Genomic DNA, 115,343 nt, shown 5'->3' with positions numbered 1-115,343 from the left:
ACGTCGTCTGATACCGGAGGCGTCAGCGTGATGCTCGGTGCTCTCGATTTCCGGCCCGGTGATGAGGTTATCGTGGGGCCGGATGTCCCGGTATGGGTCACGTCGCCTTTGGTTCATGCAGGGTTGACACCCGTGGCCGTGAACGATGAATGCGCACAGTTGGCATCGTTCGAGCAGCATGTCAGTGAGAGAACCAGAGCGGTGCTTGTTTCTTCCTCTTTTCTGTATCGTCAGGACATCACCCACGTTATTGAGATGAGCCGCGCGAGGCAACTTGTCACGATTGTTGAGTTAACCGCGTCTATTGACACGATGCTCGGCCATCGGCAGATCGCTGAGGGGTTCGACATCGGGCTTTTGTCCTTGCGAGAAGGGCTTTCCACGATTTCCACCGGCGAAGGGGGAGCCGTGCTTTTTCGCCATCGTGAATGGGGGCGCCGAGCGAAAAGTTACTCTCAATTCTCCGATCTTGATGGGATAAATGTCGGCGTTAACCACAAGATAAGTGGTATTCAATGTGCTGTCGGGCGGCTGCGTTTACAGGCGCTGATGTCAAGGAATACGGCGCATCGCGCGGCAGGCTACCGAGTTGATCCTGATAGCCAACCCCCAGCCAGCCAGTCGCTATCTCCCTCTGTGACCGCAGGGGCTGACGCCCACGCAATCAAAGACAGCTTTTATCCCGTCGGAATCCGCGAAGAAGCGTTTGTGCTGGCCGCATTGAACAGTGGCATCGGGGGACGATCCGAGACCGTTCACCAATACGAACAGCAGCTAAAAACGCATTTTAATGCTGAGCATGCTATTGCCACGTCATCAGGATATGGTTCGCTTGTTGTCGCGTTGTCTGCCTTTGGCCTCAAACCGGGAGACAAGGTACTGTTAACGCCGACATGCCCCCTGTGTACGGTGTATGCCCTCACGTTTATGAGACTTGAACCCGTATTTTGCGATATCAGCCCGGACGACTTCACTATCGATCTGGATATGGCTGGGCGCATGATCGACGACAAAACCAGAGCGATTATCGATATCCCGATGTGGGGATATCCGGTTGATGCGAAGAGGGTGGCCGCGTTTGCGCGTGCGAACGGTTTGTACTACCTGCTTGATATCGCATTAGCGCACAAGGCCAGATTAGATGGAGAATTCCTCTGGAAATACGCCGATATGGCGACGTTTTCCACGCACCACAGCAAAACGCTGGTCACTGGCGAGGGAGGGGCAGTTCTGACTGATAATGACGAGCTGGCGCTGAAAGCACAACAGTTCACGCACGGTGATTTCACCGCATCCCACAATCCGGTATTGAATTTCTCTCTGAGCGGTTTACAGGCCGCGCTGGGGCTGGCACGTCTCAATCGACTGGAGCAGGATGTGCAGCATCGTCTGTCTACCATGCAGGCAGTGGGCACGTCGCTGACCAACCCCTATCTCGAACTGTTACCCGTCATTTCCGGTGGCGAGCCCGCTGGCACCAAACTGATCGTGCGAGCGCTGACGGGCAACAATAGCCCTTTACTTGAACACCAGTCCCGTGCCGGTATCCCCTCAGACATCGCCCTGTATAACTGTAAGGCATTGTACCAGTACCCCGTTTTACGTGATAAAGCCACGCCGTGTCCGAATGCCGAGCGGATGTTGGCGAGTATCACGACCTTACCTGTTCACCCGGATATCCGACAGGCTGACATCGCGGTTATCGCAGCGGTACTCAATCGCTTTCAGCCTGAGCATACGGAGGAGGTTCTGTCATGACGACATTAAAAAACGTTACAGGCAAGGCTATCGTCATTGGCGCCAGCATCGCTGGCTGTCTGGTCGCCCGTTCGCTTTCCAAGCACTTCAAGGACGTTGTGCTGCTCGATTTGGATACGTTTAGTGATGAACCTTGCTCGCGTCGGACGGTGCCGCAGGAACATCATGTGCACCTGTTATTAAATCGCGGCGTCCAGATTATCGAGAATTTCTATCCCGGTTTTAAGAACGAACTGCTGCACCTCGGGGCCGAAGAGATCGATCTGTCTCATGGCGTGAAATGCTATGCCGGCGTGGGCTGGAAACAGCGCTGGCCTACTGGTATTACCGCGCACTATTGTTCAAGAACGCTACTTGAGCATGTTCTGCGACAATCGGCCAGACGCGTACCGAATATCAAGATTAAGGGTGGCTATCGGGTTAAACACCTTATTCATGATGACGGAACCGTTCGAGGGCTTGTCGCGAGCGTTGGGCAAGTGGAGGAAACGCTGGAAGCCGATCTGGTGGTGGATGCCTCTGGCAGAAACTCAAAGGCTTCGGCGTGGCTGAAGCAGCTAGGTTACGGTGAGGTTCAGCGCGAAGAGGTCGAGAATCAGCTTGGCTATGTGTCGCGCGTCTATAAAAAAGACACAATGCGTCAGACCGGCTGGAAAGTGCTGCTCGTGACGCCCAATCTGCCGACAAAACGCAGTATGGGCGTTATCAGCCCCATTGAGGGAGACAAATATATCGTCACCGCCGGAGGCTGGTTCGGCGCATCGCCCAAGCCTAATGAGCATGACTTTATGCGATTCCTTGCCGAGCTTCCGGTGCCTGACATCTATGATGAGGTCAGCAAGCTGGAACCGCTGAGTGAGTTTCATCAGTTCAAGATGCCGTGCAGCCTGAGACGCCGCTACGACCTGATGCCGTCATGGCCTGATGGCTTTTTGGTTGTGGGAGATGCGCTATGCAGCATAAACCCTATCTATAGTCAGGGGATGAGTGTTTCAGCCCTGCAAGCCGAAGCGCTGGACGGCGCCCTGCCTGAATATCTCCGACGCACGATCTCGGCCAAGCAGGTGCTGAATGTGCAAGTGGTGGCGACGGAAATCTCCTGGCAACAGGCGAAAAAAAGCGATGAAAGCCTGAGCCAGCAGACAACAGCAACCTCCCTGAAAAACAAGCTGAAAGAGAGGTATATCAGCCTGGTTCACGCTGCGTCGTTCCACAATCGGGATGTGGCGATTGCCACCCTCAAGATCGCCAACCTGCTAGAAGTACAACGCACGCTCTATCGCTTCCCCATAGTCAAAGCCTCATTATCCAGCGTCATTGCCCGAGCCATACGATAAGGAATAGCACGATGAAAGATAGCACTGCGATTAAACACGTTATTTTCGACTGGAATGGCACGCTGGTCGATGATTTGGCGCTGGCGGTGAAGGGGCTGAACGCGGTGAGGGAGTTGCAAATGTTGCCCCCTCTCGATGCAAAGCGATATCGCGAGCATTTTGGGTTCCCGATCCAATCATTCTATCAGGCGGTCGGGATCGACTGCGAGAGCGGGCGATTCGACGATTTGATCCACGCGTATCTGCGCATTTTCAATAGCGAAATCAACCAGTGCCCCCTCCATCAGGGGGCGGTCGATATTATCAGTGCGCTGCGGCGTACCGGCGTGAGCATCTCTGTCCTGTCTGCCAGCCAGCACGACACATTGCAGAATAATCTTGCCAGCGCAGGCATCGACCACCTTGTCGATCATGTGTTTGGCCTGACAAACACCCAGGCTAAAGGGAAACAGGGAATTGCTCAGACGCTGGATACGGTACTTGGAAATCCGGGAAGCGGTGCCCTGATGATTGGTGATACCGACCATGATATCGATGTTGCACATGCCTGCGGCTGGCAGATGGCCTCTGTTTCACACGGCCATCAGACGCACGAACGGTTACGCGCTATCCACCCGTTTGTGTTCGGGGATCTGTCAGCGGTATACCAGGCCTATTTTCGCTAATTTCGCCAATGACATGGAGGGTTTCACATGCTAAGCCAAGATCGTGTTTTCGAGGTGATGGGGATTCTGATTGCCTTGAGCCTGTTTTTACGGCTGGCGATCAAGCTTTATTACCGCGACGGTGAGCGGATCCTGCCGAAGTTCAAGCTGCGTCCCGGTAATAAAGATGAGATTAGCTACTACAAGCGATTCGATACGGTATTCGCGCCACTGCCGTTTATCTACTGCTGGCTGGAGATTTTTGCCGCCGTACTGTTCTTCCGTTGGACGGACTATAACGTGCTGTCTGGTGCGTTATTAGTGGTAGTGACCTCGGGGCGGATGAGGGCGCTACAAGAGCTTGGCCACAATGCCCTGCACGTGGCACTGTGCCCCTCGAAGAGGCTACAGTGGTTTCTGTCTAACACGTTTTTCCAGTTCCCGACGCTGAAAAGGGATATGGATTCGCGCTTTATTACGCACGTTATCGAGCATCATCCTAATGCGGACGTTCCAGGTAAAGATCCGAATCTGCGGCGGGTCATTGCCGCAGGCATGGTGCCCGGCATCAGCCGTGGTCAGTTCATTAAAGCCTTGTTCTATCCGATCAGCCTTAAAGGTCTGGCTAATAACATCAAGGGTAATTTCCGCGATGTGTTCCGAGAAAATACCTCGAAGCAGACCGCACTGCTGCGCGCCATCGTGACGATAAGCGTGGTAGCGCTGTATCTGTGGGTGGGCGGCGTTGCGGCATTGATTGTCGGGTGGGTGATTCCTGTTTTCTCCATTTATCCGCTGTTTTCGTGGTGGTCTCTGCTCTCTAAACACCGCTGGCACACGCCCTATACCCCAACTCGCTATCGGCTTGCCCATGATTATGAACATGGCCGCGCCACGGATTTTTCCGGTATGTTCGGCGCGATTCAGCGATACCTGATATTTCCGATGTCCGACGCCTATCATTTGGCACACCACATTTATCCAACCGTTCGCTATCAATATATGCCCGCCGTGGACTGGGCGCTGAAAGTCAATGAACCGCGGTACACGCAGTACATCGCGAAGGGAATGATCTTTGGTTCAGGAGGGCAACCTGCTGCGCTATCTGAGCTATACCACCGGCTCGTCAATACGGCTTCGCCACTAAACAGGGAAAGAGGAACGATTAATGACTGATCAACGAACGACTACGCCACCCCGTATTGGAATCATCTGTGGCAGCGGTATGGATTCCCTGTCGATCATTGAGGCGCCTGAGCGCATCAACGTCACGACTTCTTTTGGCGACCCTTCCGGCATCATCACGCTAGGCGAGATAGCTGGGATTCCGGTAGCGATCGTTAATCGTCATGGCATTGGCCACAGGCTGCTGCCCTCGGAAATTAACGTCAGAGCTAACATTGCCGCGCTCAAGGCGCTGGGGGTTTCGCAGGTGATCTCGTTTAGCGCCGTCGGCAGCCTGGTCGAAGAAGCCCCTCCCGGTGCGTTTGTCGCGATCGATCAATATATCGATCGGACATATCGCCGCGTGAATACCTTTTTCGGTTCAGGGGTTGTGGCGCATGTTCCCTTTGGGAAGCCGGTTTGCACGGATAACCATTCGCTGCTGGTTGACGCACTGGATGAACTCTCCATTCCACATCTGGCAAAGGGGCTGTATGTCGTGATGGAAGGACCGCACTTTTCAACCAAAGCGGAATCCACATTCCATCGCCAAATGGGGGGGACGGTTATTGGCATGACCGCGATGCCAGAGCCAAAGCTCTGCCGCGAAGCGGAGCTTTGCTACAACATGGTCGCGATGGTGACCGATTACGATTGCTGGCATGCCTCCCATGAGGCGGTGAATGCTGCCATGGTCAGCGAGCAGATGGCCGACAATATTAAGAAAGCCGAGTCTCTGTTATCCGTCATCGTGCCAAAACTTGCGCAGCGTGAATCGCTATGCCGTGATCACTGCCAACACGCGTTAGATGGTGCCATCATGACGGATTTCAGTCTGATCACGCCCGAAGCCATTAGCCGTTTTTCACCGTTACTTGACCGTGTTATCCGGGACGATATGTCGTCCTGAAATCGTTGTTTCGCTGGGAGAGATTGGAATGAAAACTACCGCAGGATTGTTGTTTGATCTGGATGGAACATTGCTCGACACAGACCGGCTGCATCTGGCCGCGTTTAATGAACTCCTGGCCGACTTTGGTCAGTCCGTCACGATCGACTATTACAACGAAAAAATCATGGGCGCGCCGATGGATCACATCACACGCGATCTTTTCCCCAATTTACCGCCCGAGCGCCGGTATGAACTGGGAGAGCGTAAAGAAGCGCTGTTCAGGAAGCAGCTTACGGGGCCGCTGGAAGGCCGGGCGGGCGTGGCTGAACTCTTCGAGTGGGCGCAGGACAGAAACATTGGGATTGCCGTGGTGACTAACGCGCCACGTGAAAGCGCCATCATGATGTTGAAGGGGCTACATTTACTGGAGTCCGTCGATCATCTGCTCATTGGCGCGGAGCTGCCGCGTAGCAAACCCGATCCTTATCCTTACGCGGAAGCGATGCGACTGCTGGGCGTTGGGCGTGAAAACGCATTAGCGTTTGAGGATTCCGGTCCCGGGATTCAGTCTGCGGCGGCGGCGGGGGTATTTACCTTTGGTATGACGGGCGCGCTGGATGAAGCGGCGTTGCTGGAGTATGGCGCATCAGCGGCGATCCCTGATTTCAAAGACGACAAGCTGACGCTCATGCTCAGCAAGCTTAGCGCGTGAGGTAAAGGAACTAACATGACCTCCACTCTCATTCATGCTCCAACGGGCGACGGCTCAAAGGCCACACTCAAGGCCTACAGCTCTTTTGAACCCTATGAGCTTGCCGATTATCTGCGTGCTCTTGCGCATCATATGCCTGATGTGGCGATCCACATTGAAAGAATGTCTACAGCCGCCCTGACGGCAAGGCTGGCGCAGGAGCAGCATGCTCCTCAGGTGGATATGATTCTGGGGTGGGCGGATACCGCCTCGCGAACCCTCGATTTAAGTGGTGTGCTATTTGCTCCGGGCGCTGACGCCGATGGATATATGCGCATCACCGGATTTTCAACCGCGATCGTCGTCGATCCCGCTGTCCTTTCCGAAACGGGGGGGAATATCGCATCCTGGGTCGATCTTGCCCAACCTGCGCTTCTGGGGAAAATTGCATTTCCCAACCCGGCCGTATCGGGCGCTGGGTTTCTGGCTCTGGCGACGATTCTGCAATTTTACGGTGAACCCGAAGGCTGGGCGATCCTCTCTGGTATTTATCGCAATGCGCGCATTAGGCCGCCTTCCGCATGGGAACCCGCCCGGTTGACCGGAGAAGGACATATCGCGGCGGGCGTGACGGTAAAAATAGCGGCCTCAAACCGGCAACGGGAATGTCCCACGCTGCAACTCGTTGAACCGCAAGATGCGATAGGTATTGAATCTGAAGTTTTTGCGGGCTTTACCACGACCTGTCACCGTCCACTGGTCACTCAGGCACTTCAATGGCTCAGGTCAGAAGAGGCAACAGCCCTTTACGCAAGCTATAACAAAGTTATTCTCGGAAAACCGGATAGCCGGCTATTTGTTATTGATGCCGAAAACGCGGTAGAAAACCGAACCCGCTGGTTATCCCAGCTTGAATCCATTGCAAACGGTCATCACCTATGAAAAATACGACTTATGCACCCTCTGCCACGAAAGCGGTTATCAATGACAGCTGGGTATTAGCCAATGATTGGGGAAAGCTCACCAAATACGACATCACTTACACACGCTCAAACGGAACGGAACAGCGTCTGGTTCGTGAAGCCTATGATCGTGGTCACGGCGCTACCATTGCGCTCTACAACCCGGATGCGCGTACGGTCATTCTCACCAGTCAGTTTCGCCTACCCGCTTTTCTGCTGGGTCATCATTATGAGCTGATCGAAGCGTGTGCTGGCCTGTTGGATGAACGCGACCCAGTACAGGCCATCAGAAAAGAAGCGGAGGAGGAAACAGGATATAAGCTCAATGAGGTCACCAAAATTGGTGAAATATTCATGAGCCCCGGATCTGTTACCGAGCGTCTACACTTCTTTATTGCGCCGTTTACGCACGAGATGCGAATCAATGAAGGCGGTGGTATCGCTGAAGAGGGCGAAGATATCAAGGTAATGGAAATCCCGATTAAAGATGCGCTCAGCATGATTGATGACGGCCAGATTATTGATGCCAAAACCATTATTTTGCTCCAGCACTTGGTTATTAAAAATCTTTGTAAGCCGTAATTCTCCCTTAAAGGAAATGAATAGATGACGGAACAGAGCCAGGGTAAACCACAATTTAAACGCGACTATTACACGTTCTATTTATATATGTTGTCGGTGGTGTGCGGCTTTCATCAGGCCGTACCTGGCTCTATCACCCCTTTCCTACGTGATGAATTACAGCTGTCCAGAATCGTGATTGGCTTGCACTTTAGCCTCTACGCCATTGGTATGTTCGCGACAGGCTTTATCGTTACCTACTGTTCAAAAAGGGTATCGCCAAAGCGTATCCTGCTCACCAGCTCGTTTGCGGTGACGATTGCGGTTGCCGTTTTTTCCCTGCCAATGCCTTCATCGGCAACGCTGGGCATGTCGCTGGTGTTAGGGCTGGCGGGGGGGGCCATGCAAATTGCCATTCAGGAATCACTGGCTCGTCATCATGGTGAAAACAGCGGGGTTGCCATCACGGAAGGATGTATTTTTGCCGCCATTGGGGTCTTTGCCGGACCGGTCTTTGTCAGCCTTGCGGTGGAGTCAGGCTGGGGATGGCGGATCGCGATGTTCGTGCCCATCATCGCGCTGCTACCTCTTCTCTTTATTGCGCCCGGAAATCTATCGCGGGTGCCTGTCAATATCGCCACCTCAACTGGCAATCCTGCGGATAGTTCCCCCCGTCTGCCGTTGGTAGCGTTCCTGATGTTCGGCATGATTTTCCTCGGCATTTCAGCAGAGTGGGGTATCGGTTTTTGGGGCGCCCAGTTTCTGGAAGAGCAGTTATCCGTAACGGTTGCGACCAGTGTGGGGATGATGTCTGCCTACTTCGGCGGCACGATTGTCGGGCGGATTGCGGTGAGCCGCCTGCTGCTGCGCTATGAAATCAACACGCTGCTGATCGGGGTAATCATCGTTGGTGGAATCGGTTTGGTTATTCTGTGGCGGGTTCCTCATATCACCGTCGCGTTGGTGAGCCTGGCGATTTTAGGGGCCTGTCTGGGGAATTTTTTCCCGCTGATATTATCGGTTGCGACGCAGCAACCACCGCAGTTTCTGTCAAAAATCGCGGCGGGAGCAACTCAGTCGGTAGGGCTAGCGCTCTTACTCGCGCCCTTGTTACTTGGCAATGTAGGCGAAAGTATTGGGCTGGTTGGTGCTATCGGATTATTGACCGTGATTCCACCCGTGATGCTGGTGGCCTACCTGCTGTCACGTAAACTGTCTTAACGAAACTACGGGAGCACGACGCTATCTGGACGTATTCCTGCTGCGCCCCTTGCTTCAAGGTTGCCGGGCCTGTTCGGGGAGCAGATCGATATCAGCGGGAATTGCGGGAATGACTGGCGCTGCGTGAATAGAACGGACCCTTCTGTACCGATTCGCGTAGCTTAAGTTCGCCAGTAAAAGGTTGTAGTGGTTTGACATCTTTGCCTGCAAGCAGATCCAGCACTTGCGTAATCGCGGTGGCAGCCATCTCTTCAATCGGCATGTAAACGGTGGAAAGTGAAGGGTGCAGGTAGGTTGCGCAGGGTTCATCGTCAAAGCCGAAGACGGAGACATCCTGCGGTAATCTTTTCCCTGCTTCATACAGCGCTTTCATTGCGCCAATCGCCATGTGATCGTTGCTGGCAAACAGCGCGCTAAAGCTGACACCGCTTTTCAGCAACTGGCGTGTAGCCTGATAGCCGCTGGCTACCATGCTGGTTCCATATGCCACTCGGCGTGGATCAAACTCGATCTGATGGGTGGTTAATGCCTGCTGATAGCCTGCGAGCCGCGCCAGTGCCGTCGGCGTTTGCATAGGGGCGGTGATGCAGGCGATCTCTCGGTGGCCCTGTTCGATTAGGTAATTCACCACGTCAAACGCGGCCTGCTGCTGACGGAAGAAAATACAGCGTTCCCGCGCCTGCGGTAGATCGCGATTCATCACGATCATCGGAATGGTCAGCGTGTCGAGCAGCGTCATGAGGTCCGTTTCGGACATATAGCGGGTATAGAGGATAATGGCGTCGCATTGTCTGTCAGACAGAAGCTGCACTGCACGCTGCTCATCCTCCGGCGTATCGTGCCCATCGGTCACGATGAGGTGTTTACCGTGGCTTTCCGCGATATCCGTAGCACGGCGCAGCAGGCGGCCAAAGTAGGGGCCGTCAAAATTGGAAATAACGAGGCCAATGCTGTTTGAAGTACGACGAGCCAGCGAACGCGCCAGAAAATTAGGGCGGTAACCTAGCTCGTCCATTGCCCGAAATACCGCATCGCGTGTTGTCTGTTTGACCTGACCCGTGCCGTTTAGCACTCGGGAGACAGTCGCTTTAGACACGCCTGCACGTCTTGCCACCTCAAGCATGGTTTTCATCGCTGCACCTTAATTGAGTATAATGACGGGCTGAAGCGCCTATCCATCCCTGTTACGAACATCATGCGACATGTTACCACAGGCATATTGTTGGATTTAACGCCTGATGTTCGTTTCTCAATCAGGTTTTTGTCAGTTTTGTGATATCGCCATTTCGCGTCGTGAGGCAAACTCTTCGGTTAGCTCCCAGCATTGCAGTCATTCGGTGATTCTTCGATAAAGCCCCTGCCAGCATAGCAGCAGGGGGCATTGAGATACTTCATTATCTAACTTCTGTAACATTCAGGCATTTGCTATTTGCAATCTATCCCGCACTGCTTCCAGCCTTATGCAAAGGGGTTTAATCGATTCGCGAGATCCCGTTCATAATCACTCACGCTGATATAGGGTTGTAATGTCAGCACTGTCGCATAGGTGTTGTATTTTGCCAACAGGGAATGACAGTTGCTCAATGTTTGGTTATCGATACCAACAAGTAGTATCAAACTCGGTAGCATGGAAGTATAGGCCGCGACATTCCAGGTGATTGCTTCGTTTAGCGAGTCATTCCATTTTTCAAAGTCGTTTTGAGTACCAGCATGCCCGCCGATTTGCAGGATCGTGACATCTTCACTACTGTGGCTACTTCCACTGGACGATTTGTGTCCGCTGGCATTGTTATAGGCAGCTCCTCCGCCGATACCATCGAAAGCCATTTTGAAGCTTGCCCCAAACTCTGAACTATCACTATCCGCTTCGCTACGTTTACTCACCGCTGTCGTTTTGGTGGCATAGAGCACTCCGCCCAGCGTGTATTTAATCGGTATGTACCAACCAAATTCATTCAGGACGTTGACCAGATTTGCATAGCCATCAATAGAACGCTCATGGCCTTTCACTGCTTGCTGAACTGCCAGTACAAAGTTTTTGTCAGCAATTAATTTCTTGTCATCGATTGATAAATCAATTTTTCGGGACAGGAAACGTTGGGTCATAAAGGTATTTGTCTGGCTGCTTGATTCGGAATGCTCTTGCGCATATTTATAGTTTGTTTCGCCACCGCCCCAAGGCGTGGTTAGCGATATCGAACCAGATTGTACTCCACTACGCTCCATCGTATGTGTTACTTCAGTAAAAGTGTATGATTGCTGGAGTTCAGTCAGCACATAGGGATCATTTGCCTCTGGCATATAGGTGTCTGCCAGTTGGTAAAGATTCTTGAACGTCTTTGAAAAACCTTTCTGATCAACCGTTAAGCCGCGATAAATTTGAATATTTTTGAAGAGAGCAAGTTTATCGGCCTTACTCATTCGATTGTAACGCTGTACGCCATCATCACCGCCAATATCTCCGGCTGTGCCAATATTCAAGATATCACTATCACCCAGTAAGCTTTCAAGCTTAATTAATATTTCAGCACTTCTATCTATTTCACTGTTTTTAAATATAAATGCGTCTTGATCGTCCATAAATGAATGGGGAGGGTTCGTCAGAGACGCTCGTGTTTCTTTTAGCATGTCTTCAGTATCAAGGCTAAATGAGCGGCTATCACCGTCTGAACGTTGTACTTTGATCAATTTATTGGTCATTTTAAGCTCCAGGTATTAATTCCAGACCTTTGGATTAGGGGCGTTGATTTGATCGATGACTTTTACCGCGTCGTCATGGCTTTTGAATACGAAGAAGTAAATTACGACCTCGCCAATTGCCCCCCCAGGGTTGTCGCTTATATTGGAGATCGTGCCAAATTGTTGACTTGATGGGTCTCCTTGACGCGCGGTTCCTGGCTCTAACGAGTCACCAGGAAGAATTTCTGCTGACGCAAGCTGGCGGTCTGAGACATTGCTGAATTGAACATTAGCCTTAGCCATAAAATTAACCAAACTGCTGCTTTCCTCTAGCATTGTTACGCTGGGCGGTTGTGAATGGCTTGAATAGGTCTTTCCATTCTTTTTGTATGAAGTGACGGGCCATGTTTTTATACTGATACGTTGATAATCAACAGATTGTCCGCTGGGTATATTCATAGAACTCGTTGAGTCAATAACGATCTGATTGGCTTTTGATTGATATCGGCGCATGGAAACCTGGGCCGTTGAATCTGGGGAATCACCGAGTACAAGATAGAGCGTATCGACAATGTTATCGCCTTTATCTGGTTTGATACTGTAGGCAAACCCAGCGGCACCCCATGAGCTGATATTGATCTTAATGACGCTTCCTTTTTCACATACGACAACGTTGTCGTAAATGCCAACCACATTCTGACTGGTGGGATGAACATGCTTCATCATCATTGGTTGAAATTTGTCAGCATTTTTCTGTTTTGCTGATTCGTCTTCATTATTTAGAGAAATTTTGCAGCCCATATTTCGATCAAAGAACCAATTTACCCCAATGCCCATCAGGTCGGGATGGTGCCCTTTGTTGATATTGGTGAGGTACAACTGTTGTCCTGGACCGAGCAACATTTTGATCGGAACGAGTGATTCGGTATTTTTTGCGAGTATAGAATCGCTATAATTATCAGTATCAGTCGTGCTATAGATGAAGAAACGCCAGGCCTCTTTATCGGTATCGCTTCCACCAATATAGTTTTTTTCGACTAATAGTTTTCTTACTTCGGTAGCCATGGAATTTTCATCTATCTGAAAATTTTCACTTACCAGTTCTTTGTACACCATTGTTCTTTGTAATGCCATGAGTCTATCTCCAATAAAAATAACTCACTGATAGATAATAAGTGATGATTAAATGCTTTTTTTAGATGTAGCGGACTCTTGGTACTCTTTTTTGTTTACTCCTCCTTTATTATGTTATTTTGCTTATTGTTATTTTATTGAATTATTAGTTTGTTTTTTATTTTGCAATTAAAGAGTGGTTGATTAAAATATGTTAGTCTCTTTTTTGTTATTATTCATGGGAAAATATGTTTTTAAAATTGATTGTCGTGAAAATAATTTCTCATTAATTATATTCTTTGTTATACGCATAAAGCGTCAACGGAGGGAAAAGAGCCACGTTGCACCGTATATACATCTTGAAGTAGGATGAGGTAAATTTATTAGGTATCTTTGTGTTGATTGCTATCAGCGTATGTAGGTAAATGCATGGCAAAGATTGTTTATCTGGCGGATCATCCTCAGCATCAAGAGCAGGTGATTGACTGGATATGGCAGGCGTTCGGCAGCCAGAACAGCCGTGAATTCTTTGCCAGCGTGGTGCGTAATAGCCTGAACCCGGCGGCGTTACCGCTGACGTTTATCGCGCTGGAGGGCGAGCGTCTAGTCGGGACGGTAGGGCTTTGGCGCTGCGATTTAATCAGCCGGCAGGATTTGACGCCCTGGCTGGCATCGCTGTACGTGGAAGAAAGCCAGCGTGACAAAGGGCTGGGCATCGCACTGCAACAGCACGTACTGGATTTCTGCCGCCGTCAGGGTTTTGACAATCTCTATTTGTTCGCCACGTTTAGCGGCTATTACGAAAAACACGGCTGGCGTTATATCGGCGATGGGCTGGACTACCCAGACAAAGCTGTGCGGCTGTATCACCAGTCGCTGTCGGCTGCCTCTTAGTTTGCATAGAAACATGACTAAGAGACAGCAGACGGGGAGAAGTATCGCGGGTATCAGAACGATGTCCAATCCCCGTCACCCGTTGAGGCACCACGCTTACTCGGTGCTGCCAGAGCAGGTTTAAGGGGGAACGATGGGGTCACCGTTGGCGTACGAGCAATCTGATGGTTGTTACTTAAGCGAAACTGGCTGACCGTTTCAGCCAACTGTGCGGCCTGCTGCTGTAGAGACTGCGTCGCGGCCGAGGCCTCGTTCACCAGCGATGCATTCTGCTGGGTCGTCACTTCCATCTGGTTCACCGCAACGTTCACCTGCTCAATGCCCATCGTCTGTTCATTGCTGGCAGAGCTGATTTCCCCGACTAAATCGCTGACCTGACGCACGCCGTTGACGATCTCCTGTATCGACGCGCCGGCTTGTACCACCAATCGGTTGCCCGCTTCCACGGTTTGGACAGAGCGATCGATCAACTCCTTGATCTCTCTTGCAGCGGAGGCACTGCGCTGTGCCAGACTGCGTACTTCACCGGCGACTACGGCGAAACCGCGACCTTGCTCGCCCGCTCGCGCGGCTTCTACTGCAGCATTCAGTGCCAGAATGTTGGTCTGGAACGCAATGCTGTCGATGACGCCGATGATATCGACAATCTTTTTCGATGACGCGTCGATCGCCCCCATCGTTTCCACCACTTCAGTCACTAACTGCCCGCCCGACTGTGCTTGCTGTGTAGTCGATTGTGCTAACTGGTTGGCCTGACGCGCGTTATCGGCATTCTGCCTGACCGTCGAGCTTAACTGTTCAATCGATGCTGCGGTTTCCTGTAGCGCACTGGCCTGCTCTTCCGTGCGGCTGGAAAGGTCGATATTGCCTGCGGCGAGCTGTGAGGAAGCACCTGCGATAGATTCAGACCCTTGGCGAACTTCACCAACGATAGAACGCAGACGCACGGTCATATCTTGCAGAGCGTGCAACAGCTGGGCTGCTTCATCACGTCCTTCAGGCTGCACGTTATGCGTTAGATCGCCCGCTGCGACGGCCTGCGTTGCTCGGACGGCACGCGCCAGAGGCTGCACAATACTGCGGGTGAGTACCCAGGCGATCAAGACGCCGATGATGGCGCTCAGCACGCCCGTGATAGCAAGGATGAGATTGCCACGGCTTGCGCCAGCGTTAATGTCTTGTCCCATTTGGTCGATGCTGGCGCGCTGGTGAGCGCGCAGAGCTTCGACGCTTGCCAGATAGCCATTGGAAGCGGGCACGAACTCGTTGTCGAAGAGTGTTCTGGCGCGATCGAAATTACCCACACCTTTTTCCGCGATAATCTCATCGCGTTTTTTGATGTAGGCCTGACGGTATTCGCCGACTCTGTCGAATAGGGCTTTTTCTTCTGCAGTGGAAATCAGGCTGGAAAATTGCGCCTGCAGATTGCTATTTTCTTGAGTCGCACGGGTGTTTTCGGCAGCAAACAGCTCAACCAGCGAGTCGTCATTGCTGCGTGCAATCGCCACACCGCGTTGGATACCCGCGATGAGTGTGGCATGCCAGTCCGATACCAGTCGTTCTTTGCGGAGCGGCTCTTGCATCATCTGTTGTGTATTGCTAGCCAATTGATTAAGTTGATAAATGCCGCAGGTCAACATAACCAGAGCAAGAGCAACAAGTAGACCAAAGCCGCCAGATAACCGAGTCCCTATTTTGTAGTTCTTCATTGTGCGTTACACATCCGTTGTTGGGTTTTTATTAAATTTGCCATCTGTATCATGCAGATCTGATTATCTTACTCTATTTCCCGATGAATACGGCCTGTGATTGGTAAATGGCGTTGAAGGTGCCAAGGGGAAAATCGTGGCGTTGATGAGTGAGAGGGCGTTTGCCTTACATGATTCGCTAGAATTTTACAGTTGGTTGCACTTATAGAATAACTCTTTCGATTCACCGCTGGTGCAGGTGGGTCGCTATCCTTAGAGTAACAAGTCCCAGAGGTATTGATTGGTGATATATCGATGTGCTCTGTACATTGAAATCATTTGATTACACCAACCTACGCGGATGCGTAGGTTTTTTTTTGCCTGAATTTCCCGCTTTCGTTATCTCCAGCCATTTTAATGCGATGTGAATGCTGTGCCGTCGGCAATACTCGGCTCCTCTCTGAGCCTCACCCTGAGGGGCCGCCGCAAGCAGCGTTCAAATTGGTTAAATTAATTTGTCCTTACTCATCCCAGTCACTTGCCTGAGTAAGCTCCTGGGGATTAATGAGCCTCATAAATGAAGCTCACCCTTCGGGACAGCGCTAGCGCTGTTCAAATCGGTTAGAACCGATTTGTCGTGCGGTTGCCGCCTTCACGCAACTCGAATTATTTAGGGTATAGTATTTTTACGTATCGCTTGGTGGTTTTTGCGCTTCAGCAAGCTGCCCGTTTATCTGTCTATTGGGAGAAGGCATGATTCATACCCTGTTACGTTGGGTGTTCCAGCGTCTGTACCGCATCCGGATCGAGGGCGACAGCAGCCAGTTTCAGCAATCTAAATTGCTCATCACCCCCAATCACGTCTCGTTCCTTGATGGCGTTTTGCTGGCGTTATTTTTACCGATAAAACCCGTCTTTGCCGTGTATTCTTCCATTTCCGATCGCTGGTTTATGCGCTGGCTGAAGCCTTATATCGATTTCGTGCCGTTAGATCCCACCAAGCCGCTGGCGATCAAGGGGCTGATCAAGGTGATCGAACGCGGTCAGCCCGTCGTGGTTTTCCCAGAAGGGCGCATCAGCGTCACCGGATCGCTGATGAAGATTTACAGCGGCGCGGCGTTTGTCGCGGCGAAATCCGGTGCAACGATTATCCCTGTACGCATTGATGGCGCAGAGTTCACGCCGTTTGGTCGTCTGGCAGGCGTCTTTAAACGCCGCTGCCTCCCGCAGATTACGATCACCTATTTGCCTCCGACTACATTGCCGATGCCGGAAGCCAGCAGTGCCAGAGAACGCCGCGCACTGGCCGGTGAGCATTTGCACCAGATTATGATGAAGGCGCGGATGGATACGCGCCCGCAGCACACGCTGTATCAGGCCTTTCTGGCGGCGAGAACCCGTTATGGACGGCGCTCCCCCAGCATTGCGGATATCTCCTTCAACGAAGACAGCTATCAGGGATTACTGAAAAAATCGCTGGGCGTGTCGCGCATTTTGCAGCGCTTCACCCGCGCCGATGAACATGTCGGCATGCTGTTGCCCAATGCGACCATCACCGCCGCATCCATCCTGGGCGCATCGCTGCGTAACCGTATTCCTGCCATGCTGAACTACACCGCGGGTGCGAAAGGGCTACAAAGCGCGATGAAAGCGGCGGGGATCAAAACCATCGTCACGTCTCGCCAGTTTCTTGAAAAGGGCAAGCTGACGGATTTGCCGAAGCAGGTTAGCGAGGCCAACTGGGTCTATCTGGAAGATTTGAAAGACACCGTGACGCTTACCGATAAGCTGTGGATCCTGTTTCATTTGCTGTTTCCTGCCCGCGCGATGCTGCCGCAGAAACCTGACGATGCGGCTATCGTGCTGTTTACCTCCGGCTCCGAGGGGAATCCAAAAGGCGTAGTGCATTCCCATGACAGCCTGCTGGCGAACGTTGAGCAGATTCGTACGGTGGCGGATTTCACGCCGCGCGACCGCTTTATGTCCGCGCTGCCGCTGTTCCATGCGTTTGGCCTGACGGTGGGGCTGTTAACGCCGCTAATGACGGGCGCTCGCGTGTTTCTCTACCCCAGCCCGCTGCATTATCGCATTGTGCCGGAGTTGGTTTATGACCAGAACTGCACCGTGCTGTTTGGAACGTCAACGTTCTTAGGCAACTACGCGCGCTTTGCCCATCCGTATGATTTTGCTCGTCTGCGCTATGTGGTTGCGGGGGCAGAAAAGCTGTCTGAAACCACGTGTCAGGTTTGGCAGGACAAATTTGGTATCCGCATTTTGGAAGGATACGGCGTGACCGAATGCGCGCCGGTGGTGGCGATCAACGTGCCGATGGCAACGAAAATCCATTCCGTCGGCAAGCTGTTGCCGGAAATCGAATCGCGTTTGATTACGGTGCCGGGCATCACGCGCGGTGGCCGTCTGCAACTGCGCGGGCCGAATATCATGAAAGGCTATCTGCGGGTGGAAAACCCCGGCGTGCTTGAAGCGCCGGCGGCAGAAAACGCACAGGGCGAGTTGCAGCAGGGCTGGTATGACACGGGCGATATTGTCGAACTGGATGAAAGAGGCTTCTGCACCATCATCGGCCGCGTGAAGCGCTTTGCCAAACTGGCGGGGGAGATGGTGTCGCTGGAAAGCGTGGAACAGCTGGCGGTGAAGATATCGCCGGAAGCGCAGCATGCGGCTAGTGCGAAAAGCGACAGCAGCAAAGGCGAAGCGCTGGTGCTGTTTACGACGGACAACCAGATAACCCGTGACGCATTGCTTGCACAGGCACGCAGCAGCGGTGTACCGGAGCTGGCGGTGCCGCGCGATATTCGCTATGTGAAAGCCTTACCGCTACTCGGCAGCGGCAAGCCTGACTTTGTCACGCTGCGCCACATGGCCGAAGAGTCCGTAACTAACGCATCGGAGCCGAATGCATGAGTCAACAGACTGAACCCGCGACGCCTTTGCTGTCGCGCAGTATGAGCGCGGTGATTATCGCGCAATTCTTCTCCGCGTTTGGCGATAACGCGCTGCTGTTTGCCACGCTAGCGCTGATCAAACAGTTGGTGTATCCCGACTGGAGCCAGCCATTCTTGCAGATGGGGTTTGTTGCCGCGTACATCATTCTGGCACCGTTTGTCGGGCAAATTGCGGACAGCTTCTCCAAAGGGCAGGTGATGATGTTCGCCAATACCTTGAAGCTGGCGGGGGCGCTGCTGATTTGCGTGGGCGGGAATCCGTTTCTGGGATACACGTTGGTGGGGATTGGCGCTGCCGCTTATTCACCGGCGAAATACGGCATTCTGGGGGAGATCACGCGCGGCGACCAGTTGGTCAAAGCGAATGGTCTGATGGAAGCCTCGACGATTGCGGCGATCCTGACCGGTTCCGTCGCTGGCGGCGTGCTGGCGGACTGGAACATTTACGGGGCGCTGTCGGTTTGTGCGGTGGCTTACGGCATAGCGCTGGGGGCGAACATGCTGATTCCTCGTCTCAACGCGGCGCGACCAGGGCAGCCGTGGCATCCGGTGCAGATGGCGAGCAGCTTCTTTTCTGCCTGTCGGGTGCTGTGGCGCGATGGCGATGCCCGACTCTCTCTGATTGGCACCAGTATGTTCTGGGGCGCGGGCGTGACGCTGCGCTTTCTGCTGGTGCTGTGGGTGCCGCATGCGCTCGGCATCACCGACAATGCAACGCCAACGCTGCTTAACGCGATGGTCGCTGTAGGCATTGTGGTGGGGGCTGGGGCGGCCGCTAAGCTGGTAACACTCGATAGCGTACGGCGCTGCCTGCCTGCGGGGTTCCTCATCGGCGTGGTAGTGGTGATTTTCACGCTTCAGCATAATCTCATGAGCGCCTACTCGCTGCTGATTCTGCTGGGGGCGCTGGGTGGGTTCTTTATTGTCCCGCTGAATGCGCTGTTGCAGGAGCGTGGGAAAGCCAGCGTCGGGGCGGGGAATGCGATCGCCGTACAGAATTTGGGTGAGAACGGCGCTATGCTGTTAATGCTGGGGCTCTACTCTCTGGTGGTGAAACTGGGTGTGTCGGTCATCACCATCGGGATTGGCTTTGGTGCATTGTTTGCGCTGGCAATTGCGCTGCTGTGGACATGGCTGATTCTGGCTAAGCGCCGCGATCGTTCCGTCGGCGTAGGTAAAGAATAAACGTATCGTGTAATGAATACATTGTGTAATGGGGAAAGGTATGAGTTTGATATGGCATGACTGGGATGTGGCAGACCTTAACGTGTATTCACTGCATGACATATTGGCGCTGCGCAATCAGGTATTCGTGGTCGAGCAAACCTGTCCCTATTTGGATATTGATGGCCGCGATCTGGTGGACGGTAATCGCCATATTACGGCGTACCGTGACGGCAAGCTGGCCGCATGCGCTCGGTTGCTTGCTCCCCATCCGAACAACGATGTGGTGACGATTGGACGCGTGATTGTCGCGCCGCATGCCCGCGGGCAACATCTGGGGCACCAGTTGATGGAACACACGCTGATTGCCTGCGCACGCCACTGGCCGAAAAAGCATCTTTTCCTGTCCGCGCAGGCTCACCTGCAAGCGTTCTACGGCGTGTTTGGCTTTGTGACGACCGGCGAGGAATATGACGAAGACGGCATTCCGCATATTGATATGCTGTCGGCGTTTTGATGTACAGATTTTAAGCTAACCATAGGGCCAGTAAGCGTTAACCGATTGAGCAATATAAAAAATCCGTAATCCCTGACAGATTACGGATTTTTTAACTTTTCCAGCGTTAAGCCATGTCTTAAGTCAGAGGTATCACGGCCAATGTTGAAAGACTGACTATTTCACTTAATGCTGAATTTGATTTATTCCTCATCATGCTAAGTTATCGTCTTCCCAGCAGGGTGAAATAAAGGACACTGTCACATCTTTTCCCGCATCTTCTGCGTTTTTGCTCACTTTTGCTGTTACAGCCATAGCGCCATCTTCCTGGCTTGACAACTTTGATACTGCCTGCCCTTTGTTGTCAGTTTTGGCCTGTGTCAGAGTGAGTGTGCCACCGGAGGCTGTGAAGTTGACCTCTATATCTGATATAAGATGGCCATTGTCGTCTTTTACGGTAGCTACAAGGGTGCTGCTTCGGGTATCAAAGGATGAAATGACCTCTGTGGGAAGAGCATCGAGCGAGGTGACAATAGCGGTGATTTGACTGTCGGTAAAAGTCACCGCTTTACTTTTCCCTATATCATTGGTCCCCGCTTTTGCTGTCACGGTAATATCACCCATGTTTGCACTGGTTAGCCTGACGCTGGCCTGCCCACTAGCATTGGTCGTGACCGTTTTATGATTGAGACTGCCGCCAGTGGTGGTAAAGCTGACGCTGAGGCCTGATGCAAAATGTCCGTAACTATCCTTCACGATGGCGGTAAAGATGATGGGGGTGCGGTTGTCTGCTGGCGCAATCTCTGGATTGGCCGTCAGCGTGTTTACCTTGGCCGTGGCTGCATCGGCGATGAAGGCCACCGTTGCGCTTTTGCCAGCATCAGCCGTGCTGCCGTTCACTTTGGCAGTGACGGTGATATTGCCAACATTTAAGCTGGTCAGCGAAACCGTGGCCTCTCCGTTAGCGTTGGTGGTGGTCGTTTGCTGGCTGAGCGTGCCGCTGGTGTTGGTAAAGCTGACAGTGCTATTCGCGACCGGATGGTCGTTACTATTCTTCACGGTAGCAGTAAAGACGACAGGCGTGAAGTTATCTGCCAGTGCGGTTGTGGTATTCGCCGTCAGGCTGGTGACAGCGTCAGTGATAGCATCGATCATAATGTTCTCCATTCTTGTGGGAAGGGTGGTATCACCGCAGGGCGGCTAGCGAGATGGTAGCGGTCTGCTCGTGCTGGTGATATCTGATTTATGGCTGAGCGTGCTATAGATAGTGGCAACGTTGGCATTGATGCTGGATACAGGTAGCTATGACCGTCCTGTACGGTGGTGGTGAAAGTTGCGGGGATGAGGTTATCTGCCTCCGCCGTTTTAGGGACTACTCTGGAGCGGGGATGGGTCTGTCGATGTCTGGAATAAAGGTCACCATTGTATTTTTTCCGGTATCATTTGCGTTGTTGTTCACTTTAGCCGTAACGATGGCATTGCCAGCTGTGCCGCCGCTAAGATTGACGATGGCCTGTCCGTTAGCCTTAGTGGTGGCTATTTTCGGGCTGATGTTTCCGAGTGTTGTGGTAAAACGGACGTCTACATTCGGCACAAGATGGCCGAGATTGTCTTCCACTGTTGCGGTTATAGGGATGGGTCTGAAGTTGGCCGTTGTAGATCCGTCTGATGGCTTGATGTCGGTAACGGTGGCGGTGGTGACATCGGCAATAAAGGATACCGTTGCGCTTTTATCGGCGTTAGCTGGGCTGTTTTGCGCTTTTGCTGTCACGGTAATATCACCCATTTTTTCACTGGTTAGCCTGACGCTGGCCTGCCCACTAGCATTGGTCGTGACCGTTTTATGATTGAGACTGCCGCCAGTGGTGGTAAAGCTGACGCTGAGGCCTGATGCAAAATGTCCGTAACTATCCTTCACGATGGCGGTAAAGATGATGGGGGTGCGGTTGTCTGCTGGCGCAATCTCTGGATTGGCCGTCAGCGTGTTTACCTTGGCCGTGGCTGCATCGGCGATGAAGGCCACCGTTGCGCTTTTGCCAGCATCAGCCGTGCTGCCGTTCACTTTGGCAGTGACGGTGATATTGCCAACATTTAAGCTGGTCAGCGAAACCGTGGCCTCTCCGTTAGCGTTGGTGGTGGTCGTTTGCTGGCTGAGCGTGCCGCTGGTGTTGGTAAAGCTGACAGTGCTATTCGCGACCGGATGGTCGTTACTATTCTTCACGGTAGCAGTAAAGACGACAGGCGTGAAGTTATCTGCCAGTGCGGTTGTGGTATTCGCCGTCAGGCTGGTGACAGCGTCAGTGATAGCATCGATCATAATGTTCTCCATTCTTGTGGGAAGGGTGGTATCACCGCAGGGCGGCTAGCGAGATGGTAGCGGTCTGCTCATGCTGGTGATATCTGATTTCTGGCTGAGCGTGCTATAGATAGTGGCAACGTTGGCATTGATGCTGGATACAGGTAGCTATGACCGTCCTGTACGGCGGTGGTGAAAGTGCCACCGCCGTTTTAGGGACTACTCTGGATTGGTGATGATCCTGACGATTTCTGGAATAAAGGTCACCGTTGTACCTCTTCCGGTATCATTTGCGTTGTTGTCCACTTTAGCCGTAACGGTGACACTGCCAGCTGTGCCGCTGCTAAGATTGACGGTGGCCTGGCCGTTAGCATTAGTGGTGGCTATTTGCGGGCTGATGTTTCCGAGTGTTGTGGTAAAACGGACGTCTACATTCGGCACAAGATGGCCGAGATTGTCTTTCACTGTTGCGGTTATAGGGACGAGGTCGAAGTCTACCGCTGCAGTAGAGGTTCCTGACTCGATGGTGTTAACTTTGGCGCTGGCGACATTGGCGGTAAAGGATACCGTTGCGTTTTGGCCAGTGTCAGCCGGGTTGTTGTCCACTTTGGCGGTGACGGTAACATTCCCCGGGGCTGCACTGGTTAGCGTGACGCTGGCCTGTCCGTTAGCATTGGTGGCGATGGTTTGACTATCGAGAGTACCGCTGCTGTTGGTAAAACTGACGTTGATATTCGACACGAGATTACCGAGATTGTCTCTCACTGTAGCGGTAAATGTGATAGAGGCAAAATTATCCGCTATTGCGGTGGTGGCATCGGGCGTCAGGCTGACGACGTTGGAGATGATAAAGGCCACGGTTGCGGTTTTACCGGTGTCAGCTGTGTTGTTGTTTACTCTGGCGGTGACGATGATATCACCAGTCGTTGCACTGGTTAGCTTGACGATGGCTTCTCCATTGGCATTGGTGGCGACCATTGGACTATTGAGCACACCGCCAGTGGTGGTAAAGCTAACGTCCGCATTTGGTACAACGTTACCGCTGCTGTCTTTCACCACGGCGGTGAAGTCGACTGGTGTTGTGCCATCAGCCTGTGCGGTGGAGGAGTTTGACGCCAGGCTGAAGACGACGCTATTGGCGGTAAAGGCCACGGTTGCGGTTTTACCGGTGTCAGCAGCGTTGTTGTTTACTCTGGCGGTGACGGTAATATCGCCAGTCGTTGCACTGGTTAGCGTGACGGTGGCTTCTCCATTAGCATTGGTGGCGACCATTGGACTATTGAGCACACCGCCAGTGGTGGTAAAGCTGACGTCTGCATTCGGTACAGGATGGCCGAGACCGTCTCTCACTGTAGCGGTTACAGGGACTGTGGAACCCATTACTGCAGTAGAGACTGACTTGATGCTGTTAACTTTGGCGGTGGCGATATCGGCGGTAAAGGATACCGTTGCGTTTTGGCCGGTGTCAGCCGGGTTGTTGTCCACTTTGGCGGTGACGGTAATATCGCCAGTCGTTGCACTGGTTAGCGTGACGCTGGCCTGTCCGTTAGCATTGGTGGCGATGGTTTGACTATCGAGAGTACCGCTGCTGTTGGTAAAACCGACGTTGATATTCGACACGAGATTACCGAGATTGTCTCTCACTGTAGCGGTAAATGTGATAGAGGCAAAATTATCCGCTATTGCGGTGGTGGCATCGGGCGTCAGGCTGACGACGTTGGAGATGATAAAGGCCACGGTTGCGGTTTTACCGGTGTCAGCTGTGTTGTTGTTTACTCTGGCGGTGACGATGATATCACCAGTCGTTGCACTGGTTAGCTTGACGATGGCTTCTCCATTGGCATTGGTGGCGACCATTGGACTATTGAGCACACCGCCAGTGGTGGTAAAGCTAACGTCCGCATTTGGTACAACGTTACCGCTGCTGTCTTTCACCACGGCGGTGAAGTCGACTGGTGTTGTGCCATCAGCCTGCGCGGTGGAGGAGTTTGACGTCAGGCTGAAGACGGTGACATTGGCGGTAAAGGCCACGGTTGCGGTTTTACCGGTGTCAGCAGCGTTGTTGTTTACTCTGGCGGTGACGGTAATATCGCCAGTCGTTGCACTGGTTAGCGTGACGCTGGCCTGTCCGTTAGCATTGGTGGCGACCATTGGACTATTGAGCACACCGCCAGTGGTGGTAAAGCTAACGTCCGCATTTGGTACAACGTTACCGCTGCTGTCTTTTACCACGGCGGTGAAGTCGACTGGTGTTGTGCCATCAGCCTGCGCGGTGGAGGAGTTTGACGTCAGGCTGAAGACGGTGACATTGGCGGTAAAGGCCACGGTTGCGGTTTTACCGGTGTCAGCAGCGTTGTTGTTTACTCTGGCGGTGACGGTAATATTGCCAGTCGTTGCACTGGTTAGCGTGACGGTGGCTTCTCCATTAGCATTGGTGGCGACCATTGGACTATTGAGCACACCGCCAGTGGTGGTAAAGCTAACGTCCGCATTTGGTACAACGTTACCGCTGCTGTCTTTTACCACGGCGGTGAAGTCGACTGGTGTTGTGCCATCAGCCTGTGCGGTGGTGACATCGGGCGTCAGGCTGGTTACTGCTGCTGAGTTTGGATTAGCAATTAAGCTAACATTTGCGGTCTGTAGTTTCTGTTCATTGATGGATGGTTGAATAGTCACTATTCCTGTCTGAGTGCCGGCGGTGAGTGTCGAGTGGTATACTCCGGCAGAGGACTCAGTAATCGCGCCTAGGTGGATATCTTTATTGGCCGTGATTTGGCGCTGTTGTATTGTATTGCCAGTAAAATTGGTGGAGAGCACGAGTTGGCTGGCAACACCGCTAACTGGGTTGTTGTTGTTATCTCGTAACGTTACCGCTATCAAACTCGTTGCTTGTCCGTCTGCGGGCAGGATATTTGGTGTGGCTGTTGTGGTTGAGCGTGCTGCACTAATCTCTTGTTCATCCACTTTTATTTCGGTTACTGCCTGATTTGATTGATTACCTTCAACATCATAGGCGAAAGCCGTTAATTGATAATGGTTTGTATTACTCCCTCCTGAGTGTTGGTAGGGCGGCAATGTGATAGCAACGGTATTGATTGATGTGGACGTGAGTTTTCCTCCTGCTGCTACTAGAGGGGCGGCGCTCCACTCAATACGCTCAAGAGCATGTTTTCCGGTGACCCTAGCCGTAACCGTAGCTGTGTCTCCTGTATTACCTTGAATACTTTCTGGTAAAGTGAGTTGAATTTCATCTTTTTTCTGGTAATCCAGAACAATGTGATTATTACGCTCTACCAAATTGTATCGATTACCAGATACCGCACGATGACTGGCCAGCGCTGATGGGCTGATGTGATATTGCCAAGAATTGCCAAAACTATAGTTTAGTTGGAGGCTAATGTTATTATCTTCTTGTCCCCCTTTGCCTGCTCGGTGCTCCGTTCCCACTGTTAATAAAGGGAATGGCGTATAATTGACGCCAATAGTTGCGGCATAAGGATTCTTCTGTTGGTTTTCTTTGCCAAATAAAGCAACATTTTCGCCGCGATATTTTTCAAACATAAGTTTTCCTCCTATCTGTGGATAAGAGGGCAGATAAGCTTCAGCTCGAATATCATAACCGTCAGCTGGGCGTTCATTGTAACCGTTAAAATCTCTCGACTGATGCCAATCGGTAATACCGAAATAGCTATTAGCCGATAGCTTCAGATAGTCTGTCCAGGCTTCAGCTCCCAGGCTAATTCGCCGGTTTTTTCCAGTGATGTCGTTATCAAGGAAGGAGTTAACACCATACATCCAATTGTTATTGAAGGTACGAAAACCCATGCCAACATTGACGGTGTTGCGACTATCTTTGTTTCTGGCGCCAAGTTGAGTAAATAACATGGCATTTTTCTGATCATAAAGTGGGATTAAAATATCGGCAGCACTACCGTCTAGTTTGTTATTGCTGTTAATTTTTACCCGTGCCGTGCCAAATTGGCTCAGCCATTGTTCTACAGAATGGTTGATTTGGTTCGTGGCAGTAGAACGCAGCATCCGTTCTCCAGATTTGGCTGCATTTTCATTAGATAATACAGTGGCGCCAGCATACACTTGGCTTGCCAGCTTTTTGTCTGTGCTAGCATCTGTATTTTTATTGTTTGTATTATCTACTGAAAATGGAGACTTCCTCTGTGGGACATCAATTTCATCCCCGGTCTGAAGATGGGCAAAGGTATGAGGAAAAAAACGCTGTTGGTTTAGCTGACGTAATTCATCCAATGTCAGGTTGTATTTTTTTGCGACAGATGATGCCGTTTCTCCTTTTTTTAGGATGTATGCTTCCGTGAATATTGTTTTTTTTTCTGTTTTATTAATGTCTGTTTGGCTGATGTTTACACTAGCTGTAGCTGGCGTGAAAGCACTTAGTAATGGGAACATAAGTTGAACAATGATGTTCAACCACGCTATTCGACGTAGGAATGCTGCTCCAGAATGAAATGGATTTCTCTTCATAATAATTGTCACCAATTTGTTGTTAATGTGTTGATGTATTTAGGTTGATTTTTGCATAAGGATTGTTTTTTTTATATTATTTTCTTAGATGGCCAATCTGATTTTCTTTACAGAAAAATCTATAAAGAAAGGAGCCATTATTTTTAAAATGTTCTCTCAAGTATTACATAGGGTTTTTAGTGAGTTTTTCCTTATGAATCCGATGTTTTCATAATTAACGTTGTCTGGTGAATATAAATTATTATCATGCAGTATGTTATGTTGAGCAGTGATCTAATTTCATGGCTCTGCCGTCTTGAATTCAAGGTGCAATATGCCGAAAAAATAAAATGCAATACATCCCCTTGCTTTTCGTTCAACCGAAGTAAGTGGGTGGTTTTAAGCGCTATGCCATTTATGATGTTATCTGTAACTTTTGTTGCTGGTGGGAATTGATTACATCTAATGTATAAGTTTCCGTAATTGATGTTTTTTTTGCATGTAAGCAAACGGCCTGTGTACTGTTTTATTAAAAAAAATTTTCCCATTACTGATGACGTAGATGTTAGCGACACAATGCTAAACAAAACTGAAACGGGATGACGATCGTTACATGACACAATCCCTTCTCTGACATGAGTGTTTATTGGTAGCAGATCGTCATTGCAGGACTTCTGTGAATAAAAGGTAAGTAAAACATTTATATAATGAATGACAATGGCGAAAATTTCTTTTTCCTCAATTTTTTTATTTTCTTTCCTTCTCGTTACTGTATCAAATGAGTTATTTTTCTTTTCCATGATTTTTTCTCCTGAAAGCGAAAAGCATATTTTCTTTATTAATCAAAGGTGATAATGTGATTGTTATACCATCTTAAATACCCAACTAGTTGAAATGTTTGTCTTTTTTTTAATTAATTGCTTCTGTTATTTGAGTTTTTATCCATGTTTTACTTTGTTATTAAAAGGTAGGTGAAGACCTTAACTTTATGTTTTTCATTGTTATTTTTCTCATTGTGCTTGCCGCATAAATGCATGAGGGTAATTATTTATTCTCGTTTATGAAATTACCTTTTAGTGTAGTCGTGGTGTTTTAAAAAATGAATGTTTTTTTGTTAATTATTTTTTGTTGTTATGTTTTTCACGTTAGTAGTTCGCTAACTTTTAATTATTTAATTAACTTCTTATTTTAATAAAAATTATTATCAAGTTAATTATTTTTTATATCGTCATTGTCATTTCATCGTGTGGCTCATGGATGGGATTTAATCATAGAGCGTTTTTTAGGTATCGAGGGGGAATTGGGAGGGATATCTGTTTTTGCGTCGACTTATGGCTAAATATTTTGCGCAATTTGAATGTAACCTCATGATAAATCGATTTTAGGCGGTCGATAGCACTGGTTGAAAGGAACGCTTTATTAATGATGCTTATTAGTTATCAAGAGGTTACATCTGTTGGTAAAGCCAATATATTCGGTTTGAAATATAGCAGATTATCACTCACAGATAGGGCTGATAGAGGCGACAAAAAATATGCCACCTCTATCATGCCATGTGAAGGTATTTTTCTTGAATGAACGCGTTATGTTCTTGTTTTCAGGTAAAGATATGAATAAAAATAGAGCTATTATTCATTCAGAAACAGTTCCAGCAGGGAATTCAAAAACAGTTTTCCGTGTTCGGTGATTTGCCAGTGTGTGGCAGTTTCCGTCAGATAGCCTTGTGCCAGCGCCTGTTCCAACATCGGGCGAATGCTGTGTTCTTCCAGACCGGTATACGCGGTGAAATCCTCACGTGGAGCGGCTTCCAGCAGGCGAAAGCGGTTCATGAAAAACTCAAATGGCCGATCGTCATTGGCGACGTCGTGTTGCTTATCCAGATAGGCGCCTTGCATATAGCCGCGAGGATGGCGGATTTTTACCGTACGAAGAATGCGCCCGTCGTTGAAGGTCAGCTTGCCGTGCGCGCCACAGCCAATTCCCAAATAGTCACCGAAGCGCCAGTAGTTCAGGTTGTGCTGGCACTGGTAGCCTAGTTTGGCATAGGCAGAGGTTTCATACTGTTGGTAACCCGCAGCGCTCAGTAACGTGTGACCCTGCTCGTAGATGTCCCACAGCGCGTCATCATCCGGTAGTGTAGGTGGGCGCGAGCTAAACAGCGTATTGGGTTCGATGGTCAGCTGATACCACGATAAATGCGGTGGATTGAGCGCAATGGCCTGACGCAGGTCGTCCAGTGCTTCGTCCAACGATTGATCCGGCAAGCCGTGCATCAGATCCAGATTAAAGCTGCGTAATCCCAGCCCGGTCGCCAACTGTGCTGCGCATCTGGCCTCGGCCGGACCGTGAATACGCCCGAGGCGTGTCAGTTTCTGCGGATCAAAACTCTGAACGCCGATGGAGATACGATTAATTCCCGCGTGCTGATAACCGCTGAAACGCTCGGCTTCAACCGTACCGGGATTGGCTTCCATCGTAATTTCGGCATCCGGCGTTAACGGAATTCTCGCCCGAACGCCATCGAGCAGTGCCTGCATCGCTTCCGCGCTCAGCAGGCTGGGCGTGCCGCCGCCGATAAAGATCGAGTGCAGTTCACGACCGCTTGCTAGCGGCAAATCAGCATCCAGATCTGCCAGTAGATGATCGACATATTCCTGATGCGGCACGTCGCCTTTCAGCGCATGCGAGTTGAAGTCGCAATATGGACACTTCTGTACGCACCACGGAATATGAATGTACAGGCTGAGCGGGGGAAGCTTAAGCATTGCGTAGCGCATCCAGCAACAGGCGCAGCGCCTGGCCACGGTGAGACTGTGCGTTCTTCTCTTCACGCGTCAGTTCCGCTGCCGTTTTACCCAGCTCTGGCACGAAGAAGATCGGGTCATAGCCGAAGCCACCGCTGCCCGCGGCTTCATGCGTCAGCACTCCTTGCCAGCTACCGTGGCAGACAATCGGCGTCGGGTCTTCCGCGTGGCGCAGATACACCAGCACGCAGTGGAAGCTGGCGTGGCGCTGTTCGTCTGGTACGTCTTTTAGCGTCAGCAGCAGCTTATCCAGATTTTGCTGGTCGCTGGCATCCACACCCGCGTAGCGTGCCGAGTAAATGCCCGGTGCACCGCCCAGCGCATCGACAGCCAGACCGGAATCATCGGCAATCGCCGGCAATCCTGTGATTTGTGCCGCATGACGTGCTTTCAGGATGGCGTTTTCGATAAAGGTCAGGCCGGTTTCTTCGGCGGAATCCACACCTAGCTCAGTCTGAGCCACAATATCCAGACCGAAATCGGCCAGCAAGCTGGCGAGCTCGCGCACTTTACCGGGGTTTCCGGTAGCCAAAACCACTTTTTGCATCGTCTTGTCCTGCGTATTTATTCAATCGTGTTTATTCAATGAAGCCCGCGACGTCAGCCGGGATGTGTTGCGGATGGGTAATTCTAATCTGTTTATGCCGTCCGAGTTCGCCTTTTTCAATCACGACCAGACTCTTGGCGACTCGAAACTGTTTGGCGAGAAATTTGGTCAAATGGGCATTGGCCTGCCCATCAACTGGTGGTGCGGTGATGGCGACTTTTAGTTCGTCGCCATGCAAACCCACGATCTGATCCCGGCTGGCTTTCGGCTGAATATACAGCCGAATCACCAGCGCATCGCCGTGGCGGGTAATGGCACTCACAGCAGGAACCACAGCCCCGGGAATAGGTCCATGCCCAGATAGTTGAGCATATACAGAATCAGAATCACCGCCATCGCGGAGAAATCGATGCCGCCCATAACCGGAATAATGCGGCGGAGCGGCGCCATCAGCGGTTCGGTCAACTGATGCAGCAGATACTCGATTGGGCTACGGCCCTGGCTGACCCAGCTCATAATCGAACGGATGATGATGACCCAGAAAACCAGATAGCCCGCGGATTTAATTAGCGAAATGAGCCCGACCAGCAGGTTCATTGGGCTAAGGGAGATCGCGCCAACCTGAATCAACAGCAGTAACGGGTATTTGATCGTCGTGAGAATAAAGGCCAGCAGCAGCGAGGCGCTGTCAATCGGCCCTAACGACGGCAGAATGCGGCGCAGTGGCCCGACAATCGGCTGGGTGATTTTGACGACAAATTGCGATAGCGGGTTATAGAAATCGCTGCGTGACCACTGCATCCAGATGCGTAGCAGCAGGACCATTACATAGAGGTCGACCAGCGTTTTGACCAGAAAAGTCAGGGTGAGCATAAGTACGTCTTTTCCTTAATGAGATAAAGAATCGGGGAACCCGCTTTGGTTAAAAAAGCGTTTCCATTTCCTGTGCGCGAGCAATTGCCGCCTGCATGGCTTCAGCCACGGTTTGCGTCAACTGCTGTTCGTTAAATACCCGTAAGGCTTCTGCTGTGGTACCGCCCTTGGACGTCACATTTTCCCGCAGTGTCGATAGCGGCGTATCGGGATTGGCTTCAACCAGTGCGGCAGCGCCGGACGCGGCCTGTTGCACCAGTAGGCGAGCCGTTGCCTGGCTGAACCCCTGACGGATGGATTCCTGCTGCATCGCTTCCATAAACAGGAAGAAATAGGCCGGTGCGCTGCCCGCTGCGGCGATCACACCGTTAATACCTTGTTCGCTATCCACCCAGCAAATTTTACCGACGCTCTGCATCAGCTGTGCGGTGAAGTCTTTATCTGCCTGACTGACGGAGGCGGGGGCATACATCCCGCTCATGCCTTTGCCGACCAGAGACGGCGTGTTTGGCATAATCCGCACGATATTCAATGGTTCTCCCAACATTGCCTGAAAACGGGCAATGCTGATACCTGCCGCAATTGAGAGCACCAGCTTACCGGAGAAGTTGACTTGCTCATGCAGTGGTTCGCACACTGTTGCCATCATTTGCGGTTTGACAGCCAAAACAATGACGTCCGCTTCCTGAGCGCAGCGGACATTATCCGCGCTGCTGATGACGCCATATTGTGCAGCCAGCGCATCGCGGTTTTTACCCGAAGGTGCGCAGACACTGATGTGTTGGGCGGGATAACCGCCGTTGACCAACCCGGTAATAATGGCTTGCGCCATGTTTCCGGCACCAATAAACGCTATTTTACGTTGCTGCATCTGCATCCTCGTTGCTCACCTGTTTGTTAAAGATGACGTGCCTCTGCGGTTTATGCGCTTTTTGTTGAATAGTCCCGTGTGCCAAAGATTGCCGTACCGATGCGTACCAGCGTGCTGCCAGCGGTAATTGCTGCACGCATGTCGTTCGTCATCCCCATAGAGAGTGTATCAATATGCGGATAAGTGATGGACAACGTTTGGAACAGCGCGGCCATTTGTTTGAAAACGGCTAACTGCTGTTCATCATCGGTTTCCGGTGCCGGAATCGCCATCAGGCCACGTAGGCGCAGGTTAGGCAGCGCGGCGACGCTGGCGGCGAGCCCTGCTAATTCATCCACCATAATGCCGGATTTGCTCGCTTCATTGCTGATATTAATCTGCAATAACACATTTAACGGTGGCGACGTTGCCGGGCGCTGTTCGCTCAGACGCTGTGCGATGCGCAGCTTATCCACAGTGTGAAACCAATCAAAATGCTCTGCTACCAGCCGACTTTTATTTGACTGTAACGGGCCGATAAAGTGCCATTCCAGCTGTGTATCCGGGTGGTTTTCCTGGAAATAGTGAATCTTCTCTACGCCTTCCTGAACATAGTTCTCGCCAAACGCACGTTGCCCTGCCGCAATGGCTTCTTCGATCGCGCTCACAGGTTTGGTTTTACTGACTGCAAGTAGTGTAATTTCTTCTGGTGCCCGTGCGCAATGCACAGCGGCGGTGGCGATTTGCTGCCGGATGACCTGTAGATTCTGCTGGATTGTCGTCATGGTTATTCAGGAGGTTAATCTATGGAATTGGATGAGTGGATAGCGCGTAGTGTAAAACATAATGCCTCGGATCTGCACCTTTGTAGCGGGCATCCGCCAGTACTGCGTGTGGATGGGCGGATACAACCTGAAAATACCTTACCACGTTTAACGCCGGAGCAGGTGGCGCAATGGTGCGACGCCTGGCTTGAACCGGTTCAGAGCGAGCAACTACGGCTGATGGGGCAGGTGGATGGCGCGTTAATGCTACCCGATGGACGACGCCTGCGAGTGAACGTGTTTCGCCAGCGGGAAGGGCTGTCTGCGGCGCTGCGCATTATTCCGTCTGTTCAGCCTTCACTGGACGAGCTGCATGCGCCACCTGTTCTATCGACGCTGCTGGAAAAACCAAACGGACTACTCCTGATTACCGGCGCGACGGGCAGCGGTAAATCCACAACGCTGGCGGCAATGATCGGGGTATTAAACGACAGTAGCGATCGTCATGTGATCACGCTGGAGGATCCGATCGAGTTTATTCATTACAGTCGACGCTGCCTGATTCAGCAGCGGGAGATTGGTACGCACAGCGCGTCTTTTTCGCAGGCGCTACGCGCGGCATTGAGGGAAGATCCTGATGTCATTCTGCTGGGTGAACTGCGTGATACAGAGACGATTCGGCTGGCGCTGACGGCAGCGGAAACGGGCCATTTGGTGCTATCAACGCTGCATACACGCAGTGCATCCCAGGCGGTTGACCGTCTGATTGACGTCTTTCCCGGCGAAGAGAAAGCCTATGTTCGCAGCCAGTTAGCTACCTGTTTACAGGCGATAGTGACGCAAACGTTACTGCCTGCGGCACACGGTGGCCGTATTGCGCTCTATGAAGTGCTGACGGCGACAGCGGCAGTCAGCAACCTGATTCGGGAAGGGAAAACGCACCAGCTTCCCGGACTGATTCAAACGGGGGGGGCCGCGGGAATGCAAACGTTCGAACAAAGCTACCAGCAGCGCTGTCGGGATGGGCTTATTTCACACAGTTGCGCCCTTGCCGTTTAGCTGCATAGAGGTTTGCATCGGCTAACTGAATCCAGTCTTCAACGGAAGCAAGATCGGAACAGTAGGCGGCAATCCCTGCGCTGATTGTGAAATGCAGATTCTGGCGATCGTATTCCAGCGTGTGTTGCTCAATCGCTTTACGAATACGTTCGATGGTCATCACCGCCGTTTCATAAGAGACATCTTTTAACAGTATGATGAACTCCTCGCCCCCAAGCCGGGCGACCAGATCTTCCAGACGCAGTGACATGCGCATGAGTATTGCCAGCTCTTTGAGGACAGCATCGCCAGCCAGATGGCCGTATTGATCGTTAATGTTTTTGAATAAATCGATGTCAATAATGGCCAAACAGCTTTTATCTGTCTGCTGGTTTTGCTGTTTGTATAGAAAAAAGGCGTTGGCTTGTTCGAAGAAGCTGCTGCGATTTGGCAGGCCGGTAAGAAAATCATGCCCCGCGTTAAAGCGTAAGGAGGCCTCTATCTGTGTACGCTCATCTTCCAGCGAACGGGCGTGAATGATGATACCGAGTGTTTTCACCAGTGGGGTCAGTAGTTCGACCATCGTTTGATCGTAACCTTCCCGACGGTTAGCCAGTGCGATCATTCCGATCGCTTTGCCGTTGTGGGTGATAGGAATCCCCAGCAGGGAATACAGCGCGGGATGGATGGGCGGGAGGTCCCGACCAGCCTTTTGCCTCAACAGGTTATTGGTGCACACCACGGTATTGTGGGTAACAACGTGACCAAACAGATTATCCAGTTTACGGAGCCTCAGGCCGCCGTGGGTTTTGCGCTGGTTTCTGTACCAGGTCAGGGTTTCTTCATCCCAGGCAAGACTGGATATCGCGGGAAGATAGAGCGACTGGCCGTTTTCATCTTCCTGCAATGTGGCAATGAAGCCGAAGGTGCTGTTGGTGACGCTCAGCAGCCGCTCAAAGACTTTATCGCAGGCGGAAGGCAGATTGTGGTCGAGCAGAAAGCTGTCGTGGACTGACAGCAGGATATCGAGAATGATGCCTTGCTGATGGGCTCTCTTTTCGGTTTCGACGTTTTGCGTGATGTTGTGAGCATATTTAATGATTTTTCTCACATTACCGTCGCTATCCATAACCGGACTGTAGGTCGCCTGTATCCAGAATGAATGGCTGTCTTTGCCCAACTGGTGGAATCGTCCGCTGATAGGGTGACCGCGATGCAAGGTTTCCCAGAATGTTTGATAGTCGGCTTGTTCGGTATAAAGAGGATCGCAGAGTGACTTGTGGTGCAGGCCGAGAATTTCCTTCCCTTCGTAGCCCGTCAGCATCAGATAGTGTTTATTGACGTGAGTAATATAGCCGTCTTTATCAAACTCGATCACGCCTTGCGAATTTTCAATCGCGTCTAGCTGTGCCCGATGCTCCGACATCAGACGCTTTTCCTGAGTAATATCAAGCGCCAGTTTTATGACGCCAACGCGGCGACCTGAATGATCAATAATGGGCGTATAGGCGGCGTGGAGCCAAATGATGTCTCCTTTTTGGGTTTTCCGTTGGAATTCCCCTGCGTTAATATTCCCTTTAATTACATCGTGCCAGAAATGCTCATGTTTTTGACGCTGTGCTTCTGGCAGAAAAAGCGTGTGGTTTTTCTGAATAATGTCTTCTTTTTTGTAGCCCAGCATTTTGCAAAAAAGAGGATTGGCTTCAATCAATTTCCCTGCCAGGTCGAATTCGGCGATGGCATAAACGGAATTGAGCGCGTGCAGTTTGGCTTCATTGTCAAACCTGGTAATCAAATCAACATCAACTGACTGATTATTCATGTTTATATTTGCCTATATTCTTTCTGTCTTTACCCTTGATTCGCTGTTGTCAGAGGCATTCGTTTTATCATGAAGCCATCTGTGATGTTATCGGGCGATCGACCGTCTCCCTTTTTTACGCGAAAATCAATGGAGCGAATTAATAAAATAGCCTGCTATTAATTAATTTAATAAATATTATATTAATAGGTAATTAATAACCTAGAACGCATGATGAATATTACCAATAAGAGATGTCTCTCATTGTCTTTTTATTCAATGTATTGCCGTAATTGATTTTGCCGCTTTTACGCGGAAACTCTATTTATACGCTTATGTGTAAAAACAGAGAATAGCGGTAAAAAAATAATACTCAAATTATCTGAAAGTATACCTATGAAATAGGTGTGTGAAGAGGGAAGAGGGTTCCTGCCTTCTGTCATTATTTATTCGATTTTTGAGAGGATATGCGGCGTAAATAGGGCGTGGGCGATTCAGCGGAAGGCCTGTGATCGGCGTTGGGCTGACCACAGGCGGTGTAATACATCTGTAAATTAGGAAAGGCGAGGGTCTACCTGAAATAGCGCCATAGACCGCATCAACTGCTGGGACTGCTGCTCCAGCGACTGCGTCGTCGCGGATGAGGCTTTGACGAGCTGTGCGTTGTGCTGAGCGACCTTATCGATCTGTGTGAAGGCGACGTTAACCTGCTCAATACCGCGATGCTGTTCTTGCGTGGCGGTGGAAATGTCTCGCATCAGCTGTGTAATACGGATGATTTCGTCGGTCACTTCGTCCATGGTTTCACCCGCTTTAGAGGCTAATTGAAGCCCTTCGGACACGCGCGTTTGGGAATCTAGAATCAATGCACGGATCTCTTTCGCCGCTTGTGCGCTATGCTGCGCCAGATTACGCACTTCTCCGGCGACGACAGCAAAGCCTCTACCTTGTTCGCCTGCGCGCGCTGACTCGACGGAAGCGTTCAGCGCCAGAATGTTGGTCTGGAACGCGATGCCGTCAATAACGCTGAGAATGTCATTAATGCGTTTGGCGCTGGTGGCGATCTCCTGCATTTTTTCAATGACGTAACAGACGGACTCGTTGCTGCGGCTGCTGGTGTTCGAGACGTTATTGGCGAGCTGATGTGCGAGTTCTGCGTGATCGGCATTAAGTTTCACCGTCGCGCTCAGTTGCTCCATGCTCGCTGCGGTCTGTTCCAGTGCAGCAACGGATTCCTCGGTGCGTTGGGAAAGCTGAGCGTTTTCTTCAAACAGTTCGCGGCTACCTAGATCGATTTGCGTGCTGGCATCGCGCACCTGGCTAACCGATTCCAGCAGCGCCCCTTGCATACGGCCGATGGCATCATTGAGCCGCCCCAGTTCGTTGTTTCCGCCTTGAATCAGGCGGCGTGTCAGATTACCGCTAGCAACCTGCTCCAACTGCTCAATGGCATAGTCCAGCGGTTTGAGCAGCATGTGACGCAGTGCGACCCAGGCTAATACCACCAGCGTGATAGATAACAGGCTGGCAATGGCAATGAGCAGCAGCATGATGCGCTCATTGCGCTCGGACTGTGCCAGACCCTGTTCGGAAAGCTGCTGAGCATACTGTCGGAAATTCTGGATCGACAAATCAAAGGCCTCACTCAGCGGGCCGAGCTGTTTTTCCAGAACTTCATAGTATTCGTCGGTATACTGTTTTTGCAGTGCGCTCAGCATCGGCGTCATGCCCTGCTGAAAATAGGCCTGATAGGTTTTCAATACGTCCTGCGCCAGCGCCTGCTGTTTGGGATCGGCATTGGCTGATTTGATCACGCGTTCGATGTCTTCCTGCGATTGGCGCAGATGTTTCTCTACGACCCCGGTTTCTCTGGCACCGTCGTCCAGCAGGCCAATTTCGATCTTCCTGACGGCGAGCGTTGCCGAGGCTCTTGCGCTGAGCGTCTGGTTATAGCCGCTCATCAGGTTGCCGAGCTCAATGCCCTGAATCTGGTTTTGCGCTGTCAGCGTTTCCCTGTCCTTCTCAATGGCAACCACGCCCATGCCGCTGACGATCAGTAGGAGCAGGGTGATTAACAGCAATAACGTTAATAAGCCAGTACGAATAGAAATATTTTTCAACCCCATGGTGTCCTTTTCCTTACGCCGCCTTCGTCGGTGATAACCCAGTCATCATTGGATGTGGTGTGTGAAACTAAAGAGAATACGTTATCTGTGTTGCGGTGAGATAAAATTAAAAAGATATGGCAGGAGCAAAAGGTGTTGGCAAACAGGGCGTATCCCGCTGGTCTCTCGCAGCGTAAAGGGTATAAATAATTAGCCGTAGTGTTTGTGCCTGGTTTATCATCTGTCAATAGCGTTGGTTTTTCAGGGGCGTACTCAATACGCCAGTCAATGATACCCAGAGGTATCCGAGGTTTATGTGCAGTTAACAAGTTTCACGGATTATGGTTTGCGGGCGCTCATCTACATGGCGTCACTGCCGGGTGGGAAAATGACCAGCATTTCGGAGGTAACGGAAGTGTATGGCGTGTCCCGTAATCATATGGTCAAAATTATCAATCAACTTAGTCGTGCTGGGTTGGTAATGGCCGTGCGTGGTAAGAATGGCGGTATCCGCCTGGGGAAACCGGCAGAAACCATCCGAATTGGTGATGTGGTACGAGAACTTGAACCGCTCACACTGGTTAACTGTAGCCATGATTTTTGCCACATAACATCAGCCTGTCGCTTGAAGCAGGTGCTTCAACAGGCGGTACAAAATTTTCTGCACGAGCTGGATCAATACACGCTGGCTGATATGGTCAAAGAAAACCCGCCGCTTTATAAATTATTGTTGGTTGAATGAATTTTGTTCAGCCTCCTGCTGATGACAACGGAGGAACCGCAATGTCACAAGATCCATTCCTGGAACGCGAAGCAGAAAAATACGAATCCCCCATCCCCAGTCGTGAATATATTTTGGCGCACATCGCCAAACGCGATACCCCGATTAGCCGGGAAGAATTAGCCGCCGACCTGCAATTAACCGGAGAAGAAGCTCTCGAAGCGCTGCGCCGTCGCCTGCGTGCGATGGAGCGTGATGGTCAGCTTATTTTTACCCGCCGTCAGTGCTATGCGTTGCCGGAAAAGCTCGATTTGCTGCGCGGTACGGTCATTGGTCACCGCGATGGTTTCGGCTTCCTGCGCGTGGAAGGCCGTAAAGACGATCTTTATCTGTCGGCTGAAGAGATGAAACGGACGATTCACGGCGATGTTGCACTGGCACAGCCGCTGGGTGCTGATCGTAAAGGACGCCGTGAAGGGCGCATTGTGCGCGTGCTGGAACCGCGTACCGGACAAATTGTCGGCCGCTATTTTGTCGATGCCGGTGTCGGGTTCGTGGTGCCGGATGACAGCCGCCTGAGCTTCGATATTCTGATCCCGAAAGAAGAAATTAACGGTGCTCGCATGGGCTTCGTGGTGGTGGTTGAGCTGACGCAACGCGCCACGCGCCGCACGAAAGCGGTGGGTAAGATCGTCGAGATCCTCGGTGACAACATGGGCACTGGGCTGGCGGTGGATATCGCCCTGCGTACTCATGATATTCCGCACACCTGGCCACCTAAAGTGGAAGAGCAGGTGAAAGATCTCTCCGAAGAAGTGCCTGAAGCCGCGAAAAAAGGCCGTGTGGATCTGCGTAAGCTGCCGCTGGTCACCATTGACGGCGAAGATGCTCGCGATTTCGATGACGCGGTGCATTGTGAACCGAAACGTGGCGGTGGCTGGCGTTTATGGGTTGCGATTGCGGACGTGAGCTATTACGTTCGGCCAAATACGGCGCTCGACCATGAAGCGCGTGCGCGTGGCACGTCGGTATACTTCCCGTCGCAGGTGGTGCCGATGTTGCCGGAAGTCCTGTCGAACGGACTCTGTTCGCTTAACCCGCAGGTCGATCGCCTGTGTATGGTCTGTGAAATGACCGTCTCGGCGCAGGGTAAGCTGTCGTCCTATAAGTTCTATGAAGCGGTGATGAGTTCGCATGCGCGCCTGACCTACACTAAAGTGTGGCATATTCTGCAAGGCGACGCCGAGCTGCGCGAGCACTACAAGCCGCTGGTAGGTGGGTTGGAAGAGCTGCACCGTATGTACAAGGCGCTTGAACACGCGCGTGAAGTGCGTGGCGGCATCGCGTTTGAAACGGAAGAAGCGAAGTTCATTTTCAACGCTGAACGCCGTATCGAGCGTGTGGAAGCGGTGGTGCGTAATGATGCGCACAAGCTGATCGAAGAGTGCATGATTCTGGCGAATATCTCTGCCGCGAAATTTGTGGAGAAAAACGAAGAACCTGCGCTGTTCCGCGTACACGATCAGCCGAGTGAAGACCATGTCTTAGCCCTGCGTAGCGTACTGGGTGAGCTGGGGCTGACGCTGAAAGGTGGAATGAAACCACAGCCGAAAGATTACGCAGAATTGATGAATGAGTTGGCTGACCGTCCCGATCGGGAAATGCTGCAAACTATGCTGCTGCGTTCAATGAAGCAGGCGATTTATGACCCAGAGAACCGAGGCCACTTCGGTCTGGCATTAACGTCTTACGGCCATTTCACATCGCCGATTCGTCGTTATCCAGACCTGTCACTGCACCGCGCCATTAAGTATCTGCTGAGCGATCGTCATGAGCGCTGGACGTCAACGGGCGGCTGGCATAGCGACATTAATGAGATGCTACAGCTGGGTATGCATTGCTCGATGACGGAGCGTCGTGCGGATGAAGCCACGCGTGACGTTGCAGACTGGCTGAAATGCGACTTTATGCAGGATCACGTGGGTGAGGTCTTTACGGGGATTATCGCCAGTGTGACCGGTTTTGGCTTCTTCGTGCGCCTGAAAGATCTGTTTATCGATGGGTTGGTGCACGTTTCCACGCTGGATAATGATTACTACCGCTACGATAATATCGGCCAGCGGCTGATCGGCGAATCGCGCGGGCAGGTTTATCGTCTGGGTGATGAAGTCGAAATTCGTGTTGAAGCCGTTCATATGGATGAGCGCAACATTGATTTTGCGCTGATTTCCAGCACGCGCAAGGTGCGCGGCGAAGGTAAAACGGCACGCGACCGTGTGAAGAAGCCGGATTCGCGTGAGGCCAAGCCAGCTCGACGTCGTCGCAGCGCGAGCAAAGCGCCGGCAAACTTTGAGCCGGATGCCGCATTCCGCAAAGAAGGCGATAGCAGCGCGAAGTCGGATAAGCCAAAAGCCAAGCCGAAAAAGAACCGCGATAAAGCGAAAAAGAACGCGGAAAAAACGCGTAAAATTGCCGCCGCGACGAAGGCTAAACGAGCAAAGAAGAAATCTGAGGAATAACGAACGGCTTGACGTTGTAGAGACTTCGGTCTCTACAACCCGCAAGACGAATGTTATCTCGCTTTACACAATTTGAAGAGTATCAATGAGCGAAATTATTTACGGTATCCACGCGGTTAAGGCACTGCTTGAGCGCGATCCACAGCGTTTTCTGGAAGTCTTTATTCTGAAAGGACGCGACGATCGTCGCCTTCAGTCCGTTATTACGGAGCTGGAAGCGCAGGGCATCGTCATTCAAGTGGCGAATCGCCAATGGCTGGATAAGCAGGCTGAAGACGCGGTGCATCAGGGGATCGTAGCGAAAGTCAAAGAAGGGCGGAAATATCAGGAAAACGATCTGCCTGCGATGTTAGATAATCTGGAAACGCCTTTCCTGCTGATATTGGACGGCGTGACCGATCCACACAACTTGGGTGCTTGCCTGCGTAATGCGGATGGGGCGGGTGTGCACGCGGTGATTGTGCCACGCGATCGTTCCGCGCAACTGAATGCGACGGTGAAGAAGGTGGCCTGTGGCGCGGCAGAAACTGTACCGGTTATCAGCGTGACCAATCTTGCCCGTACGATGCGCTTGTTGCAGGAACGTAACATCTGGATCGTCGGCACGGCGGGTGAAGCGGATCATACACTGTACCAAAGCAAACTGACCGGGCCGCTGGCGCTGGTGATGGGCGCGGAAGGGGAAGGTATGCGTCGTTTGACTCGTGAACACTGCGATGAGCTGATCAGTATTCCGATGGCGGGCAGCGTGTCTTCACTGAATGTCTCTGTTGCCACTGGCGTATGCCTGTTTGAAGCCGTTCGCCAGCGCGCATAATTGCCGTCGCTATCAATAATAACGAGGTGCCATCAGGCACCTCGTTGATTTTTTTGGCTGGTGTTCTAAATAGTGCTTATGCAGCAGATGTCAGTCTGCGAACCTCGTGTTGTGAAGGCTGTAAAAGCCGGAAAACGGAGACCGCATCCGACAGGATGAGCGCCTGCTGTTCCAGAGACTGAGCGGCAGATGAGGATTGCTCCACCAGCACGGTGTTTTGCTGTGTGTTCTGATCCATTTCTATAATAGCCTGACCAACCTGAGAAATGCCGCGATGCTGTTCGTCCGACGCGGTAGTAATGTCTTTCATGATGTCGTGGACCTGCGTCACTGACTGGACAATCCCTTCCATCGTTTTCCCCGCGCCGTTAACGAGTGCAGCACCGTTATTAATCTGCGAAACCGACTCAGCAATCAGTGTATCGATCTCTTTGGCCGCCTGTGCGCTGCGCTGTGCAAGACTACGCACTTCGCTGGCGACGACGGCGAAACCACGCCCTTGTTCACCGGCTCGCGCAGCCTCTACCGCGGCATTGAGCGCCAGGATATTGGTCTGAAACGCGATGCTGTTGATCATTGAGGTAATTTCAGCGATGCGGTGGGAGCTTTGCGCAATATCGTGCATGGTATTAACGGCTTTAGATACCTGCTCTCCTCCTTGATTCGCGGTATTGGAGGCATCCATGACCAGCCGGTTAGCCTGATGGGCGTTATCGGCATTCTGCTTCACCGTTGACGTCAGCTGTTCCATACTGGCGGCAGTTTCTTCAAGTGCGGCGGCTTGCTGCGTCGTGCGAGAAGAAAGATCGACGTTACCGGCGGTAATTTCTCCAGCGGCATAGGAAATCTGGTTCGCGCTGAGGCGAATTTTATCAATCATGCTGTGCAGATTATGGTTCATCTGCCCCATGGCTGAAATTAACTGACCCAATTCATCGCGGCGTTCATTATGAAGCTGTACGGTAAGATCGCCTTCCGCAATTGCGCGGGTAGCGTGTAACGCCTGGTGTAGCGGACGGACGATCTGTCGTGAGATAACAATGGCCGTGGTCAGACCGAGTATGATGGCAATCAGCGTAATCACGCCCAACTGTATATCGCTGCTAATGACGTTATGACCGGCGCGGGTCTCTTCCGTGAAGTAAAGCTTATTGATATTTTCCTGCAACACCGCCATCTGAGCGTTTAATTCACTGAGCCGCTGTTGGCTGACATCTGGGCTCATAACCTGCTGGCGCTGTGTAATATAGGCGTTGAGTGATGTGCTGATATCCTGAATGGTACTTTTATCTTCCGTTGGCCAATGGCCCGTGTCGATCGCTTTCAGCAAGGCTGACAGTTCTTCGCTAATGTTACTGATCGCACTGTCGTGCTGTTCCAGATACTGTGCTTTACGCTCCAGCGCATAGCCGAAATTGTTTTCTCTGGCGACAACGGTCTTGTCATACATGGCACCAAGGCGGCTGATGCGCTTCAGCGATTGGTCGCTATTGTGCAATCCGTAAAAGCCGACCATGGAGAGAATCACCCCCATGATGAGCAATAAACCAAATCCCACCAATAACTTTCGTGTTACAGACAGGTTTTGAAATGACATCCAGCGCAGCATAAACCTCTTCCTTTTGTTCATTAATTATTTTCCGTCTTTGCAGGCCAAGAACGGATTAGTTGTCGTTGTGTGTTTGCATAAAAAGCAGGTGATGAAGGTGAAGCAGGCACTATCTAACTAATAAAAAATACCTTATCTGTTATCGGCATTTCAGGCGCAATACTTATCCGTTTTCTTAAAAAATGTGAGGAGACTCGTGCGGATATGAAGACCAGGGATAAAGTGCTCCGCAGGGGATTCTTGCGTTGTTTATCACGTAAAGTCATGTATAAACGCTTTGCTATGCAATAATCATCTATACCCGCCATTTAAAAGGAATATCTCTATGCCTATTGTTACGTCGTTACTCGCTTTCGTTTCCTATTTCTTTATCGGATTTGCCATGGTGCTGGCTTTCCTGTTTATTTACACCCGCGTCACGCCGCATGATGAATGGGCGCTGATTAAAGAAAACAACGGTACGGCTGCTATTGGGTTTGGTGGGGCGTTGATTGGCTACGTGATCCCGCTTTCCAGTGCGGCGATTAATTCGGTGAATCTGGTGGATTACATTACCTGGGGCGTGGTCGCGCTGGTGGTGCAATTGCTGATTTATTTCGCGGTGCGCCTGTATATGCCGCGCCTCAGCCAGCATATCCAGAATAACGATATCGCTTCTGGTGCCTTTCTCTGTGCCGCTTCGCTCAGCGGCGGGATTCTGAATGCGGCGTGTATGTCGTATTAATTTGCCGTGGCATGACAATACCGGGGATCTGCCCGGTATTGTTTTACTGCGAGTCCCTTAGATTCAGCGATACAGGACGGCGCGAGCGAACCATATGCCCGGGAGTGTCGCGGCCTCGGATTTCAGCACAATCACATAATAATGTGCGCCGGAGGCATCGGCTTTCTGTTGAAGGGCGCGATCCACATCATCAGCGTTTCCGCGTACGTTAACCGAAATCGTCCCCATTTTTTCCAACTGGCTGGTTTGCGCGTAGCGAATTTCGAGTGCTTTCTCCGCAGGCGGCGGTGCCGCGACAGGCTTTCCTTGTATGATCTGGCAGCCGGACAGCATCAGTATTAAGGGTAAGAAAAGTATCCGCATGATGTTCATCGTTTCAGCCTGACAGGAGTAGATAGCGGGAGTGTAGCGCTATCATCGAACAGATGGCACTCTCTTTAACAGGGAAAATCACGGGCGGCAGTGGGTGCCGCCCGTGAGTTGAGGTTAGCGCGAGACGACCAGCGTAAAGTCTTCGCCTTTGAAGACTTTTACCGGATTGCCGCGTTCGATCTGATGGTGGAACAGACGCCGCTGTGCCCGTAGTTCAGCATGCTGCTGTTGCTGTAACGCTTCCAGACGATAGGCGATGAGATAACAGGCCAGACGCTTGTTGGCGTGCTGGCTACGTTCACTCTGTACCTTCACCGTGATGCCGCTGGCGACATGCGTGGCGCGGACGGCAGACTCGGTTTTATTCACATGCTGCCCGCCGGGACCGGAAGACTTGGTGGCTTCAAAGCGGATCTCGTTATCGGCAAACACCTGTTCCTGATGAAAGCGTGCGATGCCAATAAACCAGTTCTTGCGTCCGCCACCTTTGCGCCAGGGGCTATTGCACGTCCACTGAAGCGTACCGCACCAGTTGGCAGCCAGCGGTTCCGCCTGTTCACCGTTTAGCAGAACCAAGGCGGAACGCAGCGTACCGGAACGCTTCCCTGATTCGGTTTCGATGACTTCACATTCGATACCGTGCCGCGCAGCATCTCGCGTCAGAGCCTGCAACGCTTTTGCGGTTGCCAGCATGCATTCGTCCGGCCCCTGCGCAGCGGAAAGTTGAAGCAATATCATTTATCCCTCCTGCGCGTTTTGTAGGTGAGTACGGGTTTCAGACGGGCAATCAGTGTGATTAACCCCGCCTGCTGCATCGCGCCAATCACGCTGTCTATCGGTTTGTAAGCCTCTGGCGCTTCCTGAAAGATCAGTTCCCTGTCCTGACAAATAACACGGCTACCGAAACGAGTACGCGCCAGTTGCTGGACGCTGTAACGTGCAGATAGTCGATCCTTACACTCCGTTCGCATCCACTTTCTGCCCGCGCCATGTGCCAGAGAATACAGGCTGTCGGCGTGAGGAATGGGCTGCACGATGTAGCTGTAGTCACCGCGTGAACCGGGAATGATGACCGGGCCGCAATCGGCAGGTGTCGCACCTTTGCGGTGCAGCCAGCCGGAAATACCCTCAATCGTTGCTGGTGTCACCAGATTGTGGTTCACGTCCAGCGCGGCCTCTCCTTGCGTATGCCACTGCTCCAACATCCGCTGCGCGATCAGCCGCCGATTATTGGTAGCAAATGTCAGCGCGAACTGATGCTGTTCCAAATAGGCTTCAGCAGCAGGCGTGTTGGCTTCAAGACCATGATGGCCGAATTCCCGCACATGAGCTTCCAGTATGGATTGCCCTAATCCGCGCGAGCCGCTATGGACAAGCAACAATAACTGCTTCGGATCAATATGCAGAGCGTGCAGCGTATCTGGCTGATAAATTTCATCAAGCAGCTGCAATTCTGCAAAATGATTACCACCGCCGATGGTGCCCAACGAATAGCGGAAATCGGCCAGGGCCGGTGGAATATCGATATCGTTTTCCAGTGGCCCATCAATACTGCCAAGCCGTTTTTCCAGCTTATCCAGAGAAACCTTTTTAGCATTCAGGCCGGTGTGCCATAACGCCATGCCGCAGCCGATATCATTCCCGACCAGTGCTGGGTAGAAGCGCTGCTGTGAAAAAAAGGCGGCTCCGATGGGGTAACCACGGCCTGGATGCAAATCTGGCATTCCGGCCACGCGTACCATATTAGGGAGTTGTGATGTAGTTTGAAGTTGTTGGATTGCTTTACCTTCAATCCAAGTGTTTTCCGTCGCGATCACACTGACACGCGCCGAAATAGAGCGAATAGCATTGCCCATAGATCATCCTGCTGATCAATTTAAAAATAGGGTAAGGCAGGCTACAGCTGGGGGGGATAACGCAAAGTGGAAAAGAATGCGGAATTAGTCCCGAGATGTCCTGCAAAGAATCAGAGTAAGTGTTGTCATGATGTCGTCTCCTTTGTCAGTGTGAGGGATGGGTGAAAAAACGTCGGCATAATACTCAAGTGGCGGCCATCGCGCAATAGCCGCGACGCAATGTCCGTTATACCCGCATACTTCAAGCCTCAGGTGTGTTGGCTGCGCTTAGGCACCCGAATTACTTACTTGAGTAAGCTCATCGGGATGCCTTCTCTTGTCGCCTGCCTACAACTCGAATTATTTAGGGTACGTGTGAATGTTAAATACGGAAGACGCTGACCAGCTCGCTGAGGTGGTGGCCTTTCTGGCGCAGGCTCTGTGCGGTGTCTTCCGAATTGTTGACCAGAATGGCGTTTTCCTGTGTTGCCTGACCAATCTGTACAATCGCGATGTTCACCTGGCTGATACCCGCGGACTGCTCGCGTGAGGCGATATCGATATCGTTCACGATGGTACTGACCTGCAAGATACGGTTACGCAAGTCGTCCATGACCGCCTGCGTTTTTTCTGAGAAATGATAACCCGCTTCGATTTTCTCCAGTGATTCATCAATCAGGGCTTCAATCTCTTTCACGGCGGTAGAACTGCGCTGTGCCAGTGCCCGTACTTCGGCAGCAACTACGGCGAAGCCTCTGCCATGTTCGCCTGCTCGAGCGGCTTCTACCGCAGCATTCAATGCCAGAATATTGGTCTGGAAAGCGATAGATTCGATTACCGTCGTGATATCGGCAATCCGCTGGGATGAGTTTTTGATATCGCTCATCGTCGAAACGGAGTCGGTGACGGTCTGGCTGCCGTTTCGTGCTGCTACGGCGCTCTGCTCTGCAAGATCTTTGGCGGCGGAGACGTTATCGGCGTTCTGCTTCACGCTGGCGGAGAGTTGCTCCATGCTGGCAGACGTCTCTTCGACGCTACTGGCCTGACGGACAATCTGCTCGCTGATGTTTTCGCTATCGGCAGCCAGCGCATCGGTGCTGGCACTGATTTCTTCGGATGAATTTCTCACTTGCGATACGATGGTCGTTAGCCCTTGTCCAATGCCGTTAATGGCATCGATCAGGCGGCCAACTTCATCATAACGGTTGCTTGAGAGCGTTGCTGTCAGGTTACCGGCAGAAAACTGTTCCGCCACTTTAACGATTTCAACCAGCGGCTGGCTCAGCCATTTGCGCGTCAGTACGACAAAGAATCCTGCGAAGAGCAGAACCAGAATAATGCCACCGCCCAAAAACAAGTTACGGGTGTGGTTAACCTCTGCCATTAGGCTTTCTTTGCTCACTGCGCCTGCAACAATCCAGTTCCACTGCGGAATACTGCGGTACACCATGATTCGGGTTCTTTCTTCGCCCGTCATCGTATTGTTGTCGTATTCGAGCGTACCATTACCGGTTGCTAGCGCTTTCTCTAACGCACCTTCCGACCAGTCAGGGCGCTGGTTGGCATTGCTTTGGTGGTAAAGATAGTTACCCGCATCCTTTCCTTTTTTCGTGCTAAGGACAAAGAAATGGCCTGTTTCACCGATTTTCTTGTTCAGAATAGTTTGTTGCATCTCGGTAAATTGCTTCGTGATGTCGACACCGACGAACAGAATACCGATAACCTTGTTTTCACTATCGCGTATCGGTTGATACTGGGTGATGTACTGTTTGCCGAAAAGCGTGGCTAACCCACTGTAGGTGTCGCCTTTCATCACGGGCGCATAGGCCGGGCTTTCACGATCGAGTTTGGTGCCCATCGCACGCGATCCATCTTCTTTTTTCAGTGAAGTGGTGATGCGCGTAAAATCCTCTCCATCACGGACAAAAATCGTTGAGATCGCGTGGGTACGGCTCAGAAAGTCGTCCGGTACTTCGGTGTTGAGGTTCAGTACCGTATCACCAGCCTTAAGCGTTGGGTGAGAGGTGCTTCCGAAAGGCGTGCGATTAACGTTATCCAGTGAAAACTGCGTCGGCAGAAAGCTTGCCAGCAGCCGCGTATAGTTGCTGACCTCGGCTTGTAGGCTGGCATCGTACATGTTGATCATGTCGGTGACGCCATTCACCTGGCTCTGCATGTCGTTAAGGGTCAGAGCTTTGAGTTGATTGCCTGCTGATCGGGTGAGGGATAGGGTGAATGCGATAAAAAGTATCGCCACGCTCAGTGAAGCGATGGCTGATAGCTTGATACCCAGGCCCCAGTGTTTAAAAGAAAGTCCCAACATATGTGTGTCTCTTATAATAAAAAAGGTTACTTTTTAGTCTTGCTTCACATGCGTTAACGGCAGTAAATGAGAAAAAATTAATCACGGAGTGTAAACATTCATTTCAGTTATTGATCTAGATCAATGTGATTTTTTTATTTACATAAATGCGCCAATTAAACCCGAACGGAATCAAGGACGACACGGAGATAAGAAAGTGGCTGTGAGTGGGGTTATCGTAAAAGGTCGTCCCCTTTCTGCTAAAGACGATTTCGCTACATAAAAATAGGCTGACAGAACGGAAAACGAGGGAAATATGGTCGAAATGTCACTGGATAAACTCGGTAGCGGTATTGAAACGATTCACGCGGCACCTGCGGGAAAGAGAGAGCAGCCCCTCCCGACGATTTTCTTCTTTCATGGTTACACCTCATCAAAAGAGGTGTATTCGTATTTTGGCTATGCGTTGGCTCAGGCTGGATTTCGGGTGATTTTGGCCGATGCGGCCATGCACGGTGCGCGCTATAACGGCGATGAAGCGCATCGATTGCGCCATTTCTGGGATATTCTGCAATCGAATATTGAAGAACTTCCCGATTATGTCGCGGAATATCGGCAGCGTGGCCTGATCGACGGGGCACGGATTGGCGTTTGCGGCGCGTCGCTCGGCGGAATGAGTGCGCTTGGGTGTATGGCGCGTTATCCCTGGATTACTGCGGTAGCGGCATTTATGGGATCCGGCTATTTCTCTACGCTATCGTCCGCGCTGTTTCCTCCGGTTCCGGCCGATAGTGAGGAAAATCAAGCGGTGTTGCAGACGTTAGCGAGCAAACTGGCTGATTATGATGTCACGACGCGTCTGGACGCGCTGTCCGATCGGCCGCTGCTGGTGTGGCACGGTGAAGCGGATGATGTTGTGCCGGCGGCAGAAAGTGCACGCCTCTATCAGGCATTACAGGCGCGCGATAAGCTGGCTAATCTGACGTATTTGACCGAACCGGGCGTAGGGCATCGCATTACGCCAACGGCGCTGCAGGCAGGCGCTGATTTCTTCCAGCGGACGCTGTAATTCTTGCCCGACTGTTTAAATATCGCCGCGCAGAAAACTCCTGTGTTTCTTCCTTGTGTTCTTTAATGTCGGGCACTATACTTACGCGTCATTTTTTCAGCCGCACATACACACGTTCCTTGCCTCCACGGGCCGCGGTTGACCCAGACAGGAGGCTGAATAATCCGTAAGGAGCAATTCGATGCGTCATTACGAAATCGTATTTATGGTTCATCCTGACCAGAGCGAACAGGTTCCGGGCATGATCGAGCGCTACACTGCCACTATCACTGGTGCGCAGGGCACGATCCACCGTCTGGAAGACTGGGGCCGCCGTCAGCTGGCTTACCCGATCAACAAACTGCACAAGGCACATTACGTTCTGCTGAACGTTGAAGCGCCGCAGGAAGCGATCGATGAGCTGGAAACAAACTTCCGCTTTAACGATGCCGTTATCCGCAGCATGGTTATGCGCGTTAAGCACGCGGTAACTGAAGCATCTCCAATGGTGAAAGCGAAAGACGAACGCCGTGAGCGTCGTGAAGATTTCGCTGAAGCTGGCGATGATGTGGATGCAGGGGATTCTGAAGAGTAATTGTTGTGGTGACGGTGAATCGTCTGGTGTTGTCCGGCACAGTGTGCAAGACGCCCATTCGTAAAGTCAGCCCGTCAGGCATTCCTCACTGTCAGTTTGTGCTTGAGCACCGCTCGACACAGGAGGAAGCCGGATTGAGTCGGCAAGCATGGTGTCGTATGCCCGTGATTGTCAGCGGACTCTCGTCACAATCAGTTACCCACAGTATAACGGTCGGCACGCAACTTACCGTGCACGGGTTCATTAGCTGCCATCAAGGGCGCAATGGCTTGAGCAAGATAGTGTTACATGCCGAGCAGATTGAATTGATAGATTCTGGAGACTAGCCACATGGCACGTTATTTCCGTCGTCGCAAATTCTGCCGTTTCACCGCGGAAGGCGTTGTAGAGATTGATTATAAAGATATCGCTACGCTGAAAAACTATATCACTGAAAGCGGCAAGATTGTTCCGAGCCGTATCACCGGTACTCGTGCAAAATACCAGCGTCAGCTGGCCCGCGCTATCAAGCGTGCGCGTTACTTGTCTTTGTTGCCGTACACTGACCGTCATCAGTAATCGGCCACTGTCCATTAACGAGACTTTGAGAGGATAAAGTAATGCAAGTTATTCTGCTTGATAAAGTAGCAAACCTGGGCAGCCTGGGTGATCAGGTAAACGTTAAAGCGGGCTATGCTCGTAACTTCTTGGTTCCACAGGGCAAAGCTGTCCCGGCAACCAAGAAAAACGTTGAGTTCTTCGAAGCACGCCGTGCTGAACTGGAAGCCAAACTGGCTGACGTTCTGGCTGCTGCTGAAGCTCGCGCTGCTAAGATCAAAGAACTGGGTAGCGTTACCATCGCGTCTAAAGCAGGCGACGAAGGTAAACTGTTCGGTTCCATCGGTACTCGCGATATCGCTGATGCGGTAACGGCTGCCGGTGTTGACATTGCTAAGAGCGAAGTTCGCCTGCCGAACGGCGTTCTGCGTACTCTGGGTGAGCACGAAGTGAGCTTCCAGGTACACAGCGATGTCTTTGCTGAACTGAATGTCGTTGTTGTTGCTGAAGCATAATTCACGTTTATTGTTGAATTAATACTTTAGTTAACATGTGAAACGCTGGCCTTGTGCCAGCGTTTTGCATTTTAGGGATTGGGAAATGATCTATCATTGCCTATACCCTAAATAATTCGAGTTGCGTGAAGGCGGCAACTGAACGAATCCCCAGGAACTTACTCAGGTAAGTGACTGGGGTGAGTAAGGGCGGCCAACGCACAAGCAGCTTGAAGTATGACGGGTATATACCTAAAAATGAGGCCGGAGGCTGCATGTCTGACTTGATTCACCTCATCCGCGTCTATGACGCGCACGCGCCTTTTTCTTCTCCCACCTTTCTGATTGACCGCCTGTGGCCGCGCGGCATCAGCAAAGCGCGTCTGGAGGGCGTTGAGTGGTTTAAAGACATCGCGCCGAGTAGCGAGTTGCGGAAATGGTTTCACGCCGAGCCTGAACGCTGGGCGGAATTTGTGGATTACTATCGTAATGAGTTAGTGCAGGGTTCGGCGTGCGGCAGGCTGTTGACGTTACTTGAGCAGAAGCAGGCAATCACGCTGCTTTATGGCAGTAAAGACGCGCAGCACAACCATGCTATCGTCCTGCGCGATTTTCTTTTGGAACGGCTGGCTCGTTAGCGCGTACGAGTAAAGGCACCGTCCGCACCGCGGGTGAATCGAATCGTCTGGTTCGCCGTGGTTTCGATCTCCAGTTCTGCGACCATGCCTTGTGCATTCAACTGTAATTTGACTTCCTGACCTGCCCGTAAATTGCTGAGCGGTTTATCCCTGCCTTCCACCTGAGCCATCGCGAACACATCGCTGACTGGCAGATTGTTATCGCGAAAAAGCTGGGCCAGCGTTTGGCCCGAAGCGATCTCATACTGTCGCCACGGTGCTGATGACGACATTGGAGGCTCGGTAGTCGCAGGCTGATGCTGTGGTGTTAAAGGCTGGCTTTCAATAATCACGGCCTGCATCGCAGCCTGATTATCCGCTTGAGTAAGAGGTACGGACGTGGTGCGGGCAGGCTGCGAATGTTGAGCGCTGTAAGGCCAGAGCAACACGACGAGCAGCAGTGCGATAGCGATTAAAATCCAGCGGCGATGGAGGAACGGCAACGGTTCCATCCAGTGATAGCCGTCGGGCAGATGCCAGACTTTCTGTAGCATGGTACCAAGACGCTCGCGCAGGGAAGGAGAGGGCAGCTGTTCCTGCTCTTCGCGTTCCCCGTCGTTTTCTACGGCTACAGCATGTGAGGGCTGCCGCTGGATGATTCGCTGGCAGAAGCGTACTAGCGTTTGATAATCCCAGGTGGTTTTCCGCTTCCTGGGCGCAATTCTGCCCATGGTGACCTCTCTTACTACGGTTTAATATAAAAACAGTTCAGTATAAAAACAGCATCATATAAAAATGATGTCATTAACAACGCTATGCCCGTAACTAAAACGATGTCGGTAACTAAGCTATCTCACTAGCCAGACGGCGTCGGCATAAAAACAGTATCAGGATGCTAACGCAATCCAGTATACCGATAACCCGCATGGGCTGACCAGTTAACGCGTTGATGATTAAGGCAACCCGTGCGATAGAAACATCAGAACTACCAGTATAGGCCAGCTTCCCGGAATGGCTTGGCTGGCGTGCGGTTAACGTGATTACCTGCACGCAGGATTTTACCCCAATCCCCGTCGCTGTTATGCTGCGCTTTCAGTTTTTTACAGATTAAAAGGAACATCCATGACAACTCCTTCTTTTGATAGCGTCGAAGCGCAGGCAAGTTACGGCATCGGCTTACAGGTTGGTCAACAGTTACAGGAATCAGGTCTTGAAGGTCTGATCCCAGAAGCTCTGCTTGCTGGTTTACGTGACGCGCTGGAAGGTAATGCGCCTGCGGTGCCTGTGGATGTGGTTCATCGTGCGCTGCGTGAAATTCATGAGCGTGCTGATGCGGTACGTCGCGATCGCCAACAGGTGCTGGCGGTAGAAGGTCAGCAATTCCTGGCCGAAAACGCGCAGAAAGAAGGCGTGAACAGCACGGAATCTGGTCTGCAATTCCGTGTGTTGACTCAGGGTGAAGGTTCGATTCCTGCTCGTCAGGATCGCGTACGTGTGCATTACACCGGCCGTCTGATTGACGGCAGCGTGTTCGACAGCTCCGTCCAGCGTGGTCAACCTGCTGAATTCCCGGTAAGCGGCGTGATTCCAGGCTGGATTGAAGCGTTGACGCTGATGCCAGTCGGTTCCAAGTGGGAACTCTATATTCCGCACAATCTGGCGTATGGCGAACGTGGTGCAGGTGCGTCCATTCCACCATTCAGCGCGCTGATTTTTGAAGTGGAACTGCTGGAAATTCTGTAATCTCCAGACAAAAAGAAAGGCGCTCACTGAGCGCCTTTGTTATTTTTACGGAATGGTTTTTACTGACTTTCTTTTTTTATTGAAACGACATTACTCACCGCGCAGCGCGCGTGGGAACAGTAAATTGTTTTCCAGATGGATGTGTTCCATCAGATCGGTAATGAACTCGTTGATACCAGAGTACAGCGCACGCCAGGTGTTGCAGGCCCCTTCTGGAGGTACAACGCCATTGGTCAGCTCTTTGACCACTTCCACATCACGTCCAGCGTCATCGTGTTCATGCTCCATCACGGAAATCGGTGCGGCAGCATTCGCGCCCATTCCCTGACTGATCATCGGGAAGAGGATGCGTTCTTCTTTCATCATATGCTGAGACAGCTCGTTATAGATGGCGGTCAGCTGGTTTGCTAGGCCGTGTGGGCAATCGGCTTTATCGTGATGCACGCGCTCGACTTTTTCCGCCATCAGAATCAACTCTGGCAGCTGTTCGCGGTGGCGATCGTGAAAGCGAGGGATGATGTACGCGATAATGTCGGCCAGTGGCGCTTCACGCCAGTCCCGCGCGTCAGAAGGCTGCGCGGCCAGTTTTTCTAGCTGTGCTTCCAGCTCGTCGATATTGAGATCTTTTTTGCCAGCCGCGCGGCTGAGCGTTTGCTTTCCGCCGCAGCAGAAGTCCAGATTGAGTTCACGAAAGAGTTTGGTTGCGCGCGGAATAGCGATAGCCAACTCACCCAGGGATTGATCGCGGTATGCCATGATGATGCCTCTCAACGAATGCAGTTTATAAATTGCATTTTAAATGCATCTTTAATAGTTGAATATACCGCTTACGAGGTAGGCGGTAAAAAGAATACCGAGGTTGCTGACAAAGCCAGTATGGCGGTAGTAACGGATAGATCGTAAAGACGCTGTGAATACATCCCTGTACGCTCGGATTGCGCAGATATGAATCTCATCCATGAGATTCACCCTTTCAGGGCCGTCGCAAGCGACGTTCAAAAGCGTTCCTGACGCTTTTGTCCCTGGCGCAAACGCTTTACTCTTCTATTCCGTTACTCCCGTTCTCGTTCAATAAATAGGTTCGTCGACAGTCTGACCGTGCTACTGCACGGTATTGCGGGTCTCAAGCGACTGCGTGATGGTGTGTAAAAGCGCGGGAATATCCATTCTCGGCAATACCACCTCAATGAGTGAGAAGCGAGATGCGGCATTCACTTGCTCAAGCACCTGTGCGAGTGCGGCCGGTGAACATACCTGTTCGCAGAGTATCTCGTTTTCATTCGCCCCTAGCGCGGCAGGAAGCTGCGTCCAGTTCCAGGCAGCAATGTCGTTGTAGCGCTGTTCGGGGCCGTGAATCGCGCGTTCAACGGTGTAGCCTTCGTTATTCAGCACCACAATGACCATATTCAAGCGATCCCGAATGATCGAGCCCAGTTCCTGCACGGTGAGCTGAAGTGAGCCGTCTCCGATCAACAGCACCACGCGTCGTTCCGGTTCGGCAATCTGTGCGCCAAATGCGGCGGGCAGAGAATAGCCTATCGACCCCCACAGCGGTTGCACGATGAAATGGCAGTCCGCTGGTAACCGGAGCGTGGCGGCTCCAAAACAGGAAGTGCCTTGGTCGGTCACGAGAATATCGCCAGAGCGGAGGAAACGCTGCATCTGTTGCCAAAACTCTCGTTGATTGAGTGTGTCGGTGTGCTCTGACTGCGGTAAGGCCGGAGGCGTAATGGTGCAGTGATCCCAACGGGGCGCGAGCATCGCGGTGATGTTTTCCAGCGCGGTGATGGCGTCTGACATCGGAACAGCAGGGAAAACCTGACCTCCAACGCGCGCCAGCGTTGGCTGGATATCGATGTTTTTTTCGTTGGAAATCTGGTGGCTGAAGCCAGCGGTAATCGTATCGGTATAACGCACGCCAATGCTGATGATGACATCCGCGTCTTCGATGTGTGCTCGGATCGCTTCGTGACTGCCGCCACCCGCGTAGGTGCCGGTAAAACTGCGATGCTGTTCGTTTAGCGTGCCTTTCCCCATCAGCAAGGTGGCGTGGGGGAGCGGGGTTTTATCGAGCCAGTGTTGGATTTGCCCTGCAACACCAACGCGCTGAGCCAGAAAGTCAGCCAGCAAGGAGACTGATCTTGCCTCGCTGAGCATCGTGGTGGCGGCTGTGGTAAAAGCTTGTAGCGATTCATCAGAGCGTAATGGTTCAGGGATAACGAGCGAATACGGTCGTGTTCCAGCCGGTGCCGCCGCCACGTCTAAGGGCAGAAACAGGTATACCGGCTTGTGCTGCGCAAGCGCTTCTCCAATAACCCTGTCGATCTCCGTGGTAGCGTTCTCGACGGTGAGGCTGGCTTGCGCAACGGTAACTTCTGCTGCCATGCGGGAAAAGTGGCTAAAGTCGCCGTCGCCTAATGTGTGATGGAGTAATTCGCCGTTGTGTTGTGACGCGAGACTGGGCGCAGCGGCAATGTGAATGACGGGCAGGCATTCCGCGTAGCTGCCTGCAATACCGTTAATCGCACTGAGTTCGCCCACGCCGAAGGTGGTGAGCAAGGCCGCTGCTGGCCGGCATCGCGCATAGCCATCGGCGGCGTAAGCGGCGTTTAATTCGTTCGCACAGCCCACCCAGGCGATCTCCGGGTGCCTGATGACATGATCGAGAAAATGCAGGTTGTAATCGCCCGGCACCCCGAAGAGATGCTGAATACCAATCTGTGTCAGACGATCCAATAAGTAATCTCCTACCGTATAGTTTTCGCCCATTGCTTATTCCCTCTAGAAATGATGGATATTCTGAGAGTAAGTATTAACCTTTATATAAATATTTCTAATATTTATTCCCTATGGCTAAGCATTTTTCTGCATCTTTCATCGTTGAAGGTCTTTTTAATGTTTAATGAATTAATAGGGTGCTGATGAATAGCGTGCATCTGCGTTAGCGAAACGTTAAGAACGGTAAAATCAGGAAAAAGCGCAAAGACATCAGAGTTTAGCGCTTTTTATGCTAATAAACTTTTTTTAGCCGGATAGATAAATCAGTTGTTATTCGCTCTGGAATTTAGAACATTTAAAAACAAAGGGATTAAAAATATCAGCATCCATAAAGAAGAAGATATTAATGAATAAAAAGAGTTTTTAGTCGTATCAGCCAAATAGCCTGCAAGAGGAATACTGATAACCATTGATAACTTAAACATTGCGCTAGTTAGTCCGGTTATTTTACCCAGAATTTCCTTGGGTATTAATAGCTGTCGCATTGTCCATACGCATATAACTAAAATAGATGAGAAAAACCCTTCACCGAATGATGCGAAGTAAAATGAAAATTTGTTGTGGAAAAAAAATAAAGGCGTTGGTATGAAAATTAGTGCAACACCGCAAAAAAAGATAAGGTTACTAGTATTAAATTTATCAATTAACTTTGAAGATATAAACCCAGAGAGTATGGCGCCAATGCCTGACGCGACTAAAATATACGGACTTTCACTCGTGGTAAATACCCCCGACTCTTGAGAGTAAAACATAATGTAAAGAGAAAATACGCCCACAAATGCGTTATTACCCATCATGGCGAATATATAGCAAACGAAATTTTTATTGGATTTTAAAATCGATACCGCCTGTAAAAAATTTGTATTTTTTACCTCCCGATTTAGTGTGTCTGTTGAGTTAAGAGATAAAAGATACAAAAAAGATGAAATAAAGAAACAAAAACTTAACAAATATAACCCAAATGAAGGGTTGATTAATGAAAGCATTAATGATGCAATAATTGGGGAAATCAATAACGACAAGTTTTCAATTATCAATAAAAAAGAATTAGCATTTTTTAATTTTGATTTTTCTATCATTAATGGTAGGACTGTTACTCTTAAATTATTCAGGAGGTAGCCGGAAATTGATAAAAAAAATAAAAAACAAATGGTGGCTAACATATTGTAATATAATGATAAAGCTCCATAAATAAAAGTTACTATAGACGATGATATTGACACGAAGAACCCTAAGGCTTTTTTATTTGAACTGTCGATTATGCTTCCTATATAAAAACCGAGAATAACAGGTCCTATGTAAGCTAAGGCTCGAGTAATGGAAGCTATCAGATCTCCATTTCCTTTCATTAATAAAAGTAAAGGTATAAAAATAAATATTATTTGCGAGGAAAAAGTTTCTAACCCGAAAGAAGTTAAAAGTCCTGATATTTTTAATTTATTCATGTTAAAATCCGGTAGTGTTTAAAGAGATGCTTTTGTAGAAAGCATTTAACCAATTATTGAAGTTATCGTTCAAATCGGAAATTTCCTTTAAAGGGGAAAATACCTTATGCATACTTGAAAGGCAGAGGCACAAAGAACGTAGCTCAAATGTGAGTGAAGATTTTTTGATTAGGCTGTCTACATCCGTGATGCAAGATGTGATTTCAGACTGTTTGAATAAACAAGCAGTATCAAGAAGCAAACGCAATCTTTTTTCTCCAGATAAAACTCCTTGATATAATCTGACTAAATTGAAATAAATAAGGCTTGGTAAATTACTGCGGTTAAATCCAGTTTCAGGCCATCTCTCAGTATTATTGAAAATAGTTTCGTAATCAGATTTATCAATATAGTTATGATGAATTTCTAGAGAAACCATTAAAAACCATTTCTCACCGCGGTATAGCCATGGAAGGTAGCAATCCCCAAAATCGATTGGTAGATCTTTAGGTAGATCGGTTTGAAGAGGTAAGGTGAGCGTGAAATCTTTCTGGGCCCAACTTTGAACGGTGAATTTTTTTTTGATTTCATCATCAACTAAAAAAATTTCAGTATCTGAAAAACCAAATGCATCAAATCCTTTTTGTTTGATATCCCTTTTAAATCTAGCAATGTTTTCTGGAGGTATATGTATATCAATATCGGTTCTCATTCCAAATGGCACAATATTAGATAAGCCTAAGCATCTAGGGAACCCCTGAAGAAAGATTGCTTGACAGTCAATGAGTTCATTATTAATAAGTGTGGTTAAGCACTCTGTTTGCTTTTTTAAGGTGAGTTCATAAAAGTGTTCAAGCGATTTCGTTTCATTGATTGATAAAAAGGATAAATATTCTAATTTATGCTCAAGTAAATAAGGGACAAGCAACTTTATATCGTTCTGGCTAATATTATCTAATGTGATTTTTTGTGATTCGCTGATTGAATCGAGAAAATATGGTAGCTGCTTGATTAAAGTGTCGCTTCTAATCATAATTTTATCTGTTCCTTACTTTTTTTCTATATGTCCCAGGTTTGCCACTGTTTCGCCGTGATGCTGTATCCTGCATTCTCGAAATGTAATCTTCAGAGAGTAAATTGGTGAAACTATCCACTTCAACTTTTTTTATTGCATTCCTGTCATGGTAACTCCTCGGGATAGTGAAAACCTGCAAAAATGGAGTGTCAGTCCGAAAAGGAACAGGAACATCAGTTTTAGTGAATTCAATATTAGTGAAGAGTGGACCTGCCCACCAATCAGTTTCAACAATACCCTCAATAATTTTATAACTGTTAGATCGATCATTATTAATTGGGCTTCGGATCCATAAACTATCTTCTGGTGCTGTATCAGCAAATAACCCTGTCCATACCTGTAAAACTCCTCTTTCCGAGAAAGCTTCCAGGAACACGGGAAGAGTATCGTGCAGTGATTTTGGAACTAAAGAACGCCATATGTCGATTGAGTCAGGTAGGAAAATTTTGTCAATTAAAATCCAGTCATCTCTGTCAATAAACTGGACAAATGTCTGAGCTCCATCCCAAAGTAGATTGAAGTCTACTGGGGGATAAATCAAAAAACCCATACTGTTCGCTGCTAAAAAGGGTTCGCAAAACTGGTGAGCCCTCGAAGAAATATTTCCGTTGATTGATGGCCCAGCTTTCACAGGCAGTGGGGCATCCGGCCAAACCTTCATAAGACGTAGATTTTTCATTATCGTCATTCTCAAATGTAGCAATGGGGGCCTGAGCCCCCATTGCTGTTACTTCAAAGTAGCATTACTTAGCTGAAGAAGCGCCGCCGCCTGCACCACGTACAACAACACCTTTACTGGTTACAGAACGAACGTTACTTGACAGTGATACTTTCATAAATGCCTCCAGTTAAACATTGAGTTAAGAAGAAAAAACGACTAAAGCACAGCCATCATTTATGAGAAATAAAAAAAACACAACGGCTTAATGGTTAAATTTATTTTATGATTATTGTTTTGTGATATTGATCGCATTTCAAAAATCAAACAATTTCATTACAAATTAAAATGGGTTAATCAATAAAAAGAATGAATTAAATTATCTAGTTACGTAAATGCCTACAAGCCGTGGCGATTTGGAATCGTTAAAAAGAAACTTTTTTTTAACATTCCCATGAGGTTAATACATGAATAATTCTAAAGTATTCCGAAAGTTACTAAACAGCGAAAGCTTGGAGCTTATCCTTGAAGCTCACAGCGGACTCTCAGCAAAAGTTGCAGAGGATGCTGGTTTCAAGGCCATTTGGGCTTCGGGTTTATCCATTTCATCAATGCTTGGGTTGAGAGATTGTAATGAAGCCTCCTGGAGTCAAATCACCTCGGTGACGGAATCGATTCATGATGCGGTCAATATCCCAGTACTTTTCGACGGAGATTCAGGCTTTGGTAACTTTAACAACGTACGTCATGTTGTAGCGCGCTTATCTCATTACGGAATTGCAGGAATATCCTTAGAAGATAAATTATTTCCTAAAATGAATTCATTCATTAAAGGGGAACATACTCTTAGCCCAACTAAAGAGTTTGAAGGGAAAATCCGCGCGGCACAGGACGCTAAGCGTAATGAAGATTTTGTTGTAATCGCCAGAACAGAATCTCTTATTGCTGGATTAGGCGTTGATGTTGCTCTTGAGCGTGCCTCAAAATATTTTGAGGCAGGAGCTGATGCTATTTTCATCCATTCTAAAGGAACTGATGGTGAGGAAATATTCGATTTTGCACATAAGTGGGATAAACGTTGCCCGCTTATAGTTGCACCAACTACTTATACCGGAGTTGAATTAGGAAAACTACAGAACGTAGGTGTATCAATTTATATTTGCGCAAATCAGTTAATGAGAGCTTCTCTGCATAATATGAAATTGGTTGCAAAGGAAATAATTGATAATCGTAGCATACATAATATTGATTCTAAGTTATCAAGTCTGAATGAAGTGTTTGAAATACTAGATTACTCAGAGTTAAGTCAAGCTGAATTAAAATATACTGTTTAATTAACTATAGGATATAGTGATGAAAATTGATACGCATGTACATTTGTTGATTAGCAAAAAACAAATTGAGGTGGATTTTTCTTCTATCAATGCAATGCTGGATATTGCAAAAATTAGCGACATCACCGCGATATGTGTTACCGAACATATTGAGGCGATTGGATATGACAAGTTGATGAAGGATTTATTTGTTGACAACAAATTGCAAGGAACCATTTTTCAGGATCATGTCCTTACTAAACAGGGCATTAAACTGTACCCGGGTGCAGAAATTCAACTTGATAATGGTACAAATATAGGTGTTCACACTAAATTAGATACCTTGCTTAAGTTGAATCATAAAGAAGGTGCATATAATTTACCACAACTTGACCAGGCTTTACGTGAAAGCAAAAGTTGGTATAAATTGGTAGCTCACCATATTTTTTGGCCAAATAAAACTTACCCAAATCACGATGAACTTGCCAAATATGTCGATGCAATTGAAATTCCGGCAAAAGACTTAGAAAATGCTGAAAAATATATTTTCCTAGCTGAGGAATATAATTTACCTACAACTGGAGGTTCAGATGCACATACATTTATTCAGATCGGCGCATGTCACAGTGACTTAAGTGATTTCATTATTAGTGATACTCACCCATTAGATTTTGCCTTTAAAACAAACGCTAAAAATCATCATTTCTCCGATTTTAGTAAGCGTTTGGTAGCAATGTCTAAGGTTTACCGTTCTGTTGCTATGGCTTAGGATAAAAAATGAAAAATTTTGATATTTCGTTCAATAAAGAAAATATTCTGAAACTTCTTTCTGGTCGTAAAATGACCATTGAAAATATCGAAGGGTTCGCAACATCTTCTGAAGAAAAAGTTATTTTTGACAGCATGGATAGCTTACAAAAATTGTCGGATATGACAAGCATCCCATTGAGCTGTTTCTTCAACCAGGAAGCTAGTGATGACCTTGATGAAGGCGTAAAAATAGCGAGACGTAATGAGACATTCTCGCGTGAGGAAATTAGAGATGAAGTTCATTATTATACTTACCATCATCTGGTGACGACTAAAGCTGATCCGGGTCTGATGGCACTTAGACTAGACTTACATAGCAATGAGACACAGCCGTTAAGACTAAATGGCGGGCATGCGACGAAGGAAGTTGTCTACGTAAGTAAAGGTTCGGTGAGAGTACAATGGTTAGATGATATGAAAAATTTACATGAGGAAATTTTAAATGAAGGTGATTCGATATTTATCACCCCAGATGTTCCTCATAGTTTTACTAACAATGATGTGAATCATAAGTCCGAGATAATCGCAATTAATTATGAATAATATGAAACTTGAATGCATTCATAATGAACGCAGTCAATTTTTTATCGTCAAAATCGGTGGGAGCATTTCCACCAATAAAGATGGTGAATATGAATTGAACTACGAAAATATTGAAAAAATAGCTGAGGTTATTCACAAAGAAAAATCATGGGAACACTGTAATTTAATTCTTGTTTTTGGCGGAGGATCATTCGGAAATCTTGCTCCTAAGGAATACAATTTAGAATGTAGATCATTAAATTTCAATAATGAGAACCTTTCTAAAATGACCACAATCATGTTTTCTATGTTAAGTGAAATTACCGCTATTCTGATAAAAAATAAAGTTCCTGTCTATCCTTTTCAGTGTTCTGCTTTAGTTAATCAGTTAAGCAGTGGTGAATGGGATTTGCAGGTTGACTCTATGTTTTCAGCTCTTAACCAAGGTTTAATTCCTGTTATTTCAGGTGATTTAGTATTCAAAAATGATGGGGGTTTTAGAATTTTCTCAAGTGACAATGTTCCTGGGCTTATTGCAAAAAAATCCATGGTGGAGCATGTTCTCTATTACTCTGATGTAGACGGATTTTATGTTGATTCCTCAACTAATAATGTTGAGGAAAATATTAAGAGAAATGAAATTGACAGTTATATGCATTTAGCCGGCCCTTCATCTAGACAGGATGTAACTGGGGGGATGAGAAATAAATTATTGCAGATAAAAAAACTTCTTGATTTGAATGTGTCTGCAGAATTGCTCTCTTTTAATAAATTTTCAGATCTGTCTTCATCTCTTAATAAAAAGATAAGACACGGTACTTACTTTGAACCAGGGGAGTAAATTTTGATAATTACACTGGCTGGCACCGATGGTGCTGGAAAATCCACTCAGGCTAAGCTTATAAAAAATTGGCTAAAAGAACGAGGTTTTGACGTTCTGATATTAGATAAATGGAGTATCCTAGATTCAAATCAGCATCCCGAATGTCGTTTTATTCATTCAAGCTTAGATGAATTAAGGCATTGTATATCTGAAATGAAGAATCAAAGTAGGACGCTTTTTCTATTTTGGTCGATTTTCCAAAGCATGGAAAATTTGAGACTCAATGTCTCTGAAAAAACAATTTTCATTTTAGACGGATATTGGATTAAACATGCGGCTTCGGAAATAATTTACGGTAATTCGGAAGATTGGATTCTTTCTATTGCTTCTGAATTTCCTGATTCTGATGTCGTTTTTTATTTCGATATCCCGATTGCCGAAACAGCACACAGAAAGGATGATTTTACACCCTATGAATGCGGAAGGAACATTGATTTTACAAAACAGGATTTTGTTTTACATCAGAACTCGTTGAAAAAACTTATGGATGCATGGTGTGGGAAATTCAATTGGACAGCTATTGATGCTGGATTGGATAAAAACCAAGTGTTTAACTGCATAATTGAGCACATCAAAAGGGTACTTCCATGAGGAAAATTGGCTTTATTGGTTTAGGGCGTATGGGGCAAGCTATTTGTCATAAATTGTTGGAAGCAGGAAATACCGTTTATGTCAATAATCGCACGTACAGTAAATGTGTTGATTTGGTTTCAATTGGGGCTATTTGGTGTGAATCACCTGCAGAGATTTTTAGGCGAACGGATACTGTTATGTTATGCCTTTCTGATGAAAAAATAACTGAGTCACTATTAGCTGAAAATGAAAGTGGTGTTATAAAATACATCAAGCAAGGCAGCATGATCATTGATACTGGAACAATATCTCCTGCGAGTGCCGAACGGAATGTAAACGTATGTGAGGCAATCAATGTATCATATATATCATGTCCTGTATCGGGAGGGATTGAAGGTGCAAATTCTGGAACTCTGGCTTCGATCATATCGTCGCCTGAATTTCTTAAAGAAAAAATAGAGTCTGTTGTATGCAGCTTTACTGATAAAATAACTTGGGTAAATACTAGTTCCGAAGCGCAGAAACTTAAAATACTAAATAATCTTGCGGAAAGTGTAAATTTATTAGGTGCAATAGAAGTCCTGCATATAGGATTAAGACAGGGGCTTACACTTGAAAATTTAAATAGTGTATTGTCTACTTGTCGAGGTCGTTCAGCATACATGGAAGTTGCTTTAAATTTTTTGTTATCAAATCAGAAATCTTCAGATGTTTCTTTGGCCGTCAGATGTAAAGATCTATCTTTATCTAAGTCACTATTGGGTGAAGATGATGAGTATAAAATTTCTCAATTAGTTAGTGTGGTTTATGAGAGAGTAAAAAAAGATTTTGGTTCTGAGGAGGACCAATGTGAATATTTCAATTTCCTAAATAGAGAGGCAATGTAATGAATCTAAAAAATAATATCATTATTGAAGATACAACTTTACGTGATGGTGAACAAGCACCGGGGGTCGCTTTTAACTGTCAGGAGAAACTCTCTATTCTGGATTCTTTAATTGACTGTGGAGTTAAATGGATTGAAGCTGGCATTAATGAGATGGGGGGAAGCGAAAGCCGTACAATGCGAATGATGCTAGAGCGTGTAGAAGGTACAGACATCCACCTGATAGGGTGGAACAGGGGGATAAAAGCTGATATCACCCGCACATTAGATTTAGGTTTTAAACATATTCATATCGGGTTACCAACATCTTCTATCCATTTAAATGACACCTTATCAAAGAGCAGGACATGGTTAATTCAAACTGCCTGCGAATTAGTTGACTATGCGAAACAATGCGGGGCTTTTGTATCTATCAGTGCCGAAGATGTTGGCCGTTCAGAGCTGGACTTTGTTGTTGAGTATGCCGGTGCTATTCATGCTGCAGGTGCTGACAGGCTTAGGCTTTCAGATACTGTGGGTATTTTAAACCCTCAGCAATATTACCATATAGTTAAAACGTTAAATGAAAGTGTAGATATTGACACCCAATGCCATGCTCATAATGATTTTGGCTATGCCGTAGCTAATACTATCTCAGGTCTGGAAGCTGGCGCTCGTTACTTCCACACTACTGTCAATGGTATCGGTGAGCGAGCTGGTATGCCAGATATGGCTCAAACGGTAATGTCATTAAAATTCCATCATAATATTGATTTAGGTATTGATACTACTAAATTGAAATCTTTATCTGACAAGGTAGCTAAAGCCTCAAATTCATCAATTTACCCTTGGCAACCCATCGTTGGAGAAAATGTTTTTGCACATGAGTCAGGAATTCACACCAATGGAACCATAAAAAATGGTTCTTCGTTTGAACCGATCAGTCCTGAAATAGTGAATGGAACGCGTAAGATTATTATTGGTAAACATTCAGGTAAAGCATCTTTGAAGTATGCTCTAGCCGCAAGTGGTAAATATTTTGATGAAAATAAATTAGACGAGCTTCTGGGGCTTGTACGTGAAATTTCTATAATAAAGAAAGGTGAATTATCATACGAGCAAGTCTACCAAATATATGAAACTCTATCGTAGAGGTTACTTTGGATAAACTATTGATTAAATCCAGTTTGATGGAGAAAATACTTTCCACGAGAAAGATGATTGTTTCTGATATAAGCACGCATGTTCAATATGTTGGCGACTGTATTGAGATTAATAATTTAACTTCTTTTTTAGCTATCTGTAAATTAACCTGTATAAGCCCCAATGAATTTTTGTCTTCTTCAATTGACCAAAATTTTTCAAAAATAGCTCCTGTATTGATTTCACGCAGAGAACATTCTTATGAAAGAGTTAAAGGTGACGCTTCAAAAGGGGGATATCATTATCGCCACGTTTTGAAAACGAGCGTTGACCCTGACTTACTTGTTCTGAGGACAACACCTCTCAGTACCAGCGAAAATGTTACTGTTAACTCGGGTCATTTGGTCAGAGAGCTTGTTTATGTTCTAAATGGAAAAGTGGGGTTTATATGGAAGAATTTACAAGGTGATATCAGGAAGCAAGAAATGAATGAAGGGGATTCTGTTTATATTCAGTCTTTTGTTCCCCATGCATTCTACAGTATTATACTAAATTCTGAGATACTTGCAGTGGACTATCTTTAATCCTTTATAAGGCCGCATTGTGGCCTTGATTAAATCATTACTTCTAAAAAGAATTTTTATTTAAATTAAATGCTAATTAATAACATTTCTTTCGTTATTTATATTTGGACTGTGTCTCTCGGTAATTTTCTGAGAAAAAGCTGGATGTGGCCTAATTTCACTATCGAAAGATAATTTTTGGCTGTTTTTTCATACTACGTGGCAATCCGGCTGTACTCTTTTAAAAAACTAAAACATCTCCTAATTAATAGGGTACTGATGAATAGCGTACATCTGCGTTAGCGAAACGTTAAGAACGGTAAAATCAGGAAAATGCGCATTTATCTGATAGTGATGCAGAGGAATTCCCCGTATATCTCTGTCAGGCCGCAGTCGCGGTGAGCAAGGAGTTACCCTATGTTTAAGCCACTCGTCATCAGTGCCCTGTTTGTGGGAATGTTTGCGGTTATGCCAGCACCAGAGGCTAAGGGTGCCAGCATTGAGCTGATGCCCAGCGTCACGTTGAATATCGGAGAGCGTGATAGGCGTGGGAATTACTGGGATGGCTATGACTGGCGCAGCGAGCGCTGGTGGCAGGAGCACCGGGGCTACCATCGTGGTGAACGTAATCGGCACGGCTACTATTGGGATGGCTGGCGCTGGCGCGATGCCCGCTGGTGGCGTGAGAGTCAGCGCGACAGACGTGATTATGACAACCGTCGTTTTGATCCTCCACGCTATGTTGACGATCGCGGGCCGCGTCGCGGCGAGTGGGACAGGCGCGGGCACGAGCGGGGAAATGGTTACTATCGCAATGGGCGAGGATCGTTTCGCGACTAGCTAAGTAAAAAAGCGCCGCGAAAAGCGGCGCTTGTTCGTTGGGGGATAACGTTTAGTTAGCCAGTTTTGCAGCGATGTCAGCAATGCGCTGACCATACAGCTTACCCGTTGCCAGATCGCCCGCGACCACTTCATCTACGCTGGCGTCAGACGGCGTCTGTGCCAGCAGACCGACGGAACCGCCGAGGTTATTCAAATCATCGCGTTTTGCCGCTTTGGCATTGGAAGGCAGTTGGTTCAGACTGACCCAAATTCCGCCGTGCTGTGAAGCCAGCGTTTGTAGATAAATCAGGGTGACCTGCTTGTCGCCGTTGAGGCTGGCGCTGTTAGTAAAACCGCCAAATACTTTGTTGCTCCAACTGCGGGAGAACCAGGCTTTAGAGCTGGCATCTGCGAATTTCTTGAACTGCCAGGTTGGGCCGCCCATGTAGGTTGGTGTACCGAAAATAATGGCATCGGCGGCGGCGAGTTTCTCCCACTCGGCATCGCTGATATTCCCTTCCGCATCGATAGCAATCAGCTCGGCGTTAGCGCCTTCGGCTACGGCAGTAGCCAAACGCTGGGTGTGGCCGTAGCCTGAATGATAAATAACGACTGCTTTTGACATAAAAAATCCTCGTTTTTCTGTGTTTATCAATGGCTCGCAGGTGACCGATAATCGGGTGTTGCGAGTGATACGTGCTTTCTAATAGATACTAACTTTATAATGTGAGGACTATATCGGAGCCTCATGGTTCTGTTAAGAAAGCACTTTTAAGTGAGTTGGTATCTGCAAGGTAACCATACCCGTCATACTTCAAGCTGCTACATGGAAACTCGCCGATGAGCAAACGCTATGATGTTTATGCGCAAAATTGCCCGACCCGCATGATTTTGGATCGTGTCGCGGATAAATGGACGCTGCTGATTCTGAATATTCTGGTTGAACGACCGATGCGCTTTAATCAGTTAAAACGCGACGTGGAAGGGATCTCACAAAAGGTCCTGTCGCAAACGCTGAAGAATCTGGTGCGCGACGGTTTCGTCGAACGCACGGTCTTTCCAACCATTCCGGTGACGGTGGAATACGCCTCGACCGTAATGGGAAAAACGTTAGCTAAGCCGATTGCCGGGCTCACCTACTGGGCTGAACAGAATATGGATAATGTACTGCTTTCCCAGCAGAAGTTTGATGCCTCCGCAAATAACACGGTTGAACCGCTATAACCGCTGTGGTTCAGGCTCCAGCCGAAGCAGGAGCCTGTGGATCACAAGGCAGTCAGCCCTTATTTCGTGTGTTGCAGGTCAAGGCGATAAACCGCAAAGCCCGTTTCATCATTGCCGACGGACGTCATCGGGTACTGCGCTTTCTCTTTGATAAACGCCGTGGCTTTCTCTGATGGCGACGTTTCAAAGCGGATATCCAGCGGCGTATCGCTGGCGATAGGGGCCAGACGCCAGTTGTTATCCGCCTGCGGCTTCACTTCTCCCGACTTTTGCGTTTCCGCGCTGATGTAAGCCGCCAGAACGGAGCGGTTTTCATCCGGTGAGGCGAAGGCCACGTACTTCTCACCCGTACCGGCAAATTTCTCGCCGTAGGCGCGGTAGTTATTGGTGGCGATCAGGAAGGTCGCTTTGGGATCGATCGGTTTGCCGTTAAACGTCAGCCCTTTGATACGGTGTGATTTATCGTTGATTAACGCACATTCGCTGTCGTAGCGGGCAGGTTGCGTCACATCAATCTGATAATTGACGCCATCGATCACGTCGAAGTTATACGTGCGGAAGCCGTCCCAGTTGAGCAGGGATTGCGGCTCACGCTTGCTTGGATCGATTTGTTTGAACTGACCCGCAGAGCACTCCAGCCACTCCTGCACCTGCTGTCCGTTGACTTTCACTACCACCAGCGTATTCGGGTAGAGATACAGATCGGCAGCGTTACGGAAGGTGAGCTGGCCTTTTTCTACTTCGACATAGCTGGCCGGATCGTTTTTACGTCCACCGGCTTTAAACGGTGCGGCAGCGGACAGCACGGGAAGATCGGCCAGATCGGGATCGCCCTGAATAAAGTGTTCTACATAGGCGCGCTGGGCATTATTGACGATCTGCACGGTCGGATCGTCCTGAATCAGCGACAGGTAGCTATACATGTTGTCTGCGGATTTACCGATCGGCTTGCTGACAAACTCGCGCGTATTCTGGTGAGCATCGGACAGTACTTTCACCAGCTTGTCGTCTTCCGCCGCCAGTGATTTCTTCTGCGCTTTGTCATAGATCGGTCTGGCTTCCGCTTTCGCCTGTTCTACCTTCCATGTGCCGCTGTCGTTATTCAGCGTGAAATCGACGACGCCAAGGTGGTCACCCCATTGCCCCGGCATCACCGCAGGCACGCCGTTGAGTGTTCCCTGTTTGATGTCAGCGCCCTTGATGTTCGCAAAGTCATTGCTGGGGAAAACCGCATGAGCATGACCGAACATGATCGCGTCAACGCCAGGAATTTGGCTGAGGTAGTAAACGGAGTTTTCCGCCATCGCTTTATACGGCTCGGCAGAAAGACCGGAGTGAGGGATCACAATCACCAGATCGGCACCTTGCTTGCGCATTTCCGGTACCCACTTTTTGGCACTCTCCGTGATATCTTCTACGGTGACTTTTCCGGTCAGATTAGCTTTATCCCATACCATGACCTGCGGCGGGACGAAGCCAATATAGCCGATGCGCAGGGTATGCTGTTTGCCGTCGCGGTCGGTGACCGATTTGTTTTCAATGTGGTAAGGCGTAAACAGCGGTTTGCCCGTTTTCGCATCTAGCACGTTGGCGTTCACATAAGGGAATTTTGCGCCGGACAGCGCCTTGTGCAGGTAGTCCAGGCCATAGTTGAATTCGTGGTTACCGATATTGCCGACGGAATAATCCAGCGTGTTCATCGCTTGATAAACCGGATGTACATCGCCTGCTTTCAGCCCCTTCGCCGCCATGTAATCCCCTAACGGGCTGCCTTGGATCAAATCGCCGTTATCCACCAGCACGCTGTTGGTGGCTTGTTCGCGCGCGGCGTGAATCAGGCTGGCGGTACGCACCAGACCAAATTTATCGGTTGGCGTATCCTTGTAATAGTCGAAGTCCATCATATTGCTGTGCAGATCGGTGGTTTCCAATACCCGTAGATCAACAGTAGCGGCATGAACGGTCGTGGCGACCAGCGTAGCAAGCAGGCTGAGTGCCAGTGAATGCTTCATTGCGTAACTCCTTGTGAGGTAATTGTCGACGCGTGAGGCGATCGGGGGGTGTTTTTCATATCATGATGAAGTTAAAGTGATTATCGTCTCTAAATGCTGAGGATGACATCAATAATGGCAATAATCGTAGATTGCCTCACAGATGTATAATGAATGACAGAGATGAAGTCTGCGTTACGCTATCGTCGCGTAACCGATAACGACGAGGTAGATCATGCTAGAACCTATTTGCCAACTGGCCCGTGATGCTGGTGCTGCCATTATGCAGGTTTATGACGGGCAGCATCCCGTAGATGTCGCGCACAAGAAAGATGATTCGCCAGTAACCGCCGCCGATCTTGCGGCGCATCGGGTCATTAAGGATGGCTTGGCTGCGGCGTATCCTGATATCCCTTTGCTGTCAGAAGAAGATCCGCCTGAATGGGAAATCCGTCGGCACTGGCAGCGCTATTGGCTGGTCGATCCGTTGGATGGCACCAAAGAGTTCCTCAGCCGCAATGGCGAGTTTACGGTGAATATTGCGCTGATAGAGAACGGTCAGGCCGTACTCGGCGTGGTTTACGTACCGGTTACGGGGGTGATGTACTCCGCGGCGGAGGGTAAAGCCTGGAAAGAAGAGAACGGCCAGCGTCGGCAAATTACGGTGAAACAGGCTCGGCCTCCTTTGGTGGTGGTCAGCCGCTCTCATGCCGATCGCGAATTAAAGGACTATCTCAATCAACTGGGTGAGCACCAGACGGTGGCGGTTGGGTCATCGCTAAAATTTTGTCTGGTGGCGGAAGGTGAAGCGCAGCTTTACCCACGCTTCGGGCCGACGAACATTTGGGATACGGCGGCGGGCCATGCGGTGGCGGTAGCGGCCGGGGCGCAGATTCACGATTGGCAAGGACAGACTCTGTCTTACACGCCGCGTGAATCTTTCCTCAACCCCGGTTTTCGCGTCTCCCTGTTTTAACTGCTTTAGCGCTATTTCTCTTCCAGTAACTGGCGCAGCAGGGACATCACCTGCTGCACTTCCTGTCCGCTCAACGCGCCATCCTTCACGAAACGGACTTTCCCCTGTTTATCCAGCACCGCGATAGCCGAGCTATTTTGCTGGAGCTGCCAGGTTTTCCGCACATTGCCGTTACTGTCGACAATGAATTGCGACCACGGAAAGGCTTTCTTGTTGTCCTCAAGGCTACTGCGCACAAACATACTGGTGCCGATGATGGCATCGTCGGTATTCACGATTGTCGTCGTTTGGTAATAATCATGCGGTAGGTTAGCGGCCTTCAGTGCGGAGATGAGCGGATCGTTCATCTCTTTGGCTGAGGTGCGGCCAGCGATATGTTGTATTACCCGCACTTTTCCGGGCAGTTGCGCACTGTTCCAGTTTTTATAACTAAACTGATTATTAAGGTACTGAAGTTCTCCCTTGTCTGCGACACCGACGGGAGGAACCAATTGGTTGAGTACCAGCGTATGGGCTAAGGCTGGGAGCCCCAGCAGAGGCGTGATAGAGAGCGCGATGAGCAGGTGGCGTATTTTTATCATGGTATGTCCTTCAGTGTGGGGCCCGATGCGATGTCAATGATGGAAAATATCAGGCTATGGAATAAGCGTAGATTCAGGAAACTGGTCTGTCCTGCTCCGCGATAAAACGCTTTGTGCCCGAGTGCACAAAACCCTTATTTTTGAAGGTTTATACTGATGACTAGGGGTTTCCTTAAACACTACTCTGTAAAAATCTGTAAAAGCAGTTAAGAATACTGAATAGTGGGGAACTAAATGCCGTTTTACAGTACTAACTAGCAGTATCCGTTATCTCATTAGCGCTCCAGAACCTCAGCCATGTTGGCGAAAGGGAGAGCGTAAAAAATAAAACGGGAGAGTAAAACGATGAGGATCTTCGAACGTTACAATCCTTTGAAAGTCGCCAAGTATGTGAAAACCCTGTTTCGTGGGCGGCTGTACATAAAAGGGGTTGGTGCTTTTGAGTTCGACTACGGCAAAATTCTATTGCCAAAGAAACAGGATAAGCAGCATCTTCTGGTGATGTCCGAAGTGAATCGCCAGGTCATCCGGCTTCAGGCCGAGATGGGATGAGTGATAAAGAAACGGCCCGTAGCGGGCCGTTCTGGTTTCTGCTAAGCGGTAGTAACGTATAGATCGTAAAGACGCTGCAAGTACGTCCATATAAGCTCGGGTTGCGCCATCCCTGGCGCAAACGCTTTACTCTTCTATTCCGTTACTCCCGTCTTCGTTCAGCAAATAGGTTTGTTGGGCATGTCTTCTGGCGGTTAATCGTCGCTATCAATCTTCACGCTTGATGAGACAATCGGGCGGTCCTCCAGACGAGTCACCAGCAGCTGATCGATCTTGTAGCTATCGATATCCACCACTTCAAATTTATAGCCAGAGAAGCGCACCGCATCGGTACGTTTCGGGATTTTCCGCAGCGTATACATCATGAAGCCGCCGATGGTTTCGTAGTTGCCGGAATGCGGGAAATCATCAATATTCAGCGCGCGCATCACGTCTTCTATTGGCGTACCGCCTTCAACCAGCCAGGAATTCTCATCGCGCGCGACAATCTGCTCTTCCATTCCCTGACCGACGAGATCGCCCATCAGCGTGGTCATGACGTCGTTAAGGGTGATAATGCCGACGATCAGCGCGTATTCGTTCAGAATGACGGCGAAATCTTCGCCCGCGGTTTTAAAGCTTTCTAACGCTTCGGACAGCGTCAGTGTATCCGGCACGATCAGCGCAGGACGAATCTGCACGCCGCTACTGAGCGTCAGGCTTTGGTTTCCCAGCACCCGAATCAGCAGGTCTTTGGAATCCACGTAGCCGACGATCTGATCGATCGTGCCATCGCAAACCAGAAACTTGGAATGTGGCTGCTGAGCGATCTTTTCCTTAATGCTGTCTTCCTGTTCGCGCAGATCGAAATAGACCACGCTTTCGCGTGAGGTCATCGAAGACGGCACGGTACGGGACTCCAGCTCAAACACGTTCTCGATCAGTTCGTGTTCTTGTTTACGCAGCACGCCAGCCAGCGCACCGGCTTCCACCACAGCGTAAATATCATCGGATGTGATGTCATCTTTACGCACCATTGGCAGCTTGAGCAGGCGAAAAATGACGTTAGCCAGACCGTTAAAGATCCAAACCAGCGGACGGAAGAGGAGCAGGCAGAAGCGCATGGGGTTGATTATGCGGACCGCTACGGCTTCCGGCGCAATCATACCAATGCGTTTCGGGGTGAGATCGCCAAACAGGATGAACAGGCTGGTGACGAGTACGAATGAGCAGATGAAGCTGGCTTTATCTGCGGCTTCGGGTGACATGAAACGTTCAAACAGCATGGAAAACGTGGGGGAAAATGCTGCATCGCCGATGATACCAGCCAGAATCGCGACGGCGTTGACACCAATTTGAATCACGGTAAAAAAGATGCCCGGCGTTTCCTGAAACTTGAGCACCAGATCGGCGTTGAGGTTTCCTTCATCGGCCATCAGTTTGAGTTTAATTTTACGGGACGCCGCCAGCGAAATCTCGGACAGCGAGAAAAACGCACTGATGGCAATAAGAAAAAGAATCAGTAATAGACTGTTTAACATAGTTTTTACTTTAGGTAAGTTTTCGCATGAGCCGAGATTGACGCAGCGATCCTCAGAAAGGTGAGCACATAAAAGTGAACACATTATGATCATTATTGAAGGTCATAACCGGGCGAGGATTAGCCCGGTTCGGGGGCATTATAGCAGGAGCGGTGAAATTACCGCCAGCAGTCAACGCGGAGGCGGCAGACAGATGCTGATGCCACCTAACCCACAGTAGCCGTTCGGGTTCTTATGCAGGTATTGCTGGTGGTCGTCTTCCGCATAATAGAACGGGCCCGCAGGCTCGATTTCTGTGCTGATAGCACGGCCGTCGCCGCTCTCCCTCATCGCCTGCTGAAAGCGTTGAAGGCTTTCCTGTGCCGCCTGTTCCTGCTCGGGCGTGAGCGTATAGATAGCAGAGCGGTATTGGCTACCGATATCGCCACCCTGACGCATACCCTGCGCGGGGTCATGATTTTCCCAGAACAGCCGCAGCAACTGCTCATAGTTGATCACCGCAGGATCGAAAACGACGCGCACGGCTTCGGCGTGGTCAGTTTGCCCGCTGCATACTTCACGGTAGGTCGGGTTAGGCGTGTAGCCCCCGATATAACCTGCTGCGGTGCTGTAGACGCCCGGCTGTTGCCAGAACAAACGCTCCGCGCCCCAGAAACAGCCCATCGCGAAAATAGCGACAGACATCGGGTCCGGCACATGCGTCATGGAATGTTCATGAACGACATGCAGCCTGGCGACGGGCATGGGGGTGGAACGCCCCGGTAGAGCATCGGATTGCGTAATCCGCTGTGTTTTATCAATTGAACTCATCACGTTGTTAACTCCAGCTAGACTGGGTAAATAACCCGCTTTCATGGAAAGCATAACCAAGAAGCAGGGGGCTGTCTTTATATCTTCATGGTGTTTAATGTTAAGGTAATGTTTATCTGTAATGCCGCATATTGATGTTTGCAGGTGAAAATCTATTCTTAAGGTGGAAAATTAGTATTTATCACTAATATCATGCAAAGTTGGTAGGAGATTTCGGCGCTGCGTGGCGGATTGTCAGGTAAGCGTACAACGACGGCCGTCAATGCGGCGGGCGAAGTGATAAAAGCCATGCTATAGGTTTTAGGCGACAGACCGATTTTATCAGGGAGCTCAGTGACTATTTTCATCTCAACGAAAAGTTTCATTGGAAAAAAAAGCGTTACCGGGCAAAAAGGCATCGCAGGACAAAAAAATAGCTTTGCTGGCTGCGGTGCGCCACGATACCGGGTTCTTGGCCTGATGTGCGCGCTGCTTATGCTGGCCCCAGAGAGCCAGGCGGCGAATGTGCGTCTGCAAGTCATGGGGCTGGAAGGGCAGTTACAAAAGAATGTACGGGCGCGCTTATCTACCATTGCGGTCGATGAGGTTAATGCCGACGGGCGTTTCCGCTCACGCGTCGATGAAGCGATCCGTCAGGGATTGCGCGCGCTCGGCTACTACGATCCACAGATTGGTTTCGAATTCCGGCCTGCCGTTAATGGCGGACGACCCGTATTGATTGCCACCGTCACTCCCGGTGAACCGGTAAAAATTGCCGGGGTGAACATCACTTTGCGCGGCGGCGCACACAACGATAAAGACTACCAACAGCTGGTTAAAGACGATCGCCCGGAAATCGGTTCTGTGCTGAACCATGGCGATTTCGATCGCTTTAAAAGCGGGCTGAACGGTTTGTCATTACGCAAAGGCTATTTCGATGCGCGTTTCCTGCAAAGCCAGCTGGGCGTGATGCAGGAAAAGAGAGAAGCGTTTTGGGATATCGATTTTGATAGCGGTGAACGCTATCGCTTTGGTGCTGTACGTTTTCAGGGCGCGCAAATCCGCGAAGATTATCTGCAAAATCTGGTGCCGTTTCATGAAGGCGATGTGTATACCAGCGAAGACCTCGGTGAGTTAAACCGCCGTCTTTCTGCGACGGGGTGGTTTAATTCCGTCGTGGTATCACCCGATTTCGACCAGTCGAAAAGCACCAAGGTGCTGCCGTTAGAAGCCGTGGTGACGCCGCGAACCCGTAACCGGATTGAAACCGGGGTTGGCTATGCCACGGATGTTGGCCCCCGTTTTAAAACGACCTGGAATAAGCCTTGGGTGAATTCACGGGGCCACAGTCTGGAAAGCAGCCTGAGCGTGTCTGCGCCGGAGCAATCGCTCGATTTTAGCTACAAAATTCCCTTGTTGAAGAACCCACTTGAGCAGTATTACCTGCTGCAAGGTGGTTTCAAGCGCGAAGATCTCAACGATACTAAATCCGATGGCACCACGCTGAACGTGGCGCGCTACTGGGATCTCTCCAGCGGTTGGCAACGCGCGATTAACTTGCGCTGGAGCCTCGACCACTTTACGCAGGCAAGCGTGACGGATACCACGATGCTGATCTATCCGGGCGTGAGCATTAACCGAACCCGCCAACGCGGCGGTCTGATGCCGGTGTGGGGCGATACGCAGCGCTATTCTATCGATATTTCTGACACCACTTGGGGATCGGATATCGACTTTGCCGTGGTTCAGGCACAAAACGTCTGGATTCGTACGCTGGCGGATAAACACCGTTTTGTGGCGCGTGGCAATCTGGGCTGGATTGAGACCAATAATTTCTCCCGCGTTCCGCCTTCACTGCGTTTCTTTGCCGGTGGCGATCGCAGCATTCGCGGGTATAAGTACAAATCTATTTCGCCGCGCGACAGCGACGGCAAACTGACCGGTGCGTCCAAGCTGGCGACTGGCTCGCTCGAATACCAATACAACGTGACGGGAAAATGGTGGGGCGCGGTTTTTGTTGATTCAGGTGAAGCAGTGAATGACATCAAACGGAGTAACTTCAAGACCGGTACGGGCGTCGGTGTACGCTGGGCCTCGCCGATTGGCCCGGTGAAACTCGATGTTGCTATGCCGATCGGCGATGCAGAGAAGAAGAACGATGTTCAGTTCTATATCGCACTGGGGCCTGAATTATGATGGATGAGAAAAACGAAAAAAAAACCCAGGATTCGGTAGCGGAAGAAAACGCTGCGCAGGATAACGCGCCGACGACGCCAGCGCGCAAAGGGCGCTGGTGGAAAAAAGTGGGTATTGGCATCGTCGCCTTCTTACTGCTGCTAATCGTTGGGTTGGGACTGCTGGTGGGCACCACGCCAGGCCTGCACCTGTTGCTGAACACCGTTGCACGGGGGGTGCCGGGGCTGGATATTGCCAGCGTGAGCGGCGGCTGGCGTGATTTAACACTGAAGAATGTCAGCTACGAGATGCCGGGCGTGACGATAAAGAGCGATGAATTTCACTTGTCGCTTGCGCTGGGTTGTCTGCGTAAAAGCCAGTTGTGCATCAATGACCTGTCGGCAAACCGTGTCGATGTGGTTGTGGATACCAAAGCCTTGCCTGTGGCGGCAGAGCCACCGCCGCCTTCAGAGCCAGTAACGGAAATTTCAACACCCTTCCCGATTTCACTGAGCCAGCTCACGCTCAGCAATGTTCAGGTTACCGTGGATGACACGGCGATTTCTCTGGGTGAATTCCGCACCGGAATGCAGTGGGAAGGCCGCTCCTTAACGCTGCTGCCGACCAAAATCAGCGCGCTGCTGGTGGCCTTGCCGAAAACCCCTGTCGATGTGTTTGAAGATGGCAAAGTGACCGCGGCGGAAATGACGTCCGTTATTAAAGAAACGGCGCAGAGCGTGCGTGAAGCGGCCGAACAAGGCTCATCGCAAACGCTTAAGATCGATAAAGTACTCGAGGCAAATAATACGGTCGCGGCTGCGACAACGACGACGCCGATACTGACGTCAAAAACGGAAAGCGCCTCTGATAAGCCGACAGTCCCAGAACAGCCGCTGGGTGAACGCCTGAGTGAGCTATTCTCCAAACCGCTGTTACCGGATTTACCGCAGTTCACGCTGCCGTTGGATCTGAACATTGTCGAGATTCACGGTGAACAGCTGCGGTTGACGGGCGATCAGGACATTTTGATTAATAACCTTTTCGTACAGGCATCGACCCTGCAACAGCATTTGCGTCTGGACAAGTTGATCGTGCAATCGCCACAGGGTGGATTGAATGTGCGCGGTGAAGCGACACTGAGCGATAACTGGCCTGTCTCGCTGACAGCAAACGGCGTGCTAAACATTGATCCGCTCAAAGGCGAGAAGCTGAAACTGACGGTTGATGGCGGCCTGCGCGAACAGCTGAATGTGGCGCTGAACCTGTCGGGGCCGCAGCGTGCGCAGTTGGAGCTGCAAACTCAGCTGGCGGAAGCCGGGCTGCCGCTGGCGTTGACGCTGCAAACCGAACGCGTTCGTTGGCCGTTGACGGGCGCAACACAGTATCAGGCTGATAACGTCAGGCTGCGTTTTAATGGCAAGGCGACGGACTACGCGCTGTCGCTGCGCGGCGATCTGACTGGGGCGGATATGCCTCCCGCAACGCTGTTGCTGGATGGCAAAGGTAACGAACAGCAGTTTACGCTGAGTCGTCTGCGGCTGGCGGCGTTGCAGGGAAATGCTGACCTGAGTGCGCTTATCGACTGGAGCAAAGCCATAAGCTGGCGTAGTGAGCTGCTGCTGAACGGGATTAATACCGCGCAGCAGTGGCCTGAATGGCCTGCGAAAATAGACGGCAAGATAACGACGCGAGGCAGTGTCTATGGCGGAAGCTGGCAATTACAGGTGTCAGAACTGCGGCTAGATGGCAACGTGAAAGCGAATAAGCTCACGGCCAGAGGCGAACTGCGCGGCAATGCGGCGGGGCAGTGGACAATACCCGCGCTGAATCTGGCATTAGGCCGCAACCAGTTGAACGTCAAAGGTGACCTGAGCGACAAGTGGCAGTTGGATGCAGATATCAATGCACCATCGCTGGACGGCATGTTGCCCGGTTTGGCAGGACGCGCCATCGGTACACTCAAACTGCGCGGTAATCTGCGTGAACCGCAGATACTGGCGGATATCACCGCTTCCGGTCTGCGTTGGCAGGCGATGACGATTAGCCGGGTGAGAGTGGAAGGCGATGTACGTTCTGAGCAGCAGATTCAGGGCAAACTGGCCGTACGTCTAGAATCTCTGAAGCAGGATGACCTGAGTATTACGCTGCTAACGCTGGATGCCAGTGGGAATGAGAAACAGCATCAGCTTCGGCTGAATATGCAAGGTGAGCCGGTCGCGGGGCAACTGGCGCTTTCAGGCAGCTTCGATCGTCAGGAGCAGCGCTGGCGCGGCACGTTAAACAATACCCGTTTTGATACCCCCGTGGGGGAATGGCGTCTGACGCAGGATATGGCGCTGGATTACCTGAATACACAGCAGAAAATCACTATCGGCACGCACTGCTGGCGTAATCCGAATGCTGAGCTTTGCGTACCGAAGGCGATTGAAGCCGGGCCGAGTGGGCAGGCGAGTATTCGACTGAACCGCTTCGATCTCGCGATGTTAAAGCCATTTCTGACGGCGGATACGGTACTGGCCGGAACGTTTACCGGTGGTGCTGATGTTAGCTGGCAGGCGGGACAAGGTTTACCGCAGGCGAAAGTATCGCTGGTAGGTAACGGCGTGAGCGTTCGCCAGCAGATGCAGGGCAACACGCTACCGATTGATTTTGATACCTTTACACTGAATGCCGGGCTCGACCGCGGGCGGGCGCAGCTTGGTTGGCTGATGGCGATTCGCGAAAACGGGCGTTTCAGCGGTGATATTCAGGTAACCGATCCGCAGGGACGGCGCAATCTCGGCGGCAATGTCACGATCAATACTATTTCGCTGGCGTTGCTCAACCCTGCGTTGAGTAAAGGAGAAAAAGCGGCGGGGATACTGAATGCGAACCTGCGTCTGGCGGGGGATGCGGCGCGCCCTCAACTCTTCGGTCAAATGGTGCTGGAGCGGTTAGATATTGATGGCAACTGGATGCCGATCGATCTGACCAACGGGCGGCTGGCGGTGAATTTCAGTGGGATGTCGTCAACGCTGCAAGGCTTCCTGAAAACGAATAACGGGCAGTTGAACCTCGGCGGGAACGCAGACTGGTCGCGGCCAGATGCCTGGCGTGCGCGAATTGCCGCGAAAGGCCAGAAACTGCGGGTGACGATTCCGCCGATGGCGCGGCTGGATGTCTCGCCGGATATTGTCTTCGAGGCCACGCCGCAGCTGTTTGCGCTAAACGGATCGGTCAGTATTCCGTGGGCGCGCATTGTCGTTAAAGACATGCCGGAAAGTGCGGTGGCGGTATCATCGGATGAAGTGATGCTGGATGCCCAACGTCAGCCGCTGAAGAAAGCTAGCGCCGCGATTCCGATTAACAGCAACCTGACGATCCGCGTTGGTAATGATGTGCAACTGGATGCGTTCGGGCTGTCGGCTCGCCTACAGGGCGACCTGAAAATGGTTCAGGACGAGCGTGGATTAGGGCTGAACGGCCAGATCGACATTCCGTCTGGCCGCTTTAAAGCCTACGGGCAGGATCTGATCGTCCGCAAAGGATTGATTCTGTTCTCTGGACCACCGGATCAGCCGATCCTGAATATCGAAGCCATTCGTAACCCAGACAACACGGCGAATGACGTCATTGCCGGCGTGCGCGTCACTGGCATGGCCGCGATACCGAAGCTGGAAGTCTTCTCCGATCCGGCCATGTCACAGCAGGAAGCGCTCTCTTATCTGCTGCGTGGGCAGGGTTTGGACAGCGGCGGAGCAGATAGCTCGGCAATGACCTCAATGTTAGTCGGTTTAGGGGTTGCACAAAGTGGTCAAGTTGTGGGTAAAATCGGCGAGGCCTTTGGCGTAAGTAATTTAGCTCTGGATACACAGGGTGTTGGCGATAATTCTCAAGTTGTCGTCAGCGGCTACGTCCTTCCGGGTCTGCAAGTAAAATATGGTGTTGGCATATTCGATTCTTTGGCAACGTTAACGCTACGTTATCGCCTGATGCCAAAACTATACTTGGAAGCGGTGTCTGGAATTAGCCAGGCATTAGATGTGCTCTATCAGTTTGAGTTCTAGCGATGCGAATTATTGTTTACGGCAGTTTACGACGCAAACAGGGAAACAGTCATTGGATGACAAATGCGCAATGGTTAGGGGACTGTCAGCTTGCGGGTTTCGAGCTGTACGATCTCGGCCATTATCCGGCAGTCGTGCCCGGTGATGGAGAAATCCATTGTGAGGTCTATCGCATTAGTTCGTCGATTTTGACAGAGCTGGATGCCTTAAAGCGAGACGGCCACGAATACCAACGTGAGCTGATTCGTACTCCTCTGGGCAGTGCCTGGATCTATCTGTACAAACACCCTGTTGTAGGGCTGACGCGTATTGCCAGCGGTGACTGGCTAAAGCGCAGCGAAGAAGATGAAGAAGAGGCTTGAGGCCGAGTAGCCAATCAAGTCATGGTCGCCATAAATAAAAACACCGCGTAAGGCGGTGTTTTTGATCGTGCTATATCTTGAGTGAGTAATGCGTGGCGCTTATTTGTTTTTCGCGCGCTCGAAGGAAGCAACGATCTCGGCTTTTGCCGCAGCAGCGTTATCCCAACCTTCAACTTTCACCCACTTGCCTTTTTCCAGATCTTTGTAGTGTTCAAAGAAGTGGCCGATCTGCGCACGCAGCAGTTCAGGCAGGTCGTTAACGTCTTTAATGTGATCGTATTCTTTAGTCAGCTTGCTGTGCGGAACGGCAACCAGCTTGGCATCTTCGCCCGCTTCGTCAGTCATTTTCAGCACGCCAACAGGACGGCAACGGATCACTGAGCCTGGTTGCAACGGATATGGGGTCGGAACCAGAACGTCAACCGGGTCGCCATCCAGAGACAGCGTGTGGTTGATGTAGCCGTAGTTGCATGGGTAGAACATGGCTGTAGACATAAAACGGTCTACAAACAGTGCACCGGTATCTTTATCAATTTCATATTTGATCGGATCGGCGTTCGCGGGAATTTCAATCACTACATAGATATCTTCCGGCAGATCTTTACCCGCCGGGACATTGTTCAGACTCATGTCGGTTTCCTTCTCTTAAACCTGAAATAGCGTGGTCGTCATTATAGCCAAAAAGTGTTTGATGTCGCCGATTTTTAGCGTACCGAGGTGCTATGCGCCTGTGTGAGTCGTTTAACTAAAAATACTTTCGTTACTAAAGTTTCTTTAAAGAAAGCAGGTTTGTTACCGATAGGGAACATGATCAAGATCACGTTATGCAGAGCTTTTCTCCGCATTTATTTATCATTTGTAATTCCAGGGAAACGAAAATGTTAAGAAATATCACAATCAAGACGAGCTTGATTGCTTTGTTGGGAACGATGGTGCTGCTTTTATTGCTGGTGTGCGGAATCGGTATCACCTCAATCAATCAGGGAATCATTTCGCTGACGACAATCGACAAGATTCAGGGTAAAGAAGTTACAGCGCTGGCGGGGAGCTATACCGCTTCGCTGCGTGCAAGAACGGTATCGGCATTGGCTGCCCGTCAGATGGAAAACGGACTGATCGATCTCGCGAATGCGTCGGTAGTACGAGCAGAGGCTTATACGGCGCTCTCCCACAAAGAAATGGCGCGTTTTCTTTCCTATGGCACCGTAACGGAACGTGGCGCCAAAATGGCGGAAGAGGTTGAAACCAATTACGAACAGTATATGAATCTTGGCGTTCAGCCGATGGTGGATGCGCTGAAACGTGGTGATATTGCAGCCTATTACGTGCTGTTACAGGATGTGCTACCGCCGCTCAGCGTTAAGATGGATAAGGTGGCGAACGAATTCCGCGACTTTGGCCTTGAAGTGGGTGAAAGCATGCTCGCAGAAGCTGAAAGCTTTGCGTTCGAGCGTTTGACGATTATCGGTATTGCCTGTGTATTCGTTCTGCTGCTGGTGTTAGCTGCTTGGATCGCACTGAAGCGTTCCATTTTATCTCCGCTTGAAGAGACGGTCGGCCAACTGGAGTTTATTGCCCGCGGCGACCTGACTCAGCGCATCGCCGATGGCGGCAATAATGAAATTGGCCGCCTGATTCAGGCGATGAAGGCCATGCAGCATTCGCTGGCAACCGCCGTGGGCCGCGTCCGTGATGCCGGTATGCAGATTGACGTCGGTGCGCGCGAACTGTCTTCCGGCAATACCCATTTAGCCGCGCGTACGGAAGAGTCAGCCTCCTCGCTGGAAGAAACCGCAGCCAGCATGGAGCAGTTGACCGCTACGGTGACGCTGAACGCGGAGAGTGCAGAGCAAGCGCATTCGCTGGCGCAAAATGTGTCCGACATTGCCAATAAAGGCAGTGAAACCGTGGGGAGCATGATTGAGAAAATGCAGATGATCTCCAGCAGTTCAGCACGCATTGGCGATATTCTGGCGGTGATCGACGGCATCGCGTTCCAGACCAATATTCTGGCGCTGAATGCGGCAGTTGAAGCGGCACGTGCGGGTGAGCAGGGGCGTGGATTTGCCGTGGTGGCGGGGGAAGTCCGCAGTCTGGCACAGCGCAGCGCGCAATCGGCCAAAGAGATCAAAATGCTGATGGAAGAATCTCAAAGTCGCGTCAGTGAAGGCACCGTTATGGCGAAAATGGCGGGCGAAACGATGAATGACGTTTCTGACGCTGTGGCCCGCGTGACGTCCCTGATGCGTGAGATCTCAACGGCAACGCGTGAGCAGAGTAATGGCATTGGGCAGGTAAATCTGGCGGTATCGCAGATGGATGAAGTCGCACAGCAAAATGCGTCTCTGGTAGAAGAGTCCGCCGCGGCCACGCGCTCACTGGAAGATCAGGCGCGCCTGCTGGCAGAAAGTATGTCACAGTTTAAAGTGCAGTCGCAGGAGTTTGCCGCCATCGGCCGATTCTAATATCGCCGTCATACTTCAAGCTGCATGTGCATTGGCAATACTCGGCTCCTCTCTGAGCCTCGCCCTGAAGGGCCACCGCAAGCGGCGTTCAAATCGACTAAGCCGATTTGTCCTCGCTCACCCCAGTCACTTACTTGAGTAAGCTCCTAGGGATTCACTGCGTTGCCGCCTGCCTGCAACTCGAATTATTTAGGGATATACTTCATAAAAAAATTCCCGTGAAAACGGGAATTTTTTTGCCTTACTCTTCGGGGGAGGTTTGTTCGTCTTCCGGTTGTTTCTTCTTACGCAGCTTATTCCAGATTTTACTTTCCTGTCCGCGCCAGAGGCGTTGGATATTGTCATGATGACGCATCAGTATCAGGCAAGAGAGCATCGCGACGGGGAAGGTAAACTGTGGCTTGAACCACCAGACATAAAACGGCGCGATGAGCGCACTGACAATCGCGCCAAGCGAGGAATAGCCGCTCAGCAGCACGGTCAGTAGCCAGGTGCCGGTCATCAGGCCTGTCAGATCCCAGCCGATTGGGGCGATAGCGCCAAAAGCGGTTGCTACACCTTTGCCACCGCGAAAGTGGAAAAAGACCGGATAGATATGGCCGAGACAGGCGGCGATAGCGGTTAACCCGAGATACAGCGGGGGAACGCCCAGCTCGTAAGCGGCCCAGACTGGCAGCATGCCTTTCAGGACATCAAACACCAATACGGTTGCAGCGGCCGCTTTGCCGCCAATACGCAATACGTTAGTGGCTCCGGGGTTCCCAGAACCATGCTGACGCGGGTCGGGTAGCCCAGCAATTCTGCAAAACAAAATCGCACTGGAAATAGAGCCACACAGATACGCGATTAACATCATACCAAGCGCGGTAACACTCATAACGCTATTCCGTTTAGTTTGTATAGAGAGACGTTTAATAAGGGTCGTTTTACTCTTCTCATCTGTGGATAATACGCATATTCCGTCGGAAGTGGTATCCGACAGCGACAAAAACAGAGAATGGCGTGATGGATATCGTATTTATTGAAGAACTTACTGTAATCACTACTATTGGTGTTTACGATTGGGAACAGGCCATCCAGCAGAAACTGGTGTTCGATATCGAAATGGGCTGGGACAACCGTCAGGCAGCCGCTAGTGACGATGTTAATGACTGCCTGAGCTATGCCGATGTCAGCGAGGCGGTGATTGCCCACGTGGCAAACCAGCGTTTTGCGCTGGTGGAACGCGTTGCTGAAGAAGTTGCGCGCATGCTGATGCAGCGCTTCTCGATTCCCTGGCTGCGGATCAAGCTCAGCAAGCCGGGCGCCGTCGCGCAGGCGCGTCAGGTTGGCGTCATTATTGAGCGCGGCACGCGATAAATCTGATTTAACAGAATAAATACGGCTTTACGTGCAACTAAACCGTAACCCAAATAGTCTATAAGCCAGTTATACCCGTCATACTTCAAGCTGCATGTGCGTTGGCTGCGCTACTCGGCCCACTTACGTGGACCTCGCCCCGTTGGGGCCGCTGCAAGCAGCGTTCAAATCTGCCTATGGCAGATTTGTCGCTCACCCGAATCACTTACTTGAGTAAGCTCATCGGGACTTGTTCGCTTGCCGCCTGCCTGCAACTCGAATTATTTAGGGTGTGTAGCGGCTCGCGGAAGTACGCAGCCGCTTTTTTGTGCGCTGCATTTTCGTTTTTATTAGAGGCAAGGATTTTTAGATGACTGACCTGCATTCATTGCTAATCGCATTTATTCTTGGCGTGGTCGAAGGACTGACCGAGTTTTTGCCCGTATCGTCTACGGGGCATATGATTATCGTTGGTCATTGGTTAGGGTTTGCTGATGAGAAAGCCAAGACATTTGAAGTGATCATTCAGCTTGGCTCGATTCTGGCTGTTGTCGTGATGTTCTGGCGTCGCCTCTTTGGTCTGATAGGGATTCACTTCGGCGAAGTTCCGCACGAGGGGAAAACCTCCGGGCGTCTGAAACTGACGCACATCTTACTGGCAATGATTCCCGCAGTGGTGCTTGGGCTGATTTTTCATGACTTCATCAAGTCGCTGTTTTATCCACAGAACGTGATGTATGCGCTGGTGATCGGCGGCTTCCTGCTGTTAGCGGCGGAATGGTTCAAGCCAAAACAGCCGCGTGCTGTCGGGCTGGATGACATCACGCATCGTCAGGCATTTATGATTGGCTGTTTTCAATGTCTGGCGCTGTGGCCCGGCTTTTCACGCTCGGGGGCAACCATTTCCGGCGGGATGCTGATGGGCGTCAGCCGCTATGCGGCTTCTGAGTTCTCTTTTATTCTGGCGGTTCCCATGATGATGGGCGCGACTGTTCTGGATCTGTATAAAAGCTGGCATTTCCTGTCGCTGGCCGATGTGCCGATGTTTGCCGTGGGCTTCGTGACGGCGTTTGTTGTGGCGCTGATTGCGATTAAAACCTTCCTGAAAATCATCAAACGCATCTCGTTTGTCCCGTTCGCGATTTATCGTTTTATCGTCGCGGGCGTGGTTTACATGGTGTTTATGTAAGACTGAGAACGTTGATTTTAGGTCGACCGTTATAGAGAGAAGAGGCCACGCATTAGCGTGGCCTCTTTGTTTCAGGACGTGCCCGAGCTATCCGGCTGCTGTGCTTTCCAGTCTGCCAGTGCATGAATGCGACGACGTGCCAGTTCGTTACGCACGTCAATCCCTTTAAAACCATCGGCGACGACGGCCGCACTGCTGACCTGACTGGCGACGCGGAAGGCTTCACGCAGGTAATCACCTTGTGGATAAGGGTTTTCTTCAAAACCGGCACGGCCTCTGGCATCGGCCTCGCTCGTGAGCGCTAACTGCTCCAGACGCTGTGGTTTACGCCAGACGTCAATCGCATCAAATAACTTCAGCAGGGTTTTGGGTTGCAGCACCTGCACGGTATGAACCAGGTCATGATATTCCGCAACCAGCTTTGCCAGATCGCGAATCGGGTTAGGCACACGCAGGCGCTGGCACAGTGCTTCAACCAGTTTGACACCCGCGGGGCCATGACCGTGATGACGCGGCCAGAGTTCAGGGGGCGTCAGCCCTTTCCCTAAATCGTGGCACAGCGTGGCAAAACGTACATCAATCTCAGGGCTGAGGCGAGCGGCCATCGCCACTGTCATCATCGTATGAATGCCGGTATCGATTTCCGGGTGCCATTTGGCGGGAGCTGGCACGCCGTACAGGTTATCGATTTCAGGGAACAGCACGGCCAGCGCGCCGCAGTCTCGCAGCACCTGAAAATAGACATCTGGCGATGACGTGCCGAGCGCTTTTTCCGTCTCTTTCCAGACGCGCTCTGGTGTCAGGTAGGCCAGCTCGCCCTCATGCGCCATTTTTTGCATCAGCGCCATGGTTTCTTCGGCAATCTGGAAGCCGAGATGAGCAAAACGCGCGGCAAAACGGGCGACGCGCAGCACCCGTAACGGATCTTCGCTGAATGCGTCGGAAACGTGACGCAGCAGGCGATTCTCAAGATCGCGACGGCCGTGATAGGGATCGATAAGGTCGCCCCGCTCGGTGCGGGCAATGGCATTGATGGTCAAATCGCGGCGCAGCAAATCCTGCTCTAACGTGACATCGGGTGCAGCATGGCAGACAAACCCGGTATAGCCTTTGCCAGATTTGCGTTCGGTACGTGCGAGAGCGTATTCATCGCGGCTAACGGGGTGTAAGAAGACGGGAAAATCCTTTCCAACCTGCTGGTAACCCTGCGTAAGCAGATTCTCCGGCGTTGCGCCGACCACCACCCAATCTTTCTCGGTGACGGGTAAACCCAGCAGGCTGTCCCGAACAGCGCCGCCGACAAGGTAGATCTTCAATGTCGGGCTCCTGAATCAATAACCAATACTTCACCACATACTATCATCTTTGCGCCGCTGCGTTGGCCGCAAAGAAAAATGCCTGCAAGAAGCAGGCGCCGGACCGTTAACAAACCTAATTTGTCGAGCGAAAACGGGAGTAACGGAATAGAAGAGTAAAGCGTTTGCGCCAGGGACAAAAGCGTCAGGAACGCTTTTGAACGTCGCTTGCGACGGCCCTGAAAGGGTGAATCTCATGGATGAGATTCATATCTGCGCAAGCCGAGCGCACAGGGATGTGTTTACAGCGTCTTTACGGTCTATCCGTTGCTCCCGCTCTACGGACTTTGTCAGCAACCTCATGCCTGCGTCTCGCAGGCACGTATTCCGATTAGCTCATCCAGCGGTCATTTTTCTTTTTACGCGGGATGATATGCGGCAACAGCAGACCCAGCAGCAAGCCTATGCCAGCAACGCCGCCACCGTACATAAACCACTGTAGAATGATGGTGCGCTGCTTATCATCAAGCTGGACATTCGCCGCGCTGACTTTCTTCTGTGCGACGATAAGCTGAGTTTTCAGATCCTGATTTTCCTGGCGTAATCCATTGATAACACTATCGCTAGCAGCGACTTTCTGCTGCATATCAGCGGTGCGTTGGTTCCAGGTCTGATCGATATTATTCAGTTTGTCAGTCAGGTCTTTAACCTGATTTTCCAGCTCCGGCACCCGCGTGCGCAGGCTCGGCGTATTGCTAAGCTGGTCGAGAGGAATCCAGGTTGTACGGTTTTTATCGTCACGGATCTGTGCATAGCCAGCGCTTTCATTAACGCTGAGTAGCGTAACCTCAGTGCCAGCATTCACTGTCCCGACGATACGATATTGATTGCCCGGCCCACTGTGGACATATGTCAATAACTCATCGGAAATGTAGCGTTTTTCTTCCGCCTGTGCGGTCCAGCTCAGCGTGAGAGAAAATAAAGTAAAACAGAGTAAGCCTAATTTCTGCATAAGATCATCATGTTGCGTTAATGGTGGTCCGATAGTAGAGGCTTAAGTCTGACGAGGCAATGTATAAACCGAAATGAGAACAGTCTTAGAACCTGTCTCATTAGGGCTATTTTGCCCCAATAGCGCCTACTTGGATAGGTTCTTAGAAGGCGGCGTGCAGCGTGTTTAAGCGGGGTAAAACCGCGCAGCTGATGACAGATTTGCATAAGAAATGCGCGCTTGTTCGCAGGTGAAAAAGAGTGTGTGCGGTAAGAGTAGTAAGGTGAAGTAAAATGTTATTTACTGACATGATAATGAACGCGGTCTTGGTGTTATGAATGCTATGAGTGAAGAAATTGAACTGAAGTTTATTGTTCATCCCGACAGCGTTGAATCGCTGCTGACGCAACTGACTGACTGGGAGAGTGATTACAGCCAGTATGAGCACATGCGCGCTCAGCGCCTGAGCAATACCTATTATGAAACGGCGGATAACTATCTGCGCTGCAACGGCATCGGTCTGCGTATTCGCGGTGAAAATGAACGCTACGAAATGACGGCGAAGACGGCTGGTAAGGCGATTGGCGGGCTACATCAACACCCTGAATATAACGTTGAACTGGAGAAAGCCGAGCTGGATCTCAGCCTGTTTCCGACGGAAATCTGGCCGGAAGAGTGTGATGTTGCCTTGTTACAACCGTCACTCAAACCGCTGTTTAGTACGGATTTTACGCGAGAGAAGTGGGTGTTTACTTACTACCAAAGCGTGATTGAGGTTGCGTTAGATCGCGGCGAGATTCGCGCCGGGGATCTGAGCGAACCGCTGTGCGAGCTAGAGATGGAGCTTAAGCTGGGGCAGACTACCCATCTGTTGGAACTGGCAAAGGAAATTGCGGAGTTTGGCGGTATGCGGCAGGGTAGCCTCAGTAAGGCCGCGCGCGGATACCATCTGGCTAAAGGTAACCCGGTTCGCGAGTGCCTTCCTCTAAATAGATTAGTTGTCAATCCAAAAGCCACTATCGATCAGGCCATCCGTGCGGCGCTGGAACTGGCGTTGAACCACTGGCAATACCATGAAGAACTGTGGGTCAGAGGGGATCCTTCTGCTCGTGAAGCGTTGCCACAGGCCAGCGCGTTGATGCGGGAAATGCTGGTGCTGGTGAGTGGAGTCGTATTACGCAAAGTCACCACGCTTTTTCGTTCGGCTCTCGCTACTTTGGAGTCTCGGTTACAAAGCTCCAGCGGTGCAGACGTCTGTTACAGCACCGACTACCTGCAAAGTAAGTTAGTACTGACTTCCTGGTTGGTCGAGTCTGGCTGGCGGGATTATATGGATAATAAAGATCGCATTAAGCTACAGGGATCGTTCAAACGCTTTGCCGACATTATGCTAAGCCGCAGCACTGCGGAGCTGAAAAGTGCCTTTTCTTCTAAATTGACGGAAGCGCAGTACGAACAGCAGATTCCTCGCCTGCAACGTAATATCTACGCTTTTCTTCTCTTATCCGGTGCCTATCCGGCGGAGCAAGTGGAAGCCTACGTTAAACACTGGCAGGCACTACTGCACGAAATTGAGCAGCTTGCTGCCGGGAAGGCGCCTTCTGTGTATCTGGAAGCCTACCGTAAAGAGGTACTAACCCTGTCTCCGTTCTGGCTACATAGCGGCGGACCATCACAGTAACCGTTAACTGCCGCTTGTCAGTGAAGATAGGCGGCGCATCAAGGGAACCCCCATGTCGATACTTCCTTTGCCCGCTTTACCTGTGCTTCTGACGGAACACTCTCAGCGTGCTCTGTCGCGTTTGCGGGAAGCCGCACCTGATGAACCGATAACGGACAGCGATGCCGCTGTTCTGGCATTGAGCGATTTTGTCAGCGATGCGCTTGCGCTGCATCCTGACTGGTGGCAAGGGATTCATCAGCAACCGCCGCAGCCCGAAGAGTGGCAGCACTACGCCGACTGGTTGAGCAATGCATTGGCCGATGTTAACGATGAAAATGCGTTGATGGCCGCATTGCGACGGTTTCGCCGACATATGTTGACACGAATTGCGTGGTCACAGGCGCTGCAAACCAGTACGACAGAACACACGCTGCGTCAGCTTAGTGAACTGGCTGAGGTGATGATTGTAGCGGCTAGAAGCTGGCTATATCAGGCCTGTTGTCGCGAGTGGGGTACACCTTGCAATGCACAGAGTGTGGCTCAGCCTCTGCTGATTCTTGGCATGGGAAAATTGGGTGGGGGAGAGCTTAACTTCTCTTCGGATATCGACCTGATCTTCGTCTATCCCGAAAATGGTCATACGCAAGGCGGGCGGCGCGAGCTGGATAACGCGCAGTTCTTCACGCGTCTGGGGCAGCGGCTCATTAAGGTGCTGGATCAGCCGACTGTCGATGGTTTTGTGTACCGTGTGGATATGCGGCTACGTCCCTTTGGTGACAGTGGCCCCTTGGTGCTCAGCTTTGCGGCGATGGAAGATTATTATCAGGAACAAGGCCGCGACTGGGAACGCTATGCAATGGTCAAAGCGCGCCTGATGGGGGGAATGGACGATGCTTACAGTCAGGAACTGCGCCGTACGCTGAAGCCCTTTGTCTTCCGTCGCTATATCGATTTCAGTGTGATCCAGTCGCTGCGGAATATGAAAGGCATGATTGCCCGCGAAGTGCGTCGCCGAGATCTGCACAATAACATCAAGCTGGGTGCGGGCGGTATTCGTGAAATCGAATTTATCACGCAGGTTTTCCAACTGATTCGTGGTGGACGTGAACCGGGATTACAAGGGCGTTCGCTGCTGCCTACGCTCCAGCATGTCGGAACTTTGGGGTTACTGACCCCGCAGCAGGTGCTCGATCTCAGTAACTCTTATCTGTTTCTGCGCCGTCTGGAGAACCTGTTGCAGGCCATTGCCGATGAGCAGACGCAAACCTTGCCGGGTGATGAGCTGAATCAGCAGCGGCTGGCATGGGGAATGGGTTTCGACAACTGGGACGCGCTGCAATCCATGCTGGAACAGCATATGCAGGCGGTGCGACACGTCTTTGATGACCTGATTGGCGATGATGTGCCGGACAATAATGATATCCCCGAACATGGCAGCTATAGCAGTCTATGGCAGGACACGCTGGATGACGGCGAACTGGCTCCGCTGACGCCGCATCTCTCGGAAAGCGTGCGTGAAAAGCTGATGCGGACGATTGTGGAATTCCGTCACGATGTAGCGAAACGCACGATAGGGCCGCGCGGGCGAGACGTGCTGGATCAGCTCATGCCGTGTTTGCTGGCGGAAGTCTGCGCTCGTCAGGAAGCGGATACGGTGCTGTCTCGTCTGACACCTCTGCTGCTGGGGATAGTCACACGCACCACCTATCTCGAACTGCTGCTGGAGTCTCGCGCTGCGCTCGGCCAACTGATTCGCCTGTGTGCGGCGTCGCCAATGGTTGCCAGCCAACTGGCACGCTATCCCTTGCTGCTGGATGAATTGCTCGATGCGTCAACGCTGTATCAGCCGACGGCACCGGGCGCGTATGCCGATGAGCTACGTCAGTATTTGATGCGCGTCCCTGAGGATGACGAAGAACAGCAGTTGGAAGCGGTTCGCCAGTTCAAGCAGTCGCAGCAACTGCGTATCGCCGCTGGAGATATCGGCGGCGTACTGCCCGTGATGAAAGTGAGCGATCACTTAACGTATTTGGCGGAAGCGATTATCGCGGCTGTGGTTCAACAGGCGTGGGGGCAGATGGTGGCACGCTATGGTCAGCCGTCGCATTTGCAGCATCGTGAAGGCCGTGGGTTTGCCGTGATTGCCTATGGCAAACTCGGCGGCTGGGAGCTGGGATACAGCTCCGATCTGGATTTGGTGTTCTTGTTGGACTGTCCATCGGACGTGATGACGGATGGTGAACGCAGTATTGATGGTCGCCAGTTTTATCTGCGCCTCGCACAGCGGGTGATGCATCTGTTTAGCACCCGGACGTCATCAGGCATTTTGTATGAAGTGGATGCCCGTCTGCGGCCATCGGGCGCTGCGGGTATGTTGGTGAGTACAGTAGAAGCGTTTGATGACTATCAGCGCAATGAGGCATGGACGTGGGAGCATCAGGCGCTGGTACGCGCGCGTATGGTGTACGGCGAAAGCGGCGTGCAGCAGACCTTTGAGTCTATCCGCCGCAATATTCTATGTGCTGAGCGTGACGCGGAGACTTTGCGAACCGAAGTGCGAGAAATGCGGGAAAAAATGCGTCAGCATCTGGCGAACAAAGATAAAGCACTCTTTGATATCAAAACGGATGCGGGCGGCATTACGGACATTGAATTCATTGCCCAGTATCTGATGCTACGTTACGCCGCTCAGGAACCGCGTTTGACCCGTTGGTCAGACAATGTGCGTATTCTGGAGCTGATGGCGCAATATGGCGTGATGGAAGAGAGTGAAGCCAACGCGCTCAAGCTGGCCTACGTCACCATGCGCAATGAATTGCACCATCTGGCCTTGCAGGAACTGTCCGGTCGGGTCAGCAAAGATCGGTTTGTTGCTGAGCGGGAGCAGGTACTGGTGAGTTGGAATAAGTGGTTAGTGGGGGCGTAAGTTCCTATACCCGTCATACTTCAAGCTGCATGCGCGTTGGCGATACTCGGCTCATTTCTAAGCCTCGCCCCTGCGGGCCAACGCTTTGCGTTGTTCAAAACGTTAACGTTTTGTCATGCAACTCGAATTATTTAGGGTATATCTCAAAATGTGTTGTGCGGTGAAGAGCCGTGCGGCAGTGACGTGTAATGATACGTGCCTATGATATTATTACGCGCATTATGCGAAATAAGCCTGGAGTAGAGGATGAAAGTGACGCTGCCTGATTTCCGTCAAGCGGGTGTGTTAGTGGTGGGTGATGTCATGCTGGATCGTTACTGGTATGGGCCGACCAGCCGAATTTCACCAGAGGCACCGGTGCCTGTGGTCAAGGTTGATACGATCGAAGAGCGCCCTGGCGGCGCGGCGAACGTCGCCATGAACATTGCTGCATTGGGCGCAGGCTCGCGTCTGGTGGGGTTAACGGGCATTGACGATGCTGCTCGCGCACTGAATGCCAAACTTGGTGAAGTGAATGTGAAGTGTGACTTTGTCGCTGTTCCTACGCACCCGACGATCACCAAGCTGCGCGTGCTGTCGCGCAATCAGCAGTTGATCCGACTGGATTTCGAAGAGGGCTTTGAGGGGATTGATCCTCAGCCGATTATCGAGCGTATTCAACTAGCGCTGCCAAAAATTGGCGCGCTGGTGCTGTCTGACTATGCAAAAGGCGCGTTAGCGCATGTGCAAACCATGATTCAGACGGCAAAAGCGGCTGGTGTTCCGGTGTTGATCGACCCGAAAGGCACGGATTTTTCCCGCTACCGTGGCGCGACATTGCTGACGCCGAACCTGTCTGAGTTTGAAGCAGTAGCAGGACGTTGCAAAACGGAAGAAGAGCTGGTTGAGCGCGGTATGCAACTGGTGGCTGATTACGATCTGTCCGCGTTACTGGTCACCCGTTCCGAGCAAGGGATGACATTGCTACAGCCGGGCAAAGCGCCATTGCATTTGCCGACGCAGGCGCAGGAAGTGTATGACGTGACCGGTGCGGGCGATACTGTTATTGGTGTGTTGGCCGCTGCGCTGGCGGCGGGTAATCCGCTGGAAGAGGCCTGCTTTCTGGCGAATGCCGCCGCAGGCGTCGTCGTTGGCAAGCTGGGTACGTCAACGGTCACGCCGATTGAATTGGAAAATGCTATCCGCGGTCGTGCCGAAACCGGATTTGGTGTGATGACCGAAGAGCAGCTGAAACATGCTGTTGAACTGGCGCGTCAGCGTGGCGAAAAGATTGTGATGACTAACGGCTGCTTCGATATTCTGCACGCCGGACATGTGTCTTACTTGGCAAACGCTCGCAAACTTGGCGACCGGTTAATCGTTGCGGTAAACAGCGATGCCTCAACCAAGCGTCTGAAGGGGCCGACCCGTCCCGTCAACCCGCTGCCTCAGCGGATGATCGTGCTGGGTGCGTTGGAAGCTGTCGATTGGGTTGTGCCGTTTGAAGAAGATACGCCGCAGCGTCTGATTGCCAGCATTCTGCCGGACATTCTGGTTAAAGGTGGCGACTACCAGCCACATGAAATCGCTGGTAGTGAAGAAGTCTGGGCCAACGGCGGTGAAGTGAAAGTCCTGAACTTTGAGGATGGCTGCTCCACGACGAACATCATCAACACAATTAAAGCCAACACGTCTAAATCTTAAATGAAATAAAACTGACGGTGCTCGAATCATCATGAGGCCGTTAGTCCGCAAGCTAATGATTCTCGCTCTGGCACATCACGGGCGAGAATCATAACAATCACGATGCCGACAGGGCGACACGTCAGATAAAACAGGTATGAAACCAGTGAAGAAAGAACCAGCCGAAGTGAATGTGGCCGCACTGCGGGTAGCGGAGTTGCGCCGGGTCTTACGCCATCACGAGTACAAATATCACGTTGAAGATGCGCCCGAAATTCCTGATGTCGAATATGACAAACTCATGCAGGAACTGAAATCGTTAGAGGCGGCTCACCCCGAGCTGGTGACCAGCGACTCTCCGACGCAGCGCGTAGGCGCGGCACCGCTGGCGGCATTTGAACAGGTTCGTCATGAAGTGCCGATGTTATCGCTGGATAACGTATTTGATGAAGAGAGTTATCTGGCCTTCAGCAAGCGAATTGGCGACAGGCTGAAAAACGGTGACGATCTGACATTCTGCTGCGAGCTGAAACTGGATGGGTTAGCCGTCAGCCTGTTGTATGAAGAGGGCGTTTTGGTACAGGCGGCCACGCGCGGGGACGGCACAACTGGGGAAAATATCACCAGTAACATTCGTACCGTTGCGGCGATTCCACTGCGCCTTGAGGGTGACAATATTCCGCGTCGTGTTGAAGTGCGCGGCGAAGTGTTTATGAAGCACAGCGGCTTTGAAAAACTGAACGAAGAAGCTCGCCGTACGGGGAGTAAAGTCTTTGCCAACCCGCGTAACGCCGCTGCCGGATCGCTGCGCCAGCTTGACCCGCGAATTACGGCTACGCGTCCGCTGACCTTCTTCTGCTATGGCGTTGGTCTCCTGGAAGGCGGCGTGCTGCCCGCCAGCCACTGGGAGCGCCTGATGCAGTTCAAGGCGTGGGGGCTGCCGGTTAGCGACAGAATTAAGCTATGCACTGGTCCGGCCGAGGTGCTTGATTTTTATCGTCAGGTTGAGCAGACCCGCAGTTCGTTAGGTTTTGATATCGACGGTGTCGTTGTCAAAGTTGACTCGTTGGAGCTGCAGGAGCGGTTAGGGTTCGTTGCTCGTGCGCCTCGCTGGGCGGTGGCCTTTAAATTCCCGGCACAGGAACAGCTGACCTGGGTGCGCGATGTCGAGTTTCAGGTTGGGCGGACTGGCGCGATTACGCCCGTCGCGCGTCTTGAACCCGTCGCCGTAGCTGGCGTGATCGTCAGCAACGCCACGCTGCATAATGCCGATGAAATTGAACGGCTAGGTTTGCAGATTGGCGATCGCGTGATTGTGCGTCGAGCGGGGGACGTGATCCCGCAGATCGTCGGTATCGTGGAATCTGAACGGCCAGAAACGGTGCGGCCGATCGTTTTCCCTACTGCTTGTCCCGTGTGTGGATCTGACGTTGAACGCGTAGAAGGCGAGGCCGTCACGCGCTGTACCGCTGGCTTGATCTGTGGTGCCCAGCGCAAAGAGGCACTGAAGCATTTTGTTTCTCGTCGCGCGTTGGATGTGGAAGGCATGGGCGATAAGATCATCGATCAACTGGTGGAAAAAGAGTACGTCAAGACGCCAGCCGATCTGTTTCGTCTGAGCGCTGGGATCATGATGGGGCTGGATCGTATGGGGCCGAAATCCGCGACGAATCTGGTCAATGCGCTGGAAAAGGCGAAAAGCACCACGCTGGCGCGTTTCCTCTATGCGTTGGGGATCCGCGACGTTGGCGAATCGACGGCGGCTAATCTGGCTGCCCATTTTGGTTCGCTGGAAACGCTTTTTGCTGCTGATGAAGAAGCGCTGCTGGAAGTGCCGGATGTCGGTAAAGTCGTTGCCGCGCATGTGCGTCATTTCCTTGAGGAAGAGCACAACCAAACCGTGATCCGCGAGCTGACCGATCCCGCAGGCATCAACATTCACTGGCCTGAGGTTCAGGTGGTCAATGCTGAAGAGATCGACAGCCCATTTGCGGGGAAAACCGTAGTATTGACCGGATCGCTGAGTATTCTGTCCCGCGATGAAGCCAAAGATCGGCTAACGGCGTTAGGGGCAAAAGTGAGCGGCAGCGTCTCGAAGAAAACCGATATGGTGATTGCTGGTGAAGCCGCAGGTTCTAAACTGGCGAAGGCGCAAGAATTGGGGATCCCAGTGATCGATGAGGCGGAAATGATCCGACTATTGGGGGCGTAAACGGATGGAAAAAGAAGACCTGATAGACATTGCTAGGATGCAGATGCCGTTTGGTAAATACAAAGGGCGAGTGCTGATTGATTTACCGGAAGAGTACCTGCTGTGGTTCTCCCGCAAGGATGAATTTCCTAAAGGTCGCTTAGGGGAATTGATGCAAATTACGTTGGCAATCAAGATAGAAGGTCTGCAAGGGTTGGTCACGCCGCTGAAACGGCCCCGTCCCTGATTATCCATTTCCTGTCGTAACCCTCGATGAAAAAAGGTCGCTTCAATGAAGCGACCTTTCACGTTTACTGGCTACCCCATCCCTGACGCAGACTACACGTAGATATTAATCTGGTTGTCTTCTGTCGGGCGGTTAACGCCTTCTTGTTTAGCACTTTGAGTCGGAGCAGAGGAATCAGACTGCTGTTCTGGTTTTTCACTCTGCAAGCGGGCAATTTGTGCTTGTAACGCCTGAATCTGTGCCTGAATTGCCTGTTGTTGTTGTTCGATCAGCTTACGTTCTTCGTCGCTTTCTGCGCTGGAAGCGGATTCGGTCAGTTTAGTGACCTGTTTGGTAAGCGCCTGAACCTGCTTGGTGAGCTGCGCAATCTGCTGCTCTGAGGTGTTGCTGCTTTTACTGCTGCTTGCTGTTGTTGTCGATACGCTGATACTGCTGATGGTGTTTGACATTTTCCCTCCTGAAAAGATGCCGATATACCCGAATTATTCGGGGTACAAGCCGTTATATCGGTAATTTAAGCACTTTCTCGAAGGGGATATTGTTGGCAATGAAACATGAAATACTCACTTTCCTGATAGCTCATGTAACAAAATGTATCAATCAGGAAAGAGAGAGAAAGAAAGAAGGGAATGCGTCAGATATTGCTGTTAGACGTAGATATCAACACCGCCTTTTTTGTCTTTATTTTCAGTTTGTTGTGATGTTGTTTTTGATGCTTCTTCCATCGCTTTCTTTTCCGCTTCTTCTTTTTGGATGCGGGCAATTTCGGCATAGAGCGCTTGGATCTGCGCCTGAATCATCTGCTGCTGTTGTTTGATGAGTTTACGCTCGGCTTCGCTTTCCGCTTTTTGGGCGGATGTACCCAGCTCTTTTAGCTTGTTAGTCAGTTGCTTGATTTGATTTTGTATTGCAGCGATTTTTTGTTGAGCACCACTACCCGTATTGGCGGTAGAGGCAGCTTTACTCTCTGTATCAGATGAAGCCTTATTCGCTGCAGGCTTATTGGCTGCAGCGGCCGTCGCTGTTACGTTTGACACCGTATTCATTGTAATGGACATCACTTCCTCCTGAAATAAGTCAATTCTCCGACTATTATCGGCTGTGTCGTGTTTTTCTTTACGAAAAATTTACAAAACTACGAGGACGATATGCGTTTGCTGGAAGGAAAAAAAGCTGCTGGCAAGGGCGCTGTCCTACTCCCTTGCCACAGTTGAAGAGATGATGCTCGTTAACTGCCGTACACGTTAATTGCGCTATTCAGTCGTCTGGCCTGAAGGTTGAGCCCTTCAGCGGCTTCTGTAGAGTGCGTAACCATATCGGTGTTGCGCTGTGTCATTTGTTCTATCTGTGCAATAGAGGTATTGATCAGGCCCAATGCCGAGGTTTGCTCATGCGTTGCGTTGCTGATCTCTTTGATCATGGTGGAGACCTGCAAGACTTCATCAACGATATCGCTGATATGTTTGCCCGCGTTTTCGACCATTGTGCTGCCCTGTTTTACACTTTCGACGTTGGCGTCGATCAACGTTTTAATCTCTTTGGCCGCAGAGGCCGAATGCTGTGCCAGATTGCGAACCTCGGCGGCTACCACCGCAAATCCGCGCCCTTGTACGCCCGCACGAGCGGCTTCAACGGCCGCATTCAGCGCAAGGATGTTGGTCTGGAAGGCAATACTGTCTATCACGCCAATGATATCAACGATTTTATCGCTGGCGCTGGAGATGGAATCCATCATACCGATGGTTTCCTTCATGATATTGCCACCTTTAAACGCGGTGTTGCTGGCGGCTTCTGCCATGGTGGTGGCCTGTGCCGCCGTTTCTGCACTCTGCTGTACGGCAACGGTAATTTCTTCAATGGCGGCGGCAGTTTGTTGCAGATTGGCCGATGTCTCTTCCGTGCGGGTATTCAGGTCGACATTGTTTTCCGCCAGCTTATGGCTGACGTTGGTGATGCCGTTTACCTGTGTACTGACGTCGTCGACAAGCGAATGCAGGTTCAGGGCAAACTGGTTAACAGAGCGGAGAAGCAAGCCAATTTCGTCGACCCGGTTCAGGTGGACATGCTTGACTTTACGGCCTGATACCACATGCTGAGCCTGTTTGAGTATCATCCTGATTGGCTGTGCAATTTGCTTTTGCAGAAACTGATCCATGATGACGATGAGTAACAGCGTCAGTGCCAGCAGCCACAGCGGATTCATGCCGCTGAAAGCAAGCAGTGCGGGAATGAGGCCCACCGCCAGTACTGCCAGGCGCAAGCGCCAGCGGACTGACAATTTCTGCAAGAGCGACAGTGGCGAAAAGAGTCCGGTGCGAACGACTAATCCTTTGTAGAACTTACGGCTGCCCGCCTGTTTTTTCTGCACGGCGCTATACAGCGTTTCGGCATACTTGATTTCTTCGGCACTGGGCGTGTTGCGTACCGAAATATAGCCTGCGAGCTGCTCCTGCTGGTAGACCGGTGTAACGTTGGCGCGAACCCAGTAGTGGTCACCGTTGTTGCGACGGTTTTTCACTAATCCGGTCCAGCTATCGCCTTGTTTCAGCGTAAACCACATGTCGGCATAGGCTTCCACGGGCATGTCGGGATGGCGCACAATATTGTGAGGCTGGTTGATGAGCTGCTCTTCGGAAAAACCGCTAACCGTAATGAAGGCAGAATTGGCATAGGTAATGTGGCTGTGAATATTTGTCGTGGACATCAATATGGTGTCCATGTCTAACAGATACTCCTGCTGTGTGACAGGTGTATTCAATCTCATTAGAAACCCCGGCGTACGTATCCCGCTCAGTTTCCAGGTTCAGACACGCTGGCCGCTTTTCTCGCCTCAGACGCTCTGGTTATTACAGAGGCTGAAACGCAGTGTCGCTGCCGAATGGTTCGTCCCGTGAAATCTGTCAGGCATATTGCTGTGTAAATATTCAAGTTATTCAAATGGGTATACTGAAATTTTTTGGGTGACTTGCTCGCTTATATAAAGTAGTGCCTGACACTATTTGTAATGGGCGGGCTATTAACCCTATATTGTGCGTGATGGAGATTTTGTAACTGTATTTTTGTAACAAATATGTCATCAGTGTTAGCACGCTTTTTCAGCACGCGTAAATTTATGATGAGGACGATTATCTGTCAATTGATTCATTTTATTAGCAATAAATAATCGGTAAAAAAATGATTAAAAATAGATGGGAACATATAGGGTTTTTTCTTAAAAGATTTATTTGGTGTGGATGAAATTGACAATAAGAAAAATTATTTGTTAATTTTTTTATGTCTTTTCTTTGCGTGAATGAAATTAAATGTTGCTGCCCTGCTGTTTATTCTTTTAATTACGGCCTTTCTTCCATTTTTATTGACGCTGAATTTATTGCAGATCAAATAACGCTATCCGCAGACCAGATAATGATTCTGGCCTGCGGAGAAAGATAATCAGGTTACTGGCGCCGGATTGAAAACGGCCAGTGCGTTATGCAGGCCCCACTGATCGGACCAGGTTTTTTTCCTGCCGCTGGCGATATCCAAAATGAAGTGGAAAAGCTGCCAGCCTACGTCTTCGATCGTGGCCTCTCCGGTAGCAATGGTTCCGGCATCAATATCCATCAGATCGTGCCAGCGGTTTGCCAATGCGGTTCGGGTCGCCATTTTGATCACAGGGACAGCCAGCAGGCCATAGGGTGTGCCACGACCGGTGGTGAAGACTTGCACGGTGATACCGGAAGCAAGCTGCTGGGTGCCGCACACGAAGTCGCTGGCCGGTGTTGCGGCGTAAATCAAGCCGCGTTTGGTTGGACGCTGACCGGGGGACAGGACTTCGACAATCGCGCTGGTGCCGGATTTGGCGATGGAGCCGAGCGCTTTTTCCACCACGTTCGCGAGGCCACCTTTTTTGTTGCCCGGCGATGGGTTGGCGCTACGATCGGTCTGGCCGCTGTCGAGGTAGTTATCGTACCAGGCCATTTCTTCCAGCAGGCGTTTACCGACTTCTTCATTGATGACGCGCGGCGTCAACAGATGAATGGCGTCGCGCACTTCGGTCACTTCGGAGAACATGACGGTCGCACCGCAGCGTACCAACAGGTCGGAGGCAAAACCAACGGCAGGATTCGCGGTGACGCCAGAGAACGCATCGCTGCCGCCACACTGCATGCCGACAACCAGCTCAGAGGCCGGACAGGTTTCACGCTGACGTTTGTTCAACCGTTGCAGGTGTTTGTCTGCCATCGTCAGAATGTCATCCACCATCGATCTGAAACCAACATGGTGTTCATCCTGCAAGCGGACAATGCTGGTGTCGTCGAGGGAGATGGCTTGTACATCAGGCGTCCCTTCCAGCAGACGCTCCGGCTGCAATTTTTCACAGCCCAGGCCGACCACCAGTATTTCGCCGCCAAAATTCGGGTTCAGCGCCAGATTGTGAATGGTACGGATGGGAACCACCGCAGCAGGGGCATTGATTGCCACGCCACAGCCATAAAGATGGTTGAGTGCGACCACGCCATCCACATTGGGATATCTCGGCAATAAGTCTCGCTCGATAATCTTGACGACATAGTCCACCACGCCCGCGACGCAGTGCACGCTGGTGGTAATGCCCAACAGGTTTTTCGTACCTACGCTGCCATCGGCGTTGCGGTAACCTTCAAAGGTGTAGCCTTCCAACGCAGGCAACGTGGGGGGGATTTTGGTCGCCAGCGGCAGGGTTTCCAGCGCGGGAGCCTGAGGCAACTCGACCAGAGATTCATCGATCCAGCTTCCTTTGGCAATATCACGCAGCGCATACCCGATAATTTCACCATAGCGGATGATGGCGCCTGATTTGGCGATATCCACAAGGGCCACTTTGTGACCTTGCGGAACATGCTCAATTAATTCCAGATCATCATTAAAACGGATTCCGGCACGTAAGCCATTATTATTAACAACAATGGCAACATTATCAGAATCGTGGACCTTAATATAAAGTGGCTGCTCTTGTGCAGCATTACTTTCTGATTTATCTGACATGATGCAAGCCTTTATTATTGGTTTATCAGAAACACGGTGGTAACGATTACCACGCTATTACTTCACTGCTCGCTAATGAGTATACGTGAGGTTCCCTTCTCGTACATTATGCAATTGACCTAAGCCAGCGCTTTTTGTTTCTGATTTATCAGGCGAAGATCCAATTTTTGGTGAGTTTGATCACATTCTTCCGGCGCACGGTTTTTAAGTCAGAAATGAAAATAATGTGTATGAATGTAAAAAGAGAATAGCGGCATTTTTCGTGAAACACCTCGCACTATATAGGGCAAGTGCCCCAACATATTCAAAAGGACATTTTTAATGTTGTGCTTTTAGCTAGTGAGCAGCCAGTGGGTAAAAATTATAATGTTCCTGCGAGTTGAAGATGTCAGCTAATTACTCTGATGCTATATAGCCTGGCTATTCGCAAAAAAAATAAAAATGGGAATGTTAACTATCCACTGATCTTCATTCTGATAACCCTACACCGTTATCTGTTATTCGGAATGAATGAGCGAACCGCGATTGAAGCAGGAGTTCATCATGAATACAGTAAGCTCAGCAGCTGGCGCGATACAAAAGAGAACAAACGCCCGCTACTGGATTGTCGTGATGTTGTTTATTGTCACGTCATTTAACTATGGGGACCGCGCAACCTTGTCCATTGCTGGTTCAGCAATGTCTAAGGAAATTGGGCTGGATGCGGTGGGGATGGGCTATATCTTCTCAGCGTTCTCCTGGGCATATGTTATTGGGCAAATACCCGGAGGCTGGCTGCTCGATCGCTTTGGTTCAAAGAAAGTCTACTTCTATAGTATTTTTACCTGGTCGATTTTTACCTTATTACAAGGTTTTGTCGATATCTTCAGCGGCGCTGGCATTGTCATTTCCCTGTTCTTGCTGCGCTTTATGGTTGGTTTGTGTGAATCACCCTCCTTCCCGGGGAATAGCCGAATTGTAGCGGCCTGGTTCCCTGCACAAGAACGTGGTACTGCCGTCGCGATATTCAACTCGGCGCAATACTTCGCTACTGTGATTTTTGCTCCTATCATGGGCTGGCTGGTGCACGCCGTGGGTTGGGCACATGTGTTCTGGTTCATGGGCGGGTTGGGGATCATTCTGAGCTTTGTCTGGCTGAAAGTGATCCACGATCCAAAAGATCACCCGAGTGTGAATCAGGCCGAGCTGGATTACATTGAGGCCGGTGGTGCACTGATTAATATGGATGCCAAAGGGACGAAGAAAGAGGTCGTTAAAGGGGAGAAATGGCACCAAATCAAGCAATTAATGCAGTCCCGTATGATGCTGGGTGTGTATATCGGCCAATACTGTATTAACGCACTGACCTACTTCTTCATTACCTGGTTCCCGCTTTATCTGGTTCAAGCTCGCGGTATGTCGATCCTCAAAGCGGGATTTGTCGCCTCGGTTCCTGCTATCTGTGGTTTTGTCGGAGGCGTTCTGGGTGGCATCATTTCCGATTATCTGATGCGTCGGACTAACTCCCTGACCTTTGCCCGTAAAACGCCTATCGTTCTCGGTATGTTGCTCTCCATGTCGATGGTGATTTGTAACTACGTTGAAACCGAATGGGTGGTTATTGCGGTGATGTCTGCAGCCTTCTTCGGCAAAGGCATTGGTGCGCTGGGCTGGGCGGTTATGGCGGATACTGCACCGAAAGAAATCAGCGGGTTAAGCGGCGGGCTGTTCAATATGTTCGGTAACGCGTCTGGTATCGTGACGCCGATTGCGATTGGCTACATTATCGGCATGACCGGTTCGTTCAATGGCGGTCTGGTGTATGTCGGGATTCATGCGTTGGTTGCCATCGTCAGCTACCTGTTCATCGTACAAGATATTAAACGTATCGAATTGAAGCCGTTCGTTAAGAATTAAGGCCAGTCGTTACCGTATTAGTCTAGATATAGGCAATAACACAAAACGCTGTTCCATCAGTATGATGGCGCAGCGTTTCGCTATATACCCGTCATACTTCAAGTTGCATGTGCGTTGGCTGCGCTCACGCACCCGAATCACTTACCTGAGTAAGCTCATCGGGATGCCTTCTCTTGCCGCCTGCCTGAAACTCGAATTATTTAGGGTATAAATTTGTCATTTATTCATGCCCTTTAACGTCGGGTTTTACCTCTTCGAAATTGGGTGCCAAAGGGGCGTATTTCGGTGTTTATAAGACGGAAATTCGCTTTTCACGGTTTTCGTGAAACACCTCCCATTGGCCTGTGATAATGACATATTTAATCTGCATTTCGACAGGGAATGCTGTGCTATTGCCCAATGAGTTGTGAAATAAGAAAACTTATACTTTTTACTGAGGTTGGTAAGGCGGTACGGATTACAACATCGTTTTCCTGACTGGTTTATTTCGGTATCGGGACAGTTATACCTCAAATAATTCGAGTTGCGGGAAGGCGGCAACCGCGGGAATCCCAGGAGCTTACATCAGTAAGTGACTGGGGTGAGTAAGGGAAGCCAACGCACATGCAACTTGAAGTATTACGGGTATATAACCTGTTTTTATTCTGATAACCCTACAAGCAGTGTTCAGTTCAAATCAGAGTAAAAACAAGGTCGCGCTAATAAAGTAGGAAAACAACATGAAATTATCTACTGGTGCACCATCTGTTTTTTATTTCTGTATGACTGAATTATTTTCATCCGCCTCTGCGCGCCCCTGCGTTGTGGCAACTATCGGAAACCTAAGCGTCAATCCTGTGCGCTCCATTCATGACGGGAGCCTGTCATGACAAACTTTTCAGCGACGCCTGTGATTACCGACATGAAAGTCATTCCCGTTGCGGGTTATGACAGCATGCTGCTGAACATCGGTGGTGCACACGGTGCTTACTTCACGCGTAATCTCGTCATTCTAACCGACAGCGCCGGGCATACCGGTGTCGGCGAAGCGCCCGGTGGTGAAGTCATTTACAACACGCTGGTTGAAGCCATTCCTCGTGTGAAAGGCGAACAAATCGCCCGCATGAACCGTCTGGTTCATGACATTCATGTCGGCAACCAATCTTCTGATTTTGATTCCTTCGGCAAAGGCGCCTGGACGTTTGAGCTGCGCGTGAATGCGGTGGCAGCACTCGAAGCGGCGCTGCTCGATCTGCTGGGGCAATTCATGGGTGTCCCCGTTGCCGAACTGCTGGGGCCGGGTAAACAGCGTGATGAAGTCACCGTGCTCGGTTATCTGTTCTATATCGGCGATCGCACTAAGACGGATCTACCTTATTTAACTGGCGAAAAAGGCAAGCACGAGTGGTATCACCTGCGTCACCAGCAGGCGATGGACAGCGACGCGATTGTGCGTTTGGCCGAAGCCACAACTGACCGCTACGGATTTAAAGATTTCAAACTCAAAGGTGGTGTACTGCCCGGCGAGCAGGAAATTGATGCCGTGAAAGCGCTGAAAAAGCGTTTCCCGGATGCGCGTATTACCGTCGATCCAAACGGTGCCTGGCTGCTGGATGAAGCGATTGAGTTGTGCAAAGACATGAAGGGCATTCTGACCTACGCAGAAGACCCGTGCGGTGCTGAACAAGGTTTCTCCGGTCGTGAAGTAATGGCGGAATTCCGTCGTGCCACCGGGCTACCGGTCGCGACCAACATGATTGCGACCAACTGGCGCGAAATGAACCATGCTGTGATGCTACAAGCGGTCGATATTCCGCTGGCCGATCCCCATTTCTGGACGATGCACGGTGCGGTGCGCGTCGCCCAACTGTGTGATGAATGGGGCCTGACGTGGGGCTGCCATTCCAATAACCACTTCGATATTTCTCTAGCGATGTTCACGCACGTAGGGGCGGCGGCACCGGGTAACCCGACGGCGATTGATACGCACTGGATTTGGCAAGAAGGGCAGCATCTGACCAAAGAGCCACTGCAAATCGTCAACGGCAAGATTAAGGTGCCGGATCGTCCCGGTCTGGGAATTGAGCTGGATATGGAACAGGTCATGAAAGCCCACGATCTGTACAAAAAATTACCGAGCGGGGCACGTAATGATGCCGTCGCCATGCAGTACCTGATTCCTGGTTGGAAATTTGATCGTAAACGCCCGGTTTTTGGCCGCTAACCCTACATAGAAAAATTAGAGAGAAAGGATAAGAAAATGACATTGCAAAGTTCAACTCCGGTGATTACCCACATGCAGGTTATTCCGGTTGCAGGTCACGACAGTATGCTGCTCAACCTGAGTGGTGCACATGCACCTTATTTCACTCGCAACATTGTGATTCTGAAAGATAACGCCGGGAATACCGGCGTCGGAGAAATTCCCGGCGGTGAGAAAATCCGTCAGACGCTGGAAGATGCTGCCGCGCTGGTGGTAGGCAAAACGCTGGGCGAATACAAAAACGTTATGACGGCGGTGCGTGTGCAGTTCGCCGACCGCGATTCTTCCGGGCGCGGTTTGCAGACATTCGATCTACGTACCACTATCCATGTCGTCACGGGGATCGAAGCCGCCATGCTCGATCTGCTGGGGCAATTCCTCAACGTCAGCGTGGCCTCGCTGCTAGGCGATGGTCAACAGCGTGATGCCGTCGAGATGCTGGGTTATCTGTTCTACATCGGCGATCGTAATAAAACCGATCTGCCTTACCAGAGTCAGGCTAACGAGAAATGCGACTGGTATCGCCTGCGTCACGAAGAAGCGCTGACGCCAGAAACCATCGTGCGTCTGGCTGAAGCCGCGTATGAAAAATACGGTTTCAACGATTTCAAACTGAAAGGCGGCGTACTGGCCGGTAGCGAAGAGGCCGAAGCGGTGACCGCGCTGGCGAAACGTTTCCCACAGGCTCGCATCACGCTGGATCCGAACGGTGCCTGGTCGCTGGATGAAGCTATCGGCCTGGGTAAACAGCTACGCGGCGTGCTGGCGTATGCAGAAGATCCGTGCGGCGCGGAACAAGGCTTCTCCGGTCGTGAAGTGATGGCGGAATTCCGCCGTGCGACGGGGCTGCCTACCGCGACCAACATGATCGCCACCGACTGGCGGCAGATGGGTCACACTATTTCGCTGCAATCGGTCGATATCCCGTTGGCCGATCCGCACTTCTGGACGATGCAAGGTTCCGTACGTGTGGCGCAGATGTGCCACGAATGGGGCTTAACCTGGGGTTCTCACTCCAATAACCACTTTGATATTTCACTGGCCATGTTTACTCAGGTCGCTGCGGCGGCTCCGGGCAAGATTACGGCGATTGATACGCATTGGATCTGGCAGGAAGGTAACCAACGCCTGACGAAAGAACCGTTGCAGATTGTTGGCGGCATGGTGGAAGTGCCGAAGAAACCGGGTCTGGGCGTTGAGCTGGATATGGATCAGGTGATGAAAGCACACGAACTGTATAAAAACATGGGATTAGGCGCACGTAACGACGCCATGGGAATGCAGTACCTTATTCCTGAGTGGACGTTTGATAATAAACGTCCGTGTCTGGTTCGCTAACGTTCTGATTTTCCGTTTTTTGAGCGCGCCGCTTCAGGCAAGCGGCGCTGGAATGACCGAGGATAAAAAATGAAGACTCCGCTGTTACCTAACCGTTTTCGCCAAGATTTGCTGCAGGGGAAAACGTTGATTGGCTGCTGGTGTGCGCTGGGCAACCCGATTTCAACTGAAGTGCTGGGGCTGGCGGGATTCGACTGGCTGGTGCTGGATGGAGAGCATGCGCCTAACGATATCGTGACGTTTATTCCTCAGCTCATGGCGCTGAAAGGCAGCCACAGCGCGCCTGTCGTCCGTCCGCCGTGCAATGAGCCAATCATCATCAAGCGACTGCTGGATATCGGGTTCAATAACTTCCTGATTCCTTTCGTGGAAACGGCGGAAGAAGCTGCACGTGCGGTCGCGTCAACCCGTTATCCGCCAGCGGGTATCCGCGGCGTTTCCGTGGCGCACCGTAGCAACTGTTATGGCACCGAACCGAACTATTTTGCCAACATTAACGACAACATTACCGTCGTAGTGCAAATCGAAAGTCAGGACGGCCTCGACAATCTGGATGAAATTATTGCCGTAGACGGCGTAGACGGCGTGTTTGTTGGTCCGAGCGACCTGTCTGCGGCGCTGGGCTACCTCGGTCAGCCTAATCATCCTGACGTGCAGAAAGCGATCCGCCACATCTTCGATCGTACTGCTGCGCATAACAAGCCGTGCGGCATTTTGGCTCCGGTTGAAGCCGATGCGCGTCGCTATCTGGAATGGGGCGCAAGCTTCGTTGCGGTCGGTAGCGATCTGGGCGTGTTCCGCAGCGCAACACAGGCGCTGAGCGACAAGTACAAGAAGTAATTCAGTCATTCCGTGCGAATCGGATCCGCCATGAGGCGGGTTCATCGTGAATTGAAGTGATATCTACATCAGACAATGAGGTTAGGGCGATGAAAATTGGTTTTATTGGATTGGGCATCATGGGAAAACCGATGAGTAAAAATCTGCTGAAAGCAGGTTACTCATTAGTCGTGATGGATCGAAATCTGGACGCGGTCGCGGAAGTGGTTGCGGCGGGCGCTACGGCGGCTGAAACGCCGAAACAGGTTGCGGAGCAGTGCGATGTCATCATCACTATGCTGCCTAACTCTCCACACGTTAAAGAAGTGGTGCTGGGTGAAAACGGCGTCATCGGCGGTGCGCGTGCCGGAAGCATTGTGGTGGATATGAGTTCAATCGCCCCGCTTGCCAGCCGTGAAATTGCTACCGCACTGGCGGCGAAAGAGATCGCTATGCTGGACGCGCCAGTCAGCGGCGGTGAGCCGAAAGCGATCGACGGCACGCTGTCCGTGATGGTCGGTGGTGACAAAGCCCAGTTTGACCGCTGCTTTGAGATTCTGAAATCCATGGCGGGTTCTGTTGTACATACCGGTGATATCGGCGCGGGCAACGTGACCAAACTGGCGAACCAGGTGATTGTGGCGCTGAACATTGCCGCCATGTCTGAAGCGCTGGTGCTGGCGACGAAAGCTGGGGTTAACCCGGATCTGGTTTATCAGGCGATCCGCGGTGGATTGGCAGGCAGCACCGTGCTGGATGCGAAAGCGCCGATGGTGATGGATCGTAACTTTAAGCCGGGTTTCCGCATCGATCTGCATATCAAAGATTTGGCGAACGCGCTGGATACCTCACACGGCGTCGGCGCACAGCTGCCATTAACGGCGGCGGTGATGGAAATGATGCAGGCGCTGAAAGCGGACGATCTGGGATCGGCCGACCACAGTGCGCTGGCGTGTTACTACGAGAAGCTGGCCAAAGTTGAAGTTACGCGATAAGCCGTGAAGCGATAGTCACGAGGCTGGCACAGGATGCCAGCCGACTGGCAGATAATCACTCTGATCTACCTACTGGATTTCAGGATCTGCTGCCCTGAACGTTGGCAGGTATAAGCGCCGTTTCATGAGCGCGCGGATTATTGATGCAATCGGAACGTTGATGAAATCGGATCGTTTATGAAAATAGTGATCGCACCGGATTCTTATAAAGAAAGCCTGTCTGCACAAGAGGTTGCTACGCAGATTGAAAAGGGATTTCGTGAAATATTTCCCGATGCCTGCTATGTCAAATTGCCCGTTGCAGATGGTGGGGAAGGCACCGTAGAAGCCATGGTCGCTGCGACCGATGGCAAGATTGTGAATGTTAAGGTGACAGGACCGTTAGGCGATAGCATCGACGCGTTCTTTGGCCTGTCTGGCGATGAAAAAACGGCTTTTATTGAGATGGCGGCGGCGAGCGGCCTGGAACGAGTGCCTTCGCAACTGCGTAATCCGTTAAAAACGACCAGCTATGGCACGGGCGAGTTGATTCGCTGCGCGTTAGATCATGGTGTTCGACACTGCATCATCGGCATTGGCGGGAGCGCAACCAATGACGGCGGATCGGGCATGGTGCAGGCGCTGGGCGCGAAGTTGCTGGATAAGCAGGGCGAGCAGATCGGTTTTGGCGGGGGGGAACTCGACAAACTCGCTCGCATTGATATCAGTGAGCTGGATGAGCGTATTAAAAATTGTCGCTTTGAAGTGGCCTGTGATGTGACCAACCCGTTGACGGGGAAACAGGGTGCGTCGGCGATTTTTGGCCCCCAGAAAGGGGCAACGCCGGAGATGATTGAACAGCTGGATAATGGGCTGAAGCATTATGCGGCGGTGATTCGCCACGATCTGGATATGGACGTGGAACACGTTCCCGGTGCGGGGGCGGCGGGCGGTATGGGGGCGGCGCTACAGGCTTTTTGCGGCGCTGAGCTGCGTCAGGGCATTGAGATTGTTACAGAAGCGTTGGGGTTGGATGCGCTGGTACGAGATGCCACGCTGGTGATTACCGGGGAAGGGCGCATCGACAGTCAGACAATCCACGGTAAAGTGCCGATTGGCGTGGCGCGGATCGCCAAACAGTATAACAAACCGGTGATTGGCATTGCTGGCAGCCTGACGGCAGATGTCGGGGTGGTGCATGAACATGGCCTGGATGCAGTATTTAGCGTGCTTTACAACATCTGCTCACTAGAAGAAGCGCTGGATAATGCGGCAGAGAATGTGCGGATGACGGCACGTAATATCGCCGCCACGATCCGACTGGCGCAGTCTGTGTCGCGCTGAGCGCTATCGTGATGCGGTTAATCAGCGCCTTTTATCTACACGTTTTTATGCAGATGCGGAGGCGGTTTCGTGCGCTCGTCCCTTAAACGTTCAGCGTTAGGTTCTCCCTCTGTCAGTCTGCTGTTTCTTATACGAATGCAGCGACATTGTGGGTTTTGCCGTTATCCGGCGTAAAAAATTATGCTGAGGAGATAGCTGGCTTCGGATGAGCCGCAGGACGCGGCGAAAGCTTGCGCCACGCCGGACAAAAACGTCAGAGACGTTTTTGAACAGCACGTGTGCTGGCCCGGAGGGCGAGCCCCATTTATGGGGTGAGTAATCGTGTCGCAAGCGGTCCGTAAAGCCAGATACCGACGAAGGCCCCGCGTTAGCGGCATAATTTCCGCCAAAAAGCCTGGGGTCACGGGGCGAGCGGCGTTTGAGCCGTCCCGTGTCGGGCGCGTGCTGCGGAGGAGCATGGAATAGCCATATTGTAAGCGCACGAAACTGTCTCCACAGCCACATAAAATATGACGAAGAGACAGGGCTATGCTGGGGATATTGATTACGAATGCATAGGTTTGATATGCGGCTGGGCGGCTTTGCGGACGTTGTCGATTTCGTCCAGCAACTCTAGCCATTCGGGTTCCAGATCGCTGGCGTGAATGCCTTTACGCAGCTGTTGTTCCAGATAGCGGCAGAGGCGTTGCAGACGCGGAACGCCGCTGTAGCTGCAACTGCCGTGCAGTTTATGAACCAGCTCGATGATGTCATCATCCGTCTGCCCCTTCAGCACGTTTTCTATCTTCCGCTGAACCTCTGGCAAGAAATCCAACAGCATTTGCAGCAGGTCGCGCGCCAGTTCCGGCTTGTTGGCCGCCTGTTGCTGCGCCAGCGCCCAGTCGAGTGATAGCTGGCTATCGTCGTGCTCGTTCAGTAATCCCGTCATCTCGCCCCGATTGCGCTTCAACGGATCTCGCCGTGCATGACGCGTCAACACGCTTTTCAGCATCTGTTCGTCTATCGGTTTCGCCAGATAGTCATCCATACCCGAACGCAGCAGATGCTCACGTTCACCCGTCATAGTCTGCGCCGTCACCGCGATGATAGGCGTGGTGGCATGGTGAGGGATCTGACGGATCAATTCGCTGGCGCAAATGCCGTCCATACCCGGCATCTGAATATCCATGAGAATAATATCGCACTGATTCAGTTCTGCCTGTGCAATCGCATCTTGTCCGCTTTCGCACAGGATAATCGTCTCGACCTGCTCTTCCAGCAGCGTGCCGATCAGTTTCAGATTAGCTGGATTGTCATCCACCGCCATCACGCTCAGCGGCAGACGAGCTGGGCGGCGTGCGGTACTTGATTGCGATACCGTGTCATCTGGCAGAAAAGAGAGTTGGAACAGCGTGCTGTCCTGTAACAGTGGCAGCAGGCGTGACGCCGCGAGCGGTTTGCTCAGGCAGGCATGTACGCCGAAAGTTTTCAACTGTTCGGCATCCATTTGCGCCAGGCTAGGTAGCGCCAGAATGACGCGGGGAGCACGGCGGCAGATATCGCGCAGTCTGGGCGTGTAATCGAGCAGTGTATTGCGATATTGCACGGGAATACCAAGTAGCAGGATATCAAACTCTCCCTCTGGCAGTTGCTCAAACGTCGGGCTGTAACTCACGATTAGCGGCGTTTGGCTCAGGATATCCAGCGTGGCTTGCGCGGCGGTGGGATGGTACTCGACGTAGGCCAGATGTTTACCTTGTAGCATCGTGTTGGCGGGTCCCGTCGGCATGGCGTGGGGATTGAGCGGTAACGTGATATGGAACCAGAAAGTCGAACCCTTGTTAAGCTGGCTCTGGAAGCTGATGTTGCCACCCATTTCTTTGACCAGACGCTGGGTGATGACCAGCCCAAGCCCCGTGCCGCCATGACGGCGTGAAATACTGGTGTCAGCCTGACGGAAGGCCTGGAATAGCTGCGATTGTTGCAACTCGGCAATACCGATGCCAGTGTCGCGTATTTGCACTTCAAGCTGGACCTGATGATGTTCCTGCCGACGCTTTTCAACCCGGATATCAATATTGCCCTGTTCAGTAAATTTAATCGCGTTACCCAGCAGGTTGGTGATGATTTGTTGTATCCGCAGCGGATCGCCGACAAACTGTTCGGGAACGTCATTCTGAATACTGAGCGTCAGCTCCAGCCCTTTTTCATGTGCCGTGTGCGCCAGCAGCATCACAACGTCGTCCAGCGTGTTGTGCAGGGAGAACGGAATATCCTCCAGCACCAGCTTTCCGGCTTCTAGCTTCGAGAAATCCAGCACATCGTTAATAATATTCAGCAAGTTATTGGCGGACCGCTCGATGGTGAGCAGATAGTCTGTCTGTGTCGCGTTCAGCGGTGTTTTCAACGTCTGGCGGGTGAAACCGATCACGCCATTCAGCGGCGTTCTCAGTTCGTGCGACATATTTGCCAGAAACTCAGACTTGATGCGGGCGGCTTCCTGCGCGCGCTTTTTAGCCAGATCCAGCTCGACGTTTTGGATCTCCATCTGCTCCAGCGTTTCCCGCAGATCGTAGGTCGCCTGATCGATATTTTGCTGCATTTCTTCGTGGTAGGCGGTCAGCGACATCGCCATGGAGTTGATGCCGTTTTTCAGCATATCCAGTTCGCCGAGCATGTAACCTTCGACCCGGCTATCCAACTGCCCACGACGAATACGATCGACGGTATCAACCATATTACGAATCGGGGTGGTGACATCCCGCATCAGACGATAAGCAAAAAGGACGGCGGCACCCAAAGATAACAGCAGTAGGAGCGCGGCAATGAAAATTTCCTGATACTGCTGAAGCTGAATGGTGCTGGTATCCAGCTCGATCACCAGATAGCCGAGAGGTGTCGCGGTGCCGGGCAGCACGGGCGTTGTTCCGCCCTGCATGAATTCGCTGTCAGTGACGATCGGCATGTGCAGAATCAGCGCGTCATTCGTGTGGTGCAGGTGCAGCTTATTGTGTGCAAGCGCATCGCTGCTGAGCGACTGTAATGTCACGTTGTTGCGGACGTTGGTGGTGGCGAGGAGCTGATTACGCGCATCGAACACGCTAATGGTACGAATAATCGCGGAGTGACGGCGATGAAGCGTATTGATTAACGCGGGAATTGTGTCCATCTGGCGATGAGTAATGGCATAAGCGCTGATGGTCGCCAGCGGCTCAATGATGCTGGTGCCCGAATCGGCCAATTGCGACTGCAACTGATTGTAACGATGGATGACGAAGAACGAACTAAGCAGCAGCCCGATCATCAACGTCGGTGCCAAAATCAGTATCAACATCCGTGCACGAAGACTGTATTTGGTCATGGGGTTCCAATGTGGGAGAATTAGAGGATGCTGAGCACCCAATGATGTAATTAGTTATCGGGTACTGCATGTACCGGTTACAGCCGTTCAACCCAAGAGATCAATCGATAGTACATTATGGCGCAATTCTACTCTCCAAACCGGCGTGTGACGACCCGGAAAGCAATTCCTGCTAAGAACCTCACTGTTACGGTCACGTCGCTTGATCCGTTTGGGCAGGGGGTGGCGCGTCACGAAGGCAAGACGGTGTTTGTCACGGGTGTACTGCCGGGAGAGCAGGCCGAGGTCCAACTGACAGAAGAGAAACGTCAGTTTTCGCATGCAAAACTTAAACGCCTGCTGACGCCTAGCCCGCAGCGCGTTTCGCCGCCGTGCCCGCATTTTACCGGCTGTGGCGGTTGTCAACAGCAGCACGCGGATATCGCGCTGCAACAGAGCAGTAAATCGGCTGCATTGATGCATCTGATGACGCGGGAAACGGGCGCTGAGCTGCCTGAAGCCTCGCTGATTGCTGGCACACCTTATGCCTATCGGAGGCGCGCGCGGCTTGCGTTATACTTTCAGGCAAAAGAGCAGCGTCTGTTGATGGGCTATCGGCAGTCAAATTCTCACGATCTGGTGGATATCAAAGTCTGTCCGGTGTTGCGCCCCGAGCTTGAAGCGCTGCTGCAACCGCTACGCGATTGCCTGAGTCGATTAAAGGCGGTGAAGCGCCTTGGGCATGTGGAGTTGGTGCAGGCGGAGAACGGTCCGCTACTGGTGCTGAGGCACCTTGATCCACTCCATTCATCGGATCAGCAGGCGCTGTGTGATTTTGCGCAGCAGCAGGGCGTTTCGGTTTATCTGGCTCCGGATGCCGATTCGCTGACGTGTCTACAGGGTGAAGAGCCGGTTTATCACGTTGCTGGGCTGACGCTGGCCTTTAGCCCGCGCGATTTTATTCAGGTTAATGATGCGGTGAATCAGCAGATGGTCGCGCAGGCGCTGGCATGGCTGGATGTGCAACCGCAGGATAGAATATTAGATCTGTTTTGTGGCATGGGTAACTTCACGC

Annotated in this window: 96 protein-coding genes (2 of these 96 running past the window's edge); 55 read left to right on the top strand and 41 right to left on the bottom strand. The window is 50.8% G+C overall.

Going from position 1 to position 115,343, the window contains the following annotated elements; all coding sequences use genetic code 11:
* The 9 genes in view from JFY74_17525 to JFY74_17485 are tightly spaced (at most 28 nt apart) and all read left to right on the top strand, a layout consistent with a single transcriptional unit that may run on beyond the window.
* Positions 1–1,758, top strand: the 3' portion of a protein-coding gene (locus JFY74_17525) for a DegT/DnrJ/EryC1/StrS family aminotransferase (GenBank protein QQG27851.1). The gene continues 171 nt to the left of window position 1, outside the view; the window shows 1,758 of its 1,929 coding nt (coding positions 172–1,929); its start codon lies beyond the left edge, outside the window; the stop codon is at positions 1,756–1,758.
* Entirely contained in the window at positions 1,755–3,095 is a 1,341-nt protein-coding gene (locus JFY74_17520) for an FAD-dependent monooxygenase (GenBank protein ID QQG27850.1), read from the top strand. The genes JFY74_17525 and JFY74_17520 overlap by 4 nt, the downstream gene beginning before the upstream one ends.
* An 11-nt stretch (positions 3,096–3,106) precedes the next feature.
* On the top strand, positions 3,107–3,760 hold the full coding sequence (locus tag JFY74_17515; GenBank protein ID QQG27849.1) for an HAD family hydrolase: 654 nt from the start codon (positions 3,107–3,109) through the stop codon (positions 3,758–3,760).
* 27 nt (positions 3,761–3,787) lie between these two features.
* On the top strand, positions 3,788–4,915 hold the full coding sequence (locus tag JFY74_17510) for a fatty acid desaturase (protein ID QQG27848.1): 1,128 nt from the start codon (positions 3,788–3,790) through the stop codon (positions 4,913–4,915).
* Positions 4,908–5,813 carry an S-methyl-5'-thioadenosine phosphorylase gene (gene mtnP / locus JFY74_17505; GenBank protein ID QQG27847.1) on the top strand — a complete coding sequence of 302 codons (906 nt, stop codon included), beginning with the start codon at positions 4,908–4,910 and terminating at the stop codon, positions 5,811–5,813. Before JFY74_17510 ends, mtnP begins: the two co-directional genes overlap by 8 nt.
* Before the next feature lie 28 nt (positions 5,814–5,841).
* The gene (locus JFY74_17500) at positions 5,842–6,507 is read left to right on the top strand and encodes an HAD-IA family hydrolase (protein ID QQG27846.1); all 666 of its coding nucleotides are present in this window, start codon (positions 5,842–5,844) and stop codon (positions 6,505–6,507) included.
* Between the two features lie 15 nt (positions 6,508–6,522).
* Positions 6,523–7,428 (top strand): substrate-binding domain-containing protein, encoded by a 906-nt coding sequence (locus JFY74_17495; protein ID QQG27845.1) that lies wholly within the window; start codon positions 6,523–6,525, stop codon positions 7,426–7,428.
* Positions 7,425–8,030 (top strand): NUDIX domain-containing protein, encoded by a 606-nt coding sequence (locus JFY74_17490; GenBank protein QQG27844.1) that lies wholly within the window; start codon positions 7,425–7,427, stop codon positions 8,028–8,030. The genes JFY74_17495 and JFY74_17490 overlap by 4 nt, the downstream gene beginning before the upstream one ends.
* 24 nt (positions 8,031–8,054) lie before the next feature.
* Positions 8,055–9,230, top strand: coding sequence for an MFS transporter (locus JFY74_17485; GenBank protein ID QQG27843.1), 1,176 nt, complete (start codon positions 8,055–8,057; stop codon positions 9,228–9,230).
* 91 nt (positions 9,231–9,321) lie between these two features.
* Here JFY74_17485 and JFY74_17480 read toward each other — a convergent pair whose 3' ends face one another.
* From JFY74_17480 to JFY74_17470, 3 genes are all read right to left on the bottom strand, one after another.
* Positions 9,322–10,362, bottom strand: a complete 1,041-nt coding sequence (locus JFY74_17480; GenBank protein QQG27842.1) for a LacI family DNA-binding transcriptional regulator — start codon at positions 10,360–10,362, stop codon at positions 9,322–9,324.
* A gap of 326 nt (positions 10,363–10,688) precedes the next feature.
* The gene (locus JFY74_17475; protein ID QQG27841.1) at positions 10,689–11,930 is read right to left on the bottom strand and encodes a hypothetical protein; all 1,242 of its coding nucleotides are present in this window, start codon (positions 11,928–11,930) and stop codon (positions 10,689–10,691) included.
* A gap of 15 nt (positions 11,931–11,945) precedes the next feature.
* Entirely contained in the window at positions 11,946–13,043 is a 1,098-nt protein-coding gene (locus JFY74_17470; GenBank protein QQG27840.1) for a hypothetical protein, read from the bottom strand.
* Between the two features lie 408 nt (positions 13,044–13,451).
* Here JFY74_17470 and JFY74_17465 point away from each other — a divergent pair, with 408 nt between their 5' ends.
* The gene (locus JFY74_17465) at positions 13,452–13,916 is read left to right on the top strand and encodes a GNAT family N-acetyltransferase (GenBank protein QQG27839.1); all 465 of its coding nucleotides are present in this window, start codon (positions 13,452–13,454) and stop codon (positions 13,914–13,916) included.
* Positions 13,917–13,969: 53 nt separating this feature from the next.
* Here JFY74_17465 and JFY74_17460 read toward each other — a convergent pair whose 3' ends face one another.
* Positions 13,970–15,625 carry an MCP four helix bundle domain-containing protein gene (locus JFY74_17460; protein ID QQG27838.1) on the bottom strand — a complete coding sequence of 552 codons (1,656 nt, stop codon included), beginning with the start codon at positions 15,623–15,625 and terminating at the stop codon, positions 13,970–13,972.
* Positions 15,626–16,357: 732 nt separating this feature from the next.
* On the opposite strand from JFY74_17460, the gene aas reads away from it, so the two are divergent.
* Genes aas through JFY74_17445 form a run of 3 tightly spaced genes read left to right on the top strand, consistent with a single transcriptional unit; the run spans position 16,358 to position 20,251 of the window.
* The gene (aas, locus tag JFY74_17455; protein QQG27837.1) at positions 16,358–18,529 is read left to right on the top strand and encodes a bifunctional acyl-ACP--phospholipid O-acyltransferase/long-chain-fatty-acid--ACP ligase; all 2,172 of its coding nucleotides are present in this window, start codon (positions 16,358–16,360) and stop codon (positions 18,527–18,529) included.
* On the top strand, positions 18,526–19,755 hold the full coding sequence (gene lplT / locus JFY74_17450; protein QQG27836.1) for a lysophospholipid transporter LplT: 1,230 nt from the start codon (positions 18,526–18,528) through the stop codon (positions 19,753–19,755). Before aas ends, lplT begins: the two co-directional genes overlap by 4 nt.
* A 40-nt stretch (positions 19,756–19,795) precedes the next feature.
* Positions 19,796–20,251: a GNAT family N-acetyltransferase gene (locus JFY74_17445; protein QQG27835.1), complete on the top strand. Its 456-nt coding sequence runs from the start codon at positions 19,796–19,798 to the stop codon at positions 20,249–20,251.
* Between the two features lie 192 nt (positions 20,252–20,443).
* On the opposite strand, the gene JFY74_17440 is transcribed toward JFY74_17445, so the two are convergent.
* The 10 genes from JFY74_17440 to JFY74_17395 form a co-directional block, all read right to left on the bottom strand.
* A complete protein-coding gene (locus JFY74_17440) occupies positions 20,444–21,385 on the bottom strand; it encodes an Ig-like domain-containing protein (GenBank protein QQG27834.1) in 942 nt (313 codons plus the stop codon).
* 217 nt (positions 21,386–21,602) lie between these two features.
* Entirely contained in the window at positions 21,603–22,547 is a 945-nt protein-coding gene (locus JFY74_17435; GenBank protein ID QQG27833.1) for an Ig-like domain-containing protein, read from the bottom strand.
* A gap of 198 nt (positions 22,548–22,745) precedes the next feature.
* Entirely contained in the window at positions 22,746–27,023 is a 4,278-nt protein-coding gene (locus JFY74_17430; protein QQG27832.1) for an Ig-like domain-containing protein, read from the bottom strand.
* 191 nt (positions 27,024–27,214) lie between these two features.
* Entirely contained in the window at positions 27,215–27,802 is a 588-nt protein-coding gene (locus tag JFY74_17425) for a hypothetical protein (protein ID QQG27831.1), read from the bottom strand.
* A gap of 828 nt (positions 27,803–28,630) precedes the next feature.
* The gene (gene hemW / locus JFY74_17420; GenBank protein ID QQG27830.1) at positions 28,631–29,767 is read right to left on the bottom strand and encodes a radical SAM family heme chaperone HemW; all 1,137 of its coding nucleotides are present in this window, start codon (positions 29,765–29,767) and stop codon (positions 28,631–28,633) included.
* Positions 29,760–30,353, bottom strand: a complete 594-nt coding sequence (locus tag JFY74_17415) for an XTP/dITP diphosphatase (protein ID QQG27829.1) — start codon at positions 30,351–30,353, stop codon at positions 29,760–29,762. Before JFY74_17415 ends, hemW begins: the two co-directional genes overlap by 8 nt.
* 31 nt (positions 30,354–30,384) lie before the next feature.
* A complete protein-coding gene (locus JFY74_17410) occupies positions 30,385–30,675 on the bottom strand; it encodes a YggU family protein (protein QQG27828.1) in 291 nt (96 codons plus the stop codon).
* A complete protein-coding gene (locus JFY74_17405; protein QQG27827.1) occupies positions 30,672–31,226 on the bottom strand; it encodes a YggT family protein in 555 nt (184 codons plus the stop codon). Before JFY74_17405 ends, JFY74_17410 begins: the two co-directional genes overlap by 4 nt.
* Before the next feature lie 49 nt (positions 31,227–31,275).
* Positions 31,276–32,097, bottom strand: coding sequence for a pyrroline-5-carboxylate reductase (locus tag JFY74_17400; protein ID QQG27826.1), 822 nt, complete (start codon positions 32,095–32,097; stop codon positions 31,276–31,278).
* Positions 32,098–32,147: 50 nt separating this feature from the next.
* Positions 32,148–32,861 carry a YggS family pyridoxal phosphate-dependent enzyme gene (locus tag JFY74_17395; GenBank protein ID QQG27825.1) on the bottom strand — a complete coding sequence of 238 codons (714 nt, stop codon included), beginning with the start codon at positions 32,859–32,861 and terminating at the stop codon, positions 32,148–32,150.
* Between the two features lie 21 nt (positions 32,862–32,882).
* Here JFY74_17395 and JFY74_17390 point away from each other — a divergent pair, with 21 nt between their 5' ends.
* Positions 32,883–33,899: a type IV pilus twitching motility protein PilT gene (locus tag JFY74_17390; GenBank protein QQG27824.1), complete on the top strand. Its 1,017-nt coding sequence runs from the start codon at positions 32,883–32,885 to the stop codon at positions 33,897–33,899.
* On the opposite strand, the gene JFY74_17385 is transcribed toward JFY74_17390, so the two are convergent.
* Together JFY74_17385 and JFY74_17380 are read right to left on the bottom strand one after the other, a co-directional pair.
* On the bottom strand, positions 33,868–35,700 hold the full coding sequence (locus JFY74_17385; GenBank protein ID QQG27823.1) for a diguanylate cyclase: 1,833 nt from the start codon (positions 35,698–35,700) through the stop codon (positions 33,868–33,870). The genes JFY74_17390 and JFY74_17385 overlap by 32 nt on opposite strands.
* A 533-nt stretch (positions 35,701–36,233) precedes the next feature.
* Positions 36,234–37,805 (bottom strand): Tar ligand binding domain-containing protein, encoded by a 1,572-nt coding sequence (locus JFY74_17380; GenBank protein QQG27822.1) that lies wholly within the window; start codon positions 37,803–37,805, stop codon positions 36,234–36,236.
* 295 nt (positions 37,806–38,100) lie between these two features.
* Between JFY74_17380 and nsrR the strand changes: the two genes are divergently transcribed.
* The 3 genes from nsrR to rlmB all read left to right on the top strand — a co-directional run bounded on the left by nsrR (position 38,101) and on the right by rlmB (position 41,841).
* Positions 38,101–38,526 (top strand): nitric oxide-sensing transcriptional repressor NsrR, encoded by a 426-nt coding sequence (gene nsrR, locus JFY74_17375; protein ID QQG27821.1) that lies wholly within the window; start codon positions 38,101–38,103, stop codon positions 38,524–38,526.
* A gap of 41 nt (positions 38,527–38,567) precedes the next feature.
* Positions 38,568–41,024, top strand: coding sequence for a ribonuclease R (gene rnr / locus JFY74_17370; protein ID QQG27820.1), 2,457 nt, complete (start codon positions 38,568–38,570; stop codon positions 41,022–41,024).
* A gap of 85 nt (positions 41,025–41,109) precedes the next feature.
* Positions 41,110–41,841, top strand: a complete 732-nt coding sequence (gene rlmB, locus JFY74_17365; GenBank protein QQG27819.1) for a 23S rRNA (guanosine(2251)-2'-O)-methyltransferase RlmB — start codon at positions 41,110–41,112, stop codon at positions 41,839–41,841.
* 76 nt (positions 41,842–41,917) lie between these two features.
* Here rlmB and JFY74_17360 read toward each other — a convergent pair whose 3' ends face one another.
* Positions 41,918–43,450, bottom strand: a complete 1,533-nt coding sequence (locus tag JFY74_17360) for a HAMP domain-containing protein (protein QQG27818.1) — start codon at positions 43,448–43,450, stop codon at positions 41,918–41,920.
* Positions 43,451–43,775: 325 nt separating this feature from the next.
* Here JFY74_17360 and JFY74_17355 point away from each other — a divergent pair, with 325 nt between their 5' ends.
* Positions 43,776–44,174: a DUF350 domain-containing protein gene (locus JFY74_17355; GenBank protein QQG27817.1), complete on the top strand. Its 399-nt coding sequence runs from the start codon at positions 43,776–43,778 to the stop codon at positions 44,172–44,174.
* Positions 44,175–44,237: 63 nt separating this feature from the next.
* Here JFY74_17355 and bsmA read toward each other — a convergent pair whose 3' ends face one another.
* From bsmA to JFY74_17335, 4 genes are all read right to left on the bottom strand, one after another.
* Positions 44,238–44,546, bottom strand: coding sequence for a biofilm peroxide resistance protein BsmA (gene bsmA / locus JFY74_17350; GenBank protein QQG27816.1), 309 nt, complete (start codon positions 44,544–44,546; stop codon positions 44,238–44,240).
* Positions 44,547–44,660: 114 nt separating this feature from the next.
* Positions 44,661–45,284, bottom strand: a complete 624-nt coding sequence (prfH, locus tag JFY74_17345) for a peptide chain release factor H (GenBank protein ID QQG27815.1) — start codon at positions 45,282–45,284, stop codon at positions 44,661–44,663.
* Complete coding sequence (locus JFY74_17340) at positions 45,281–46,402, bottom strand: RNA ligase RtcB family protein (GenBank protein ID QQG27814.1); 1,122 nt, start codon at positions 46,400–46,402, stop codon at positions 45,281–45,283. Before JFY74_17340 ends, prfH begins: the two co-directional genes overlap by 4 nt.
* Positions 46,403–46,763: 361 nt before the next feature.
* Positions 46,764–48,704: a Cache 3/Cache 2 fusion domain-containing protein gene (locus JFY74_17335; protein QQG27813.1), complete on the bottom strand. Its 1,941-nt coding sequence runs from the start codon at positions 48,702–48,704 to the stop codon at positions 46,764–46,766.
* Between the two features lie 295 nt (positions 48,705–48,999).
* Between JFY74_17335 and yjfP the strand changes: the two genes are divergently transcribed.
* From yjfP to JFY74_17305, 6 genes are all read left to right on the top strand, one after another.
* A complete protein-coding gene (gene yjfP, locus JFY74_17330; GenBank protein ID QQG27812.1) occupies positions 49,000–49,752 on the top strand; it encodes an esterase in 753 nt (250 codons plus the stop codon).
* A 181-nt stretch (positions 49,753–49,933) separates the two neighbouring features.
* Positions 49,934–50,326, top strand: coding sequence for a 30S ribosomal protein S6 (gene rpsF, locus JFY74_17325; GenBank protein ID QQG27811.1), 393 nt, complete (start codon positions 49,934–49,936; stop codon positions 50,324–50,326).
* Between the two features lie 5 nt (positions 50,327–50,331).
* Positions 50,332–50,652 carry a primosomal replication protein N gene (gene priB, locus JFY74_17320; protein ID QQG27810.1) on the top strand — a complete coding sequence of 107 codons (321 nt, stop codon included), beginning with the start codon at positions 50,332–50,334 and terminating at the stop codon, positions 50,650–50,652.
* A gap of 4 nt (positions 50,653–50,656) precedes the next feature.
* Positions 50,657–50,884, top strand: a complete 228-nt coding sequence (gene rpsR, locus JFY74_17315; GenBank protein ID QQG27809.1) for a 30S ribosomal protein S18 — start codon at positions 50,657–50,659, stop codon at positions 50,882–50,884.
* Between the two features lie 41 nt (positions 50,885–50,925).
* Positions 50,926–51,378: a 50S ribosomal protein L9 gene (gene rplI / locus JFY74_17310; GenBank protein QQG27808.1), complete on the top strand. Its 453-nt coding sequence runs from the start codon at positions 50,926–50,928 to the stop codon at positions 51,376–51,378.
* Between the two features lie 254 nt (positions 51,379–51,632).
* Positions 51,633–51,995: a DUF488 family protein gene (locus tag JFY74_17305; protein ID QQG27807.1), complete on the top strand. Its 363-nt coding sequence runs from the start codon at positions 51,633–51,635 to the stop codon at positions 51,993–51,995.
* Here the strand turns inward: JFY74_17305 and JFY74_17300 are convergent.
* Positions 51,992–52,705, bottom strand: coding sequence for an Opacity-associated protein A (locus tag JFY74_17300; protein QQG27806.1), 714 nt, complete (start codon positions 52,703–52,705; stop codon positions 51,992–51,994). The genes JFY74_17305 and JFY74_17300 overlap by 4 nt on opposite strands.
* Positions 52,706–53,096: 391 nt before the next feature.
* Between JFY74_17300 and fklB the strand changes: the two genes are divergently transcribed.
* Complete coding sequence (gene fklB / locus JFY74_17295; GenBank protein QQG27805.1) at positions 53,097–53,717, top strand: FKBP-type peptidyl-prolyl cis-trans isomerase; 621 nt, start codon at positions 53,097–53,099, stop codon at positions 53,715–53,717.
* Between the two features lie 90 nt (positions 53,718–53,807).
* On the opposite strand, the gene ytfE is transcribed toward fklB, so the two are convergent.
* The 5 genes from ytfE to JFY74_17270 all read right to left on the bottom strand — a co-directional run bounded on the left by ytfE (position 53,808) and on the right by JFY74_17270 (position 59,673).
* Positions 53,808–54,473, bottom strand: coding sequence for an iron-sulfur cluster repair protein YtfE (gene ytfE, locus JFY74_17290; GenBank protein ID QQG27804.1), 666 nt, complete (start codon positions 54,471–54,473; stop codon positions 53,808–53,810).
* Positions 54,474–54,818: 345 nt separating this feature from the next.
* The gene (gene ipdC / locus JFY74_17285; GenBank protein ID QQG27803.1) at positions 54,819–56,486 is read right to left on the bottom strand and encodes an indolepyruvate decarboxylase; all 1,668 of its coding nucleotides are present in this window, start codon (positions 56,484–56,486) and stop codon (positions 54,819–54,821) included.
* A 272-nt stretch (positions 56,487–56,758) separates the two neighbouring features.
* Entirely contained in the window at positions 56,759–57,940 is a 1,182-nt protein-coding gene (locus JFY74_17280) for an MFS transporter (protein ID QQG27802.1), read from the bottom strand.
* 1 nt (position 57,941) lies between these two features.
* Complete coding sequence (locus JFY74_17275) at positions 57,942–58,952, bottom strand: hypothetical protein (protein QQG27801.1); 1,011 nt, start codon at positions 58,950–58,952, stop codon at positions 57,942–57,944.
* A 4-nt stretch (positions 58,953–58,956) separates the two neighbouring features.
* Positions 58,957–59,673: a hypothetical protein gene (locus JFY74_17270; protein ID QQG27800.1), complete on the bottom strand. Its 717-nt coding sequence runs from the start codon at positions 59,671–59,673 to the stop codon at positions 58,957–58,959.
* A 446-nt stretch (positions 59,674–60,119) separates the two neighbouring features.
* Here JFY74_17270 and aepX point away from each other — a divergent pair, with 446 nt between their 5' ends.
* From aepX to JFY74_17225, 9 genes are all read left to right on the top strand, one after another.
* Complete coding sequence (aepX, locus tag JFY74_17265) at positions 60,120–60,986, top strand: phosphoenolpyruvate mutase (GenBank protein ID QQG27799.1); 867 nt, start codon at positions 60,120–60,122, stop codon at positions 60,984–60,986.
* A 19-nt stretch (positions 60,987–61,005) separates the two neighbouring features.
* Positions 61,006–61,734 (top strand): PHP domain-containing protein, encoded by a 729-nt coding sequence (locus tag JFY74_17260; protein QQG27798.1) that lies wholly within the window; start codon positions 61,006–61,008, stop codon positions 61,732–61,734.
* Between the two features lie 8 nt (positions 61,735–61,742).
* The gene (locus tag JFY74_17255) at positions 61,743–62,318 is read left to right on the top strand and encodes a cupin domain-containing protein (protein QQG27797.1); all 576 of its coding nucleotides are present in this window, start codon (positions 61,743–61,745) and stop codon (positions 62,316–62,318) included.
* Positions 62,311–63,138, top strand: coding sequence for a hypothetical protein (locus JFY74_17250; GenBank protein ID QQG27796.1), 828 nt, complete (start codon positions 62,311–62,313; stop codon positions 63,136–63,138). The genes JFY74_17255 and JFY74_17250 overlap by 8 nt, the downstream gene beginning before the upstream one ends.
* 3 nt (positions 63,139–63,141) lie before the next feature.
* On the top strand, positions 63,142–63,771 hold the full coding sequence (locus JFY74_17245) for a hypothetical protein (protein ID QQG27795.1): 630 nt from the start codon (positions 63,142–63,144) through the stop codon (positions 63,769–63,771).
* Entirely contained in the window at positions 63,768–64,640 is an 873-nt protein-coding gene (locus tag JFY74_17240) for an NAD-binding protein (protein ID QQG27794.1), read from the top strand. Before JFY74_17245 ends, JFY74_17240 begins: the two co-directional genes overlap by 4 nt.
* Positions 64,640–65,770, top strand: a complete 1,131-nt coding sequence (locus tag JFY74_17235; protein ID QQG27793.1) for a hypothetical protein — start codon at positions 64,640–64,642, stop codon at positions 65,768–65,770. Before JFY74_17240 ends, JFY74_17235 begins: the two co-directional genes overlap by 1 nt.
* Before the next feature lie 8 nt (positions 65,771–65,778).
* Entirely contained in the window at positions 65,779–66,345 is a 567-nt protein-coding gene (locus JFY74_17230; GenBank protein QQG27792.1) for a hypothetical protein, read from the top strand.
* A gap of 396 nt (positions 66,346–66,741) precedes the next feature.
* Positions 66,742–67,164: a DUF2502 domain-containing protein gene (locus JFY74_17225; GenBank protein ID QQG27791.1), complete on the top strand. Its 423-nt coding sequence runs from the start codon at positions 66,742–66,744 to the stop codon at positions 67,162–67,164.
* Positions 67,165–67,216: 52 nt separating this feature from the next.
* On the opposite strand, the gene JFY74_17220 is transcribed toward JFY74_17225, so the two are convergent.
* A complete protein-coding gene (locus JFY74_17220; protein ID QQG27790.1) occupies positions 67,217–67,771 on the bottom strand; it encodes a flavodoxin family protein in 555 nt (184 codons plus the stop codon).
* Positions 67,772–67,986: 215 nt separating this feature from the next.
* On the opposite strand from JFY74_17220, the gene JFY74_17215 reads away from it, so the two are divergent.
* Positions 67,987–68,370: a helix-turn-helix transcriptional regulator gene (locus JFY74_17215; protein ID QQG27789.1), complete on the top strand. Its 384-nt coding sequence runs from the start codon at positions 67,987–67,989 to the stop codon at positions 68,368–68,370.
* Positions 68,371–68,429: 59 nt separating this feature from the next.
* Here the strand turns inward: JFY74_17215 and JFY74_17210 are convergent, their stop codons facing one another.
* On the bottom strand, positions 68,430–70,382 hold the full coding sequence (locus JFY74_17210) for a bifunctional 2',3'-cyclic-nucleotide 2'-phosphodiesterase/3'-nucleotidase (GenBank protein QQG27788.1): 1,953 nt from the start codon (positions 70,380–70,382) through the stop codon (positions 68,430–68,432).
* A 214-nt stretch (positions 70,383–70,596) separates the two neighbouring features.
* On the opposite strand from JFY74_17210, the gene cysQ reads away from it, so the two are divergent.
* The gene (gene cysQ / locus JFY74_17205) at positions 70,597–71,337 is read left to right on the top strand and encodes a 3'(2'),5'-bisphosphate nucleotidase CysQ (GenBank protein QQG27787.1); all 741 of its coding nucleotides are present in this window, start codon (positions 70,597–70,599) and stop codon (positions 71,335–71,337) included.
* 11 nt (positions 71,338–71,348) lie between these two features.
* Here cysQ and JFY74_17200 read toward each other — a convergent pair whose 3' ends face one another.
* Positions 71,349–71,918 (bottom strand): YtfJ family protein, encoded by a 570-nt coding sequence (locus JFY74_17200; GenBank protein QQG27786.1) that lies wholly within the window; start codon positions 71,916–71,918, stop codon positions 71,349–71,351.
* Positions 71,919–72,263: 345 nt separating this feature from the next.
* Between JFY74_17200 and JFY74_17195 the strand changes: the two genes are divergently transcribed.
* Positions 72,264–72,470: a DUF1107 domain-containing protein gene (locus JFY74_17195; protein QQG27785.1), complete on the top strand. Its 207-nt coding sequence runs from the start codon at positions 72,264–72,266 to the stop codon at positions 72,468–72,470.
* 194 nt (positions 72,471–72,664) lie between these two features.
* On the opposite strand, the gene JFY74_17190 is transcribed toward JFY74_17195, so the two are convergent.
* Positions 72,665–73,990, bottom strand: a complete 1,326-nt coding sequence (locus JFY74_17190; GenBank protein ID QQG27784.1) for an HlyC/CorC family transporter — start codon at positions 73,988–73,990, stop codon at positions 72,665–72,667.
* A gap of 171 nt (positions 73,991–74,161) precedes the next feature.
* Positions 74,162–74,800 (bottom strand): peptide-methionine (S)-S-oxide reductase MsrA, encoded by a 639-nt coding sequence (msrA, locus tag JFY74_17185; protein QQG27783.1) that lies wholly within the window; start codon positions 74,798–74,800, stop codon positions 74,162–74,164.
* 459 nt (positions 74,801–75,259) lie between these two features.
* Here msrA and JFY74_17180 point away from each other — a divergent pair, with 459 nt between their 5' ends.
* The 3 genes from JFY74_17180 to JFY74_17170 are packed head-to-tail and all read left to right on the top strand — an operon-like array spanning position 75,260 to position 81,362.
* Positions 75,260–76,975, top strand: coding sequence for an outer membrane protein assembly factor (locus JFY74_17180; protein QQG27782.1), 1,716 nt, complete (start codon positions 75,260–75,262; stop codon positions 76,973–76,975).
* Positions 76,972–81,000, top strand: a complete 4,029-nt coding sequence (locus JFY74_17175; protein ID QQG27781.1) for a translocation/assembly module TamB — start codon at positions 76,972–76,974, stop codon at positions 80,998–81,000. The genes JFY74_17180 and JFY74_17175 overlap by 4 nt, the downstream gene beginning before the upstream one ends.
* A gap of 2 nt (positions 81,001–81,002) precedes the next feature.
* On the top strand, positions 81,003–81,362 hold the full coding sequence (locus JFY74_17170) for a gamma-glutamylcyclotransferase (protein ID QQG27780.1): 360 nt from the start codon (positions 81,003–81,005) through the stop codon (positions 81,360–81,362).
* A gap of 99 nt (positions 81,363–81,461) precedes the next feature.
* On the opposite strand, the gene ppa is transcribed toward JFY74_17170, so the two are convergent.
* On the bottom strand, positions 81,462–81,992 hold the full coding sequence (gene ppa, locus JFY74_17165) for an inorganic diphosphatase (protein ID QQG27779.1): 531 nt from the start codon (positions 81,990–81,992) through the stop codon (positions 81,462–81,464).
* A 248-nt stretch (positions 81,993–82,240) separates the two neighbouring features.
* Between ppa and JFY74_17160 the strand changes: the two genes are divergently transcribed.
* Entirely contained in the window at positions 82,241–83,827 is a 1,587-nt protein-coding gene (locus JFY74_17160; protein QQG27778.1) for a Tar ligand binding domain-containing protein, read from the top strand.
* A gap of 241 nt (positions 83,828–84,068) precedes the next feature.
* Here JFY74_17160 and plsY read toward each other — a convergent pair whose 3' ends face one another.
* On the bottom strand, positions 84,069–84,704 hold the full coding sequence (gene plsY, locus JFY74_17155; GenBank protein QQG27777.1) for a glycerol-3-phosphate 1-O-acyltransferase PlsY: 636 nt from the start codon (positions 84,702–84,704) through the stop codon (positions 84,069–84,071).
* A 128-nt stretch (positions 84,705–84,832) separates the two neighbouring features.
* Between plsY and folB the strand changes: the two genes are divergently transcribed.
* Both folB and bacA read left to right on the top strand, forming a co-directional pair.
* Positions 84,833–85,186, top strand: coding sequence for a bifunctional dihydroneopterin aldolase/7,8-dihydroneopterin epimerase (gene folB / locus JFY74_17150; protein QQG27776.1), 354 nt, complete (start codon positions 84,833–84,835; stop codon positions 85,184–85,186).
* Between the two features lie 349 nt (positions 85,187–85,535).
* Complete coding sequence (gene bacA, locus JFY74_17145) at positions 85,536–86,354, top strand: undecaprenyl-diphosphate phosphatase (GenBank protein QQG27775.1); 819 nt, start codon at positions 85,536–85,538, stop codon at positions 86,352–86,354.
* Positions 86,355–86,425: 71 nt separating this feature from the next.
* On the opposite strand, the gene JFY74_17140 is transcribed toward bacA, so the two are convergent.
* Together JFY74_17140 and JFY74_17135 are read right to left on the bottom strand one after the other, a co-directional pair.
* Positions 86,426–87,670: a multifunctional CCA addition/repair protein gene (locus tag JFY74_17140; GenBank protein ID QQG27774.1), complete on the bottom strand. Its 1,245-nt coding sequence runs from the start codon at positions 87,668–87,670 to the stop codon at positions 86,426–86,428.
* A 370-nt stretch (positions 87,671–88,040) separates the two neighbouring features.
* Positions 88,041–88,661 (bottom strand): SH3 domain-containing protein, encoded by a 621-nt coding sequence (locus tag JFY74_17135; protein QQG27773.1) that lies wholly within the window; start codon positions 88,659–88,661, stop codon positions 88,041–88,043.
* 322 nt (positions 88,662–88,983) lie between these two features.
* Here JFY74_17135 and JFY74_17130 point away from each other — a divergent pair, with 322 nt between their 5' ends.
* From JFY74_17130 to JFY74_17110, 5 genes are all read left to right on the top strand, one after another.
* Complete coding sequence (locus JFY74_17130; GenBank protein ID QQG27772.1) at positions 88,984–90,321, top strand: inorganic triphosphatase; 1,338 nt, start codon at positions 88,984–88,986, stop codon at positions 90,319–90,321.
* 52 nt (positions 90,322–90,373) lie between these two features.
* Entirely contained in the window at positions 90,374–93,229 is a 2,856-nt protein-coding gene (glnE, locus tag JFY74_17125; protein ID QQG27771.1) for a bifunctional [glutamate--ammonia ligase]-adenylyl-L-tyrosine phosphorylase/[glutamate--ammonia-ligase] adenylyltransferase, read from the top strand.
* Positions 93,230–93,475: 246 nt separating this feature from the next.
* Positions 93,476–94,912 (top strand): bifunctional D-glycero-beta-D-manno-heptose-7-phosphate kinase/D-glycero-beta-D-manno-heptose 1-phosphate adenylyltransferase HldE, encoded by a 1,437-nt coding sequence (gene hldE / locus JFY74_17120; protein QQG27770.1) that lies wholly within the window; start codon positions 93,476–93,478, stop codon positions 94,910–94,912.
* Between the two features lie 136 nt (positions 94,913–95,048).
* Positions 95,049–97,103: an NAD-dependent DNA ligase LigA gene (ligA, locus tag JFY74_17115; GenBank protein ID QQG27769.1), complete on the top strand. Its 2,055-nt coding sequence runs from the start codon at positions 95,049–95,051 to the stop codon at positions 97,101–97,103.
* Positions 97,104–97,107: 4 nt separating this feature from the next.
* Positions 97,108–97,329 (top strand): DUF3820 family protein, encoded by a 222-nt coding sequence (locus tag JFY74_17110; protein QQG27768.1) that lies wholly within the window; start codon positions 97,108–97,110, stop codon positions 97,327–97,329.
* 92 nt (positions 97,330–97,421) lie between these two features.
* On the opposite strand, the gene JFY74_17105 is transcribed toward JFY74_17110, so the two are convergent.
* From JFY74_17105 to garD, 4 genes are all read right to left on the bottom strand, one after another.
* The gene (locus JFY74_17105; GenBank protein ID QQG27767.1) at positions 97,422–97,778 is read right to left on the bottom strand and encodes a FlxA-like family protein; all 357 of its coding nucleotides are present in this window, start codon (positions 97,776–97,778) and stop codon (positions 97,422–97,424) included.
* 198 nt (positions 97,779–97,976) lie between these two features.
* Positions 97,977–98,387: a FlxA-like family protein gene (locus tag JFY74_17100; protein QQG27766.1), complete on the bottom strand. Its 411-nt coding sequence runs from the start codon at positions 98,385–98,387 to the stop codon at positions 97,977–97,979.
* A gap of 170 nt (positions 98,388–98,557) precedes the next feature.
* Positions 98,558–100,093: a PAS domain-containing protein gene (locus JFY74_17095; GenBank protein QQG27765.1), complete on the bottom strand. Its 1,536-nt coding sequence runs from the start codon at positions 100,091–100,093 to the stop codon at positions 98,558–98,560.
* A gap of 668 nt (positions 100,094–100,761) precedes the next feature.
* The gene (gene garD / locus JFY74_17090) at positions 100,762–102,336 is read right to left on the bottom strand and encodes a galactarate dehydratase (protein ID QQG27764.1); all 1,575 of its coding nucleotides are present in this window, start codon (positions 102,334–102,336) and stop codon (positions 100,762–100,764) included.
* A 543-nt stretch (positions 102,337–102,879) separates the two neighbouring features.
* On the opposite strand from garD, the gene JFY74_17085 reads away from it, so the two are divergent.
* From JFY74_17085 to JFY74_17060, 6 genes are all read left to right on the top strand, one after another.
* Complete coding sequence (locus JFY74_17085; protein QQG27763.1) at positions 102,880–104,232, top strand: MFS transporter; 1,353 nt, start codon at positions 102,880–102,882, stop codon at positions 104,230–104,232.
* A gap of 865 nt (positions 104,233–105,097) precedes the next feature.
* Positions 105,098–106,435 (top strand): glucarate dehydratase, encoded by a 1,338-nt coding sequence (locus JFY74_17080; protein ID QQG27762.1) that lies wholly within the window; start codon positions 105,098–105,100, stop codon positions 106,433–106,435.
* A 36-nt stretch (positions 106,436–106,471) separates the two neighbouring features.
* Complete coding sequence (gene gudD / locus JFY74_17075; GenBank protein QQG27761.1) at positions 106,472–107,812, top strand: glucarate dehydratase; 1,341 nt, start codon at positions 106,472–106,474, stop codon at positions 107,810–107,812.
* Between the two features lie 69 nt (positions 107,813–107,881).
* On the top strand, positions 107,882–108,652 hold the full coding sequence (gene garL / locus JFY74_17070; protein ID QQG27760.1) for a 2-dehydro-3-deoxyglucarate aldolase: 771 nt from the start codon (positions 107,882–107,884) through the stop codon (positions 108,650–108,652).
* 89 nt (positions 108,653–108,741) lie between these two features.
* The gene (garR, locus tag JFY74_17065; GenBank protein ID QQG27759.1) at positions 108,742–109,626 is read left to right on the top strand and encodes a 2-hydroxy-3-oxopropionate reductase; all 885 of its coding nucleotides are present in this window, start codon (positions 108,742–108,744) and stop codon (positions 109,624–109,626) included.
* Positions 109,627–109,803: 177 nt separating this feature from the next.
* The gene (locus JFY74_17060; protein ID QQG27758.1) at positions 109,804–110,949 is read left to right on the top strand and encodes a glycerate kinase; all 1,146 of its coding nucleotides are present in this window, start codon (positions 109,804–109,806) and stop codon (positions 110,947–110,949) included.
* A 544-nt stretch (positions 110,950–111,493) separates the two neighbouring features.
* Here the strand turns inward: JFY74_17060 and barA are convergent.
* Positions 111,494–114,289 carry a two-component sensor histidine kinase BarA gene (barA, locus tag JFY74_17055; protein QQG27757.1) on the bottom strand — a complete coding sequence of 932 codons (2,796 nt, stop codon included), beginning with the start codon at positions 114,287–114,289 and terminating at the stop codon, positions 111,494–111,496.
* Positions 114,290–114,406: 117 nt separating this feature from the next.
* On the opposite strand from barA, the gene rlmD reads away from it, so the two are divergent.
* On the top strand, positions 114,407–115,343 hold the 5' portion of the coding sequence (gene rlmD, locus JFY74_17050) for a 23S rRNA (uracil(1939)-C(5))-methyltransferase RlmD (GenBank protein ID QQG27756.1). It continues 413 nt past the right edge of the window; 937 of the gene's 1,350 nt are visible here — the first part of the coding sequence; it begins with the start codon at positions 114,407–114,409; its stop codon lies beyond the right edge, outside the window.

Origin of the sequence: Pectobacterium carotovorum (genome assembly GCA_016415585.1) — a bacterium.
GTDB lineage: Bacteria > Pseudomonadota > Gammaproteobacteria > Enterobacterales > Enterobacteriaceae > Pectobacterium > Pectobacterium carotovorum_K.
The sequence above is the reverse complement of the archived record's forward strand: the minus strand, read 5'-3'. Positions and strand labels throughout refer to the sequence as shown.

Bases quoted from the DNA above. Each gene is read 5' to 3' on its own strand.
- JFY74_17435 (QQG27833.1), bottom strand. From the start codon at position 22,547: ATGATCGATGCTATCACTGACGCTGTCACCAGCCTGACGGCGAATACC.
- garD (QQG27764.1), bottom strand. From the start codon at position 102,336: ATGTCAGATAAATCAGAAAGTAATGCTGCACAAGAGCAGCCACTTTAT.
- ppa (QQG27779.1), bottom strand. From the start codon at position 81,992: ATGAGTCTGAACAATGTCCCGGCGGGTAAAGATCTGCCGGAAGATATC.
- yjfP (QQG27812.1), top strand. From the start codon at position 49,000: ATGGTCGAAATGTCACTGGATAAACTCGGTAGCGGTATTGAAACGATT.
- JFY74_17260 (QQG27798.1), top strand. From the start codon at position 61,006: ATGAAAATTGATACGCATGTACATTTGTTGATTAGCAAAAAACAAATT.
- JFY74_17110 (QQG27768.1), top strand. From the start codon at position 97,108: ATGGAAAAAGAAGACCTGATAGACATTGCTAGGATGCAGATGCCGTTT.
- JFY74_17190 (QQG27784.1), bottom strand. From the start codon at position 73,990: ATGTTAAACAGTCTATTACTGATTCTTTTTCTTATTGCCATCAGTGCG.
- JFY74_17490 (QQG27844.1), top strand. From the start codon at position 7,425: ATGAAAAATACGACTTATGCACCCTCTGCCACGAAAGCGGTTATCAAT.
- JFY74_17100 (QQG27766.1), bottom strand. From the start codon at position 98,387: ATGTCCATTACAATGAATACGGTGTCAAACGTAACAGCGACGGCCGCT.
- JFY74_17175 (QQG27781.1), top strand. From the start codon at position 76,972: ATGATGGATGAGAAAAACGAAAAAAAAACCCAGGATTCGGTAGCGGAA.
- rpsR (QQG27809.1), top strand. From the start codon at position 50,657: ATGGCACGTTATTTCCGTCGTCGCAAATTCTGCCGTTTCACCGCGGAA.
- JFY74_17400 (QQG27826.1), bottom strand. From the start codon at position 32,097: ATGCAGCAACGTAAAATAGCGTTTATTGGTGCCGGAAACATGGCGCAA.
- hemW (QQG27830.1), bottom strand. From the start codon at position 29,767: ATGCTTAAGCTTCCCCCGCTCAGCCTGTACATTCATATTCCGTGGTGC.
- bsmA (QQG27816.1), bottom strand. From the start codon at position 44,546: ATGAACATCATGCGGATACTTTTCTTACCCTTAATACTGATGCTGTCC.
- prfH (QQG27815.1), bottom strand. From the start codon at position 45,284: ATGATATTGCTTCAACTTTCCGCTGCGCAGGGGCCGGACGAATGCATG.
- JFY74_17180 (QQG27782.1), top strand. From the start codon at position 75,260: ATGTGCGCGCTGCTTATGCTGGCCCCAGAGAGCCAGGCGGCGAATGTG.
- JFY74_17445 (QQG27835.1), top strand. From the start codon at position 19,796: ATGAGTTTGATATGGCATGACTGGGATGTGGCAGACCTTAACGTGTAT.
- JFY74_17515 (QQG27849.1), top strand. From the start codon at position 3,107: ATGAAAGATAGCACTGCGATTAAACACGTTATTTTCGACTGGAATGGC.
- JFY74_17255 (QQG27797.1), top strand. From the start codon at position 61,743: ATGAAAAATTTTGATATTTCGTTCAATAAAGAAAATATTCTGAAACTT.
- garL (QQG27760.1), top strand. From the start codon at position 107,882: ATGAAGACTCCGCTGTTACCTAACCGTTTTCGCCAAGATTTGCTGCAG.
- JFY74_17340 (QQG27814.1), bottom strand. From the start codon at position 46,402: ATGGGCAATGCTATTCGCTCTATTTCGGCGCGTGTCAGTGTGATCGCG.
- JFY74_17240 (QQG27794.1), top strand. From the start codon at position 63,768: ATGAGGAAAATTGGCTTTATTGGTTTAGGGCGTATGGGGCAAGCTATT.
- JFY74_17335 (QQG27813.1), bottom strand. From the start codon at position 48,704: ATGTTGGGACTTTCTTTTAAACACTGGGGCCTGGGTATCAAGCTATCA.
- msrA (QQG27783.1), bottom strand. From the start codon at position 74,800: ATGAGTTCAATTGATAAAACACAGCGGATTACGCAATCCGATGCTCTA.
- gudD (QQG27761.1), top strand. From the start codon at position 106,472: ATGACATTGCAAAGTTCAACTCCGGTGATTACCCACATGCAGGTTATT.
- lplT (QQG27836.1), top strand. From the start codon at position 18,526: ATGAGTCAACAGACTGAACCCGCGACGCCTTTGCTGTCGCGCAGTATG.
- JFY74_17160 (QQG27778.1), top strand. From the start codon at position 82,241: ATGTTAAGAAATATCACAATCAAGACGAGCTTGATTGCTTTGTTGGGA.
- JFY74_17210 (QQG27788.1), bottom strand. From the start codon at position 70,382: ATGAAGCATTCACTGGCACTCAGCCTGCTTGCTACGCTGGTCGCCACG.
- JFY74_17095 (QQG27765.1), bottom strand. From the start codon at position 100,093: ATGAGATTGAATACACCTGTCACACAGCAGGAGTATCTGTTAGACATG.
- JFY74_17215 (QQG27789.1), top strand. From the start codon at position 67,987: ATGAGCAAACGCTATGATGTTTATGCGCAAAATTGCCCGACCCGCATG.
- JFY74_17170 (QQG27780.1), top strand. From the start codon at position 81,003: ATGCGAATTATTGTTTACGGCAGTTTACGACGCAAACAGGGAAACAGT.
- JFY74_17195 (QQG27785.1), top strand. From the start codon at position 72,264: ATGAGGATCTTCGAACGTTACAATCCTTTGAAAGTCGCCAAGTATGTG.
- JFY74_17270 (QQG27800.1), bottom strand. From the start codon at position 59,673: ATGAAAAATCTACGTCTTATGAAGGTTTGGCCGGATGCCCCACTGCCT.
- barA (QQG27757.1), bottom strand. From the start codon at position 114,289: ATGACCAAATACAGTCTTCGTGCACGGATGTTGATACTGATTTTGGCA.
- rnr (QQG27820.1), top strand. From the start codon at position 38,568: ATGTCACAAGATCCATTCCTGGAACGCGAAGCAGAAAAATACGAATCC.
- JFY74_17390 (QQG27824.1), top strand. From the start codon at position 32,883: ATGGAATTGGATGAGTGGATAGCGCGTAGTGTAAAACATAATGCCTCG.
- JFY74_17225 (QQG27791.1), top strand. From the start codon at position 66,742: ATGTTTAAGCCACTCGTCATCAGTGCCCTGTTTGTGGGAATGTTTGCG.
- JFY74_17465 (QQG27839.1), top strand. From the start codon at position 13,452: ATGGCAAAGATTGTTTATCTGGCGGATCATCCTCAGCATCAAGAGCAG.
- JFY74_17250 (QQG27796.1), top strand. From the start codon at position 62,311: ATGAATAATATGAAACTTGAATGCATTCATAATGAACGCAGTCAATTT.
- JFY74_17385 (QQG27823.1), bottom strand. From the start codon at position 35,700: ATGAATAATCAGTCAGTTGATGTTGATTTGATTACCAGGTTTGACAAT.
- JFY74_17085 (QQG27763.1), top strand. From the start codon at position 102,880: ATGAATACAGTAAGCTCAGCAGCTGGCGCGATACAAAAGAGAACAAAC.
- JFY74_17470 (QQG27840.1), bottom strand. From the start codon at position 13,043: ATGGCATTACAAAGAACAATGGTGTACAAAGAACTGGTAAGTGAAAAT.
- glnE (QQG27771.1), top strand. From the start codon at position 90,374: ATGTCGATACTTCCTTTGCCCGCTTTACCTGTGCTTCTGACGGAACAC.
- hldE (QQG27770.1), top strand. From the start codon at position 93,476: ATGAAAGTGACGCTGCCTGATTTCCGTCAAGCGGGTGTGTTAGTGGTG.
- JFY74_17275 (QQG27801.1), bottom strand. From the start codon at position 58,952: ATGATTAGAAGCGACACTTTAATCAAGCAGCTACCATATTTTCTCGAT.
- JFY74_17425 (QQG27831.1), bottom strand. From the start codon at position 27,802: ATGGAAAAGAAAAATAACTCATTTGATACAGTAACGAGAAGGAAAGAA.
- rlmB (QQG27819.1), top strand. From the start codon at position 41,110: ATGAGCGAAATTATTTACGGTATCCACGCGGTTAAGGCACTGCTTGAG.
- JFY74_17220 (QQG27790.1), bottom strand. From the start codon at position 67,771: ATGTCAAAAGCAGTCGTTATTTATCATTCAGGCTACGGCCACACCCAG.
- plsY (QQG27777.1), bottom strand. From the start codon at position 84,704: ATGAGTGTTACCGCGCTTGGTATGATGTTAATCGCGTATCTGTGTGGC.
- JFY74_17355 (QQG27817.1), top strand. From the start codon at position 43,776: ATGCCTATTGTTACGTCGTTACTCGCTTTCGTTTCCTATTTCTTTATC.
- ligA (QQG27769.1), top strand. From the start codon at position 95,049: ATGAAACCAGTGAAGAAAGAACCAGCCGAAGTGAATGTGGCCGCACTG.
- garR (QQG27759.1), top strand. From the start codon at position 108,742: ATGAAAATTGGTTTTATTGGATTGGGCATCATGGGAAAACCGATGAGT.
- JFY74_17510 (QQG27848.1), top strand. From the start codon at position 3,788: ATGCTAAGCCAAGATCGTGTTTTCGAGGTGATGGGGATTCTGATTGCC.
- ytfE (QQG27804.1), bottom strand. From the start codon at position 54,473: ATGGCATACCGCGATCAATCCCTGGGTGAGTTGGCTATCGCTATTCCG.
- JFY74_17360 (QQG27818.1), bottom strand. From the start codon at position 43,450: ATGCTGCGCTGGATGTCATTTCAAAACCTGTCTGTAACACGAAAGTTA.
- JFY74_17235 (QQG27793.1), top strand. From the start codon at position 64,640: ATGAATCTAAAAAATAATATCATTATTGAAGATACAACTTTACGTGAT.
- JFY74_17060 (QQG27758.1), top strand. From the start codon at position 109,804: ATGAAAATAGTGATCGCACCGGATTCTTATAAAGAAAGCCTGTCTGCA.
- JFY74_17405 (QQG27827.1), bottom strand. From the start codon at position 31,226: ATGCTCACCCTGACTTTTCTGGTCAAAACGCTGGTCGACCTCTATGTA.
- JFY74_17520 (QQG27850.1), top strand. From the start codon at position 1,755: ATGACGACATTAAAAAACGTTACAGGCAAGGCTATCGTCATTGGCGCC.
- JFY74_17395 (QQG27825.1), bottom strand. From the start codon at position 32,861: ATGACGACAATCCAGCAGAATCTACAGGTCATCCGGCAGCAAATCGCC.
- cysQ (QQG27787.1), top strand. From the start codon at position 70,597: ATGCTAGAACCTATTTGCCAACTGGCCCGTGATGCTGGTGCTGCCATT.
- aas (QQG27837.1), top strand. From the start codon at position 16,358: ATGATTCATACCCTGTTACGTTGGGTGTTCCAGCGTCTGTACCGCATC.
- aepX (QQG27799.1), top strand. From the start codon at position 60,120: ATGAATAATTCTAAAGTATTCCGAAAGTTACTAAACAGCGAAAGCTTG.
- rpsF (QQG27811.1), top strand. From the start codon at position 49,934: ATGCGTCATTACGAAATCGTATTTATGGTTCATCCTGACCAGAGCGAA.
- JFY74_17460 (QQG27838.1), bottom strand. From the start codon at position 15,625: ATGAAGAACTACAAAATAGGGACTCGGTTATCTGGCGGCTTTGGTCTA.
- JFY74_17105 (QQG27767.1), bottom strand. From the start codon at position 97,778: ATGTCAAACACCATCAGCAGTATCAGCGTATCGACAACAACAGCAAGC.
- JFY74_17080 (QQG27762.1), top strand. From the start codon at position 105,098: ATGACAAACTTTTCAGCGACGCCTGTGATTACCGACATGAAAGTCATT.
- JFY74_17130 (QQG27772.1), top strand. From the start codon at position 88,984: ATGAGTGAAGAAATTGAACTGAAGTTTATTGTTCATCCCGACAGCGTT.
- JFY74_17430 (QQG27832.1), bottom strand. From the start codon at position 27,023: ATGAAGAGAAATCCATTTCATTCTGGAGCAGCATTCCTACGTCGAATA.
- JFY74_17300 (QQG27806.1), bottom strand. From the start codon at position 52,705: ATGGGCAGAATTGCGCCCAGGAAGCGGAAAACCACCTGGGATTATCAA.
- JFY74_17200 (QQG27786.1), bottom strand. From the start codon at position 71,918: ATGATAAAAATACGCCACCTGCTCATCGCGCTCTCTATCACGCCTCTG.
- JFY74_17480 (QQG27842.1), bottom strand. From the start codon at position 10,362: ATGAAAACCATGCTTGAGGTGGCAAGACGTGCAGGCGTGTCTAAAGCG.
- ipdC (QQG27803.1), bottom strand. From the start codon at position 56,486: ATGGGCGAAAACTATACGGTAGGAGATTACTTATTGGATCGTCTGACA.
- JFY74_17495 (QQG27845.1), top strand. From the start codon at position 6,523: ATGACCTCCACTCTCATTCATGCTCCAACGGGCGACGGCTCAAAGGCC.
- JFY74_17380 (QQG27822.1), bottom strand. From the start codon at position 37,805: ATGGGGTTGAAAAATATTTCTATTCGTACTGGCTTATTAACGTTATTG.
- JFY74_17440 (QQG27834.1), bottom strand. From the start codon at position 21,385: ATGATCGATGCTATCACTGACGCTGTCACCAGCCTGACGGCGAATACC.
- JFY74_17135 (QQG27773.1), bottom strand. From the start codon at position 88,661: ATGCAGAAATTAGGCTTACTCTGTTTTACTTTATTTTCTCTCACGCTG.
- fklB (QQG27805.1), top strand. From the start codon at position 53,097: ATGACAACTCCTTCTTTTGATAGCGTCGAAGCGCAGGCAAGTTACGGC.
- rplI (QQG27808.1), top strand. From the start codon at position 50,926: ATGCAAGTTATTCTGCTTGATAAAGTAGCAAACCTGGGCAGCCTGGGT.
- JFY74_17280 (QQG27802.1), bottom strand. From the start codon at position 57,940: ATGAATAAATTAAAAATATCAGGACTTTTAACTTCTTTCGGGTTAGAA.
- JFY74_17305 (QQG27807.1), top strand. From the start codon at position 51,633: ATGTCTGACTTGATTCACCTCATCCGCGTCTATGACGCGCACGCGCCT.
- JFY74_17415 (QQG27829.1), bottom strand. From the start codon at position 30,353: ATGCAAAAAGTGGTTTTGGCTACCGGAAACCCCGGTAAAGTGCGCGAG.
- JFY74_17475 (QQG27841.1), bottom strand. From the start codon at position 11,930: ATGACCAATAAATTGATCAAAGTACAACGTTCAGACGGTGATAGCCGC.
- mtnP (QQG27847.1), top strand. From the start codon at position 4,908: ATGACTGATCAACGAACGACTACGCCACCCCGTATTGGAATCATCTGT.
- JFY74_17485 (QQG27843.1), top strand. From the start codon at position 8,055: ATGACGGAACAGAGCCAGGGTAAACCACAATTTAAACGCGACTATTAC.
- JFY74_17500 (QQG27846.1), top strand. From the start codon at position 5,842: ATGAAAACTACCGCAGGATTGTTGTTTGATCTGGATGGAACATTGCTC.
- bacA (QQG27775.1), top strand. From the start codon at position 85,536: ATGACTGACCTGCATTCATTGCTAATCGCATTTATTCTTGGCGTGGTC.
- folB (QQG27776.1), top strand. From the start codon at position 84,833: ATGGATATCGTATTTATTGAAGAACTTACTGTAATCACTACTATTGGT.